96 protein-coding genes, 2 tRNA genes, 1 pseudogene and 4 CRISPR repeat arrays (2 of these 103 cut by a window edge) are annotated in these 115,343 nt (G+C 68.7%); of the genes and pseudogenes, 57 read left to right on the forward strand and 42 right to left on the reverse strand.

Going from position 1 to position 115,343, the window contains the following annotated elements:
- The 4 genes in view from cas5e (J4H86_RS22740) to cas2e are tightly spaced (at most 4 nt apart) and all read left to right on the forward strand, a layout consistent with a single transcriptional unit that may run on beyond the window.
- Positions 1 to 316 carry the 3' end of a type I-E CRISPR-associated protein Cas5/CasD gene (gene cas5e, locus J4H86_RS22740; protein ID WP_236540188.1) on the forward strand. It extends 446 nt beyond the left edge of the window, so only the last 316 of its 762 coding nucleotides appear in the window; its start codon lies off the left edge, out of view; its stop codon occupies positions 314 to 316.
- Positions 317 to 318: 2 nt separating this feature from the next.
- On the forward strand, positions 319 to 1,002 hold the full coding sequence (locus J4H86_RS22745; protein ID WP_236540190.1) for a type I-E CRISPR-associated protein Cas6/Cse3/CasE: 684 nt from the start codon (positions 319 to 321) through the stop codon (positions 1,000 to 1,002).
- Between the two features lie 4 nt (positions 1,003 to 1,006).
- Positions 1,007 to 2,020 carry a type I-E CRISPR-associated endonuclease Cas1e gene (gene cas1e, locus J4H86_RS22750; protein ID WP_236540191.1) on the forward strand — a complete coding sequence of 338 codons (1,014 nt, stop codon included), beginning with the start codon at positions 1,007 to 1,009 and terminating at the stop codon, positions 2,018 to 2,020.
- Positions 2,020 to 2,349, forward strand: a complete 330-nt coding sequence (gene cas2e, locus J4H86_RS22755; RefSeq protein ID WP_236540192.1) for a type I-E CRISPR-associated endoribonuclease Cas2e — start codon at positions 2,020 to 2,022, stop codon at positions 2,347 to 2,349. The genes cas1e and cas2e overlap by 1 nt, the downstream gene beginning before the upstream one ends.
- Before the next feature lie 30 nt (positions 2,350 to 2,379).
- On the opposite strand, the gene J4H86_RS22760 is transcribed toward cas2e, so the two are convergent.
- Positions 2,380 to 2,739 (reverse strand): hypothetical protein, encoded by a 360-nt coding sequence (locus J4H86_RS22760; RefSeq protein WP_236540194.1) that lies wholly within the window; start codon positions 2,737 to 2,739, stop codon positions 2,380 to 2,382.
- A 102-nt stretch (positions 2,740 to 2,841) separates the two neighbouring features.
- On the opposite strand from J4H86_RS22760, the gene J4H86_RS22765 reads away from it, so the two are divergent.
- Positions 2,842 to 3,303: a MarR family winged helix-turn-helix transcriptional regulator gene (locus J4H86_RS22765; RefSeq protein WP_236540196.1), complete on the forward strand. Its 462-nt coding sequence runs from the start codon at positions 2,842 to 2,844 to the stop codon at positions 3,301 to 3,303.
- Here J4H86_RS22765 and J4H86_RS22770 read toward each other — a convergent pair.
- Complete coding sequence (locus tag J4H86_RS22770; protein WP_236540198.1) at positions 3,270 to 4,313, reverse strand: CPBP family intramembrane glutamic endopeptidase; 1,044 nt, start codon at positions 4,311 to 4,313, stop codon at positions 3,270 to 3,272. The two genes, J4H86_RS22765 and J4H86_RS22770, sit on opposite strands and share 34 nt — an antisense overlap.
- Positions 4,314 to 4,457: 144 nt before the next feature.
- Here J4H86_RS22770 and J4H86_RS22775 point away from each other — a divergent pair, with 144 nt between their 5' ends.
- Together J4H86_RS22775 and J4H86_RS22780 are read left to right on the forward strand one after the other, a co-directional pair.
- Positions 4,458 to 5,762, forward strand: a complete 1,305-nt coding sequence (locus J4H86_RS22775) for a sensor histidine kinase (protein ID WP_236540200.1) — start codon at positions 4,458 to 4,460, stop codon at positions 5,760 to 5,762.
- The gene (locus tag J4H86_RS22780) at positions 5,759 to 6,442 is read left to right on the forward strand and encodes a response regulator (RefSeq protein ID WP_236540202.1); all 684 of its coding nucleotides are present in this window, start codon (positions 5,759 to 5,761) and stop codon (positions 6,440 to 6,442) included. Before J4H86_RS22775 ends, J4H86_RS22780 begins: the two co-directional genes overlap by 4 nt.
- Before the next feature lie 74 nt (positions 6,443 to 6,516).
- Here J4H86_RS22780 and J4H86_RS22785 read toward each other — a convergent pair whose 3' ends face one another.
- The 5 genes from J4H86_RS22785 to J4H86_RS22805 are packed head-to-tail and all read right to left on the reverse strand — an operon-like array spanning position 6,517 to position 10,303.
- Positions 6,517 to 6,861 (reverse strand): nuclear transport factor 2 family protein, encoded by a 345-nt coding sequence (locus J4H86_RS22785; protein ID WP_236540204.1) that lies wholly within the window; start codon positions 6,859 to 6,861, stop codon positions 6,517 to 6,519.
- A gap of 52 nt (positions 6,862 to 6,913) precedes the next feature.
- Positions 6,914 to 7,492 (reverse strand): hypothetical protein, encoded by a 579-nt coding sequence (locus J4H86_RS22790; protein ID WP_236540206.1) that lies wholly within the window; start codon positions 7,490 to 7,492, stop codon positions 6,914 to 6,916.
- Positions 7,489 to 8,058, reverse strand: a complete 570-nt coding sequence (locus J4H86_RS22795; RefSeq protein WP_236540208.1) for a TetR/AcrR family transcriptional regulator — start codon at positions 8,056 to 8,058, stop codon at positions 7,489 to 7,491. The genes J4H86_RS22790 and J4H86_RS22795 overlap by 4 nt, the downstream gene beginning before the upstream one ends.
- 31 nt (positions 8,059 to 8,089) lie before the next feature.
- The gene (locus J4H86_RS22800) at positions 8,090 to 9,658 is read right to left on the reverse strand and encodes an FAD-dependent monooxygenase (RefSeq protein ID WP_236540210.1); all 1,569 of its coding nucleotides are present in this window, start codon (positions 9,656 to 9,658) and stop codon (positions 8,090 to 8,092) included.
- A 6-nt stretch (positions 9,659 to 9,664) separates the two neighbouring features.
- Positions 9,665 to 10,303, reverse strand: coding sequence for a TetR/AcrR family transcriptional regulator (locus J4H86_RS22805; protein WP_236540212.1), 639 nt, complete (start codon positions 10,301 to 10,303; stop codon positions 9,665 to 9,667).
- 90 nt (positions 10,304 to 10,393) lie between these two features.
- On the opposite strand from J4H86_RS22805, the gene J4H86_RS22810 reads away from it, so the two are divergent.
- Positions 10,394 to 11,371: a quinone oxidoreductase family protein gene (locus J4H86_RS22810; protein ID WP_236540214.1), complete on the forward strand. Its 978-nt coding sequence runs from the start codon at positions 10,394 to 10,396 to the stop codon at positions 11,369 to 11,371.
- 60 nt (positions 11,372 to 11,431) lie between these two features.
- On the opposite strand, the gene J4H86_RS22815 is transcribed toward J4H86_RS22810, so the two are convergent.
- Together J4H86_RS22815 and J4H86_RS22820 are read right to left on the reverse strand one after the other, a co-directional pair.
- Positions 11,432 to 11,881 (reverse strand): hypothetical protein, encoded by a 450-nt coding sequence (locus tag J4H86_RS22815; protein WP_236540215.1) that lies wholly within the window; start codon positions 11,879 to 11,881, stop codon positions 11,432 to 11,434.
- Positions 11,882 to 12,118: 237 nt separating this feature from the next.
- Positions 12,119 to 12,685, reverse strand: coding sequence for a hypothetical protein (locus J4H86_RS22820; protein ID WP_236540216.1), 567 nt, complete (start codon positions 12,683 to 12,685; stop codon positions 12,119 to 12,121).
- A gap of 759 nt (positions 12,686 to 13,444) precedes the next feature.
- Between J4H86_RS22820 and J4H86_RS22825 the strand changes: the two genes are divergently transcribed.
- Positions 13,445 to 13,810, forward strand: a complete 366-nt coding sequence (locus tag J4H86_RS22825; RefSeq protein ID WP_236540217.1) for a VOC family protein — start codon at positions 13,445 to 13,447, stop codon at positions 13,808 to 13,810.
- A 22-nt stretch (positions 13,811 to 13,832) separates the two neighbouring features.
- Here J4H86_RS22825 and J4H86_RS22830 read toward each other — a convergent pair whose 3' ends face one another.
- A complete protein-coding gene (locus J4H86_RS22830) occupies positions 13,833 to 15,764 on the reverse strand; it encodes a serine hydrolase domain-containing protein (protein ID WP_236540218.1) in 1,932 nt (643 codons plus the stop codon).
- 66 nt (positions 15,765 to 15,830) lie between these two features.
- Positions 15,831 to 16,652, reverse strand: a complete 822-nt coding sequence (locus J4H86_RS22835) for a class I SAM-dependent methyltransferase (protein WP_236540220.1) — start codon at positions 16,650 to 16,652, stop codon at positions 15,831 to 15,833.
- Positions 16,653 to 16,853: 201 nt separating this feature from the next.
- Between J4H86_RS22835 and J4H86_RS22840 the strand changes: the two genes are divergently transcribed.
- Positions 16,854 to 17,807 carry an ATP-dependent DNA ligase gene (locus tag J4H86_RS22840; protein ID WP_236544136.1) on the forward strand — a complete coding sequence of 318 codons (954 nt, stop codon included), beginning with the start codon at positions 16,854 to 16,856 and terminating at the stop codon, positions 17,805 to 17,807.
- Between the two features lie 13 nt (positions 17,808 to 17,820).
- Here the strand turns inward: J4H86_RS22840 and J4H86_RS22845 are convergent, their stop codons facing one another.
- Positions 17,821 to 18,417 carry a peroxiredoxin-like family protein gene (locus tag J4H86_RS22845; RefSeq protein WP_236540221.1) on the reverse strand — a complete coding sequence of 199 codons (597 nt, stop codon included), beginning with the start codon at positions 18,415 to 18,417 and terminating at the stop codon, positions 17,821 to 17,823.
- A gap of 67 nt (positions 18,418 to 18,484) precedes the next feature.
- Here J4H86_RS22845 and J4H86_RS22850 point away from each other — a divergent pair, with 67 nt between their 5' ends.
- Positions 18,485 to 18,991, forward strand: coding sequence for a MarR family transcriptional regulator (locus J4H86_RS22850; RefSeq protein ID WP_236540223.1), 507 nt, complete (start codon positions 18,485 to 18,487; stop codon positions 18,989 to 18,991).
- A 46-nt stretch (positions 18,992 to 19,037) separates the two neighbouring features.
- Here J4H86_RS22850 and ku read toward each other — a convergent pair whose 3' ends face one another.
- On the reverse strand, positions 19,038 to 20,009 hold the full coding sequence (gene ku, locus J4H86_RS22855; RefSeq protein ID WP_236540225.1) for a non-homologous end joining protein Ku: 972 nt from the start codon (positions 20,007 to 20,009) through the stop codon (positions 19,038 to 19,040).
- Between the two features lie 130 nt (positions 20,010 to 20,139).
- Between ku and J4H86_RS22860 the strand changes: the two genes are divergently transcribed.
- Positions 20,140 to 20,439: a DUF2795 domain-containing protein gene (locus tag J4H86_RS22860; RefSeq protein WP_236540226.1), complete on the forward strand. Its 300-nt coding sequence runs from the start codon at positions 20,140 to 20,142 to the stop codon at positions 20,437 to 20,439.
- Positions 20,440 to 20,643: 204 nt separating this feature from the next.
- Here J4H86_RS22860 and J4H86_RS22865 read toward each other — a convergent pair whose 3' ends face one another.
- The 4 genes from J4H86_RS22865 to J4H86_RS22880 form a co-directional block, all read right to left on the reverse strand.
- Positions 20,644 to 21,198 carry a tetratricopeptide repeat protein gene (locus J4H86_RS22865; RefSeq protein ID WP_236540227.1) on the reverse strand — a complete coding sequence of 185 codons (555 nt, stop codon included), beginning with the start codon at positions 21,196 to 21,198 and terminating at the stop codon, positions 20,644 to 20,646.
- Positions 21,199 to 22,182: 984 nt separating this feature from the next.
- Positions 22,183 to 22,866: a deoxyribose-phosphate aldolase gene (deoC, locus tag J4H86_RS22870; protein ID WP_236540228.1), complete on the reverse strand. Its 684-nt coding sequence runs from the start codon at positions 22,864 to 22,866 to the stop codon at positions 22,183 to 22,185.
- Entirely contained in the window at positions 22,863 to 23,780 is a 918-nt protein-coding gene (locus tag J4H86_RS22875; RefSeq protein ID WP_269134493.1) for a ribokinase, read from the reverse strand. The genes deoC and J4H86_RS22875 overlap by 4 nt, the downstream gene beginning before the upstream one ends.
- A 395-nt stretch (positions 23,781 to 24,175) precedes the next feature.
- On the reverse strand, positions 24,176 to 25,168 hold the full coding sequence (locus J4H86_RS22880; protein ID WP_236540231.1) for an FkbM family methyltransferase: 993 nt from the start codon (positions 25,166 to 25,168) through the stop codon (positions 24,176 to 24,178).
- Between the two features lie 271 nt (positions 25,169 to 25,439).
- Between J4H86_RS22880 and J4H86_RS22885 the strand changes: the two genes are divergently transcribed.
- From J4H86_RS22885 to J4H86_RS22915, 7 genes are all read left to right on the forward strand, one after another.
- On the forward strand, positions 25,440 to 26,927 hold the full coding sequence (locus J4H86_RS22885) for a 3-hydroxyacyl-CoA dehydrogenase (protein ID WP_269134494.1): 1,488 nt from the start codon (positions 25,440 to 25,442) through the stop codon (positions 26,925 to 26,927).
- A 21-nt stretch (positions 26,928 to 26,948) separates the two neighbouring features.
- Positions 26,949 to 27,767, forward strand: a complete 819-nt coding sequence (locus J4H86_RS22890) for an enoyl-CoA hydratase/isomerase family protein (protein WP_236540235.1) — start codon at positions 26,949 to 26,951, stop codon at positions 27,765 to 27,767.
- Positions 27,764 to 28,558 (forward strand): enoyl-CoA hydratase-related protein, encoded by a 795-nt coding sequence (locus J4H86_RS22895; RefSeq protein WP_236540237.1) that lies wholly within the window; start codon positions 27,764 to 27,766, stop codon positions 28,556 to 28,558. Before J4H86_RS22890 ends, J4H86_RS22895 begins: the two co-directional genes overlap by 4 nt.
- Before the next feature lie 192 nt (positions 28,559 to 28,750).
- Positions 28,751 to 30,133 (forward strand): TIGR00366 family protein, encoded by a 1,383-nt coding sequence (locus J4H86_RS22900; protein ID WP_236540239.1) that lies wholly within the window; start codon positions 28,751 to 28,753, stop codon positions 30,131 to 30,133.
- An 80-nt stretch (positions 30,134 to 30,213) separates the two neighbouring features.
- Positions 30,214 to 31,626, forward strand: coding sequence for a phenylacetate--CoA ligase family protein (locus J4H86_RS22905; protein ID WP_236540241.1), 1,413 nt, complete (start codon positions 30,214 to 30,216; stop codon positions 31,624 to 31,626).
- Between the two features lie 8 nt (positions 31,627 to 31,634).
- Positions 31,635 to 32,654, forward strand: coding sequence for a zinc-binding dehydrogenase (locus J4H86_RS22910; RefSeq protein ID WP_236540243.1), 1,020 nt, complete (start codon positions 31,635 to 31,637; stop codon positions 32,652 to 32,654).
- Between the two features lie 52 nt (positions 32,655 to 32,706).
- Positions 32,707 to 33,444 (forward strand): IclR family transcriptional regulator, encoded by a 738-nt coding sequence (locus J4H86_RS22915; protein WP_236540245.1) that lies wholly within the window; start codon positions 32,707 to 32,709, stop codon positions 33,442 to 33,444.
- Positions 33,445 to 33,543: 99 nt separating this feature from the next.
- On the opposite strand, the gene cas6e is transcribed toward J4H86_RS22915, so the two are convergent.
- The 6 genes from cas6e to cas3 all read right to left on the reverse strand — a co-directional run bounded on the left by cas6e (position 33,544) and on the right by cas3 (position 40,990).
- The gene (cas6e, locus tag J4H86_RS22920) at positions 33,544 to 34,242 is read right to left on the reverse strand and encodes a type I-E CRISPR-associated protein Cas6/Cse3/CasE (protein ID WP_236540247.1); all 699 of its coding nucleotides are present in this window, start codon (positions 34,240 to 34,242) and stop codon (positions 33,544 to 33,546) included.
- Positions 34,232 to 34,966 (reverse strand): type I-E CRISPR-associated protein Cas5/CasD, encoded by a 735-nt coding sequence (gene cas5e / locus J4H86_RS22925; protein WP_236540250.1) that lies wholly within the window; start codon positions 34,964 to 34,966, stop codon positions 34,232 to 34,234. Before cas5e (J4H86_RS22925) ends, cas6e begins: the two co-directional genes overlap by 11 nt.
- Positions 34,959 to 36,179, reverse strand: a complete 1,221-nt coding sequence (gene cas7e / locus J4H86_RS22930) for a type I-E CRISPR-associated protein Cas7/Cse4/CasC (RefSeq protein ID WP_236540251.1) — start codon at positions 36,177 to 36,179, stop codon at positions 34,959 to 34,961. The genes cas5e (J4H86_RS22925) and cas7e overlap by 8 nt, the downstream gene beginning before the upstream one ends.
- Positions 36,176 to 36,778 (reverse strand): type I-E CRISPR-associated protein Cse2/CasB, encoded by a 603-nt coding sequence (gene casB / locus J4H86_RS22935; RefSeq protein WP_269134495.1) that lies wholly within the window; start codon positions 36,776 to 36,778, stop codon positions 36,176 to 36,178. Before casB ends, cas7e begins: the two co-directional genes overlap by 4 nt.
- Positions 36,775 to 38,391, reverse strand: a complete 1,617-nt coding sequence (gene casA / locus J4H86_RS22940; RefSeq protein WP_236540255.1) for a type I-E CRISPR-associated protein Cse1/CasA — start codon at positions 38,389 to 38,391, stop codon at positions 36,775 to 36,777. Before casA ends, casB begins: the two co-directional genes overlap by 4 nt.
- Positions 38,392 to 38,533: 142 nt before the next feature.
- A complete protein-coding gene (gene cas3 / locus J4H86_RS22945; protein WP_236540258.1) occupies positions 38,534 to 40,990 on the reverse strand; it encodes a CRISPR-associated helicase Cas3' in 2,457 nt (818 codons plus the stop codon).
- Between the two features lie 194 nt (positions 40,991 to 41,184).
- Between cas3 and J4H86_RS22950 the strand changes: the two genes are divergently transcribed.
- Positions 41,185 to 42,441, forward strand: coding sequence for a multidrug effflux MFS transporter (locus J4H86_RS22950; RefSeq protein WP_236540260.1), 1,257 nt, complete (start codon positions 41,185 to 41,187; stop codon positions 42,439 to 42,441).
- A gap of 10 nt (positions 42,442 to 42,451) precedes the next feature.
- On the opposite strand, the gene J4H86_RS22955 is transcribed toward J4H86_RS22950, so the two are convergent.
- Together J4H86_RS22955 and J4H86_RS22960 are read right to left on the reverse strand one after the other, a co-directional pair.
- Positions 42,452 to 43,030, reverse strand: coding sequence for a pyridoxamine 5'-phosphate oxidase family protein (locus J4H86_RS22955; RefSeq protein WP_236540262.1), 579 nt, complete (start codon positions 43,028 to 43,030; stop codon positions 42,452 to 42,454).
- An 80-nt stretch (positions 43,031 to 43,110) separates the two neighbouring features.
- A complete protein-coding gene (locus tag J4H86_RS22960; RefSeq protein ID WP_236540263.1) occupies positions 43,111 to 43,491 on the reverse strand; it encodes an SEL1-like repeat protein in 381 nt (126 codons plus the stop codon).
- A gap of 13 nt (positions 43,492 to 43,504) precedes the next feature.
- On the opposite strand from J4H86_RS22960, the gene J4H86_RS22965 reads away from it, so the two are divergent.
- A complete protein-coding gene (locus J4H86_RS22965) occupies positions 43,505 to 44,446 on the forward strand; it encodes a CorA family divalent cation transporter (protein WP_236540266.1) in 942 nt (313 codons plus the stop codon).
- 38 nt (positions 44,447 to 44,484) lie between these two features.
- On the opposite strand, the gene J4H86_RS22970 is transcribed toward J4H86_RS22965, so the two are convergent.
- The 7 genes from J4H86_RS22970 to J4H86_RS23000 form a co-directional block, all read right to left on the reverse strand.
- Positions 44,485 to 46,818, reverse strand: coding sequence for a serine/threonine-protein kinase (locus tag J4H86_RS22970; protein ID WP_236540268.1), 2,334 nt, complete (start codon positions 46,816 to 46,818; stop codon positions 44,485 to 44,487).
- A 663-nt stretch (positions 46,819 to 47,481) separates the two neighbouring features.
- Positions 47,482 to 49,773 (reverse strand): serine/threonine protein kinase, encoded by a 2,292-nt coding sequence (locus J4H86_RS22975; RefSeq protein ID WP_236540270.1) that lies wholly within the window; start codon positions 49,771 to 49,773, stop codon positions 47,482 to 47,484.
- Positions 49,774 to 49,911: 138 nt separating this feature from the next.
- Positions 49,912 to 50,667 carry a GNAT family N-acetyltransferase gene (locus tag J4H86_RS22980; RefSeq protein WP_236540272.1) on the reverse strand — a complete coding sequence of 252 codons (756 nt, stop codon included), beginning with the start codon at positions 50,665 to 50,667 and terminating at the stop codon, positions 49,912 to 49,914.
- A gap of 847 nt (positions 50,668 to 51,514) precedes the next feature.
- Positions 51,515 to 53,878, reverse strand: a complete 2,364-nt coding sequence (locus J4H86_RS22985) for an FdhF/YdeP family oxidoreductase (protein ID WP_236540273.1) — start codon at positions 53,876 to 53,878, stop codon at positions 51,515 to 51,517.
- Between the two features lie 81 nt (positions 53,879 to 53,959).
- Complete coding sequence (locus tag J4H86_RS22990; RefSeq protein ID WP_236540275.1) at positions 53,960 to 54,754, reverse strand: SDR family oxidoreductase; 795 nt, start codon at positions 54,752 to 54,754, stop codon at positions 53,960 to 53,962.
- Between the two features lie 169 nt (positions 54,755 to 54,923).
- Positions 54,924 to 56,924 carry a serine/threonine protein kinase gene (locus J4H86_RS22995; RefSeq protein ID WP_236540277.1) on the reverse strand — a complete coding sequence of 667 codons (2,001 nt, stop codon included), beginning with the start codon at positions 56,922 to 56,924 and terminating at the stop codon, positions 54,924 to 54,926.
- A gap of 239 nt (positions 56,925 to 57,163) precedes the next feature.
- A CRISPR array of direct repeats spans positions 57,164 to 58,358; the repeat unit is 30 nt; unit sequence CGGTCCATCCCCGCGTGTGCGGGGCTCACC.
- Between the two features lie 90 nt (positions 58,359 to 58,448).
- A CRISPR array of direct repeats spans positions 58,449 to 58,783; the repeat unit is 30 nt; unit sequence CGGTCCATCCCCGCGTGTGCGGGGCTCACC.
- Between the two features lie 332 nt (positions 58,784 to 59,115).
- A complete protein-coding gene (locus tag J4H86_RS23000) occupies positions 59,116 to 60,135 on the reverse strand; it encodes a tetratricopeptide repeat protein (protein WP_236540278.1) in 1,020 nt (339 codons plus the stop codon).
- A 189-nt stretch (positions 60,136 to 60,324) separates the two neighbouring features.
- On the opposite strand from J4H86_RS23000, the gene J4H86_RS23005 reads away from it, so the two are divergent.
- Positions 60,325 to 60,690, forward strand: coding sequence for a hypothetical protein (locus tag J4H86_RS23005; protein WP_236540279.1), 366 nt, complete (start codon positions 60,325 to 60,327; stop codon positions 60,688 to 60,690).
- 7 nt (positions 60,691 to 60,697) lie between these two features.
- Here J4H86_RS23005 and J4H86_RS23010 read toward each other — a convergent pair whose 3' ends face one another.
- Both J4H86_RS23010 and J4H86_RS23015 read right to left on the reverse strand, forming a co-directional pair.
- Positions 60,698 to 61,012: a GNAT family N-acetyltransferase gene (locus J4H86_RS23010; protein ID WP_236540280.1), complete on the reverse strand. Its 315-nt coding sequence runs from the start codon at positions 61,010 to 61,012 to the stop codon at positions 60,698 to 60,700.
- 5 nt (positions 61,013 to 61,017) lie between these two features.
- Positions 61,018 to 61,971: a DUF5996 family protein gene (locus J4H86_RS23015; RefSeq protein WP_236540282.1), complete on the reverse strand. Its 954-nt coding sequence runs from the start codon at positions 61,969 to 61,971 to the stop codon at positions 61,018 to 61,020.
- Positions 61,972 to 62,154: 183 nt separating this feature from the next.
- On the opposite strand from J4H86_RS23015, the gene J4H86_RS23020 reads away from it, so the two are divergent.
- Together J4H86_RS23020 and J4H86_RS23025 are read left to right on the forward strand one after the other, a co-directional pair.
- Entirely contained in the window at positions 62,155 to 62,787 is a 633-nt protein-coding gene (locus J4H86_RS23020; protein ID WP_236540283.1) for a class I SAM-dependent methyltransferase, read from the forward strand.
- A 46-nt stretch (positions 62,788 to 62,833) separates the two neighbouring features.
- A complete protein-coding gene (locus tag J4H86_RS23025; RefSeq protein WP_236540285.1) occupies positions 62,834 to 64,825 on the forward strand; it encodes a tetratricopeptide repeat protein in 1,992 nt (663 codons plus the stop codon).
- A gap of 170 nt (positions 64,826 to 64,995) precedes the next feature.
- Here the strand turns inward: J4H86_RS23025 and J4H86_RS23030 are convergent, their stop codons facing one another.
- From J4H86_RS23030 to sppA, 3 genes are read right to left on the reverse strand one after another with little or no spacing between them, the layout of a single operon-like run.
- The gene (locus J4H86_RS23030) at positions 64,996 to 65,214 is read right to left on the reverse strand and encodes a DUF397 domain-containing protein (RefSeq protein WP_330932542.1); all 219 of its coding nucleotides are present in this window, start codon (positions 65,212 to 65,214) and stop codon (positions 64,996 to 64,998) included.
- 6 nt (positions 65,215 to 65,220) lie between these two features.
- Positions 65,221 to 65,703, reverse strand: coding sequence for a flavin reductase family protein (locus tag J4H86_RS23035; RefSeq protein WP_236544137.1), 483 nt, complete (start codon positions 65,701 to 65,703; stop codon positions 65,221 to 65,223).
- Between the two features lie 38 nt (positions 65,704 to 65,741).
- The gene (sppA, locus tag J4H86_RS23040; RefSeq protein ID WP_236540288.1) at positions 65,742 to 67,469 is read right to left on the reverse strand and encodes a signal peptide peptidase SppA; all 1,728 of its coding nucleotides are present in this window, start codon (positions 67,467 to 67,469) and stop codon (positions 65,742 to 65,744) included.
- Positions 67,470 to 67,605: 136 nt separating this feature from the next.
- Between sppA and J4H86_RS23045 the strand changes: the two genes are divergently transcribed.
- The 8 genes and pseudogenes from J4H86_RS23045 to J4H86_RS23080 all read left to right on the forward strand — a co-directional run bounded on the left by J4H86_RS23045 (position 67,606) and on the right by J4H86_RS23080 (position 76,183).
- On the forward strand, positions 67,606 to 68,244 hold the full coding sequence (locus J4H86_RS23045) for a hypothetical protein (RefSeq protein WP_236540289.1): 639 nt from the start codon (positions 67,606 to 67,608) through the stop codon (positions 68,242 to 68,244).
- Positions 68,245 to 68,248: 4 nt separating this feature from the next.
- Entirely contained in the window at positions 68,249 to 68,851 is a 603-nt protein-coding gene (locus J4H86_RS23050) for a YbaK/EbsC family protein (RefSeq protein ID WP_236540291.1), read from the forward strand.
- A gap of 325 nt (positions 68,852 to 69,176) precedes the next feature.
- Positions 69,177 to 69,824: pseudogene (locus J4H86_RS23055) on the forward strand (serine/threonine-protein kinase); the annotation flags it as partial.
- 148 nt (positions 69,825 to 69,972) lie between these two features.
- Positions 69,973 to 71,055, forward strand: coding sequence for a hypothetical protein (locus J4H86_RS23060; RefSeq protein WP_236544207.1), 1,083 nt, complete (start codon positions 69,973 to 69,975; stop codon positions 71,053 to 71,055).
- Between the two features lie 210 nt (positions 71,056 to 71,265).
- Positions 71,266 to 72,051, forward strand: a complete 786-nt coding sequence (locus J4H86_RS23065) for an electron transfer flavoprotein subunit beta/FixA family protein (protein ID WP_236540292.1) — start codon at positions 71,266 to 71,268, stop codon at positions 72,049 to 72,051.
- Positions 72,052 to 72,080: 29 nt separating this feature from the next.
- Positions 72,081 to 73,028 (forward strand): electron transfer flavoprotein subunit alpha/FixB family protein, encoded by a 948-nt coding sequence (locus tag J4H86_RS23070; protein ID WP_236540294.1) that lies wholly within the window; start codon positions 72,081 to 72,083, stop codon positions 73,026 to 73,028.
- A gap of 182 nt (positions 73,029 to 73,210) precedes the next feature.
- The gene (locus J4H86_RS23075; RefSeq protein WP_236540295.1) at positions 73,211 to 74,374 is read left to right on the forward strand and encodes a cysteine desulfurase family protein; all 1,164 of its coding nucleotides are present in this window, start codon (positions 73,211 to 73,213) and stop codon (positions 74,372 to 74,374) included.
- A 269-nt stretch (positions 74,375 to 74,643) separates the two neighbouring features.
- A CRISPR array of direct repeats spans positions 74,644 to 74,916; the repeat unit is 29 nt; unit sequence GTCCGGTCCCCGCGCGCGGGGATGGTCCC.
- 331 nt (positions 74,917 to 75,247) lie between these two features.
- The gene (locus J4H86_RS23080) at positions 75,248 to 76,183 is read left to right on the forward strand and encodes a beta-ketoacyl-ACP synthase III (RefSeq protein WP_236540297.1); all 936 of its coding nucleotides are present in this window, start codon (positions 75,248 to 75,250) and stop codon (positions 76,181 to 76,183) included.
- A 55-nt stretch (positions 76,184 to 76,238) separates the two neighbouring features.
- Here the strand turns inward: J4H86_RS23080 and J4H86_RS23085 are convergent, their stop codons facing one another.
- The gene (locus J4H86_RS23085) at positions 76,239 to 77,441 is read right to left on the reverse strand and encodes a DUF695 domain-containing protein (RefSeq protein ID WP_236540298.1); all 1,203 of its coding nucleotides are present in this window, start codon (positions 77,439 to 77,441) and stop codon (positions 76,239 to 76,241) included.
- Positions 77,442 to 77,529: 88 nt separating this feature from the next.
- Between J4H86_RS23085 and mnmA the strand changes: the two genes are divergently transcribed.
- The 8 genes from mnmA to gatA all read left to right on the forward strand — a co-directional run bounded on the left by mnmA (position 77,530) and on the right by gatA (position 87,841).
- Complete coding sequence (gene mnmA, locus J4H86_RS23090; RefSeq protein ID WP_236540300.1) at positions 77,530 to 78,615, forward strand: tRNA 2-thiouridine(34) synthase MnmA; 1,086 nt, start codon at positions 77,530 to 77,532, stop codon at positions 78,613 to 78,615.
- A 399-nt stretch (positions 78,616 to 79,014) separates the two neighbouring features.
- Complete coding sequence (locus tag J4H86_RS23095; RefSeq protein WP_236540301.1) at positions 79,015 to 79,191, forward strand: hypothetical protein; 177 nt, start codon at positions 79,015 to 79,017, stop codon at positions 79,189 to 79,191.
- Positions 79,158 to 79,526 carry a DedA family protein gene (locus tag J4H86_RS23100; RefSeq protein ID WP_236540303.1) on the forward strand — a complete coding sequence of 123 codons (369 nt, stop codon included), beginning with the start codon at positions 79,158 to 79,160 and terminating at the stop codon, positions 79,524 to 79,526. Before J4H86_RS23095 ends, J4H86_RS23100 begins: the two co-directional genes overlap by 34 nt.
- Positions 79,527 to 79,751: 225 nt before the next feature.
- Complete coding sequence (locus J4H86_RS23105) at positions 79,752 to 80,822, forward strand: methionine synthase (protein WP_236540304.1); 1,071 nt, start codon at positions 79,752 to 79,754, stop codon at positions 80,820 to 80,822.
- Between the two features lie 123 nt (positions 80,823 to 80,945).
- Complete coding sequence (gene ligA, locus J4H86_RS23110; RefSeq protein WP_394356530.1) at positions 80,946 to 83,054, forward strand: NAD-dependent DNA ligase LigA; 2,109 nt, start codon at positions 80,946 to 80,948, stop codon at positions 83,052 to 83,054.
- A gap of 145 nt (positions 83,055 to 83,199) precedes the next feature.
- Complete coding sequence (locus J4H86_RS23115; protein WP_236540308.1) at positions 83,200 to 85,269, forward strand: putative bifunctional diguanylate cyclase/phosphodiesterase; 2,070 nt, start codon at positions 83,200 to 83,202, stop codon at positions 85,267 to 85,269.
- 752 nt (positions 85,270 to 86,021) lie between these two features.
- Positions 86,022 to 86,321, forward strand: a complete 300-nt coding sequence (gene gatC, locus J4H86_RS23120) for an Asp-tRNA(Asn)/Glu-tRNA(Gln) amidotransferase subunit GatC (protein ID WP_236540310.1) — start codon at positions 86,022 to 86,024, stop codon at positions 86,319 to 86,321.
- Between the two features lie 38 nt (positions 86,322 to 86,359).
- Positions 86,360 to 87,841, forward strand: coding sequence for an Asp-tRNA(Asn)/Glu-tRNA(Gln) amidotransferase subunit GatA (gatA, locus tag J4H86_RS23125; RefSeq protein WP_236544138.1), 1,482 nt, complete (start codon positions 86,360 to 86,362; stop codon positions 87,839 to 87,841).
- A 244-nt stretch (positions 87,842 to 88,085) separates the two neighbouring features.
- Here the strand turns inward: gatA and J4H86_RS23130 are convergent, their stop codons facing one another.
- Positions 88,086 to 89,279 carry a thioester domain-containing protein gene (locus J4H86_RS23130; RefSeq protein ID WP_236540312.1) on the reverse strand — a complete coding sequence of 398 codons (1,194 nt, stop codon included), beginning with the start codon at positions 89,277 to 89,279 and terminating at the stop codon, positions 88,086 to 88,088.
- Positions 89,280 to 89,684: 405 nt separating this feature from the next.
- Between J4H86_RS23130 and gatB the strand changes: the two genes are divergently transcribed.
- From gatB to cimA, 10 genes are all read left to right on the forward strand, one after another.
- The gene (gene gatB / locus J4H86_RS23135; protein WP_236540313.1) at positions 89,685 to 91,205 is read left to right on the forward strand and encodes an Asp-tRNA(Asn)/Glu-tRNA(Gln) amidotransferase subunit GatB; all 1,521 of its coding nucleotides are present in this window, start codon (positions 89,685 to 89,687) and stop codon (positions 91,203 to 91,205) included.
- A gap of 1,608 nt (positions 91,206 to 92,813) precedes the next feature.
- Positions 92,814 to 95,534 (forward strand): putative bifunctional diguanylate cyclase/phosphodiesterase, encoded by a 2,721-nt coding sequence (locus J4H86_RS23140; protein WP_236540315.1) that lies wholly within the window; start codon positions 92,814 to 92,816, stop codon positions 95,532 to 95,534.
- A gap of 239 nt (positions 95,535 to 95,773) precedes the next feature.
- On the forward strand, positions 95,774 to 97,540 hold the full coding sequence (locus J4H86_RS23145) for an acetolactate synthase large subunit (RefSeq protein ID WP_236540316.1): 1,767 nt from the start codon (positions 95,774 to 95,776) through the stop codon (positions 97,538 to 97,540).
- Between the two features lie 12 nt (positions 97,541 to 97,552).
- Positions 97,553 to 98,077: an acetolactate synthase small subunit gene (gene ilvN / locus J4H86_RS23150; protein ID WP_236540317.1), complete on the forward strand. Its 525-nt coding sequence runs from the start codon at positions 97,553 to 97,555 to the stop codon at positions 98,075 to 98,077.
- A gap of 58 nt (positions 98,078 to 98,135) precedes the next feature.
- Positions 98,136 to 99,131 carry a ketol-acid reductoisomerase gene (ilvC, locus tag J4H86_RS23155; protein ID WP_236540318.1) on the forward strand — a complete coding sequence of 332 codons (996 nt, stop codon included), beginning with the start codon at positions 98,136 to 98,138 and terminating at the stop codon, positions 99,129 to 99,131.
- Between the two features lie 252 nt (positions 99,132 to 99,383).
- Positions 99,384 to 100,970, forward strand: a complete 1,587-nt coding sequence (gene serA / locus J4H86_RS23160; RefSeq protein WP_236540320.1) for a phosphoglycerate dehydrogenase — start codon at positions 99,384 to 99,386, stop codon at positions 100,968 to 100,970.
- A gap of 799 nt (positions 100,971 to 101,769) precedes the next feature.
- Positions 101,770 to 102,834 (forward strand): 3-isopropylmalate dehydrogenase, encoded by a 1,065-nt coding sequence (locus tag J4H86_RS23165; protein ID WP_236540321.1) that lies wholly within the window; start codon positions 101,770 to 101,772, stop codon positions 102,832 to 102,834.
- Between the two features lie 194 nt (positions 102,835 to 103,028).
- Complete coding sequence (locus J4H86_RS23170; RefSeq protein WP_236540322.1) at positions 103,029 to 104,147, forward strand: branched-chain amino acid aminotransferase; 1,119 nt, start codon at positions 103,029 to 103,031, stop codon at positions 104,145 to 104,147.
- A gap of 119 nt (positions 104,148 to 104,266) precedes the next feature.
- Complete coding sequence (locus tag J4H86_RS23175; RefSeq protein WP_236540323.1) at positions 104,267 to 105,112, forward strand: tyrosine-protein phosphatase; 846 nt, start codon at positions 104,267 to 104,269, stop codon at positions 105,110 to 105,112.
- A 284-nt stretch (positions 105,113 to 105,396) separates the two neighbouring features.
- Positions 105,397 to 105,667: a CRISPR direct-repeat array (repeat unit 28 nt; unit sequence GTCGCTTCCCCGCGCGCGGGGATGGTCC).
- Between the two features lie 282 nt (positions 105,668 to 105,949).
- Complete coding sequence (gene cimA / locus J4H86_RS23180; protein WP_236540325.1) at positions 105,950 to 107,533, forward strand: citramalate synthase; 1,584 nt, start codon at positions 105,950 to 105,952, stop codon at positions 107,531 to 107,533.
- 65 nt (positions 107,534 to 107,598) lie between these two features.
- Here cimA and J4H86_RS23185 read toward each other — a convergent pair whose 3' ends face one another.
- Together J4H86_RS23185 and J4H86_RS23190 are read right to left on the reverse strand one after the other, a co-directional pair.
- Positions 107,599 to 108,411, reverse strand: coding sequence for a DUF3152 domain-containing protein (locus tag J4H86_RS23185; RefSeq protein WP_394356407.1), 813 nt, complete (start codon positions 108,409 to 108,411; stop codon positions 107,599 to 107,601).
- A gap of 41 nt (positions 108,412 to 108,452) precedes the next feature.
- Positions 108,453 to 108,782, reverse strand: a complete 330-nt coding sequence (locus J4H86_RS23190) for an antibiotic biosynthesis monooxygenase family protein (protein ID WP_236540327.1) — start codon at positions 108,780 to 108,782, stop codon at positions 108,453 to 108,455.
- 104 nt (positions 108,783 to 108,886) lie between these two features.
- Between J4H86_RS23190 and J4H86_RS23195 the strand changes: the two genes are divergently transcribed.
- The 5 genes from J4H86_RS23195 to J4H86_RS23215 all read left to right on the forward strand — a co-directional run bounded on the left by J4H86_RS23195 (position 108,887) and on the right by J4H86_RS23215 (position 112,946).
- Positions 108,887 to 109,684: a fumarylacetoacetate hydrolase family protein gene (locus J4H86_RS23195; protein WP_236540329.1), complete on the forward strand. Its 798-nt coding sequence runs from the start codon at positions 108,887 to 108,889 to the stop codon at positions 109,682 to 109,684.
- A 220-nt stretch (positions 109,685 to 109,904) separates the two neighbouring features.
- Positions 109,905 to 111,341 (forward strand): glutamate--tRNA ligase, encoded by a 1,437-nt coding sequence (gltX, locus tag J4H86_RS23200; protein WP_269134496.1) that lies wholly within the window; start codon positions 109,905 to 109,907, stop codon positions 111,339 to 111,341.
- A 118-nt stretch (positions 111,342 to 111,459) separates the two neighbouring features.
- Positions 111,460 to 111,531, forward strand: a tRNA-Gln gene (locus J4H86_RS23205).
- A 38-nt stretch (positions 111,532 to 111,569) separates the two neighbouring features.
- Positions 111,570 to 111,642 (forward strand) — tRNA-Glu (locus tag J4H86_RS23210).
- 203 nt (positions 111,643 to 111,845) lie between these two features.
- Entirely contained in the window at positions 111,846 to 112,946 is a 1,101-nt protein-coding gene (locus J4H86_RS23215; protein ID WP_236540330.1) for a PQQ-dependent sugar dehydrogenase, read from the forward strand.
- A gap of 110 nt (positions 112,947 to 113,056) precedes the next feature.
- On the opposite strand, the gene J4H86_RS23220 is transcribed toward J4H86_RS23215, so the two are convergent.
- Positions 113,057 to 113,731: an IclR family transcriptional regulator gene (locus J4H86_RS23220; protein ID WP_394356531.1), complete on the reverse strand. Its 675-nt coding sequence runs from the start codon at positions 113,729 to 113,731 to the stop codon at positions 113,057 to 113,059.
- A gap of 130 nt (positions 113,732 to 113,861) precedes the next feature.
- Here J4H86_RS23220 and leuC point away from each other — a divergent pair, with 130 nt between their 5' ends.
- Both leuC and leuD read left to right on the forward strand, forming a co-directional pair.
- A complete protein-coding gene (leuC, locus tag J4H86_RS23225) occupies positions 113,862 to 115,259 on the forward strand; it encodes a 3-isopropylmalate dehydratase large subunit (protein WP_236540334.1) in 1,398 nt (465 codons plus the stop codon).
- 25 nt (positions 115,260 to 115,284) lie between these two features.
- Positions 115,285 to 115,343 carry the 5' end (the start) of a 3-isopropylmalate dehydratase small subunit gene (gene leuD / locus J4H86_RS23230; protein WP_236540336.1) on the forward strand. It continues 532 nt past the right edge of the window, so only the first 59 of its 591 coding nucleotides appear in the window; its start codon is at positions 115,285 to 115,287; its stop codon lies off the right edge, out of view.

Here is a 115,343-nt window from a genome sequence, read left to right on the forward strand (position 1 = left end):
GCCCATGCTGCTGCGCTCCGGTGTCGCCGACCCGGCTGACGCCCTGCGCACCCGCCTCCCTCTTCCGCCTCAGCGCGACCGCACGACAGGCGTCGAATTCATCCACGAACACCCCCTCGAGGACGCGTCCCGTCACCACACCCGCACGTCCGTGAAGGATGTTCCGCTCCCCGACCGCATCGGCGACGGAGTGGAACGATCCTTCGCGACGCGGGACGTCGTGGTCACCACCGAAGCGCTCCCCGAGGAACTCCACCACGACGAGCACGAGGCGTACCGAAAGGCCTTGCGCGCCTTCATCCTGGAGGGACGTTAGACATGCGCCTATTGCTCAGCAAGATCTCCATGAGCCCCCACCGCCTAGGAGTCCAGTTCGCCCAGGCCGGCGACCACCACCGCATGTTGCTGAAAGCCCTGGACACCGCGCTCGGGCCCACCCAGTCGACCACCCCACGCGCGGACGCCGGACTGCTCTTTCGGGAAGAAATCACTCGGCGTGGGTGGTCGCTGCTGGTCCAGAGCCAGCTGCCCCTCGATGGCGATCAGCTCGGTCCCGGCTACGCGCTGGATGGCACCCGCGACATCTCTCCCATCCTGAATCACCTGCACGAGGGACGTCGAGTGCGGTACCGGGTCGTCGCCGCGCCCATCCGGCGTCTCGGCAAGACCGACAAGCCCCGTGACCTGATCGGTGCGAACGGCGAACGGCTCCCGTCCGGGGAGATCACGATCCCGCTGCGGGGCCGTGCCGCTGAACAGTGGTGGGTCGGCAAGGCCGAGGCCGCAGGACTGATCCCGGAGAGCGTGTTGTCGCGTCCGGTTGGCAACGCGGTCGACAACCGCCGCAGGAACGGCAGGAAGCCGGTACGCCTGCCCGCCGTGTGTTTCGAGGGCACCGCTCGGATCCGCGACGGGGCCGCAGTGGGGACGGCCCTCGCCCACGGCATTGGCCGGGGAAAGAACTTCGGACTGGGGCTGCTCAGCCTTACCTCAGGAGAGTGAGCACATGTCAGGTTTCGACCCCCGAAGGGACCTCAACCGTCCTACGCTCGCGATGCTGCCCCGCGTCTCGGACAACTTGTCCTTCCTGTTCGCCGACCGGGTACGCATCACCCAGAACGACACCGGTGTCCATGCGGAGACCACGACCGAGGACGACCGAATCCAACGTGTCGCTCTCCCCACCGCGTCGATCGCCTGCCTGATGTTGGGGCCTGGCGTTTCGATCACGACCCCCGCGATGGCGACGTTCTTTCGCCACGGAACCACCATCGTCACCACAGGAGCAGGCGGCATCCTGTACTACGGCGCTCTGCAGTCCCGTGAGAAGTCCACTACGTGGCTACAGAAGCAGGTCAGCGCCAGCAGCGATGAGAAGCGGCGAGAGCGGGTCGCGCGGGCTATGTACGAGATGCGATTCGGCGACGAGCCCTTTGACGGAGTGTCCATCGCGGAGCTACGCCGGATGGAGGGCCGGCGAATGCAGGCCCTGTACAAGTCCTACGCCACCAAGTACAAGCTGAAACCGTTCCGCCGCACGTTCAATCCCGAGGAATGGGACACCAGCGATCCGGTGAACCGCGCGTTCTCGTCCGCGAACTCCGCCCTGTACGGCGTAGTGCATTCCGTCCTCGCCCACCTCGGCCTCTCGCCGGCAGTGAGCTTTGTTCACCAGGGGAAACAACACTCGTTCGTCTACGACATCGCGGACCTCTACAAACATGAGACCACGATCCCCCTCGCATTCTCCCTGCACTCCTCGTCCGAGCCCGATCGTGACGCCCGCCGGAGTCTGCGTTCCCAGTACCGCCTCTACCGGATGATCCCGCGCATCATCCAAGACACGCAGCTTCTGCTCTCCCTCGATGATCCCGATTTCGAGGACCGGTTCGAGGAGGAGGTCCCGAAGAACTGGCGCGTCACCGACCTGTGGGATCCCGAGACAGGATCGGTGGCCGGCGGGGTGAACTACGGTCGCGAACCGTTCCCCGACGATCCTGACTCACTCGAGAGGGACTGATGGGCGCAATGGTGGTGATCACAACGACCGCGGTCCCTGACAGCCTGCGGGGTGCCCTGTCCCGATGGATGGTAGAACCCGCCCCCGGCGTGTTCGTCGGCACCATGAGCACGCGGGTCCGGGAAGAACTATGGGCCCGGGTCGAGGAGTCCATCGAAGACGGGGCGGCGACGTGCATGCATCCGGCAGACAACGAACAAGGATTCGACCTGCTCACCGCAGGTCAACGCCGTCGTGAGGTTGCCGATTGGGACGGCATCCAACTGATCCGTTTCAATCCGCTCGATTCACCAGGACCCGAGGACCCGAAGGATCTCCAGGGCGGTTGACCGCCTCCGCCCCAGCCCTCGGCCGTTCGCCTAGCTAGGTGGCGGCTGGGGCGGAGGCTGCGCCGGCCCCGGCGGCTGTTGTGTGGGGGGTTGGGCGTAGGTCGGGTGAGTTGGTCCGTTGGGGGGTGGGGTGTGGCCGTGTGGGGGGTGCCACGGGGTGGGGTGTGGCTTCGGGGGTGCGGCGAGGCCGCGGATGAGGAGTACGACGCCGACGCCGCTCAGCAGGAGTCCGATGAGGCCGGTGGGGAGTGCGACGATCAGCCCGAAGCCGATGAACGTGGGCATCAGGACCGCCAGGATCAGTGCCACCAGCCCGACGAGCCCGAGCATGATGCCCGAGATCAGGAGTACGGTGTTGACCTGTCGCCGCGGTCCGGTGGGGTGGGCCATCCGCGTCCTCCGCTCGCTGTGCGTACCCCGTCAGGATGCCAGCGGCAACGGCGACGGACAAATGGGTCCGGCGACGGAGAGCCATTAGTGAGAGGGGGCGGCGTGGCTGACGCCGACGGCATCGGTGTCGACGAGGGAACGCGGACGATGCTCCTGTTGATGCCCCGACTGGTGGGACGGGCGAAGCGAACGCCACCGCCGGAACCGCTGCGTTCGTTCGACCTCGCCCCCCGCCACCTGTCCGTGCTCGCCTACCTGCTCTTCGACGGTCCCCTCACCGTCAACACCTTGGCCGCGCGCCTGGAGGTGGCACCCACGACGGTGAGTCTGATGGTGGGGGACCTCAGCCGGAAGGGCGTGCTGGAACGCCGGGAGGACGACGCCGACCGACGCCGCACCATCGTGCACATCGCCGACGCGCATCGCCCCGCGGTCGAGGAGTGGCTTTCGGCGAGTGCCCGCGCCTGGCGTGAGGTGCTCGCCCCTCTCACCCCAGGGCAGCGTCGGCTGGTCGTCGACACCCTGCGTGCTTACGAGGAAGCGCTCACCGACGCCGACGACTGAGTCTCGCGCAGCCCGTTTGCGCCCCCGCGCCGCAGCCAGAACCACGCTCCCGCGATCAGCACGAGCATCGCCCCTGTGGCCGGCAACCCCTCGAACAGGCCGGCGAAACCAGCGCCTCCCGCGTAGTGCGAGGGCTCCGCGATCACGAGCACGACAAGCCCCATGGCCTCGCTCTGTCCCAGCCACTGGCCTACTCCGTCGGGCACGGTGATCGTGAACAGGAACCAGGGAAGGATCAGCACCGCCGCGTGGAACGCGGTCGCCGCCCACAGGTTTCCGCTGCTCAGCGTGATGAGCGCCGCGAACACCGACCACAGGAAGATGTTCAGCATCAACACCCAGTGCGGTTCGTGCAGCGTGGATCCCGGGAGCAGGATGGCCAGGTTGAAGAAGTGGAACGCGGAGAAGCAGACCGACGAGACCAGGACCCCCGCCAGCACTCCCCAGCGGGCGCCGACCGCCTGCAGCATCCACCCTCGGAAGAGCTGCTCTTCGATCCCGATCATCACGACGCGCATGAGAAGCATCAGCGTGCCTCCGATGAACATGCCGGCCGCGCCGTCCGGACCGAAGTCGCCGACCCGGTCCACCGAGGCGATGCCCGACGCCAACGCGATCCCGTACCAGCCGACGATGAAGGCGACACCCCACACCGTGCCCCAGCCGAGCCCTCTGAGCGTCATCCAGCCGAAGCCGAGCCCGGTCGACCGGAAGAACGTGCGCCGTTCGTACCACCGCAGCCACACGAACAGCACGACGTAGGGGAATACGTAGCCCAGCGGAATGGCGACGAGCTCCAGCAGGAACAGGGAGTCCGGATCCTCGACCCCCGCCGACAGGCGGTCCATGAGTGGGCCGACCATCAGCATCGACGGCAGGAGGCCCAGCATGTAGAAGATCTGGGTCAGTGGGATCGTGGCCAGTGGATGGGTGGCGCGCACGCCGGATGAGCCGGCACGGATGAACTCGTCGCCGATCGTGCGGCGTGCGGGCGGAGGGTGGGAAACCATGCCGGAACGGTAGGCGCGCCATGACTCCGGGCACATCGCGCCAGAGAACGACTCGGGTCACGCCGTGGGTCATGTCGGAGTACGTGACTAGGACATGACCCCCGTGGGGATGTGTCCCCGTGACGCCGGTGCTAGCTTCGGCGCATGAGCGCGGGAGACGACGGGGGAGCGCGGGGCCTGGACCAGTGGGTCACGCTGAGCGGCGATGGAGGCCGCCCACCGGTGCTGGTGCCGATGTTCTGGGGCACCTTCGTCGCCCACGCGGTGTTCGGTCTCTACACCGTGGTCGCCGAGCCGGAATCCCGGTTAGCGGGGGTGGACGCTTCCGGACCGCTCGAGCTCATGGAGGCCGGACATCTGCTCGCCTTCATCCTGACCGGGGTGTTGTGGCCGTTCCTCAACTGGTCGGTGCGTCCGGTGGGACGACGCCCGGTCGTTCTCAGCCTGGCCTTCTTCGCCAGCGCGTTCCTGATGGTGCTGACGTCAGGTGGGACCACGGTGTTCATCCTGGCCTGCCTGGGCTTGGCCAACGTCACCCTCGTGCTGGGCCCACGGGTAGCGGTCGCCTGCGCGGTGCTGTTCTGCCCCGCCCCCATCGTGTTGTTCGTCGCGCGGGGAGACTGGATGAAGGGGGTCCTGGAGGCGTCCCTCTTCCTCTGTCTGAACGTGGCGGTGATCCTGGTGTTTCGGGGACTCATCGCCGCACGGGAACGTGCCCGGCACACGCGTCACCTGCTCGTCGACCTCGAGGAGGCACACGCGGAGCTTCGTCGTTACGCCGAACGCACCCGGGAACTCAGCGTCGCCGAGGAACGGGCCCGGATGGCGCGGGAGATGCACGACTCCGTCGGGCACTACCTGACGGTCATCAACATGGGTCTCGCGAACGCGGAACGATTCCGCCGTGCCCGTCCCGACCAGGCGTGGGAGGAGGTGGCCGATGCCAAGCGCCTCACCCAGGAGGCCCTCGCCGACACCCGACGGTGGGTGCGCGCCCTACGCCCCTTGAGTCTGGAGGGGCGCGCCGGCCCGGAGGCGATGCAGGCCCTGGCCTCCGCCTTCTCCGGCAGTGGGATGGACGTCGCGTTCTCCACCTCGGGGGAGTGGCCGGGCCTGGGAGAGGAAGCCGAGCTGGTGTGCTACCGAGTCGTGCAGGAAGGACTGACCAACGCCGCGCGCCACTCCGCGGCATCGCGGGTTTCCGTCAGCGTGGAGTGCGTGCCGGACCGGGTCACCGTCACCATCGCCGACGACGGCCGCGGGGCGCCGGAGGAGGCCACGGAGGAGGGGTGGGGAATCAGCGCGTTGGGCGAGCGTCTCGCCGCGGTGGGCGGCGCCCTGACCACTGGGAACCGGGACGAAGGTGGTTTCTTCCTCCGGGCGGAGCTTCCCACCCCGCACGACACCGCACACCCCGCCCCGCTGATCACCAGTCCGGCGCGAGCATGACATCCGAGCCAGCGGTACGGGTCCGGGTGCTCATCGTCGACGACCAGGTGCTGATGCGCCAGGGGCTGCGCAAACTCCTCGAGCTCGAGGACAGCGTGGAGGTCACCGCCGACGCCGCCGGCGGAGCCGCCGCACTCGCACATCTCGCCACCGCCGAGCCGCCGCCCGACGTCGCCCTGGTCGACGCACACATGCCCGGCATGGACGGCATCGCGCTCATAGCCCGCCTGACCGTCGAGCACCCCTCCGTCGCGGCCGTCATCCTGACCACATTCGACGAGGACGACTACATCTTCGGCGGCCTGCGGGCCGGGGCCAAGGGCTACCTCCTCAAGGACACCGATCCCGACGAGCTGGTCTCCTCCCTGCACCGCGCGGCCCGGGGAGAAATGGTGCTGGGCAGCGCCGCCGCGTCGCGCCTGGTGGAAGCGCTCCAAGGAGCGGCGACACCACGAGCGGCCGAGCCCGAAGCCACCTCGCCGCTCTCCGAACGTGAGACGGAGGTCGCCCACCTCGTGGGGGAGGGCGCGACGAACCGGCAGATCGCGCGTCGCCTCTTCATCACCGAGGGGACGACGAAGAACCACATATCCAGCATCCTCCGCAAACTGGAACTGCACGACCGAACACAGCTGGCGGTGTGGGTGCGACGGTCGGGCCCGACCGACCCCACCGGTTGAGGGGAGAGGGAGCGGTGGGAAGAAGGCCGCGCCCTTCGGGAGCTCACGCCGTCGAGGCCGCGGCGTGACCCCGGCTACCGGTACTCGTTCTCCTTCAGTTCCACCACGAAGGCACGCCGTTCCTTGATCTTGGCGTCCTCCATGACGAACACCTCACCCATGGCCATACGCATCACCGTGCCGTCGGCCCGGCGAACCTCACCGGTGAGCTCCGCCATGACCACGTCGTCCTCCTCGACCAGTCGCACGATGGTGAGTGTGGGGCTGCCGGTGAAGTCGGGGTTCTCTATCTCCCGGTCGTAGGCCTCCTTGCCGCTGATCCGGAACATCCCGAAGACGGTCCACTGGATGTCGTCGGTCAGACAGTCAAGGATCTGCTGGTGGTCGGACCTGGTGAAACCGTCGATGTATCGCCGCACGGTCTCCTTGTTCGCGGATATGCTCCCCCCCGTTCGCCGAGCCGTCCCAAGGTCATACCCGTCCCTGGGTCGACGCGAGCGACGCGGCGGTCCCCTGGGTGGGCTCGGCGGCCTCCTCCGGGAGCAGGTGTGCCAGCAGGAGCTTGACGAGCAGAACGGGGCCGAACCACGCGACCACCGGGGGCACGCTCGCCACGGTGGCCAGGAGGGTGAGCCCCAAGACCACCAGGGTGAAGGCGAGGGGTCGACGCAGGCTCGGCGGAGCCGCGGTGACGAGTACCGCGGCCACCAGTGTCGCCGCGTAGATCGTCGTGGCTGTGATCCAGGAGAAGCCGGGAATCACCAGGGCCAGCAGGAACGGCTGAATATGGCAGGCCACGAACAGGAGGTGGTGTCGAGCGGTGCGTCCCTCCCGGTGGTACCAGCGCTTGGCGGATCGGGTCGCGTTGACGACCGCTCCGCCAAAGAGGTCGAAGGCAACGACCCCGACCACCACGATGGCGACGACCGGAAGCTCGGACCGAAGAGCCAGGGCAAGGGTCAGTGCCGTTCCCGCGAATGCCGCACCGAATCCGACGACGATCTCTCCGGTGGTCGCCCGCGGCGCGATGAGTATGTCGATGATCCTCATGCCCGAATCCCCTCGACGCACAGATCGATGATCGGTTCCGCCAGGTCAGCGAGCTCCACGGCGGGGTCCGCCAACCGCTGCAGCAAGCATCCCTCCACAGCCCCGATGATGACGGCCGCGTGGCCTTCGCCAACCCCTGGCCGTAGGGCTCCTTCGCTCAGCGCGTCCCGCAGCAGTTCGGCGATCCGATCCCGATACGCGCGGTAGATCGCGGCCATGTTCAGCGACAGGCCCGTCCCCTGGAGGTCCAACACCACCTGGGCGTGGTCGGGGGCGGAGGCCAGCATCGCGACCACCGAACGTAGAAGACGTTCGAGCCGCACCAACGGCGGCCCGTCACCGACCGACTCCAGGACTTCACGTGCGCGGCTGGCATAGGAGGAGAAGACGGCCTCCAGCAGCGCGTCCTGGTTCGTGAAGGACAGGTACACCGTGCCCTTGGCGACCCCCACCTCCCGCGCGATGTCCTCCATCCGTGTGGCGGCGAAGCCCTGCCGGGCGAACACCCGCACCGCCGCGTCCAGGATGAGCTCTCGTCGTTCGTCCGCGTCGACTCGTTTGGCCATGAACCAACTATGACTGACTGTTCAGTCATTTTCAAGTCTCAAGGTTTTCCCGATTGTTCGCCAACACCTGGGACAGTCCCACGTGGTCGTCGGGCATTCCACGCCAGGCGATGTACCCGTCGGGGCGAATCAACAGGGACGCGTGATCGTCGATGTCGTATCGGTGGCGTAGGGGGTCCGGGGCGCGTATCACGATGTCGGCATGGCTGGTCGATGAGCCGTCGGCGTCCAGGACATGAACGACCCGCGTTGGATAGCCGGACGCATCGACGAGTGCGCGCAGCGCCGATCCGGTGGCGCCGCTGATGTTCCCAACGACCAGCAGCGTGTGGAACGTGGAGTCGAGGACGTCGAACAGTGACGTGTCCGAGGTGAGGCCTACGTCCGGAGCACGATCCCCGGCCCGGACCGAATCGTCGTGCGCGGCGCCGGTCGAATCCCGGTAGGAGACGTCGACCTGAGTGAGTGCCCGCGCCAGGGTCCGCTGCACGGTCGGTCGACCGAGCACTCGCGAGGCGATGGTCCTGCGCGCCGCGGTGCTCACCGGGTTGCGCAGCAGGGTCATCCGGGTGATCCGGCGGGTGCCTCGCACCAGGCGCCGGGCTACGGGGGCGCGTTCGGTGGCGTAAGTGTCAAGCAGGGTGCGGGCAGCGTTTCCACGGATGACGGCCGCTAGCTTCCAGCCGAGATTGAACGCGTCATGGATCCCCGTGTTCATTCCCTGGGCGCCCACCACCGAGTGAATGTGGGCGGCGTCGCCGGCGAGGAACACGCGGCCCTGCGCGTGGCGCGCCACGGAACGTTGGTTGATCTGGAACCGTCCCGCTTCTCGGATCTCGGCGATCCGGGAGCCAGACGGAGCGCCCCGCTCCACAGCCGCCTCCAGCTCCGCCCGCGTCACCTCTCCCGAAGTCGTGTCACCGATGCCCTGCGCCGTCGCCACGCGGTGCAGGCCATCAGCCATCGGGAAGAACGCGATGAAGTCGCCCCGATGCAGGAAGGCGAAGAGTTCGTCGTTGGGCAGAGCCCAGTCCATGCGCAGGTCCGCGACGGCGAAGTTCTCTTCGAAGGTGCTTCCGACGAAGGGGATCTTTAGAAGACGCCGGACGCTGCTGCGCGCACCGTCACAACCGACGACCCACGCCGCGCTGGTCTCCTCGACAGTGCCGTCCCGATGACGCAGTGTCGCGTGCGCGGCATCGACGGTCTGATGGAGATCCACGAGTTCGACGTCGCGCTCCACCACGACGCCCGCGTCGGCGAGCCGGGTCGACAACAGTTCTTCCGTCTGGTTCTGCGGCAGCATAAGGAGGAATGGATAAGGACTGTCCACGTCCCGCAGGGTCAGATGCAGGATCTGGTGCCGCTCGCTGAAGACGCGGAAGTCCGTCACCGTCAGACCGAGGTCGATGGCCGGCTCGGCGAGGTCCACCCTTCGCAGTAGCTCCAATGTTCGGGCTTGGACGCCGAGTGCGCGCGTCTGCGTGGTCACCCCGGAGGAGGCATCAACAACGCGGACGCCGACTCCCCGTCGTGCCAGTTCGATGCCCAGCGTGAGCCCCGTGGGGCCGGCTCCAACGATCACTACGTCTGTGGTCATTCCGTCTCACTCCTCAGACCTCGTCGTCGTTATCCCGGTGGGAAGCGCGGCGAGGAACAGCGCCACGTGCGAGCGCACGTCGATCTCGCAGTGGGCGGTGTCCTCCCCCGCGGGAGCCACCAACAGGCCGTTCATCAACACCTGCACCACGAGCGGGCCCACCAGCATGCGCGCCCCGGCCATGACGTCGATCTCGCCGATGACGCCGGCTTCGTGCGCTGTTCGCAGTAGAGCCGCCGCTCGATTCAGCGCTTTCTTCGGGACGGCCTCTCGGAAGACCTCGCCGATGTGCGGGAGACGCGGAGTCTCGGCGATGACGATCCGTGCCAATTCCAGGTAGTCGCGTTGCATCAGGCGCGCGGACAGGTGTGTCGCGAACTCGGTCAACGCGGTTTCGAGGTCGTGCCGGGTGCGCGGCGACGGCATCGTGGAGGCGGACTCCTGGTTGCCCAGGATGAGATGCTCCAGGACGTCGGCCAGGATCGCGTCCTTGTTCGGATATCGGGCGTAGAGCGTCTCCTTTGAGACCCCGGCCTTCCGGGCCAGTGTCGACGTGCTCACACGGTCGAATCCATGTGCGAGGAACAGCTCTCGTGCGGCGGCACGGATCTGCTGGACCTTGACGTCGTGCTGCGGCAGTGCCATCAACATCCTTCACATCAATCGAACTGAACGGTACGGTACGATCCTAGCACGAACCGAACAGTTCGGTTCGGATGACGGAAGGGAAGATTCATGATGAAAGCAGTACGTATGCACGGCACCGGCGAACCTGATGTGCTGTGGGTCGACGACGTCCCGAACCCCGTGCCTGGTCCTGGTGAGGTCGTCATCGCCGTCGGAGCGGCGGGAGTCACGTTCGGGGACGTCATGGCTCGGCGGGGTGCCTTCGGGTCCGTGAATGTTCCCACCGGACTCGGGATGCAGGTCGCCGGCGTTGTCTCGGCCGTCGGCACATCCGATGCGGCGGTTGCGATCGGCGATCGCGTCGCGGCACGCGTCGCCGCCGGGTACGCCGAGTACGCGGTCGCCAGGATCGACGACCTGATCTCGGTACCAGAGACAGTGGATCTCGCGTCCGTCAGTTGCCTGCCGGTCCAGGGAGTGACCGCTTACCAGCTCCTCGTCGACGCCGCCCGGCTGAGCGCGGGCGAATCGGTGCTGGTCCACGCAGCGGCGGGGGGAGTCGGGGGGCTGGCGGGCCGTCTCGCGAAGTTGCTCGGTGCCTCGACCGTGATAGGAGCGGCCGGGGGGCGGGCCAAGCTGGACCGTGTTCGCGCACCTGGCGCACAGGCGGTGGTGGACTATCACAATCCGCGGTGGCCGGACATGGTGCTGGAGGCGACTGAGGGAGCCGGTGTTGACGTCATCCTCGACTCCGTCGGGGGTGAGGTTTCACAGCGTGGCGCGTCCGTCCTCGCGCCGTTCGGGCGAACCGTCGTGTACGGCGCCGCGGGCGGAGTCCCCGCGTTCGACGCCATCGGGCTTATGTCCGCCAACCAGTCGGTGATCGGATACTCGCTGTTCGGCTGGGATCGGCGGCCGACTCGCACCGCCGCGGCGCTGTCGGCGCTGTCGGAGTACGTTGCCTCCGCGGAACTGCGCACGGATCCGGGACAGACCTTCCCCCTTGAGGAGGCCGCCACGGCACACCAGCTCATGGAGGCTCGAGAGACGGTCGGAACCACCGTGCTCCTCACCGATGTTCGGTAACAGGGCTGGAGACGATGAACTCCGACCCCGATTTCTCACCCAATGACCGGGGGAGTGCGTCTAGTCGACGTAGCCGGAGAAGTAGACGGGCTCGCGTTCTCCCACGTCCCGGATGTCGACCTCGACCTCGAGGTAGTCCTCGTGGTCCATCATCACGCAGGCGAAGTCGCCGGTCGCGCTCTCGCCGAGGGCCATCCCGGTGTTGTTCTCCAGTCGGAGGGTCCAGGCGATGAACGGTTCGTTGGAGGGGATCGCGGTGTTGCTGCTGGTTCCTCGGTAGAAGTCCGACACCTCGACCAGGAGGCCGTCGTCGTACTCGAAGGTGCCGACGAGGTCCATGGTGTCACCCGGCCCACCAGCGGGTCCGTCAACATCCACGTCGACGTCGTCCACCTCGATGTCGGGAACCTCGGGGGGCTCGGGGGCGGGGCTGGGCGCGAAGACACAGCCTGAGAGGCCGAGCGTGGTCGCCGCCAGGAGGGCGGAGGCGTGCAGGACAGGCTTACGCATGGGGATCTCCAAGCAGGGGTCGCGGCGATTCCGCCGACTGGGCGTGAACTGTTCGCGGGAGAGGCGGACCGTCGTCGGACCCGACCGGCCCTTCGGTCGGTCTCCGAACGGGCGCCTTCAGGGGAGCCGAACCGGCAGCACGCGTGTGCCTCTCCGCGCCAGAGGAGAGGTTCGGAGTGACACATCCCTACGTGCGGGGACGCGCGGGCTCCGCTCCCTTGGGCTGAGGGGGGCCGGCTAGTCGACGTAGCCCGAGAAGAACACCGGCTCCCGGGTGCCCACGTCGTTCACGTCCACCTCGATCTCGAGGTAGTCCTCGTGGTCCATCATCACGCAGGCGTATCCCCCGGAGATGCGGTCTCCGTCCTGCAGTGTGCCGGATATTTCGTTTTCGATGTCCTGTTGGAAGTCGACGACGGTGTCGGTGTCCTGTCCGAATTCGCCGATGGTGCAGCTGATTCCCGTCAGCGTGGTGTCGATGTCCGCGCCGGTGTTGTTCTCAACGTGGAGCCGCAACGCGATGTACGGCTCTGTGGAAGGAATCGCCGAGGTGCTGCTCGTTCCTCGACGGAAGTCGGACAGCTCGACGACAAGCCCGTCGTCGTATTCGAAGCTGCCCGTGATGTCGACGGTCTCACCATCCCCTACCTCCGGCGGGTCGTCGAGGTCGAGTTCGAGGTCGTCCGGGTCGATCTCGGGTGGTGCGGGCGGCGAGGGCTCAGGGGTAGACGCGAAGACACAGCCTGAGAGGCCGAGCGTGGTCGCGGCCAGGAGGGCGGAGGCGTGCAGGACAGGCTTACGCATGGGGATCTCCAAGAATGTGGGTTCGTGGCGGGTTACCGGTGACAGTGAGGAGCGGAACGTTGGTGCGGACCTGGCGGGCGTGGACTCACGCCCGACGCGCTGGTCCGGCACCGTCGGATTCGGCCTCGCGTTCCGCTCGAGGAACCTGTCGCCGTGGTTGGGTCCGGCTCGGATGCCAGCTCCCCAATCGCAATCGTGCTCTGATCGCTACCTCCGCCCAGCCTTCTGTCTCTCTCGTTCGTGCCGCGTCACTTGGTTGATCCTCGCGAGGTCGCCGCGTTCCCGCCGGCCGCACTCGCCCGAGTGCGGCATCGCTCCGCCCTTGGCCGAGGGAGAGCTCATGCTCGGTGTTACCGCCGTGAACGTTGACAGCCCCTACGACGCGGACCCCCACGGCCGGGTTCTATGCGTCGCGAGGCGGAGACGGCGCGCGATCCCCGCCCCACTCGCGGTCTGAGGGCTGCGCCGCGGCGGAACGAAATCCCCTTCTACCTGGGGAAAACACGGCCCTCTGTCCCTGTTGAACGGTGGCGCGCCCTGCGTTGGGCGTTGTCGGAGGCTTGTGTCAATCACATGGGACAAGCTGGGAAAACAGTATTAGTCAGGAGTTCGTGTCATGTGTTTGGTTACATCGGGGTCACGTTTGGCGGCCCGCGGGTCCGCCGGGCGGCTCCCCTGTGTCGAGGGGGTGGCCCGCCAATGGCGTGACGGGTATCGTATGTACGTACTAATTCCGTGTGGCGTGCTGGGGTTGTGATTATGGGTTCGAATCGGCATCACGCGATTGACTACGTCGAGATCACCGTGCGCGATGTGGAGGAAGCCAAGCGGTTCTATGGCGAGGCGTTCGGCTGGACGTTCAACGACTACGGGCCCAGTTACGCGGGCATCCGCGATCCCGGTGGCGAGGACGGGGCCGAGGTCGGCGGCCTGAGTTCCTTCGGCGAGACCCGCACGGGAGGCCCCTTCGTGCTCCTGTTCTCCACCGACCTGGACCAGTCGGTGCGGGCCGTCCGTGCTGCCGGCGGGGAGATCGTTCAGGGACCCTATGAGTTCCCGGGCGGTCGTCGTTTCCACTTCACCGATCCGAGTGGCAACGAGCTTGGAGTCTTCGCCGAGTCCTGATCCCGGTGGACGCGACCAGGGGTCACCAGGGAGTCCACACCAGGTTGAAATGGTGGGCCACCAACAACACGACCACGAGGGCCGCGGCGATCAGCGAGTAGTGCAGCCGGGCCGTGACTCCCCACCAACGGCGGGTCCACGAGAACACCGCGGCCACGACGACCCCCGCGACCAGGGGCGAGACCACCGCTAACGGTGTCCCGGCGATCCGCGCCTCACCGGTGAAGGCCATCAAGCCCATGTCGGGGCTGAGCAGCAGCACCACCAACGTCACCAGCGCCGCGCCGGTCGCCACGCCGGTCGCCACGGCGAGACGGCGCGCGTCGCGTGCCCCCCGCGACACCCGTGGTCTCGTCCGCCCCCGCAGCCGCCGCGTCAGAGACGCGATCGGCCAGGCGAGCATGCTGAGCAGCAGTGCCACCGACAGGGCGGCCGCGGTCAGATACGGGAACGGTGTCTGCCACCAGTCGGCGCGCACGTAGGGGTGCATGGGCACCTGGTCGCAGACGAAGCCCACGACATCGCCGTCGTCCTCGATGAACCCGGCCCACTCCTGGCCGTCCGCCGAGTGGAACAGACCGTCGCCCACCGGATACCAGAGTTGTTCCTCCATGGCTGAGGAGCAGGACATGCGTAGCGCCCCCTCCTCCACCCGGGCCGGACGGTAGGACCCGAGGATCGCCATGAGCGTGCTGGTCTCGGAGAAGCTGACCCGACCCGCGTGGTAGCCGCCGTCGTAGCGGGCGAGCTCCTCCTGCGACATCGGGACCCGTTCCGTCGCGTCCGGGCCGCGCTCGACGTCGGCGAACTCCACGAGAAACTCGTCCACGAACCTGGTCCACGCCGCGTCGCCCAGCCCCTCGGTGGAGTCGCTGTTCACCGCGACGAAGACGCCGAGGTTCCGTTCGGGGACCAGCGCGTACTCGGCATTGGCCCCCATCAGGTTGCCGAACGCGCCCACCACACGTGGATCGCTGGTGTACCGGTCGTAGGTTCCGTACCCCATCGCGGCGACGTCGGGATGCGTCTCCGCCTGCCGGTCGAGCATCGTGACGGTCTCGGGGGCGAGCGCCTGCTCTCCGTCGACTCGTCCTTCGTCCAAGAGCGCTCGCATGAAACGCGCCATGTCCGGCCCCGTTGAGTAGGCGAAGCCTCCTGGTGACTCGTTCGCGGTCATCGGTGGTCCCTCGAACAGGTCTCCCGCGGGAGTGATCATGTAGTTGGTGGTGACGGCCTGGCCGCTGGGGAGATCCTCCTGTCGGACCTGGAACGACGTGCTGTCCATCCCCAACGGTGTGAAGACGGCGTCGTCCACGTACTCCGGGAACGGTTGGCCGCTGACCTCCTCGATCAGGTATCCCACCAGGGTGTAGCCGAAGTTGGAGTAGGCGTCGTAGCGCCCTGGGGGATACACACGTTCCGGCATCGCCCGGGGCACGTACTCACGCAACGGGAGCGCGTCGTCGGGGTCCTCGGCGACGGATCCCTCTCGGTGCTCCTCGAAGCCGGCGGTGTGGGTGAGCAGGTGGTGCAGCGTCACAGGTTGGCCGGGGTAGGTGTCCGGGACGTGCGCGGGCTCGGGAAGGTAGGTGTTGACGTCGGTGTGCGGGTCGATCGCGCCGTCGGCGACGAGCTGTAGCGCCGCGGCCGCGGTGAACGACTTTCCGACCGAGCCCGTGTGAAACGCGGTCTCCTCCGCGTCCACCGGGGTGTCGCTGTCGAGCGCGGGGTCACCGTATCCGGTGGCGAGGACCGGCTCCCCGTGCTGGACCACCGAAACGGTCGCCCCTGGAATGCCCTGCTCTGCCATCAGTTCCGGCAACCGAGCGTCGATGAAGGCGCGTACCTCCTCTGGGTCCACTCGCTCCGCCTGTGGCTCAGCGTGCGCGGGCGTCGTGAACGTCGCGCAGACGAGTACCACGACGGCACCCGTGGTCACCCATCGTCTCGCCATGGGACGCTCCACACGTCGGAATCCCGCGGTTGGTCCAACGGTAGGACGCGCGCGACGACGACACAGTCAGGCTGACCCGACTCCGCGATGTGGTGTGGGCACTACGGGCCGCGCCCCGTAGGTGGTCACGGGTTTGCGCACCCGAACGCAGCGGAACTCGTGGAACCAGGAGCTGAAGCCGGGATCCAGCATCAGGTCGTGGAATCGACGCAGCTCACACTGGCGATGACCCAGCCTCAGCAGTCGGTCGTGGATCCGAATCACGTGGTCGCGCAGCAGGACGCATGCGGACTCACCACCCCGCACGACCTGATCGTAGGACGCCGCGTGCACCTCCTGCATCCCGGCGGCGTCCAAGTGCCGCTCGACAGTCCCGATCCACTGGCGGTCGCCGGCTCCGGTCTCGTTCACCCGTCCGTGCACGTCGTTCAGGACGGCGGCGAAGAGGTCCGTGTCGGAGGCACCGTGGCTCGACGCCGCCGGGCTGGCCCTGGAGGCGATCGGGCCGTGAAAGTCACCGACCACGAGCCATCCACCCGGTCTGAGCGCGTCGAGGATCTGGTGGAGGACGTCACGGCGGCGGGCGAGGTGGGGGACGACGAGACGGGCGTGGATGACGTCGAACGGTCCTCTGGGTGGGGGCTCTGTCGCGATGTCGTGTGACACCACCTCGATCCCGTGAGGGGGTGTCCTCCGGCCGGGCCCGGCGAGCGCGGCGACGACTCGTCCGCCTGGGGTGACGCGCCCGGCAAGCCACTGGGCGACGGCGCCTCCTTCCGGTCCGAGCTGCAGACAGTGGTGCCCCGGTCCCACCCCGGTCGCCGCCAACATCGCCGTGGAGTACCCGTCGAGTAGCTCCGGCACGTAGGCGCCCGGCGCCTCTCCCATAGTGCCGCCGTCACCCATCGTCCCCCCGGTTCGCGTGGCGTCGCTCTCTCAGCGCTTCCCCACGAGTAACACGTGACGGGTGCGGTGTTCGGTCAATCGCGGACCGTGTTTTCGAAAAGACCGTGGCAACCGAGCCGCGAGGGGGCGGCGACGGTCGGCGTGCCCGGGCGCGTCGCCGGGCACAGTGGGGGTGTGAGGCCAATGTTGGCGCGACAGGTGGACGAGTTCATGGTGGGGGAGTCACTCGTCTACGAACCCAAGTGGGACGGATACCGGGCCATCGCCCACACCGGCCCGGTGCGGATCGAGTCGCGTGCCGAGCGCCGTCTCGACGCGAAGTGGCCGGAGATCGCGGGTGCCCTGTCCCGCCAGATCCCTCCGGACACCATTCTGGACGGTGAGATCGTGCGCTGGTCCGAGGAGGGCCGCCTGGACTTCGAGGCACTCCAGCGCCGCAACCGCGCGGGTACCAGCGCCGCCCGGCGCATGGCCGACGCCGAACCCTGCCACTACGTCGTGTTCGACCTGCTGGAGATCGAGGGAGCCGACATCGCGCGGCGTTCGCTGCGCTACCGCCGCCAGGAACTCGAGGACCTCATACGGTTCGTCGAACAGCCCTCACCGTTGTCCCTGGGCTGGCAGACCGACGACCCGGAGACCGCCCGTCGTTGGTACGAGGAGATGCCCGCGGTCGGCGTGGAAGGACTCGTCGTGAAGGACCTGCGCCGTGCCTACCGTCCCGGCGCCCGCGGCTGGTGGAAGTACAAGTACCGTGCCACGACCGAGGCGATCGTCGGTGGCGTCATCGGGCACGCCGGCAGTCCCCAGGCCCTGATCCTTGGCCGCCGCCACCCCAAACTCGGCGACCTGCGCATCGTCGGCCGTACCCAGGACCTCACCCCCGATCAGGAGGTGGAACTTGGTGACCTCCTGCACAAGGCCGGAAACGACCACCCCTGGCCCGCCGCCCTCCCCACGACCTGGGGCACTGAGTCCCGCCACGGCTTCTCCCGCGTCGAGCCCGAGGTCGTCGTGGAGGTCGAGCCCGACGCGGCCACCTCCAACGGCAAGTGGCGCCACCTCGTCCCCCTCATCCGCGTTCGCGGTGACCTGAGTCCCGACGAGGTGCCACACGGGCTTGAGATCGAGGAGTGACCGCCCGTCGGCCTCACCCGTTGGCGAGGGTGCCGCGATGGCGGGCCGCGAGCGCGAGTACGTCGTCCACGGACCACTGGTCGTTGGCGTAGGTCCCGTACTTGGCTGCGAGGACCCGCCCCTCGGGGGCGACCAGGAAGTCGGCGGGGAACCCGAAGAGGTCCGGCCTGTCGTTGTGGGCGCCGCGCGTGTGTCGTTCACGGTTCGCGGCGGCCCAGGCCGCGGGCTTGAGCGGCGCGGTCCAGCTCCGTGGGTCGAGTACGGAGCGGGCACCGCGCGTCACCCCGAACTCGTCGTAGAGCGAGCGCTCCGGGTCAGCGACCGCGACGAACGGAAGCGCGCCCTGGTGCGGGAGCATGGCCTCGACGGAGGAGTGGAAGACGACGATCTCGGTGACGTCCGCGGCGGCGATCTCCCGTTCCCGGCGGACGAACGTGCCAAGATGCACGTTACAGATGGGGCAGGACGCGAACCGCCGGAGCTGGAGGTGCGTCAGGGCGTGCGGGTCAGGCAGGGTGACGGTCTCGCCCCGGATCGAGGTCAGCTCCCGGTCCGGGAGATGGTCACCAGGGCGGATTCGGGGGGCGCGGTGTTCGCGTTTCTCGGTCATGGCGGCCTCCCGCTCAGGATCACGCTCAACTGAACCTCGAAACGAGATTATATGAAAACCATATGTTATGAACAGTGAATCTTCTGGGGGAGCCAAGCGGCGGCGACGGGTGACCGCAGAGCTGAAGCGGTCGCTGCGGGAGATGGGCAACCAGCTGTCCCTGCTCAACCGGCACGTGGGAGCTAGGGTCCGGCTCAAGGACGTCGACCTGGACTGTCTGGAACTCATCAATCGCCACGACGGCATCACACCGAGCGTCCTGGCCCGCCACACCGGACTCCACCCCGCGACGGTCACCGGAGTTCTCGACCGACTGGAATCCGGCGGGTGGGTCACTCGGGAACGCGCCGTCACACCCACGGACCGACGCGCGGTGACCGTGCGTGCCCTACGGGAACGCAACTCCGAGCTGGCTCGGCTCTACTCCGGGATGAGCGCCGCGATGGATGACCTCTGCGCCGACTACACCGAGGCCGAACTCGAACTGATCGCCGGGTTCATCCACCAGGTCACCCACGCGGGCGAACACGCGGCCGACGACATCGCCAGCGACGAACGCCGCGACGCGCAGTGACGAGCGGCGCGCCCCTGCCGCGCGGCGTCACCCCCGGCTGGTCGACCTACGACGCCCGTCGCGCCTGGGCTACGGCGTCGGCCAGCTCCTCTCGGGTCATCTTGGTGCGGCCGGAGATTCCGAGGTCCGCGGCCGTCGAGAGAAGTTCCTTCTTCGTCGGTGGTGAACCGCCGGACTCCTTTGAGGCACGGGGTTCGGGGGCGCGGCTGGAGGACGTGGAGCGCTTACGTCCGGTGTCCTTGCGTTCGCGCAGGCTCTCGCGCAGGGCCTCGGTCAGCTCCACGACCTTGCCCTTGCGGGCCGGCCGCTCCGGTTCGTAGGAGACGGTCTGGCCCTTGGCCTTGGCGGCGATCAACTCCTCCAGGCGTGCCTCATAGGTGTCGTGGTACTCCGCGGGTTGCCAATCCGTCGCCATCGCCTCGATGAGCTGCTCGGCGAGGTTGAGCTCGGCGCTGGCCGGGGCTTCCTGGCGGGACGGCGGAGCCATCACGTCGTCGGGCGCCCGCACCTCGTCAGGCCACCACAGCGTGGACGCCGACAACACACCCTGCTGCGGGCCCACCAGCACCAGGTGTTCGCGGTCGCGCATGATGAACGTCGCCAGGCCGAGCCGTCCCGTCGACTCCAACGCGTCGTACAGCAGGCGGTACGGCTTCGCCGTCGCCTTGTCCGGCTCCATGTAGTAGGTGGAGGAGTACCACAGCGGGTCCACGGACCCACTCGGCACGAACCCGTTGATCTCCATCGTCTTGGAGCGCCCGGGCTTGATGTCGTCCAACTCCTCCGGCTGCAGGATCACGTACTCCTCGTCCGGCCCCACCGAGGCCCCGCGCACGATGTCCTCACTGGCGACCGCCTTACCGGTACGTTCGTTCACCCGGCGATAGCGGATCCTGTCCGAGGTGCCACGCTCGAACTGGTGCATCGTCGGCCCGTGTCGCTCCCGCGCCGAGTACAGCTTCACGCTCAGGGCCACCATGCCGAACGTCAGGGTTCCGGTCCACACTGGATTGGCCACGCCACACACCCCCTCATCCCATGGTGAGCCTGAGCTGGCAAAACCCGGGCTTGCTCGGGTAAAGGACGGATATCCGTCCCATGGCTGGGTAGCGCCAACGGTGCACACGCCAACCGATGCGGAGGCGCCGATGAGTGTGAAACGCGGACGCGAGGGCCTACGGCAGATCCTCGACACCGTGGAGTTCCCGGTGGACCAGCCCACCATGGTCGTCCTCGCCCAGGAAGCCGGCGCCGACGAGGAGCTCCTGAGCGCCCTGCAGGCCATCCCGCGCGCGGTCTACAACGAGCCCAACGAGATCCTGCGCTCGGTGCCTGTCCAGGACCGTCCCCACTCCCACACCGAGTCCGCCCGCACCAGGGAGCGCCACGAGCAGGCGCGGGAGCCCAGCGCGATCGAGGAGGAACTCGGTCAGAACCCCGAGGCGTAGATGACCGCTCGAGGTCGTGGGTGTGCGGGGCCCGCTAAGCCAGGTGAATGTGCCCACCCACCTGATGGGGGTGGAGAAATCCTGACGGGGGACAGGGCGGGGAGCCTGGGCGCAGCCGTCACCGGTGTGGCGAGGGCCCCGGGGTGTGCCGTGTGCTCGTGCTGTGTGGGGCGGTGCGAACGCAGCCCCACACAGCACGAACCACTACTGCGGCGGCGCCCCCGCCTGCGCTTTGTTCAGCCAGTACGCGCTTTCCTGCGTCTCACCGCGAGCCTCCAGCAGGCGCCCCAGGTTCTGCATGCCGCGCCGGTGGCCCTTCTCCGCGGCCGAGCGGTACCAGTACTCCGCCTCCTGGGCGTTGCCCCGCTTGGACAACAGGTGGCCGAGGTTGTTCATCGCTCCCGGATGTCCGGCCTCACCCGCGCGGCGGTACCACGGCTCGGCCTCCTCCAACCGGCCCTCGCCGTGCAGCAGCACACCCAGGTTGTGGCGGGCGTCAGTGTGGCCCTGCTCGGCGGCGGAACGCCACCAGTCGCTGGCCTCGCTCGTGTTGCCCCGCTCGTGCATGATCGCGCCGAGGTTGTACATCGCGTCCACATGGCCCTGCTCCGCGGCCGTGCGGTACTGCGGCTCCGCCTCGGAAACCCGACCCTGCTGGTGTAGCTGGAATGCCGCGGTGAACATCGCGTCGACACCACTGGGGACCTGCGGCTGGGGGCCGGTGCCCGCGACGGCCGGAGTCGGGGGCTGGCCCGGCACGCCGGTGGCGGGAACCGCGGTCTGCGGTCCCGTCCCCCCGACGGGCGGCTGCGAACCGGTGCCCGGCGCGGTCGGCTGCGGACCCGTCCCACCGACCATCGGCTGGGGGCCCGTCCCGCCACTCGCGGCGTATGGTCCGACACCACCCGGCTCGCCGAGGATCGGCTGCGGCGCGGTGCCACTGACAGGTGGTTGCGGCCCAGTGCCTCCGAACGGCGGCTGTGTCCCCGTCCCACCCATCGGTGGCTGCGGAGCACCGCCCCCCGGCGGCGGCATCCCCGGGCCGGCCGGCGGCGGCTGCTGCCCGGGCGGAGGATAGGCGGGCCCAGGCGCCCCGTACGGAGCCGGGCCGCCCTGTTCCGGTCCCCCGGGGACGGGTGGGACGCCGAACTCACCCGAGGCGGGAGGCCCGGTCGGGGGAGGCGGCGGGAAGCCGTCGGCCGACACTCCGTTCGGCGGGTAGGCGGCCTGCGGTCCCGTCCCCTGCGGGGCCATTGGAGCCTGTGGGCCGGTTCCCGGAGCGTTGGGAGGGGGAGTTCCCATGGGTGCGTAGGCGGGGTTGGGCCCGCTGGGCTGGCCTGGGTAGGGCTGCTGCGGCCCAGTGCCTGGCACGGGGTATCCCGGAGGCGCCCCCGGCGCACTCGCCTGGGGGCCCGTCCAACCCTGCGGAGGGTGGGAGTATTGTCCGGTATCACCGGAGGACGCCCCCTCCGGCACGTCGTCATCGCCGTTGCCGAACCGGGACGTCAGCCACACCACTCCCCACAGAGCGAGGACCGCGACACCCCCGATCCCCACGGCCCACTCCCAGCCGAACAGGCTCCCGAAGAAAACCGCGAGCGCACCGACTATGAGCGTGCCCCCGCTCGCCAACAAGATCCGGTACACGTTCATGGACCCATTCTCCCGTGTTGATCCCTGGCGCGTCGAGTGGGAGTCCATGTTGCGCGCGATCGCCTACGGCTGAGGCGATCCAGGCGCGCCTCAGTAGCTCGCGGCGGAATCGTCGCTGGTGACGATGGTGACGCCGGCGCTCGTTCCCAACAGCGACGCCCCCGCTGTGAGCAGTGCGTGAGCCTGTTCACGGGTAGTGATCGCCCCCGAAGCCTTGACCTGCACATTCCCAGGCGCACGTTCGGCCAGGTAGCCGATACTGGCCGCGTTGGCGGTCTCCACCCCGCCACCGCTGGCGTTCTTCAGGTACGCCGCGCCGGCCTCCACCGCGAGGTCAACCGCCGTGTCGCGCTGTTCCGGGGTGAGCAGCGGGAGCTCCAGCATCACCTTGATCGGGACCATAGTGGCCTTCACCACTCCGGCGATGTCGTCCCGGAACTCCTCGTACATCCCGCTGCGCAGCCAACCAACCTGCACTCCGATGTCGATCTGCCGTGCGCCGCGCCGCACCAGTTCGGCGGCCTCGGCCGCCTTGCCGGCGGACGTCATCACGCCCACGGTCGGGAAGTCCAACGCCGATGCCACGACGACCCCCGTGCCCGCGAGCTCGGCGGCCGCCGTCTCCACCCACGAGCCGGGGACCATGGCGGCGTTGAACCCGTACTCCACACACTGTGCGCAGTGGTCGAGGATTTCCTGGCGGGTGGTGCCCGCGGCGATCAGCGTGTGTTGGATACGGCCGGCCAGCTCGTGGTCGATGGGGTCGTGCGTCACGCCACGTCTCCGTTCAACAGGGCCTCGATCTCGTGCTTTCGGGGCAGTGAGGGGATCACCTCGTGGACCCCGACGGACCAGGCTCCGGCCGCGCACCCGTTGCGCGCGGCGGCGTGCATGGGCTCCCCCGACGCCAGGGACGTCGCGAGGGCCGCGGTGAAGGCGTCGCCAGCGCCGGTGGTGTCCACGACACGACGGGGTGGCACCGGCGGTGAGGGGTACAGCGAGTCCCCGTCGTCCACGATCGCCCCAGCGCTGCCGAGCGTGAGCGCGATGGCGCACCCCGCCTGGGACCGCAGCCGGGTGAGGATCCGCTCCGGTGGCAGGGTGTCGGAGCAGCCACCGATCAGTGTGCGCGCCTCGCCGTGGTTGGGCGTCACCACGTCCACCCAGCGCCATGCCTCGCTGGGAACGGACCGGGCCGGCGCGGGGTTGAGCACGGTGGTCGTGCCGGCGTCGCAGGCGATCCGCAGCGCGGCGATCGCCGTCGGCAGTGGGATCTCCAGGGAGACCACGACGACGTCCGCGTCGGCGAGTACGTCGGCGAAGTCCCGAACGTGCTCGGGGGTGAGCTGTTCCAGGGCACCCGGCGCGAGCGCGATGCGGTTCTCGCCGGCGCCGTCCACCATGATGAAGCCGATCATCGTGGGTTCGCTGAGAGTGACGACGTGGTCGTGCCCGACGCCCTCCTCCTCCCACAGCGCCCGCGCCTGCTCACCGTGCGCGTCGGGGCCCACCGCGGTCAGGAGCTGCACTTCCGCGCCCAACCGGGCGGCCCCGATGGCGTGGTTCGACCCCTTGCCACCGGGGCCCTGGCTGAACGAACCCCCGCTGACGGTCTCTCCGACCCTCGGAAGACGAGGGACGTTCATCGTCATCCCGACTCCGTAACTGCCGACAACCGCGACTCTCACCGCGCAGCCCTCCAAGAAGTCAGCATGGACATACCGGGCAACCTAACACCTCCCAGGAGTAGTGTTCGGCGAAGCCGGAGATTTAGCTCCCGTAAATGCCCAATGGCACCAAATAGGCCAGGCCGGATTTCGCTGTCCGCGAATAAGTTGTCACGGTCGTCCGATTGGTCGATGCCTAAAGGCGTTTATGCGCAAAGCGCACACCTGTGGATGGCGGCATGATGTCGGAATACCGCAGATCGGTTTATCGGCTTTGGAGCCCCGCACACGGGCGGATTCGGCATAATCCCGGACGTATCGGCTGCGTCGGGTGAGGCGATGCGAGACCGCGCACCCGTGTCCCGTGGGATCGCGGAACCGGCACGCCCACTCCGACCGCGCCGACGGCTCCCTGGTTACGCGGAGTGGTCGGGAACGGCGGAGGCGCGGAAGAGGACACAGTCGAACTCGAGGATCCGGCCGGTCTCGATTTCCCTGGTCACGGGGAACATGCCGGTGATCTCGAAACCCGCGGCCTCGAAGGTCGACACCGCCTCGTGCATACGCGGCATGTCGGCGTAGATCTGCAGGAGGGCGACCTCGGACTGCATCCCGACGAATTCCTTGATCCTTTCGCCCGCTCCCTCGAACACGTGCAGGTCATAGCCTTGCGTGTCCATCTTGAGGTAGGGCCGTGGATTCTCGATCCCCTCGGTGACCTCGTCCAGCATTCCGTCCAGGCGCCGGACCGGGACGTCCTCCATCGAGATCTCCCGGAACCGCTTGTACCGGTTAGAGCCGTACTCGCTCGGACCGAGCAAGGAGCTCATGGAGCCGTGGACCACGTGCATGGGTGTGGTCTCCTCGGTGTCGCCCAGCGCGCACTGGTAGACCCACCAGTTCGGGTCCTTCTTGGCCCGCTTGCGCAGCTTCTCCACGTTGTGCGGGACGGGTTCGAACGACACGATGCGACCCGTGTAGCCGGTCGCGCGCAGCCGGCGGGCGAACTGTCCGACGTGCGCCCCCACGTCGACGACGCAGTTGACCTCGTAGAAGTCCAACATGGCGCCGATGTGCTCGCTGCCGAAGTAGTCGGCGGCCGTCTTCTGCACGCGGTGTGTCCGTTCGCGGGCGGCGACGGGGTCGACGAGGAGGTGCGCGCCGGGGGAGAGCTCGACCGCCTTGCATCGGCCGCCCTTGACACCTTCCGCCGCGATGGCGGCGGCGTGCGCGGGCGAGCGCGCGGACACGCGTGAGGTTCCGCGCCGGATCACCCACAGCCCGTCGGCGACCGACGAGGCGCGGTCCTTGTCATGCCGACTGATCATGGCGGACCCGCTGCCGAGCGGGGTCACGTTCAGGCCGAGGGCGGGAAGCAGACGCAACAGATTCTTACGGAAAGTAGTCATGCGATCACGATGCCACAGACGCCGAGGAATCGCCGCCGCTTACCAGAAAGGACGGCCCCGACGGGCGACAAAGTCAAGAACACCGACAGCATCGGCCCTTTGTCGCGGTCTTCCCGCCCCGACCCCTGGTCGCCCACCATCAAGACCTGGAACATTCCACTGTGCGGAACGAGCTTCCGCGCCCAGCGATTGAACGGCGAAACATTCCGGCAATACGCTGCGAGGACGATCACACAGGAACGTGAACTGCGGCGCGATTTTGGAGGAATTGGTGACGGTCGGAGTCGTTGGTGCAGGGGCCATGGGTTCGGGAATCGCTCGCCTGGCCGCTGGTTCCGGACGGGACGTCGTCCTCTACGACGCGCGGGACGGAGCCGCCCAGCAGGCGGTGGCGAAGATCGGCGCGAGCCTGGCCCGTCAGGTCGAGAAGAACAAGACGACCCAGGACGCGGCCGACGCGCTTCTCGCCCGGATCACCGTCGCGCCCTCACTTGAGTCCTTCGCCCCGTGCGACCTGGTGATCGAGGCCGTCATCGAGGACCCCGCCGTCAAGCAGACGGTGTTCGGTGAGCTCGAGGGAATCGTCGGCGCGGACTGCGTGCTGGCCACCAACACCTCCTCACTGTCCATCGGCTCCGTGTTCCGCACCCTCGCGACGGCCGAACGCTCCATCGGACTGCACTTCTTCAACCCCGCGCACGTCATGAAGCTGGTGGAGATCATCCCCGGCCCGCGCACCAACGACGCCACCCGCGAACGCGCCCGCGCCTTCGTGGAGGGCCTCAACCGCACCGGCATCGAGGTCACCGACACCCCCGGCTTCCTCGTCAACCTCGCCGGCCGGGCCTACACCACCGAGGCCCTGCTGATCGCCCAGGAAGGCACGGCCACGGTCGACCAGATCGACCGCGTCATGACCCAGCTCGGCTTCCCGCTGGGCCCGTTCCAGCTCATGGACCTCACCGGCGTCGACGTCAACTACCCGGTGACCCAGAACATCTTCGAGCACAACTTCGGCGACCCCATGCTGCGCTCCAGTTGGGTGCACCGCTACATGTACGAGACCGGGCAGCTCGGCCAGAAGACCGGCCGCGGTTTCCACACCTACGACAACGGCAAGGCCGTCCCCCCAGAGCACGCCCCCGAACCGGTCGGCACCGCGCCCGCGCGGGTCATCCTCGCCCCGGGTGAGAGCGACGGGGTCGCGGAGTTCTGCGCGGCGTTCGACATCGCCCACACCACGACCGACGACGGAACCTCCCCCATCCTCGTCGCCCCGTTCGGCGAGGACTGCACCGAGGTCGCCACGCGACTCGGTGCCGACCCCACGCGCGTCCTCGCCGTCGACCTCGCCTTCGACTGGCGCGCCCGCGTCACGCTCATGGCACCTCCCGGAGCCGACGCCGACACGGTGTACGGCCTCGCGACCCAGATCCGCGCCACCACGCCCGTGGAGGTGATCCGCGACGGTGCCGGTTTCGTCGCCCAGCGGATCATCGCCGCGGTCGTGAACCTGGGCTGTGAGATCGCTCAGCGCGGCATCGCCACCCCCACCGACATCGATCTGGGAGTGGAGCTGGGGTTGCGCTACCCCGCGGGGCCGCTCGCCCTCGCCGAGAAGTACGGGCCCACCACCATCGACCGAATTCTGGACGCCCTGCACCGCGTCCTCCGTGACGACCGGTACCGCACCAGTCAGTGGCTGCGCCGCCGAGCACGGAGCGGACAGAGCATCCACCAGCCCGACTTCCAGCGCTGAGCCACGCAAAGGAGCCGCCACATGAGCCGATACGACAAGTACGAACACCTCCTCATCGAGTTCGTCGAGGACCGCATCCTCCAGGTGACGATGCACAGCCCCGGCCGACTGAACGCCGCGCACGCCGGAATGCACCGGGAACTCGCCAACATCTGGATGGACGTCGACGAGGACCCCGACGTGGACGTCGCGATCCTCACCGGATCCAACGGAGTCTTCTCCGCCGGCGGTGACCTCGACCTGGTGAAGGAGATGTCCGAGGACTTCCACGTGCTCACCCGCGTGTGGAAGGAAGCTCGGGACCTCGTCTACAACGTCATCAACTGCTCCAAACCGGTCGTCTCGGCGATGGAGGGTCCCGCCGTGGGCGCGGGCCTCGCTGCCGGCCTCCTGGCCGACGTGTCCATCGCCGCCAAGGACGCCAAGATCATCGACGGGCACACCCGACTGGGCGTCGCCGCGGGAGACCACGCCGCCATCGTGTGGCCGCTGCTGTGCGGTATGGCGAAGGCCAAGTACCACCTGCTGCTGTGCGAGAAGGTCACCGGTGAGGAGGCGGAACGCATGGGGCTGGTGAGCCTCACCGTCGACGCCGACGAGGTCCAGGACAAGGCACGCTCCGTCGCCCGCAAACTGCGTGACGGCTCGCCCACCGCGATCCGTTGGACCAAGTACGCCCTGAACAACTGGCTGCGCATGGCCGGGCCGACCTTCGACACCTCGTTGGCGTTGGAGTTCCTCGGCTTCACCGGCCCCGACATCCACGAAGGACGTCAGGCCGTCGTCGAGAAGCGCCGCCCCCAGTTCCGTCAGGACGACCAGAAGCCGGAGCAGGCATGACCGCGACCGACACCGACACCGAGGCGCAGGTTCTCGTCGAGCACACGGGAGACGGGACGGCGATCGTCCGGATCAACCGTCCCGAAGCTCGCAATGCCCTGAGCATGTCCCTGCGTCACGAACTCGCCGACGCCTTCCACGCGCTGGCCGGCGACGACACGGTGAAGGCAGTGGTTCTCACCGGATCCGACCGCGACTTCGCGGCCGGGGCCGACATCCGCAGCATGATGGGTGTCGGAGCCGTCGAGATGTACCAGCGGCACACCGAACGTCTGTGGGCCGCGATCGGAGACTTCCCCCGCCCAGTGATCGCCGCGATCCGTGGCAACGCCCTGGGTGGAGGACTGGAACTCGCGATGAACGCCGACATCATCATCGCGGGGGAATCGGCGAACCTCGGACAACCCGAGGTTCGGTTGGGCATCATGCCCGGCGCCGGCGGAACACAGCGCCTTATCCGCGCCGTCGGCAAGTTTCAGGCAATGCGCCTCTGTCTCACCGGTGAGACCATCACCGCGGCCGAGGCACTCACCTGGGGACTGGTCTCATCCGTGGTCCCCGACGACGAAGTACTGACCGAGGCCACGCGGATGGCGAAGAAGATCGCCCACCTGCCCACGGTCGCGGTCGAACACATCAAGGAAGCCCTGCTGCTCGGTGAGGACGCTCCCCTCAGCACGGCGCTCGCCCTGGAACGGAAGTCCCTCCAGGTGTTGTTCTCCTCGGAGGACAAGGAAGAGGGAATGGCGGCATTTGTGGAACGCCGTCGCCCCGAATTCCACGGTCGATAGCGGCGGGCTCGCGCCATCGGCGCGGGCACCAAGGCAATCTCCGTTCCTTCACCATTCGGAGCCACGTCAACCAGCGACGACAGTTCAGCCGGTCGGCTCCTGACTATTTCGTCCTCTCGCGGTAATTCCCGCGAGACGGAGAGCCCGTCGTGCCTTCTTGGCCGAGCTGGGCGTGGTTACACAGGAGATGTCATGCCTAAAGTGAATTCGAAGAAGAGAGCTTCGGTCTCCGAGTCGGTGGCGAACTGGTATAGCCGCTATTTCCCCGACTCCCTGATTTTCGCGCTGGTGCTCACCATCGCGTCCATGGTCCTCGCCCTGATCTTCACCGACTCCGGGCCCGGCCAGGTGATGGACTCGTGGTTCAACGGCTTCCCGACCATGTTCGAGTTCGCCTTCCAGCTCACGTTCACCTACGCGGCGGCGTTGGTGCTGGTCGACACCTCATTCGTGCAGCGGGGAGTGCGTCGAGTGGCGCTCCTGGTCAGAACCCCGATGGCCGCCTACCTGATCACAGGCGTCGTCGGAGCACTGACCTCCTTCGTGGGCTGGTATCTCGGCCCGATCGTGACCGCGATCTTCGCGCGCGCCGTCGCCAAGGAGATGAAGGGCGTCGACTACCGCCTCATCTCGGCGATCGCCTACTCGTCCTTCGTGGTGTCACTGACCGGGATCTCCGGCACCATCCCGCTGTTCGTGGCCACCGAGGGCGAACTCACCGACATGATCGGCGGGATCATCTCGCTGGACCAGACCACCTTCTCGGTGATGAACCTGGTCTCATGCGGCCTCATCATCCTCGTCACCGCGCTCGTGTTCTTCTTCGTGGCCCGCAACAAGCGCGAGGTCGTGTCCTACGCGGACCTCGCCCTGCCCGACGCCTCCGACGCCGAGAAGACCGCGACGGCGGAGGAGGAGAACACCGGCCCGCGTACCTTCGCGGAGAAGGTCAACGGGTTCCGTCCGATCATCCTGGCCGTGGGACTGCTGGGCCTTGGCTACCTGATCTACCTGTTCGTCACCCAGGGTCTGGCCGCGCTCAACCTGAACACCGTCGCCTTCATCGCGCTCATCTTGGGGTTGCTGGTGCAGAAGGACGCGGTGTCCTTCGCTCGCTCCTTCGCCAAGAACCTGACGGTGACCGGCTCCATCGTGCTGCAGTTCCCGCTCTACGGAGGGATCGCGGTGCTGTTCGTGGAGACCGGGCTCGCCGCGGTGTTCACCGACGCGCTGGTGTCCATCGCCAACGAGTACACCTTCCTGCCCATCACGTTCATCGCGACCGGGCTGCTCAACCTGTTCATGCCCTCGGCCGGATCCCAGTTCGTCGTCACCGCGCCCTTCATCCTGCCCGCGGGCGCGGAGCTCAACGTCGACACGGTGAAGACCATCATGGCGATCACCTACGGCGACATCTGGACCAACCTGATCCAGCCGTTTTGGGCGCTGCTCTACTATCCGATCCTCGCCGCCGGCACCCGACTCCGGGTCCGTGACTTCATGGGCTACTGCCTGCCCATCCTGATCGTGGTCGGGATCATCTGGATGGCGGCGCTCATGTTCCTGCCCATCTGACGGCCCACGGTCGGCCTCCTCCTTGGAGGCCGACCGTGAGCTGCCATAACCTGCATTGACCCGCGCGCTGAGGAGCCGAGATGAGGGACCACGTCAAACCGCCGTACTACTACCAGAGCATGGACTGGGAGAAGCTCGTCACCGAGTACGAGCCCCCGTACGAGTTCATGACCGGTACCCGGTTGTGGGACCGTGACCGCATCGTCGCCACCCAGAACCAGCGCCTCGTCGACGCGCTCCAGCGCGCGGCCACGGTGCCCTTCTACCAGAAGCTGTGGGCACAGCATGGTTTCTCGCCCGCGGACGTGCGCACCATCGACGATCTGCACCTCGTGCCGCAGTACACCATCGACGACATCCGCGACAGCATCGAACGCCAGCCTCCGTTCGGTGACTACCAGAGCCACCACTTCGCCGACGCCGCCACCACGCCGCTGCGCTTCTACACCAGCGGCGGCACCACCGGCATGCCCCGCCCCACCATCTACACCCAGTGGGACCGCGAGGTCGGCGCCATCCTGAGCGCCCGCACCTTCTACATGCAGGGCATCCGCCCCGGCGACGCGGTGATCAACGCCTGGGCCTACTCCACCCACAACGCGGCCTGGATCATGGATCACGCGCTGTGGCACTGGCTCGGCGCCATCCCGATCACCACCGGCACCGGAAACGTCACCCCCACCGAGAAGCAGGTGGAGATGGCGAAGCTGTACGGCGCCGCCGCGATCACCGCCACCTCCGACTACCTCCTGCACATCGCCGACACCGCGAAGCGGATGGGGATCGACCCCCGCACCGACCTCGACCTCAAGACCCTGCTGTCCTTCGGCGACACCAAGGCCGTCGAGGACGTCTACGGAGTTCCCGCCTACGACTCCTACGCCTTCCACGAGGTCCAGTACGTCTCCGCGGAGTGCGAGGCCAAACAGGGCCTGCACATCTTCGAAGACGCCTTCGTGGTGGAGGTCGTGGACTTCGAGACCGGAAAGCCGCTACCGCCCGGCCACCGCGGCAACGTGGTCATCACCTGCCTGTACAAGACCGGGACGCACCAGCTCCGGTACAACATCCAGGACATCTCCGCCACCTACGAGATCGAGCAGTGCGCCTGCGGCAGTTGGCACCGCCGGATGGACTACTTCCGGGGCCGCAGCGACACGATGGTCAAACTGCGTGGCGTCAACGTGTGGCCAGAGGCCTGCGGAAAGATCATCCAGGACCACGACGGCATCAGCGGCGAGTACTTCTGCTACGTGGAGTCCGTGCTGGGGCGGGGTGGCCGGACCCGCGAGGAGATGACCATGATGGTCGAGGCCCAGACCACGGCCGCCGACAGCCCCGGACTCAAGGAGAGTCTGGAGAAGCTGCTCAAGCAGAAGATCGGCGTACAGATCAACGTCGATCTCGTGGACCGCGACGCACTTCGCCCCCTCACCGGCCACGGTGACCGCGCCAAGCTCAAGCGCTTCGAGGACAGGCGGGAGGCTCGCTGATGTGGGCCATGGTGCAGCGGGAACACGGCGCGGACGGACTGCGGTGGACCGAGGTCGCCGCCCCCGTCCCCGCCGCAGGTGAGGTCGTCGTCGACGTCTCTCACTGCGGACTCAACCACCTCGACCTGTGGCTCAAGCAGGGAGGCACGGGGGACACCCTCTCCCTCCCACGGATTCCGGGCGCCGACGTGACAGGACGGGTCGCGCGCGTCGGGGCGGACGTCACCACCGTCCGCGTCGGCGACCCGGTGGTCCTCTACCCCGGTTCGAGTTGTGGCGCGTGCGCCGAGTGCGCTGAGGGCGTGGAGTCCGCGTGCCCCCGTTTCCAGGTGATGGGCTACCAGTTCGACGGCGGCTACGCCCAACAGGTGCTCACCGACCATCGCAACGCCGTCGTACTCCCCGACGGCGCCGACCGGCGCTGGGCCGGTGTCCCCGTCTCCTACGTCACGGCGTGGAACGCGCTGGTGACCAAGTCCGGACTGACCGAGCGGGACACCGTCGTCATCTGGGGGGCGACCGGTGGGCTCGGCAACGCGGCACTGCGGATCGCCGAAGGCGTCGGCGCGCACGCCATCGCCATCGTCGGCTCCGAGAACAAGGCCGCGTGGCTGCGTGACCACGGGTTCGACGGCACCACCATCGTGCGCTCGGACCGGGTGGCCAAGGACGTCCGGGCCGCGTGCCCGGGCCGCGGTGCGTCCGTCGTGCTCGACCACGTGGGCGCGTCCACGTGGATGTCCAGCATGAAGATGCTCGCGCCACGGGGCCGGCTCGCGTTCTGCGGCGTGACCTCCGGATACGAGGCCGTCACCGACCTGCGGCACGTCTTCGGCAAGCAACTGTCGATCCACGGGTCATGGATGGGGAACCGGCACGACCTCGCCGAGGTCGTCGCCTTCCTCCGCGACCGGCCGCAGGCGCTCCCGGTCATCGATCGCGAGTTCCCACTCGTGGAGGCCGCGGCGGCCCAGGCGCACATGGAGAGCGGAGACCACCTCGCCAAGAACCTCCTCACGATCGTCTAACGGGAACACCCGCAGGTCAGAGCGGGTGCGTACGGTTGGTAACATCCGCCACATGAGCCAACCGAACCGCCCGGTGACCGCCCTCGCTCGAGGCCTGCGGATCCTGGAGACCCTGTCGCGCGCCGAAGGCCCGATGGGGAACGGTCAACTGGCCCGGTCCACCGGCTTGGCACCCTCCACCGTGTCCCGACTGACCGACAGCCTGGTGCAGCTCGGCTACCTGCGGATCAACCCGACCTCCGGCGCCTACTTCCTCACTCCGAAGAACCTCCGCTTGGGCTACCCGGTGCTCGCCAACATGTCTATCGTGGGCAAGGGTCAGCGGGTCCTCGACGACCTCAGCGCGGAGACCGGCGTGACGGCCGCGTTGGCGGTGCGCGACGAGGTACACGTCGCCTTCGTCGCCACCGCCCGCGGCCGTGGCGTCCGCGCCGTCCGCCTCGCCGTCGGCGGCCGACTCCCCGTCGCGGTCTCCGCCGCTGGGCTCGCCCTCATGGCCCAGTGCGCCGAACCGCACCGCAGCCGGGTCCTCCGCCAGATCCGCTCCGACCTCATCGACCGAGGAGCCGACGTCACCCAGTTCGACGACCGCCTCGCCCGCGCCGAGCAGGAACACGTCGTCACCACCCAAGGAGCCTGGCAGGACGACATCGAGGGCCTCGCCGTCTCCCTCCAGAACAACGGAGACCTCTACGCCCTCACCCTCGTCATGAAGAAAGGCCACCTCGACCCCAACCGAGAAACCCTCACCCAAGCCCTGACCACCGCCGCGGACACCCTCAGCGACTGAGGTGGACGAACCTCCGCCTCGGGTTTCGCGTCTGTTCCAGCGTGTCGCGGGACCGAAGGGGAGGAGACGGCCACACCACCGTAGAAGGGAAGGCGGGAGCTAGTCCTGAGTGGGAGGCAGTGGATACAGACTGAGCAGCCCGCACCCGTAGGCCTTGGCGGAGCTGATGCCGTCCCGGACCGCTTCGGTGAGGGCCTCGGCGTCGGTGACGACGAGTTGGCCGTCGAAGCGGACCGCGCTGACGGTGATCTTGTTGACCTTGCCGGAGTCCTCGGATTTGCGTCCCCGCGCCGGTGGGCAGGGGGACGGCGCGACGTTGGGTTCGCCGTGGGCTCCCGCCGGGATGACGAAGCCGTGCCGCTCGCCACGGCGGATGATCCAGGCGATCTGGTCGTCCGGATTCCGCAGCGAGATCTTTCGTCCTCGCTTCAGACTCCCGTTCGCGTCGCGTTCCCCCGGGAGACTGTGCAGCGGAACCGCGACCAGGCGGAACGCGAACCGTCGTCCCGGTGCGATGGCGTCCAGCACCGCGTCCATCCCACGAACCTCGGCGGGAGCGGAGAGATACCCCTGAGGCAACTCGTCCCACGCGGGTTTGCTCAGGCTCTGAACCAACACGGTGTAGCCCGACCCCGCGGGCTCCATCCGCCACAACACCCCGTGTTCCTTCCGGGCCGGTGACCCCGACGGCAGCTCGGGAAACGCCGACTGCACCGTCCGATGCATGTGCTGAACATCGACGAAGTCCCGCCGAAACTCCGCCGACGCCACGTTCAGCGACAACCGACTAAGGAACACGGGTCCACCCCTCCAACGCTGCCAGGTCAACGTGCTCGGTCCGCACGGCCCGAGACGTGAACTCGCGAGCACCATGCGCGAATGATGTGGGGACGTCGTTACGGAGTTCGGCATAGGCGTCACCCAGGTCGGTCTCGACAACGGCGCGGAGCGGGGCCGCAGTCTTCTCCCGTTGGGCGCGCATGTGCTCATCCCGCTCCAACCACGGGTGCCGGTGCAGGACGCTCTCCAACGTGTCATCGAAGAGGCCAGTGAACTGTCGTTCTCCGCCCACCGCGTGGTTTCGTTCGATCAGGGGCCGCCCCGGGACGAATGCCTTGCGGCCGAAGTACAACGGCCAGTGCGGACGTTCGATCGCCGCCATGAGCTCACGGAGCTTCGCCCGCTCACCGTGCAGCAGCACCAAGAAGAGCGCGTCGGCCAGGTAGAAGCGGTGACTCACCACCGTCCGGTGCGCCTTGCCGAAAGTGTTCGGCACATCCTGGGTGGTGTGAAAATCGAACTCGAGTAGACCTTCCCGGTCGACGCGCACCGCCATCCGGAGACCCGTCAGCTCCGGGAGCCTGGTCGGGTCGTCGCGGGGGATTCCCATCGCGGCAGCCAGCAGGCCCACGATCCCGGACTTGGTGGGCTCGCTCTCGGTGTCCCGACGGATAAATCGGGACCGCACCCCCCACGACTGCATGGGCGCGTCGATCCGCAGCGCCAGTGTTGCCTCAGCCATAGTGGGAAAACGCCGCTGTGCTCACACGGGACACGAACTCCGACACCGACCGCACCCGCTCGTCGTCCGGCAGGTCAAGCGACGCGGCGCTCCCCACGGCGGCCCCGGTCACGGAGACGATCTCACCGTCGTCGTAGAAGCCGCGCAGCTCCCGGAACTGCTCCAGCATTCGCGTACCGGATTCGTTCATGAAGTCGGTTCCTGCGACAGGCTTGAGGAAGGCGTTCGCCAGGTTCCACGAGCCCTGTTCCCGCACCACACCCAGCAGTACCTCGGGCTGAGTTCGGGCCGCCATGGAGTTCTGCTTCCCACTGGGGACAGCGCGGATGAACGCACGCAGCCACGCGTCGACGGCTTGGCGTTCCAGCTCGGGGTCGGACTCGCCCGCACCGGCGAGGTTCTTCGCCAACTGCGTGGTGTCCAGATTGGCGTAGCGGTAGTAGCACGCCGCGTTGAAGTCGACCGTGCCGATCATGTCCGCACCGGGGGAGTCGTCGGGCTTCAGGTCGTCCACCGCGGTGAAGTAGTCGAACTCCGTCACCACCGCGTGCGTGGAGATCGCGTGGGCAACCTGGGAGGCGGCGTCCACATTGAAGTCGGTGTTGTTGGCGACCATTCGGCCGAACAACGCGATGTCGACGGCACGGTCCGCACTGAGGATCTCGGCGGCGCGGGCCTGGATCTCCTTCTTCGGCGCGACCTGGCGCTTGTCGAGGTTCTCGACCGCCTTGTCGTGCTTCTTCTTCTCCTCGCCCTTCTTCGGTTTCTCGGCCTCGAGCTTCGCTCGTTCCGTCGCTATGGCAGTCAGTTCCTTCTGGTGTTCGCGGCAGAAGTCGGCGAGCAACGCGGCGGCGGTGGGCCGGATGAAGAAGAGGTACTGGGTGAAGTTCCGGTGGTCCACCTTGAAACCGAGTTGGAGTAGAGCCTCGCGCGCCAGGGCCACCGAGTCGTCGCTCGGCTCGTCCTCACCAGCGGGATCCAGTCCGTCGATCGCGCGGGCCGCGTGCTCCACGAGCCGCTTGGTGCGGACGGCGGAGTTCTCCCGCTCGATCCCCAGTGAGGGGAGCTCCAGGCGGGCGGAGCGCTTCAGGCACTGGCTCGACACCCGCCCGCGTTGCGCGCCACCGAAGGTGACACTCTTCGGCTGACCTACCTCGTCCCGGTTGAGGTTGCTCGCTGGGAACGATTGCAGTAGGTGAAGTTCGACAATCATTGGTCCGTGCCCTCTTCCGGTGACTGCGGCTTGGTCTTTCCGTATTGGTGACTGCGGCGCTTGTAGTCTCGCGCCCAGGTGAGGTGGACGCGATGCTCCTCAGTGCTGCCTGATTTCGCGGTATGCAGCGCGACGAGATCCTCGGCCAGTGAGCGAACACTGATCGATATGCCCTTGGAGGAGAGCTGTTTCATCACCGAGGGCAGACGAGAAGCCACCTGGTCGTAATTGGAGGCGGTTAGCTGGCGGACCCGCGCTTCGGCCGCAGGATGGTCCCCTAACCGAGCAAGGGCACTCCCCAGGGTGAGGCGCCACTCGCCGCCCTGGGGTTCCGCCGGGTTGAGCGCGAAGAGTCCACACGTCAGCAGCCACGGACGGTCCCGCTCCGCGTCTGACTCAAACTTGACGCCAGCGTCGATGAGAACGTCGTACACGTCGGGTATGTAGTGATGATCTGTGAGGCTGCGGCGCATCCGCGCGAGCCATCCCCGCGCGGGCCCTGCGACGGCCTGAACGTTGGAGTCGAGATCTCGGCCGACCCGGTAAAGAATGGAGGCGAGACGTCTGGCGGGACTATCGTCTGCGGGCTGGGAACTCACGAGTAGTCCTCGATTTCCTTCTCGTACTTTTCCAGGAGACTGCTCATCCGACTGCGAAAAGTGTTCTCGGTATCGGCCAGCGCCATGATCTGTCGGCCCGATCCGCTCGGGTTGTTCCACACCCAGCGTTCGCCCGCGGTCAGCGCTGAGGAGCGAACCGTCTCTCCCCACTTCAAGAACAGGGGCCTAACCTCAGGCGGAAGCTCTTCTGAGTGGGTGTCCTCGGCCGGTACCAGACGGCCGAGCTCATGCAACAGTCGGCGAAACGGGGCGGGAAGAGCGGGCCAGTACCAAATCCCAAGCAGTGGACTGGGAGCATCAGCGCTCAGCCCGCGTGTGTACCTCGTTTCCAAATCCCGCAGTTCTTTCCCCGCGTTGTTGGCGAGCTTGACCGCCGCACCGAGGAGAACCTCGAGGCTCCTCGCCGGCCCCCTGACCCGGAGCAGAGACACGGGCGCGGGGAGTGTCTCTTCGAACCAGGCCTCGACCGCCCCGCCGTTGGAGTCGAGCTGCTGACCGAAGACCCGCAGCGTGAAGGTGCGTTCATGGTCGTCAGTGAGGCGCTCCGCGGCTTCGTCGATCGTGGCGGGTCGCTGTCGGGTCGCCGTTCCGCTGAGGAGGAACTCCACCGCGTGAGGCCAGATACCGCGCAGCTCCTCAACCTGCACCGGTTGCCATCGGTCGGGGCGTTGGTCGTCGTTGCGGCTTGTCTTCGTGGGCGTGCTGCGGAAGGCGCCCATCTTCTCGTCGGCGCGGAGGTCACCCCTGTGCCGGGTGCCCGGCAGGATGGCGGCCTTCCGCACCATCGGTTTTCCGTCACGTTCCGTCACCAGGAGTCGGATCCTGCGTGCTGGCCAGGTGAGGAGCTCGGTCCATCCGAGAGGTGCGCGGCCAGGATTCTCCGGCTCCGGAGTGGGAGGTGACTGTTCCCAGATCGGGCGGTCATCCTCGCGCGTCCCACCGGGAAGTCTCGCCCCCGGGGCGTAGTCGACCAAGTTCAGCAGCAGGGTCTCCTTGAGGTCCTTGCCCTGCAGTACCGCCACACCGAACTGGTTACAGGGCCCACGCCGGGATGTCTTGTCCTTCGTGTAGGGAGTCTTCAGTCCTCCGGTGTCGAAGGCTTGGACCGTGACCAGCCAGCGTGCTGCTTGATCAGCCGGAATCTCCACGGATGCCGAAGAGATGGTGTGGTCGAAGAGAGTTGCGTTTCCTCCGGTTGCCTTGCCCAGGATGAGTTGGGCTGGTGAGCCGAGTTTCTCGTCGGGTATGGCGGGACACTGCATGAAGGGGTGATCCGTCCCCGACAGCCAGAACCTCTGGGCCCACCGGGTGGCGTATGTTTCGATCCTGGTGAAGGTATCGCCGGCCGCGGGGAAGGAGGGTGCATCCCAGAGTTCCCGCCATTGCGCCTCCGACTTTGGTCCGTCCAGGGCGCGATGCGCGAACGCGATCAGCAGTCGGTGCAGCGCCGCGGTGACGACGGGTGCCTCGGCCTGGATCCAACGCAGATCATCCGCGCGTCGAATCACATCGACGAGCCCAAGGTGGATTGTCGTTCCACCTTTTGTTACGCAGGGGATCCACGAGTCGTAGAGCAGGGAAAAGTGACGCACGCAGTCTCCAGTCCAACCGCGACGAGATGAACCGTCACGATAGCGACGAGCACCGCAAGATCACCACCAAAACAGAAAAGTCGCTTTGCGGAGTGATGCCTTTACGCTCTGTGTTTTGCGTGTCTTGGATTGATCCAGCGCGTCATTCAGTTCCCTCCTGGCGGGAATTCCTCCCGTCAGGTTTCCGGGTGCGATTCACCGGGCCTGCGTGTTCGGTGAGCCGGCTGAGGTGTTGGTCCTGGGCCAGCAATGGGATCGTCGCGATGGTGCTGAGATAGTCCTCATGATCGGTGCGGTGCATGTAGGTGAGCAGGTCTCTTTCCCACTGCTTCCTGTTGCTGGCGGCGAGGGTCCACAACTCACTGTCGCCGTAGACCATCCGCAGCAGGGCCGGAGCTTCCTCGGGGAGGTTCAGGCGGGACCGGTCGCGGAGCGCCACACGGGTGAGGCGGAGCAACAAGGCTGGATAGACGTTCGCGATCCCATCCGGGAATCCTCGCTCGTCGTCGTGAGGGTCGGTGCCGCGCTTGCTGACGCGGTCCTTGTCCAGGAGTAGGAGCGTCTGCTGCCTCGTGGCCCCGGGCCGATACGGACGTGCGTGGCGGTGCAGCCGACCGATGCGCTGGATCAAGAGATCGATCATTGTCGGATCGGAGGCGAGGATGTCCGCATCCAGGTCAACCCCGCTTTCGAGCAGGCTGGTTCCTATGGCGACCGCGTGGCGGGTGGTCGGTGAGTTCTTTCCGAGAAGTTCGCTGATCCGGGCTTCGCTCTCCGCTCGGTCCTCCCGGTCGGAGTGCACGGACACAATCTCCGGGGGCGACGCGAAGACTTCGTCCGCGACACGTCGGAAGACCTCATGGGCGCGATCCACGCGCCTCTTCGTGTTGAGAAGCACGAGGGCGCACCCGTCGTTGGAGATGTGCGCGAAGATCTCCCGCGCGAGCTTCTCGAAATCGTCTGAGTGGTGCACGAGTTCGACATCGTGTTGCGGAGCCTCGAGGGACTCCAAGGGCCACGCCGTCGCGTCCTCGTCCGCGCTCGCCCACGTGATCTGCCACCCTGACTCGACGTTGGTGGTGGTTTCGACGGGGCCTTCCTCCAATCGAGCCCCCGCCTGCCAATGCGTGATCAGCGCGTCGCGTCGTGCTTTGCTCAAGGACGCGGACATGACCACCACCGGGGTGCCGATGCTTCCGCACCACCACATCAGCTTGTCCATGTGGCTCGCCACGTAGGTATCGCACGCGTGCGCCTCGTCGATGACCAGAACCTTGTTGCTCATGGCCGCGATGCGCAGGTGCACCCACTTGGCGTTGATCACGGTCATCTGCGCTCGGTCGTGAGTGCCGACCACGAGGGGGGAGAGGATCGCGTCGTCCGGCTTGGACCGGCGCTGAGCATTCCGCTCTTGGTTGGGGTCTCGCGCCACGTCCTCCGCGGTGTCCTGGGGGTTCAGTTCGATGCCGGAGTCCTTGGCCAGACGGGGCATATCCTCCATCGCCCCGCTGAACGCCGGGAGACCTCGCAGGTCGAACTCTGCGTCAGCGAGAACCGCGTTGAGGTCGTGAAGCTGTGTCCGGCTCAGGGCCCGTGTGGGGAGAGCCAGCATGAATCCCGTAAGTCCGAGGGAGTCCACGAGCATCGCCGACGCCAGGAGGCCGGCGCGGCTCTTGCCCTCGCCAGTGGGGGCCTCGATCACCATGATTCCTGGCTGGGTGTTGTCGTCGAGGACTTCCTCGACCAGTGTGTGCAGCCGACGGGGCGGCTCGCCGTTGAACAGGCCTCGATACCGGGGAGGGGTCCTGTGTTCCCAGGGGTGCCAGTTCAGCCGGCGTAGCGTGTCCCGAGCCTTGTGACGGACTTCGTCCCGATAGGCCGCCGTTCCTTTCTCCATGTGGGCGTGGCGCGGAATCCTGTTGGTGTAGTGGTCGGAGGCCAACCGGTCGCACATCACCGTCAGACCGGCGATGCCGATGGCGCCTCGCAGCCCGATGTGCACATGCGACCAGTCCTGGTCGAAGTCGAGCTCCCAGAGCGCCGCGAGCTCTCGAACGAAGCGTTGCCTGGCCGAGCACCACTCCTTCTTCCCGAGCCGCTTGGGTGCCATCTGGCTGATGCCATCCCAGTTCGGGAAGTATCCGTGGTGACCGGCGAGGGCGCCGGTGAGGAATCGTCGTGTCGGCCGTGGCGCGTTCTTCCGCTTCAGTTCCCAGTCCAGGTGCGAAGCCGTCAGGAGCGAGTGGGGTGCGAACGCGGCGACCGCGCGTCCCTCGAACGCACTGATGGCCTTCTGCGCGTTCTCGTCGAAGTACTCCGCGGTTACGTCGGTTCGGACGGACTGGAAGTAGGGCGAGAACTTGCCCAGGTCGTGTAGCCCGCACCAGAACGCGACCCACCGCTGCCACTTCCCCCCGAGAGGGGTGAAAGCTTCTTCCAGCTCCTCTCGCAGGCGGGGGCCGAGCATCAGATCGACCAGTTCCTCCGCGAACGCCGCTGCGTCGATCGCATGGCAGATCAGTAGGTGGACTTTCGGGGTCTTCGCTTTACCCGCCTTCCCCCACGGGGCGCAGATGTCGATGGGGGTGGTGTCGGCCATGGTCCCTCCAGGGGTGGAGACGGCAGCGGCACAGGCAACGGTGGCAAGTCGAAACACCCGCATCGCCTGTGTTGTGGGGAATGTAACTCATGTCACGGACGAATCACCGGAAAGATGGGATGTCTTCGAAGATCGCGGATGTTGGGCCAAGGGAATCAAGCCCCCTTGCGTTGTCTCTCAGAGCGGAGTCCTTCGTGCAGCCCGCCAGCGCGCCCACTGTTGATGCTTCTGGACGGTACCCCCGCAAATTCGTCGCACTGCTGGTCTTCGTCCTCGGTGTTCTCGCCGCGACGGGGCCGTTGGCCACTGACCTCTACCTGCCAGCCCTCCCCGAGATCGCCGCGGATCTGGGTACGACCGAGGCGCGGATCCAGCTCACCCTGACGTCGATGATGGTGGGGTTGGCACTGGGGCAGTTGGTGATCGGCCCGATGAGTGACACCTGGGGGCGCCGCACGCCGCTGGTGATCGGGATCATCGGGTTCGCGGTGACTTCGTTCGCGGTGGTGTTCGCGCCGTCGGTGGACGCGTTCATCGTCCTGCGCTTCCTGCAGGGCGTGGCCGGTGCGGCGGGTGCGGTGATCTCGCGTGCCGTGGTGCGCGACCTGTTCGAAGGGGAGGAAGTCGCCCGGTTCATGTCCCGGCTGATGCTGATCGTCGGGCTCGCGCCGATGATCGGGCCGGTGCTCGGTGGGCAGATCCTGCTGTTCGGCTCCTGGCGTTTGATGTTCACGGTGCTGGGAGTGGCGGCCGTGATCAGCCTGGTCCTCGTCTACTTCTGGCTGCCCGAAAGCCTCCCCGCGGAGAAGCGGGCTCCGCAGCGGCCGGCGGTGCTGGCGCGCACGTTCCTGGGGCTCCTCACCGACCGCCGGTTCATCGTGCCGACCCTCGCGATCGGCTTCATCTTCGGCACGATGTTCACCTACATCTCGTCGTTCTCCTTCGTGGCGCAGTCGGAGTTCAACGCCTCGCCGCAGACCTACAGCCTCATCTTCGGCTTCAACACCCTGGGCATGATCGCCGGAACGCAGATCAACGCCGCGCTGATCGGCCGCGTCAGCATGGGGATCCGCCTCATGGTCGGCCTGTTCATCATGGTCGTGAGCGTGTTGGGCATGGGGCTGCTGGCCGCGACGGGCACGGCGACCCTGACAGCGCTCACCGTCCTACTGCTGTTGACCCTGTTCGGTGCGGGGTTCTCGATCCCCAACGCCATGACCATCGCGGTCGCGAGCCAGCCGGTTCAGGTGGCGGGGACGGCGTCCGCGCTCATCGGTTCGATCCAGTTCGCCTTCGGAGGTGCCATCGGGGCTCTCGGCGGTGTCGTGTCCGGTGGAGGGGACGCCACCCTCGGGAGCATGACCGCGGTCATGGGTGTCAGCGCCCTGGTCGCGTTGGGTCTGGGGTTCCTCCGGCCGAACGAGACGCAGTTGCGGTTCGCCAAGCCGTGAGGGTGGCGGGCTAGCTGTCCGCCACGTAGGGGTCGTCGACCGGAACCGCGGGGAGGCCGTCCAGGCTCACCGCGTTCTGGTCGCGCCACTTCTTGGGGAAGTACTCGGGGTCGCGCCGCCCCTGGTGCCGGTCCAGTACGTCGCGGTCCTCCTTGAACTCCATCAACGGGACCGAGTACCCGCAGGAGTCGGAGATACGGTGCAGGTCGGCGACGACGATCGATCGCTGTCCCAGCGTCCGCTCCTTCGGGAACACGGCGCGCAATCGGGCGAACTCCGGATCGTCGGTGAAGACGGCCCGCCCGGTGCCGTGGAGCCGCACGATGTTGGGCGGACCGTCGAACGCGCAGAACATGAAGACGATGCGTCCGTTCTCCCGCAGGTGCGCGATGGTCTCCGCGCCCGAACCGGAGTAGTCGAGGTAGGCCACCTGCCTCGGCCCAGTGATGGCAAACGTGCCGGCCATGCCCTTGGGGGAGACGTTGATGTGTCCGGCCTCGTCGAGCGGCGCCGTGCCCACGAAGAAGACGGGCTGCGCCTCGATGAATTCGCGGAGTCTGCCGGTGAGTGCTTCGAATAGCTTTGCCACAACCGCCGTCTCCCCGCGCCATTGAGCCCCCAAACCGGGGCAAGCTGGGGCGTGCGTCACTGGAGTCGGAACGTGGGGGGTTAGTCGTCGATCGCGCTGCGCGCACGTCGCCACCACTCGGCGGCCTCCTCGGTGTGGCCACGGGCGCTCATCAGGATGGACAGCCCCTCCATGGACTCGCGGCTGCCCGCCTCGGCGCCGCGTCGGTACCACCACTCGGCCTGGTCGGGGTCGCTGTCGGCGTAGAGGGCGCCCAGCCACGTCAGCGCCGTGATGTCGCCGGACCGAGCGGCGGCGATGAGACGCGCCTCGGTGTCGTCCGTGGCGCGGCCCAGGAGATCGGTGATGATTCGGACGAGGCCCACCATGTCGCAAGCATAGGCCGCCAGGGTCGCGGGCAATAGCCCCTGTACCAGCGTGTCCGCCCACCCGGTGCGAGTCAGGGGTGCCAGGCTGCGCATCAGCCGTTCGTTCGTGGGAGGGACTCTGAAGTACTGGCAGTGTTCGCGGCAGGGTGTCGTCGAGGTCGCCGACGCGGACGCCCCGCGCCCCGACGGGACCTGGCTGTGGGTGCAGGCCGACCACCCCACCGCGGAGGAGCTCCACGCGATCGCTGACCGGCTCGGGCTCCACCCCGGTGCGGTCAACGAAGGAGTACAGCCCCACGCCCGCACCATCCAGCAGATCCACGGCGACCAGGTCCTCCTCGCGATGAAGACCGTCCGCTACACGTCCGGACCGTCCGTGAGCACGTCCCGCGTCGTCCTCATCGTCGGAGGGTCCGTCCTCCTGAGCGCGTGCTTCGACGACCAGGACCCCGTCACGCCCGCCATAAATCGGCTCGTGGGAGACGACGAGCCGCGGGAACACGGCGTCTGGGACGGCGTGTACTCCGTGGTGCACGAGGTGGTGGACGGGTACACGAGCACGTCCGACGCCGTGGCCGCGGACATCGTCAGAATCGAGCAGGAGGTGTTCTCTGGCCGACGGGTCATGGTGCTGGAACCCATCTACGGATTGATGCGGGAGGTGCTGGAGTTCCGTGACGCCGTCGACCCGATGGTGTCCATCGTGACCGACATGGCGACCCGTCAGGCGACCAGCCGCCGATTCCGCGACGCTCAGCACAAGGTCAAGCAGACTCGGCAGTCGGTGGCCTCAAGCGAACAGCTTCTGACCCTGATCCTCGACGTCCATTCCGGACAGATCAACCTGTGGCAGAACCAGGACATGCGCCAGATCTCGGCGTGGGCCGCCCTGATCGCCATCCCCACCGTCATCACCGGCGTCTACGGCATGAACTTCCACTGGATGCCGGAGCTGCGGTGGTCGTGGGGTTACCCCGGGGTGATGGTGCTGATGGTCGTCGTCTGTGTCGTGCTGTTCCTGAACTTCCGCCGGCGCGGTTGGTTGTGAGGGGTTCGGTCGGGGCTAGTACACCAGGCGTCTCAGGACTATCCGCGCAGGATCAGGAACGTAACGAGGCAGGTGATAAACGCCCCGAGGATGAGAGCCCAGTCTCCGTAGTCCTTGTCCCGCGTCACGAGACCGCCCACCACGCCGATTCCCATCCCCACCACATTGACCAGGAAGTAGCCCGTTGAGAGGACCTGACGGAATCCCTCTCCGGTGAACAGACCCGGGAAGTCGGGGGAAGGGAGCGAGGAAACGTGCCCACTCGCCCATCCCCAGAGTCCTAGCGCCGCCCACCCGATCGGGATCTGCAGGACTGGCACGAGGCCAAGCAGCATGACGAAGACCATCGCAAAGAAGAACAACCCCACCTTTCCTTCGTCGTCATCATCAGCGGGTTCCTTGCTGTCCCTTCGTGATGTTTCCGAGGAGGCTGCGCTGAATGCCGAGGGGGGAGGCGGCGGAGGGCCTGGGGGCGGCGGATCCCGTCGTGCGTCGGTCAGCTCCCGCAACCGATCCGCCGCGTCCGGGTCACCGCCGTCACGCGCCCGGGTCAGCCAGTGACGGGCATCGGCGTCACGCCCCTGGTCGGCCAGCAGGATGCCCAGGTTGTACATACCGACGGTGTCGCCGTTGTCGGCCGCTTTCCGGTAGTGCTCCTCGGCTTCTCTGAGCCGTCCCTGATTGTGCAGTGCGTTCCCGAGGGTGTTGTGCGCGTTCGGCTCGACCTCCACCGCCTTGCGCAGCCAGTGCTCCGCCTCGCTGTCGCGTCCCGCCTTGACGAGGAACATGCCGTACCCAAAGCCCGCCCCGACGTTGCCCGCGTCGATCGCCTGCCGATAGGTGCGTTCGGCTTCCGGCAGTCGGCCCAGTTCGACGAGCGTGTTGGCGAGGTTGTTGCGGCCGGCCAAATGCCCGTGGTCAGCCGCGTGGCGGAACCAGTGTTCGGCCTCGCTGTAGCGTTCGGCGTCGAACAGGAGATTGCCATAGCTGATGGCGTCCGCGGAGCTCCCGCCCTCGATCGCCCTGCGGTACCACTCCTCGGCCGTCCCCGGGTCGCCCTGGTGATCGACCAACAGGTCGGCGTAGTGGCCCATCGCGGCCGGGTCCCCGGCTTCGGCGAGTTCACGATAGAGGTCCATCGCCTGGCTGACACCGCCGTTTCGAAGCGTCAGATTGGCCAGGTTCCGTTTGCCGTCCACATCGCCCGCGTTGGCAGACCGGCGATACCAGACCTCCGCCTCCGCCTCGTTCCCCCGCGCGCTCAACAGAACGCCGAGGTTCACCATCGCGTCGACGTCGCCCCCCGCCGTGGCCTTCCGGTACCACTCCTCGGCTGTGCCCACGTTGTCGTTGTGCTCGGCCAGGACGCCGAGTTGGAATCCGGCGTTGGATTCCCCGAGGTCGAACGCTGTGCGCAGCCACGTCTCCGCCGCGCCTACTTGGTCGAGGTCCGCGTGGAGGGACCCGAGCCGCAACGCCGCCTGCGGGTGGCCCGTGCGTGCGGCCTTCTCGTACTCGAGCATCGCGGCGGCCGAGTTGTCCGCTCGTTCAAGGTCCTGCCCGCGCGCGAACGCCAGCTCAGCGTCCGAGTCGTCGGCCGCGTCGTGGTTGTCTGGGGGGCCACTTCCGGCGGAGCGAGGCCGTTCTCCCCGTGGGGGAGTGGGGGGAGGAGTGTTGGTGGCGGCGAACCCGGGGTACTGTCGCGTCGGCGGGTCGGGGGGCGTGACCTCGGTGGCATCGTCGCTCACGAGCTTCGTCTGTGCCGTGACCATGGCGGTGAGCGGTTCCGGCAGCCACGCCTTCTGGGACGGGATCTGGCTGGCCATCCGCAGGAGCTCCGGAAGTCCCGGCCGCCGCACCGGATCCTTCGCCAAGCAGCGGTCGAGAAGCTCGCGTAACCCGTCGGGGACGTCAGCGAGGTCTGGGTCCCCGTCACACACCCGGCGCATCTGTGTCAGGGGGTGACCGGTCCCGAACACCGGCCGGCCTTGGGCGGCGAACCCGAGGAGGGCGCCGAGCGCGAACACGTCGCTCGCCGGAGTGAGTTCCCGGTGTTCCACTTGCTCCGGCGACCAGAAGCCCGGCGTCCCGATCGCCATTCCGGTTTTGGTGAGCTTGGTTCCGTCGGCGAGGTGGGCGATCCCGAAGTCAAGGACGCGCGGTCCGTCCTTGGCGAGAAGCACGTTTCCCGGTTTCAGGTCCCGATGGACCAATCCGCTGCGGTGGATGTCGCGCAGCGCTTCACTCAGCCCCGCCCCCAGTGTTCGTACAGTGCCCTCGGGGAGCGGCCCGTGCTCCGAAACCGCCTGGTCCAACGTGGGTCCGGGAATGTAGACCGTGGCCAACCACGGGGTCGCGGCCCGGATCCGCATCCACCACCGGAGCCGTGAACGCCCCACTGACCTGCCGCACCGCGTCGATCTCCCGTGAGAACCGATCCCGGAACTCCGAGTCGGCGGCCAGCTCCCGGTGAATCACCTTCACCGCCACCAGCCGGTTGCTCAGCGACTGGCCCAGGTACACCAACCCCATCCCACCAGCCCCGAGCCGCCCCAACAGCCGGTAGTCGCCGATCTCCGGTGGGTCACTGTCATCCAACGGCTGCATGCGCACGAACTCCGAGGGCGAGGGGTGATCGATGCCCACTATTCAACATGAGCCGCCACGACCCCGTCGAATCCCCACCCTTCCCGGATGAGTCTTCCCCGTCTCGCCCATCCCCGCGTGCGCGGGGCTTTCACAACGACGGACGTGACAGTGCGCGAATCAGACGGTCCATCCCCGTGTGCGCGGGGTTTTCCGAACCCAAAGACCGGTCGCCAGATCACCAACCGGTCCATCCCCGTGTGCGCGGGGTTTTCAGGGCGTGACCTGGGGTTTTTCGGTGTCGTTATCGTTTCGCGATGGTTGGGGTGCGATCCAGCGTCTCATGATGCCCCCACAGAAGGGAAAGTGGACGATTGTCGTCCACTTTTTGTGTCGATGTGCGTGCTCGACCGTGGAATCGCGGACAAGGTACGTCCTCGAATCACCACTCACTCCGTTCGGGTGGAGTGTCTGGGGTCGGCGATGGGGCCGGCGACCTGGGGGTCTTCGGGGATGAAGACGATGGACCACGTGGACATGTCAATGTCGTAGCGGTCGTAGGGGTCGGCGGCGGCTTCGTTGACTGTGGTGGGGTTGCAGTATTGGGGCACCGTGGCGTCGCGCCCGCCGGCTTCCAGCATGGGGGCGACCTGTTCGCAGGACATGTCGTCGAAGAAGGCGCGCTGGATGCCGGTTCCCGACCATCCCTCCACGAACTCGCCACCGCCAGAGACGAACTCCTCGGCGACCGTCATCGCGCGGTCGCAGTCGACGTCCCAGGCGTCGGCGTGGACGGTGAACGCGGATCCGTCCGGAGTGTTCACGGTGCCGCAGCCTGGTGTGTAGACGAGCAGGGTGTGCATGGCCGACTGGACGTTGTATTCCACCTCCGGCTCCGCCACCTCCACTGGTGCGTCGAGTTCGGTGAAGGTGACCGTGGCCTCCCAACCGCTCGTGGTGTAGGCCATCTGGACCGGGTTTCCCGCGTCGTCGATCCAGACCTCTCCGGTGGCGTCGAGCTCTCCCACGGTCTCACCGAGGCCGCGCGGTGCGAGGAAGCTGCCGGAGTAGCGGGTGGTCGTCGTGTCGCCGAGGGTCTCGTCGCCCTCGTCGGTGAGATCGTCGGCCGTCGCCAGTCGGCGCAGTGGTTCGACGATGGAGTCAACGGAGTAGGAGTCCTCCGTGAAGCGGTCCGTGGTGGCGAACCAACTGGCCGGGTCCCGCATGGATGTGCCGTAGGCGTGGATCTCCCCGTCGACGTTGGCCACGATTTCGTTGCGCTGGTCTGGGACGTCCACGGCTTCGCCGTCGATCTCGCTGAGTTCCGCCATGAAGATCGGGACGGGATCCGTGGCGTACCGAACGTCGAAGCCTGTGGCGGTCGCCTGGAGCACCTCCTCCACCGCTGTTCCGCTGGCCACGGAGTACTCGTCGGCGCGTTCGGCGGTGAACTGGCGGGTGAACTCGGCGGCGAAGCCCTCCCCGTCGGCGAGAACCTGGGCCGCCTGCTCGACGATCTCCTGGCGTTGGCTCGCGGCCTGGGCGTCGACGGCGTAGTATCCGCCGGTCCCCACCGCGGCCACGGCCAAGGTCCCCCCGGCCGCGATCGCGACGGTCTTGGTCGTGAACAGGCCCGCGGCCGTTCCGGTGGTGGCTGTGGTCATGCTGGCCGCCGATACAGTGCCGCCGGCCCCGGCCGAGGCCGTCCCCGCGACGGCGCTCCCGCCGGCCGCGGTGGACGCGGACGTCGCCACCGCCGCGGCCCCCACGAGTCCCACGCCACCCGCCAAGGCGACCCACGCGCGCGGGTCGTGGCCGGCGGCGTCGAACCCCCGCCAGACGTTGCCGAGGAGCGCGGCCAGACGGATCCGCGCCTCGGATGGATGGGCCGCCGCCGTCTCGGGGGTGCCCGAGGCGAGTGCGAGGCTCTCGCGGAAGCACTCCAGCGCCAGCGGGCGGTCCGCGGCCACGGGGGAGAGCGCCCGTTCCAGCAGTTCAGCGAGGTCGGGCGGGACGCCGAGGAGGTCCGGGGTGCCGTTGCGGGTGCGGTCAAGCACCGCGCCGGTGTCCCCCACCCCGAAGGGAGGTCGCCCCGTCGCCGCGAAGGCCACGAGCCCGCCCCACGCGAACACGTCCGCCGCGGTGGTGTCGTCCCCGCCGGCGATCCGCTCCGGGGACATGTAGCCGGGCGTGCCGTACACGCCCTCCTCCGGGCTCCGGTCCTGTGCTCGGCGGGCGATTCCGAAGTCCAGGACCCGGGGGCCGTCGGGGGAGAGGACCACGTTTCCGGGTTTGATGTCCCGGTGCAGCACGCTGGCGATGTGCAGCGTGTGCAGCGCCTCGGCGGTACCGGCCGCGAAGGCGAGCAACGCGTTGCCGGTGAGTGGGCCGTGCCGGCGAACGTGCCCGGTGAGGGTGAGCCCGGGCACGAACTCCGTCGCCAGCCACGGCTGTTCGGCCTCGGCGTCCGCTCCCAGGAACCGGGGGGCACACACGACGCTCAGGTCCCGCATCACCGCGACCTCGCGGGCGAAGGTGTCCCTGTAGGCCGGGAGCCCGGCGAGTTCCGGCTTGATGACCTTCACCGCCACACAGGTGTCGTCGACATCCAGCGCCGCGTAGACCGTCCCCATCCCGCCGGCACCGAGCCGGCCGATCACCCGGTAGGGGCCGAGCTGGCGCGGGTCATCGGCGTGGGGCGCTGTCAGTTCCGGGGGTGCGGAGGGATGGGGAGAGGACATGCACAGGAGTGTCGCATCCCACGGGGTGTTCTCGTAGCTCAGGGTCGACCGGCGATCACATATCCGGCAAAAGGTGCGGGATTCCCCTCGTCGAGCACCGACGATGGTCGGAGAGTCAACGGCCCGTGCACCAACGACTCACGTGAGAGTGAGGTAGTGGTACCGGCCCACCTCGGTGAAGCCCAACCGCTCGTAGACGCGTTGCGCGACCTCGTTGTCGGGGACCACCTGGAGCCACAGGTGGCGCACCCCCCGCCGCTGAGCGGCCCGTGCCAGGGCGCCGATCACCGCCCCGGCGTCCCCGTTCCCACGCGCCTCGGGACGGACTCCGAGGCAGGCGAGGCCACCCCAGTCCTCCACCAAGGCCAGCCGCCCCACCGCGCGCACCGATCCACCTCCGGCCGTTCCGGGAATCTGGCCGAACAGGGCCGGGCCACGGGTGAGAACCTGGCGAGCGGTGTCCCAGTACCGCTCACGGGGTTCCGGCCGGTCGACGTCCCACCAGGCGTCCAACCACGCCTCACTCGGGCTGTCCCGCACCTCCACCGGGGAACGGGCGGGGCGCAGCCGCTCCAGTACGGTCGACAACTCGGCCGCGAGATTGAGCGTTGGGGTCCGCGCCTCGTAGCCACGCTTCTCCAGCCGCGCCTCCAGGTCCGAGGGGCGGACCGCGTCGGAGATGTGGAACGTCGGTGCGAGCCCTCGGGCCGCGTACAGCTCCTGCACCTGATCGATCGCCGCGTCGACGTCGGCCGGCTCGTGCAGAGCGAGAACGGAGTTCGCGCGCTTGGTGAACCCGTCGGCCGTGCGCACCAACCACCCGTCAACGTCAATATTGGTCAACCCGGGCCACGCCCGGTCGCTCAGGAGGTCCAACCGTTCCGCATCGATCATGCCCCGACGGTACGGGAACCCAGCTCCCCTCGGCCCGGAGGGGCGTGGCCGATGGGTCGACGACCGCGGATAGGAGCCCCGGCGAGGACCGCGACCTCCCGCCGGTCTATCCCCGGCGTCTCCCCCGGACGCTGCCTCGCCGTTCCGCCGGCGCGTTGAGGGTCGAAGGACGCGCCCTCGCCGCGCGATCTCTCGCATCCCCACTGGGACAGGACCGACCGGCGGGCGTGCCTTGTCCACGGGCCCAAGGGGGTGCCGACGCCCCGCACCCCTTCCAAGCCCCGTCCCGCTGGCGGTCCCTCCGTGCTGGGACGGGACGGTGTTCGTGCTGAGTGGGTATGGCGTCGCCGCCTGGCACGAGGTGCGGGCCACACCCTGTCGGGCCGGGCGTCGCCAAGCGTTGAGCGCGAACCCCTACCGCTGACACGGGGACCAGCGCGGCCTGGACTCCACGACTGCATCGACCACTCCCAGTCCGTTCCTTGCGGTCTGGATGGACGCTGTCCTGGGGCAACGCCGACAACCCCGACCTCTGGGCGTGGTTGGGGCATGGGCGCTCGGCGCCTGTGGTTGTTCGGTCGGCCGATCGAACACTCGTGGCCCCACGAAGCCCGGAGTGAGGGCGCGGGCCTGTCGCCCCGTCCCGTCCCTCACCCCCGCTCGTCGCGGTCGCGTGGTTGTCGTGCCGAAACCGGAGCTTCCAGCGGGTCGCGCCAACCCCCGGGCAAGAGTCGGCTCCGGGGGCGCGGCCCACCCGTGCGAACGAGCGGCTATCCCACTCCACGAAAACGGACGAGGCCGCGTCCGCCCCCTCCGCGGGCGCCGAGGTCATCCTCGGGCCCGCACCTCACCCCTGTTCGTCGCGGGGACGGGTGGCCGTCGCGCTCGGGGTGATCTCGACGATCAGGTGTTTGGTCAGGGGCTGCTCGCTCTGTGGGCTGTAGTCGCCGAGGGCGCACAGCGCGTTGAGTTCCGGCATGTACCCCGTCGCGCAGCCCTGCGGGATGTCGTAGGCGATCGCCCGGTATCCGTACACGGTGCGGCGGCTGCCGTCCTTGGCGATGCTGGTGACGTCGATGAGGTCGAAGGAGACGAGGCCACGGTCGGCCATGTCCTTCTGGTGCATGTAGATCGCGGTGCGCAGGTTGCTGAGCCCGCGGTAGCGGTCGGTGTCGGAGTAGATGGTGGTGTTCCATTGGTCGTGGGACCGCACGGTGCTGAGGGTGAGGCGCCCTTCGCCTGGGTCGGTGTCGGGTAGTGGTGCGAGGGAGAACTCGGCCCGTCCGGACGGAGTCTCGAACACGCGCTCCCTGGCCGGCTGGGCGATTCGGAAGCCCAAGGGGTGCCGCACACGTCGGTTGAAGTCCTCGAACCCGCGCAGCACCGAGCCCATGGTGTCGCGGACGGCGTCGTAGTTCTCGCCGTAGTCCGTCCAGGGTTGTGAACTGTTGGGCAGGGTGGCCATCGCCAACCCGCTGATGATGGCCTCCTCCGACCGGAGGTGTTTGGAGATCGGGTCCCGCATGCCGTAGGACAGGTGCACCATGCTCATCGAGTCCTCCACGGTGGTGCCCTGGGTGCCCGCCGCGGTGATGTCGCGTTCGCTGCGGGCTATGCAGGGGAGGATGAGGGCCTTCTTGCCGTGGACGAGGTGGCTGCGGTTGAGTTTGGTGCTCACCTGCACTGTCAGGTCGCAGTTGCGCAGTGCCTCGAAGGTGCGTGGCGTGTCCGGTCCGGCCAACACGAAGTTGCCGCCCATCCCCACGAAGACCTTCACGTCGCCGCGCAGCATGGCCTCGATCGACTGCACCGTGCCGAGTCCCCGCTCCCGTGGCGGCTCGAAACCACACACGTCGCGGAGCCGGTCCAGGAACTCCTCACCCGGGTGGTGGGTGACGCCGCAGGTACGGTTCCCCTGCACGTTGCTGTGCCCCCGGATCGGGCAGGGCCCCGCCCCCTCCCGGCCGATGTTGCCCCGCAGCAGCAGGAGGTTCACGATCTCCCGCACCGTGTCCACACCGTGCTCCTGTTGGGTGATTCCCAGGCACCACGCGACGATGGTGCGTCGCGACCGCATGTAGATGTCCGCCAGGTGCCGCATCTCCCCCTGGGACACTCCCGACACGCGCTCCAGGTCCCGCCACTCCGTCTCGGCGCACAGCCGACGGTAGGCCTCGAAGTCGTGGGTGTGGTGGGCGATGAACTCGTGGTCGACGGCCCGCGGATTGGCCTCCGTCGCCTCCAGGACGGCCTTGGCGACACCTCGCAACACTGCCAGGTCCCCGCCCACCAGTGGCTGCACGTTCAGGTCACCGGTGGAGGTGGCGTGGAACGTCCCCATGGACACGAACTCGTGCGGCACGATCGTCTTCTCCGAGGCGAGCTCCACCAGCGGGTTGATATGCACGATGGAGGCGCCGCGGCGGTGGGCGTTGGCGAGACTCGTCAGCATGCGCGGCGCGTTGGACGCCGCGTTCACACCGACGATGAACAGGGCCTCGGCCTCGTCCCAGTCCTCGAGCATCACCGTGCCCTTGTTGGTGCCCAACGAGTCGGTCAGCGCTCGACCGCTGGCCTCGTGGCACATGTTGGAGCAGTCCGGCATGTTGTTGGTACCGAACTCCCGCACCCACAGGTTGTACAGGAACGAGCCCTCGTTGCTGAGCCGGCCCGAGGTGTAGAACGTGGCCTGGTCCGGCGAGTCCAGCGCCCGCAGCTCCGCGCCGACCATCTCGAAGGCGCTCTCCCACGAGATCGGCACGTAGTGGTCGGTCTCGGGGTCGTAGGAGAGGGGCCCCGCGATCCGGCCGGCCGCCTCCAGCGCGTGGTCACTCCACTCCGACAGTTCCCGCACGCTGTGCCGGGCGAAGAACTCCTTGCCGACCGTCTTACGGGTCATCTCCCAGGTGACATGCTTGATCCCGTTCTCACAGATGTCCAGGTGCAGGCCATGACGGTCGTCGGGCCACGCGCAGCCGGGGCAGTCGAAGCCGCCGTTCTCCTGATTCATCGTTACGGTGGCCCGCACCCCGTTCACGGGTTCGCCGCTCTTGGCGATCACCCGCGCCACGGACTTCGCCGCCCCCCACCCCGCGCTGGGGTGGTTGTAGGGCCGCCAGTCGGGTGTCCCGCCGCCAGGCCCCCGCCCCGGCGCGGGGGAGTGCGGTGTCCCCACACTGAAGTTGTCCTGAGGTGCGTCGCCGTCAGTCATTCGGTGCTCCCGGTCGTGGGTTGCGGACATTGCCGCCGCCAAGAGGTCACTGCTTCGGCGGCGCGGCAGCGTGGATGTCGCTCAGGGTTGGGGACCTTCGGCCAGCATCGCCACCTCACCGGCGCTCCAGCCGCCGTCCACGGCCAGCTCGGCTCCGGTGACGTAGGAGGCGCCGTCCGACAGCAGGAAGACGTTGGCGGCCGCGACCTCCTCCGGCTTGCCGACCCGTCCCTCCGGCGCCAGCGGGTACTCGTGGTCCGCGGCGATCGCGCCCGCCTCGTGTGTCATCGGTGTGGCGATCATGCCGGGATGTACCGAGTTCACGCGGATCCGGTACAGGGCGAACTCCTCGGCCGCGATCTTGGTGAGGCCGCGTACGCCCCACTTGGACGCCCCGTAGCCCGACGTCAGGGGAACCCCGATCAGGCCGGCCGCCGAGGACAGGTTGACGATCGACCCACCCCCGACGGTGCCCATCGGGCCGAGCATCGCCTTGAGCCCGAGAAACACGCCCACGAGGTTGATCCGGACCACGCGTTCGAAGTCCTCCAGGGGTGTGTCCTGGATGAGGGTCCCCGAGCTCACTCCGGCGTTGTTCACCAACCCGTCGATGCGCCCCAATGTGGTCTCGGCATGATGGACCACCGCCTGCCAGTCGTCCTCCCGCGTCACGTCGTGGACGTGGAACTCCACGGCGCCGCCCAGACGCTCGGCGGTGGCCTGCCCCTCGTCCACCAGCACGTCAGTGATGAGGACCCGCGCCCCGGCCTCGACACACTGCCGCGCCGTGGCCTCCCCGATCCCGCGCGCGCCACCGGTGACGACGATGACCTTCCCGCCGAGATCCCGCATGCTGCCCCCTGGAGGTCGACTCATCTCCGGAACCTCGCCGGGGTCGACAGGGCGTAGTACCAAGCCGCGGTTCGGACTCGGGAAAATCTCCGCACAGGGCACAACCGAGGCCGAGTGCCGGGGTTCACGCACACCCCGGCCACCCGCCGACCACGAACCCGTCAATGGGCGGTCAGCGGGAGCGAAACGCTGGTTACCAGGGGCGAATCCGGCTGAAGAGCCGCTCCCATCGGGCCGCGTAGCTGTAGCGGAGCTGGATCGCGTTCGCCAGGCTCGTGGCGCGGTCCACGACCGGCTTGGCCATGTGCTTTCGCCCGGCCTTCCGGTAGACGCGGCCCATGCTGTAGAGGGTCTCGACCAGTACCCGCGGATCCTGCGCGCGTTCGGCGATGCTGACGGCGTGCTCGACTCCCCGCACCGCCTCCTCGTTTCGGTGCAGGGACACCGCCACCACAGCCCACGTGGACAGGGCCAGGGCCTGCAGGCCGACGTGTTGGAGTTCCTGGGCGAGCTCGGTCGCCTGGCGGGCGAGCTGCTCACCGTTACTCGTCTGCCCGCTCTGGGCTGCGGCGATCGCGCGCACGAACAGGCTCTCGGCGATCACACGGCGGGAGCCGAGCTGGTTCGCGATGATCAGGGCCTCTTCGGCGAGGTTCGACGCCGTCGCGGAGCGCATGATGATCAGCAGGGCGATGGCGCGTTCCCGCAGTGCCTCACACCGCAACAGTGGCGCGGCGCTACGGGAAGCCCACTCCAGGCCGTCCTTGAGGTAGCGGTCGGCCGTGATCGGGTCCGCTCCGTGCAGGATGGACAGCCGCCCCCGTCCCACACTGCATCGTGCGATGACCAGGCTCACGTCGCCCTGTCGCGCGATGGACTCCGCGTGCTGGAAAGCGACATCGGAGTCGGAGTATCGACCGCGTCCGAGCAGCGTGGTGGCCCGGCAAAGCTGGAGCCGGGCGGCGTAGGCGGTGGGCGGCGGCCCCTGTTCCGCCATGGCCCTGTCCGCGGCCATGAGCTTGGCGTCGACCTCCGCGAAGCGCTCCAGCTCCGAGAGGGCCTCGGCCTGCCCGAGCAGGGCCTCCGCCCGAACCGCGTGGTCGGTCGGACCTGCCGCCTTCTCGGCCGCGATCCACCGGTCCAGCGCGGCGACCGGATCGTACAACGCGGCCAACAGGTCGGTCGCCGGCAACACCGGGCCTCGCGCCACGGGTGGGGGAGTATCGCCGGGAACAGCGGACGCGAAGCCGCCCGGCGGCACGGAGTGCCTCGCTCCTGGCTGCGGTGCGTGCGACGCGGCCGGGGGAGGAGAGGGCATGTCCGCCTGCGGAGGCGGGGAGGCCGCGGGCGCGGTGGGCTGGGCAGCGGCCTTCGCGGCCACGGCGGCGGTGCCCGTCGCGGGGGGCGGCGCGCCTCCCAGCAGGAAGTCCAGGACGTCCCGCGAACTCGGCCGGTCGTCGGGCCGTTTCTCCAGGCACGACCGGACGATCGGCAGGAGCAGCTCGGGAACCCCGTCCAGCACCGGTTCCCCGGTGGCGACGCGGGCGATCCGCGCCATGTTGCTCTCGCCCGGAAACGCCTGGCTCCCGGTCGCGGCGAACACCATGACGACGCCCCACGCGAACACGTCGGCGGCGGAGGTCAGCCGGTCCCCCTCCAGTTGCTCCGGCGCCATGTACCCGGCGGTCCCGACCATCGTCGCCGAGGTGACGGCGGTTCCCTCGACCGCTCGCGCGACCCCGAAGTCAATGACGCGCGGCCCCTCCGGCGCGAGCATGATGTTGTCCGGCTTCAGGTCACGGTGCACCACCCCAGCCGCGTGGATCGCGCACAGCGCGGTGGCGGTCTGCACGGCGAGCCGCTGCAGGTCACTCCCCGACCGGGGCCCGTTCTCCGCGACCGCCTGCTGCAAGGTGGGCCCACTCACGAACTCCGTGGCGATCCACGGCCGCTCCGCCCCCGGGTCGGCATCCAGGATCTCCGCCACACAGAACCCCTGCACCTGCCGCGCCGCGGTCAACTCCCGCGCGAACAGGTCCCGCACCTTGTCGTCGTCGGCCAGATGCGGATGCAACAGCTTGACGGCCGCCTGCCGCCCATTCTCGTCGCGCCCCAGGTAGACGCTACCGAACCCGCCGCTGCCGAGCTTGTCCAACAACTCGAACCCGCCGACGCTGTCCGGCTTGTCCGCCATAACCGTCCTCCCCGAAGGCATGCCGCGAATGACACCCCAACCCTAGATCCTCCAGCGACGACCACCGGCCCCCAAGCCGCCGAGAGAACGTCCTCCTAGCCGCCGGGAGCGGGATGCCCCTAGTAACGGCGTGTCTACGGTCTTCGGCATCCGCCAAGTACGCCTCAGCGGCGGCAACAGCCGGCCGAATCCCCACGCAGCAGAGTGCCCCAAGCCGGACACACAGCGAGGCCTCGAGGCGGCCCATCCCCGCGTCTGCGGGGCTCACCGAACTCCGCTACGTGGTGGCGGAAGTGTGATCCGGTCCATCCCCGCGGGTGCGGGGCTCACACGTTCGCGGGGATCGACCGCGCCACATCCCGCAGGTCCATCCCCGCGTGTGCGGGGCTCACGGCGGGCGGCGTCCAAGGCGACCACCCACCTGCAGGTCCATCCCCGCGTGTGCGGGGCTCACGGCACCAACACACACAAGCCCCGGCAGAACCTGGTCCATGCCCGCGTGTGCGGGGCTCACGAGTTGACGCTGCTCGACACCAACCAGGTCCCCCGGTCCATCCCCGCGTGTGCGGGGCTCACGGTGAACACGATCCCGGATGGGTCGTGCGAACCCGGTCCATCCCCGCGTGTGCGGGGCTCACCATCACGTGACACGGTGTCGGTGCCCGTCGCCCGGTCCATCCCCGCGTGTGCGGGGCTCACTGAATATCAACCGCCTCGTCGACCGTGCGTGACGGTCCATCCCCGCGTGTGCGGGGCTCACAATTCGATCTCGTCGTATACAGGCATGGGGTCCGGTCCATCCCCGCGTGTGCGGGGCTCACCCCGACACGACCCGCATCCAGGAGAGCATCGTCGGTCCATCCCCGCGTGTGCGGGGCTCACCCGGCGCGAGGGGGAAGGAGTCAGGCGCGCGTCCGGTCCATCCCCGCGTGTGCGGGGCTCACCCGCCTGAACCTCGAACGAGACGACGTGGCGACGGTCCATCCCCGCGTGTGCGGGGCTCACCGCGATCATCTCCTCGATGTAGTCGATCGTCAGCGGTCCATCCCCGCGTGTGCGGGGCTCACCAGCGTCGGCGCCCCCGTGGTGTTAGTGGTGACGGTCCATCCCCGCGTGTGCGGGGCTCACCCGCCCCCACACAGCAGGGCCCCACGCCGGTCCGGTCCATCCCCGCGTGTGCGGGGCTCACCTGTCTGTCCCGGCCCCGGGAGACGTCCATTCGGTCCATCCCCGCGTGTGCGGGGCTCACCGTTCCCGGAGGACACACCACTGGCCCGGACCGGTCCATCCCCGCGTGTGCGGGGCTCACGGCGGAGAACCCCAGGATCTCCGCCACCCACGGCGGTCCATCCCCGCGTGTGCGGGGCTCACACATCAACCGCACACAGCACTGTCAACTCCACCGGTCCATCCCCGCGTGTGCGGGGCTCACACGATCTCCGGGGAGATGCCCCGGGCCGAGACCGGTCCATCCCGCGTGTGCGGGGCTCACTGTACACCCGCGATTCGATGTGGGGAGGCTTCCGGTCCATCCCCGCGTGTGCGGGGCTCACCTTAGAGCCCCCGTGTCCGATTTCTCCTGGTTCGGTCCATCCCCGCGTGTGCGGGGCTCACCGGCAGAGACTGCGGGAGTTGGGGACCCGGTTCGGTCCATCCCCGCGTGTGCGGGGCTCACACCACGTTCATGGGACTCCTCCCGGAGTCACTGGTCCATCCCCGCGTGTGCGGGGCTCACACCGCCACCACACGCCCAACCAGGACACGAACCGGTCCATCCCCGCGTGTGCGGGGCTCACTGCGCGGGGTAGGGCATGGGATAGCGCGTGGGCCGGTCCATCCCCGCGTGTGCGGGGCTCACCAGCGCGCGACCTGGGGTTCCTCGGTGTCGTTATCGTTCCGCGACGTTCGAGGTGGGATTCAGCGTCTCATGACACCCAAAATGAGGGGGAAGTGGACCATTGTTGTCCGCTTTGCTTGCCGGTTTGCTTGCTCGATTGGGGAATCGCGGACAGGGCGTGTCCGCGATGGCCGTGGAGTGTGGGGCGCCACGGGCGGACATCCACCGCTCGTCTCCACATGCGCGGGGCTTATCGGACGCGACCGGGGCTTCTTTGGCGCCGGTGCAGCTTCGCGATGTCGGGGTCAGGGTTCTTGTTTGATCGTGGCCTCGAAGACAGGGGAGAGAGCCGCCTCACCGTCCTTGGTCCCGCAGGTGGGCCTGCAGCTCCTCGTGGACTTCGGGGTCGTCGGGGGTGTCCGCGAGGCGTTCCCAGAGGGTGGCTTCGGATTCCTCTCCGGTGGAGGCGAGGCCCTTGGCGAGTAGGCGCATGGCGCCGGTGTGGCCCTGGGTGGCGGCGCCGCGGAGGAGGTATTCGGGGAGGCCGGCGCCCTGTTGGGCTCGGAGGACGGCCAGGTCGTACATGGCGTCGGCGTGGCCGCGCTCGGCGGCGGTTTGGAGGAGCTTCTCGGCGTCGGACTCCTCGCCCTGGCGGCGGAACAGTAGGCCGGCCTCGTAGAGCGGGGTGGGGTCGTCAGGGGCGTCCGCGGCGCGTTCCCACAGGGCGGCTTCGGCCTGGTCCTGTTCGCCGCCGTGGTCGCGGAGCACGGTCGCCAACAGACGGACCGAAGGCGGATTCCCGGTGTACGCGGCGGCGCGGAGCCAGCGTTGCGCCTCGGACATGTCCCCTCGGCGGCCGCTCAGCATGCTGAGGTTGTGCATGGCCTTGGCGTCTCCCGCGCGGGCGCCCCTTCCGAGCCAGCGGGCGGCGTCGTCAAGGTCGTCCTGGCGCAGACGCAGCGTGCCGAGCAGGCTCATCGCCCGGGTGTTGCCGCCGGTGGCGGCCGGGGTGTAGGCCTCCACCGCGTCGTCGAGGCGGTCGTTGTCCTCGAGCAGGATGCCCAGGTTGCAGGCCGCGTCCAGGTCGCCGTCGTCGACGGCGGCTCGATACCACTCCTCGGCGCCGGCGACGTCCCCCTGTTGCGCCAGCAGGTACCCCAAGTTGAACCGCGCCCCGGCGTTGCCGGTCCGCGCCGCCGCGTGCAGCCATTCGGCGGCCTCGTCGGTGCGTCCCTGTTCGGCCAGGTAGGCGCCCAGGTTGTTCATCGCGCGCGCGTCGCCGTCACTCGCCGCGGCGCGGAGCTCGGCCTCGAGGTCGACGCTCGCCCCCGGCTCGGCATCGTCAGGCTGAGACCGATCGGCGGAGGTGGGCATGGGCAGCGGCCTTTCACTGGGAGGGGGTGGCAACGAGGGGATGTTCCCTATGATGGACGCCGCTTGGGAGTGAGCGGTTCCGCGCGAACCGTACACCCCGTGGGGAACGCGGCGTGACACGCGGTCACCCGTGCGGCCCGGCCGCGGCTCTCAGAGCAGGGAAGAACCGTCCCGATCAGGAGGACAACGGTGGCCCGCAGCGATTGGCTCAACCTGTTCAGCATCGAGCACGCCCACCCCCTCGACCCGCCGGAGGCGGTGGGAACGCTGCGCATCCTCGTCGAGGAGTCACAGGGCAGCGGCTGGTTCCCGGTCCTCATGCCGCAGGCGTACACCGACTGGGTCGAGGCCTCCTCGGCGATGCTGGAGCTCGCCCGCACCTACCTCCCGTCGAACCTGTCGTCCCCCACGGAGCGCCTGGTGTTACGCCAGGACGAGAACACGTGTGTCGTCATCCTGCGTGGGTTCGGGCGTGACCACCACGCCAGGATCACCATCTGCGAGCGGTTGGAGGCCCCACCTCCCGTGCCGCCCGCCGACGACAACCCCTACTGAGCACCCATCACTCCGCGCTGGTGCTGGGCTCCTTCCGGTAGAGCAGGTCGACGTAGTCCGGGTGGAGTTGGATCCAGCCCTTGTAGAACGGACAGACAGGCAGCACCGCCAGCCCGCGCCGGCGCACATCGTCGAGCGAGTCCCGGACGAGCTGGCTGGCGACCCCCAGCCCCTCGTACTCGGGTTCCACCTCGGTGTGGGTGAACGTGATCAGGCCGCTGGTCAGGATGTAGTCGGCGAACGCGACCACCCGTCCGTTGGCCTCCTCGTCGCGGGCTTCGTAGCGATTGTTCCCTGGAACGTCGGCCACGTTCAGCTCCACGCGGCTCACCTCCTGCTCGGGACTGCGAATGGGTCGGTCACTCCGTACGGGCACGCCAACGCCGCCTGGTTCCACCCCAGAAGGTTGGCGCCCGCCGTATAGGCGGCTTGGTAGAAGTCCAGGACCGCGGCCCGCGGATTGGCCGCCTCGCGGGCCGTGTTGTAGGGGAGAACCGCCAGGTGTCCGTGGCCGCTGGCCATCCACCGGGCGCCGGGCGGCAGCGGAGCGTTCGTGAGACCTTCCGGTTCCGGCGCCGTGTAGGAGTAGAAGGTGGGCTCGGGGATGGTGTCGTCGCCGAACCAGAATCCGAAGCTCACCACGTCGCGGGAGTAGGCCTCCCGGATCACCGATCCGGCGTCGCGTGGCTGGCTGATGTGCATGTCGTGGAATCTCGTCATCGCGATATCGAACGTGTGCCAGAAGTGGTGCACCGGACTGACCTTGCCGGAGTAGTCCGCCGCGAACCGTTCCAGCACCATCGCGACCTGGCTCAGGACCCGCCAGTACCGGTTGGCGTGTTGCGGGACGTAGGTGTGGTGCTCGTTGTCCTGCTCGAAGGGGCGGTCGGCGTCGGGTAGATCGAAGGGGTAGGGGTGGTTGATGGACGGTTTCACCCCGAGCCCGCCGAGGAGGTCCATCACCTCGCTGTAGAACGTGCCGACGGTGTGTCCGGTGAGCGGGAACGAGCCCTCCGCTCCCTCCAGGGTGTTGGCGACGACTCTGTGCCGCACGAAGTCGAAGTCGACGGTGAAGATCGGATTGCCGTCCTCCAGCCCCATGGGACGGGTCGTGATGCCCTGCCCGGTGAGGTGGTAGGGGACGTGCCACCAGTGGTTGCGGCGCACGCTGTGCTCCAACCGGACCTTGCCGATGATCTGGAGAAATCGGTGCAGCGTCTGCTTGGTTCCCTCCCATTCCTCCAGCGGGATCGGGGGAAACAGTTCGGTCCGTGGCTCCATGCCGGGAAGTGTTCCCGGGGACTTTGGCTTCCACCTCAGCGTTTGTCCCCTCCATGCGGCGTCTTTCCCGATCCTTTGCCCGCACCCGCCCAGCGGTGAACACTGGACGGGCCGCGCCGCCACCTCGGTCGGCGGCGGGGACGAAACGGGTACACCGACGTCATTGGTACGGAGGGGCACGTCGTGGACATCCACCATCCGATCTTCGCCCGGGTCTACCGCCGGGTTCGACGCGGCATGGACCAGAGCGGTGTCGCCGAGCAGCGCCACCGGCTCCTGGCGGGGCTGACGGGCGACGTCGTGGAGGTCGGGGCCGGGGACGGCGGGAACTTCGCGCACTATCCGCCATCCGTGAGGCACGTCCTCGCGACTGAGCCCGAACCTCACCTCCGCCACAGCGCGCACGCCGCGGCCACGACGGCGCCGGTCCCGGTCACCGTGGTGGCGGGTCGAGGGGAGGAGATCCCCGCCGACACTGGTCACTACGACGCTGTCGTCTTCACTCTGGTCCTGTGCAGCGTCGCCGACCAGGCCGCGGTGCTGCGTGAGACGGCGCGGGTCCTCAAACCCGGCGGCCAGATCAGGTTCCTCGAGCACGTCGTCGGCGGGGGCCCAGCGATGCGACGAACGCAGCGCGTGCTGGACGCCACCGTCTGGCCTCGCCTGGCCGGAGGCTGTCATCTGGGCCGTGACACCCTGACCGCGATCCAGGAGGCCGGATTCACCATCGACGACCTCGACCGCTTTCTGCTGCCCGAGCGTGCGACGCCCGCCTCCTATCACATCCGGGGGATCGGACACCGGGCCTCCGACTGACCCCCCATGCGCGTCCCCCGGGCGACCCCGCGACTATCGTCGGGGCATGCCCGATCCCGCGTCCGCACAGCGACACAACTCCGTCCCGGGTTCGGTGCACGGCACACTCCTGCAGGTCGGCGACGTGCACGGCAGCATCCACCTCCATGACGCCGGCACGCCCCCCAAGGAGGAACCGGACGTGTGCCTGGACGCCCCGCGACTGACGACCCCCATCCACGGCCGACACGCACTCCTGGAGGCCCTGGACCAGGCGTTGACCCACCCTGACGGGCGTCCGCGGATCCTTACGGGGCCCGGCGGCATCGGGAAGTCCACCGTCGCGGCCGCCTTGGCCGAGAAGGCGCGGAACCGTGGGGTTCTCGTGTTCTGGATCCGCCCCGGCTCGGTCGCCGAGTCGATGCTCGAGATGGCCGTGGAGCTGGGAGGAGACCCCGCGCAGGCCGCGCGCCTGGCCGGAACGCCCCGCCGTGCGGCGAGGTGGGTCTGGCGGACGCTGGCGAGTTCCCCCGAGCCGTGGCTCCTCGTCTTCGACAACGTCGACCAACCCGCCGAACTCGATCCCGAGAACGCCCCCGCCGCCGGACTCGGCTGGCTACGCGGCGCCGACCGTGGGCTCGTCGTGGTCACCACGCGCGTCGCCGACCCCGTTGTGTGGACCCACGCGGCGACCCACTCCGTGGCCGAACTCGACCCAGCCGATGCCGCCGCCGCTCTCGCCGACCACGCCGGTCTGCCGGACTCGCCAGGAGCCGCCGAGCTCGCGCAGCGCCTCGGGGGGTTCCCGCTCGCACTGTCCCTGGCCGGACGGGCTGTCGCCACCCATCACTCCCTGTTCGCCGACTTCGACGCGTTCCACGCCTACCTCGGCGACGTCGCCGCGCGCCTCGACACGCTGGCACAGAACGCCGACCCCCGCCAACGCAGCATGGCCAGCACGTGGACCGTGTCCACCGATCTCCTCGCGAGTACCCCCCACGCCGCGCCCCTGTTCGACCTCCTGGCCCTACTCGGAGCGAACGGGACCGAGGTTCCCGTGCGGCGCCTCGTGGTCGACGAACTGCGGGGAGGCCCGGTCGACCTCGCCGACACCCTGGACGAGACCACGGTCGCGCGGGCGATCAACGCCCTGACCGTGCAAGGCCTCATCACGATCGAACGACCGCGATCGGCCCCGGTCATCCAGATGCATCCGTTGATCGCCGAGATCGCGCGGTCCCGACTGGGGGAGCGCGCCGAGGAGACGGCGTCGCTGGCGGACCGACTGCTACGGACACAACGGGACCGGGACCTCGTCTTCGAACACGCGGGTCACACGACCGTCGCCCAGGTCCGTGCCGCGACACTCGGGGAGGACCACTCCGACACCCTGGCATCGGAACTGGCTCGATCCCGGGCCATGATGCTACGCCGACGGCCTGGCATGGTGGACGACGCCGCGGCGCTCGCTCGCCGGGCCGCCACCACCCTGGGTCCCGAGCATCCGGTCGCGCTTCAGGCGCTGCACCACCACGGCGACGCACTGGCCGCGGCGGACGAGCTCGCCCACGCCGCGGACATCTACACCCAGGAGTGGGAGCTGCGACGCCGTCTCCACGGCCCGGACAGCGACGGTGCCCTGGGCGCGCGGCACCAACTCGCCATGGTCGCCCTGAAACGCGGCGACCTGGACACCGCGAAGACCGGCTTCTCGTCACTCGTGGCGGCCAAAGAGGCCACTGACGGCCCCCTCGACACCACAGTGCTGTTCGCTCGAGTCAACCTCGGCTGCATCGCGATGGGGCGGGGAGACCACGACGACGCTGAGGCGTGCTTCCAGGAGGTCCTCGCGCGCTGGTGCGAACGCGAGGGCCCCGACCACCCGGACGCGACGGACGCGCGCTATCACCTGGGCTGGCTGGCCTGGGAACGGGGAGACACCAAGGCGGCGGAACGCTGGCTCATCCAGGTCACCCAGGAATGGGAGAGCTCGGTCGGCCCTGACGACCCACGTACCGAACTCGCCCGGGGGTTCCTCGCCACGATCCGAGGTGAGTAGGAGCAGACCTCATCGGGGGGTTGGTGATTTCGGTCGGGGGTGACGACAGCCACGCCACGACGCACGGCAGGGAGCCCCGCCCCTCCCCGCAGGCGCGGCGCGGGCACGTCGGGCGATCCGCGGCCACGCGTGGCGCGGCACCGTCGACCGGACGCGTCGCGTGGCTCGCTTCAGGCCCGTGACTCGCCCACCGGGCGCGCACTCCACGCGGCCGTTCTCAGGCCGTGCAGGAATCCCACCCACGAGGCGGCGTCGAAGGTGAGACACGCGCCGGCGCGGTTCTGGGAATCCCGGACGAGGACGCGTCCCGCGTGGCTCGCGCACTCCACGCAGTTGCCGTCCGACATACGGCTGTAGGTGGACGTCGTGAAACTCAGGGACGTGTCAATCGGTGATCACCGTGTTCCGGTCGCGAGCGTACGGTAGCGGCCCTGGTAGCGGACGAGCGGAGCGGAACGTTCGCCGCGAGGTCCGGAGACCTCCACCAGCTCGGTGACGTCCGCCAGGTAGACGACATGGTCGCCGGCCAACGTCCGTTCCCGAACGCGACAGTCCAGGGCGGCGAGCGCGGTGTCCAGGACCAGCGCCCCCGAGACGGGTGCGCGGTGGTGGGGCTCGTTGGCGAGCAGCAGCCGGGCGCTGGGGCGTCCCTCCGCGGAGAACCGGCCCGCGACGGCCCGGTGTTCCCAGCCCAGCAGGCTGACGGCGAACACACCCTGTCGATCCACGGTCTCGGTCAGGTAGCTGTCCTCGGTGAGGCTGACCATGACGATGGCCGGGTCGACCGAGATCGACGCGAACGCACTCACGGTGCTGCCCACGTCGTCCCGGCCGTCGGCCACCGTCACGACGGTCACCCCGGCGGCGAACACGCTCATCGTCTCGGTGAACTCGCTCGCCGAGAACTCAGACGGCACTAGCGGATCTCCCACGTCCCCGGCATCGTCAACGGTCCGGCCGCCGGCAGGCCCAGCCGCGCCGACACCGACGCCAACGCCCCCCAGGAGTCGAGCCGGAGCCGGGACGCCGACACGGCCGCGTGCCGGTCCTCACTGGACTCCGCGGGCAGGAACCTCTCCAGCGCCCCAAGCCGGGGGAAGTGCTGCAGCGGCGCCCGGTCGGACAGGCCCGCGCGGGACCGGGCCAGTTTGGCCGCGGTCTCCACGCCGCCGAGCTCGTCGACGAGGCCGCGCTCCCGCGCGTCCCGCCCGGTCCACACCCGCCCCCGGGCGACCTCGTGCACGTCCTCCACCGTCATCCCACGTGCGTCGGAGACCTTGGCGGTGAAGTCGGCGTAGATGTGGTCAAGCAGGGCGTTCACACGCTCCCACTCCGACTCGCTGAACGGCTGGTTGGTGGCGAACATCCGCGCGTGCTCCCCGGCCTGCACCGAGTCGACGTTGACGCCCACCTTGCCCAGCAGTTCGGTGATGACGGGCTTCGCCATGTACACACCGATCGACCCGGTCAGGGTCCCCGGCTGGGACACGATGGCCTCGGCACCGAGAGCGACGAAGTAGCCGCCGGACGCCGCGACGTCCCCCATGGACACCACGACCGGGATCCCGGACTCCCGAGTGAGCGCCACCTCCCGCCAGATGGTATCGGAGGCGGAGTAGGAGCCACCGGGACTGTCCACCCGGAACACGACCGCCCGCAGGTGGGGGTCCTGGCGTGCGGCGCGGAACGCGGCCGCGACCGTCTCGGCACCCATGGTGCTGCCTCCGGGGCCACGACGGCTGCGACCCGCCATGATCGGACCGTTGCCGCTGATCACGGCCACGTAGTCGGAGCGGCGCACCGTTGGCACGCGGCCGGCGAGCGTCGCCACCCGGTTGTAGCGGCTGACGTACTGCAGGTGCGGGTCGCCGGTGCCGTCGGAGCTCGGAACGCGAAACCGGCTCAGGAAGTCGGAGTAGACCTCGTCGCGGTAGGCCTGCCGGTCGATGAGGGAGTGCTGCTCGGCTTCGCCCGCCATGTAGGGGCCGCCGTCGACCAGGGTGCGCACCGTCTCCGGGGTGAGATCCCGCCCCTCGGCGATTCCGTCGACCAGTTGCTCGCTGACCGAGTCGACGATCCGACCGGCCGCCTCCTTCTCCGGCTCGGTGTAGCCGCTCTTGGTGAAGGTGTTGATGGCGGACTTGTACTCGTGCCGGGCCCCGGCCTCGTACTCGACCCCGGCCTTTTCCAGCGCGTCCTTCAGGAACGTGTTGGTGACGGTGACGCCGGTGAGCCCGACGGTGCCCGAGGGCTGCAGCGCGATCTCGTCGAACGCGCACGCCAGGTAGTAGGGCACGCTGCCCGGGCCGAAGTCACCGAAGCTCTCGGACCAGGCCAGGGTGGGCTTGCCCGCCGCGCGGAAGACGGCCACCGCCGCGCGGAGTTCCTGCACGCGGGCGAGCGAGATCGGCCGGCCGCCGACCTTCGCGATCAGCGCCTTGACCCGTGGGTCGGCGGCGCCGCGCCGGATCCCGTCCACGATCTCGGGTAGGCGGGGACGGCGCATGGCGAGGATCTGGCCGAGCGGGTCGGACGGAGGTTCGTCGACGAGCCCCTCGGTGAGGTCGAGCTCCAACACCAACGGCGCGGTGCGTCGTTGTCGGAGTTTGGACACGGACTCCAGTAGCTGCGCGAGATCGACCATGGGGTAAGGCTAGTCGGTGCCGGCGGAGCGGGCGAGCGGGCGAGGGAACGTGGGCGCGCCCGGTCACGGTACATTGTCCGCGCCGAGCGTCGTCCCCCTGACGGCGGTCCTTAGGGTCAACGAACTGGGAGGTGGGATGCGGTTCAGCGCCGGTCTGAGCGCCGCGGTGTTGGTCGCTGTCACTGGGTGTGGGGCGGGCGAGTCCGCCGACACCTCGCAGCCCGCGCCCGAGCCGGACACGACCTACAGCGGGATCGTCCCTCCGGTCGACACCAATCCGCTGGAGGAGTCGGACGGGGCCGCCATCGACGGAGTCCAGGTGCGAGTGCCGGACGACTGGGAGGTGGGTGAGTCCGACGGCTCCCTGTGCGCCCAGCCCCCCGAACACACCGAGTGTGCCTACGGCGCGTTGTTGGTGATCCCCGAGGCGTCGGACCGGATGCCCGGCGGGTGGCCCGCGGACGACTTCACCGACGCCGACGGATGGGCCCCGGGAGGGGAGGACGGATGCCGCAGTGAGGACGCGGCGGGAGGAAGCGTCGACAGCGGTGACGCCGATTTGACGGTGCAGGGCTTCACCGACCACGCTGACGGCCGAACTTCCCACCACTCGGTGTGGAGCGTGGACTGTGACAATGGTGAGAGTTTTGAGGTCCGGCTGTGGTTCCTGCCACAGAGTGACGTCGCCGCCTACGTGTGGTCCGTCGACCCCGGACACGACCAGGCCTATGACGCCATCGCGCAGTCGATGGACGTGAGCGAGTACGCGGGGTGAGGACGTGAGTGGGGACCAGACGGCCGGTTCCGGCGACGGGACCCGCAAGGAGTGGGGACTGCTGACCTTCCCCGCCCTGGAACGTCCCGACCTGCTCGCACGGCCGGTCCTGGCCGCCCTGCGCGAGTGGAAGGCTCCAACGCCGCTGTCGGAGGTACGGGTCGCCGAGATCGATCCCCAGCTGGCCGACACCGCGGAGTGCTGCGCCGCCTACGACATCCCGATGGGCGTCTCGGCCAACTGTGTCGTCATCGCTGGACGCCGAGCGGGCGTCACGTCGTTTGTGGCGTGTAATGTTTTGGCCACCACCCGTGCGGACGTCAACGGATTGGTCCGTCGGTGGATGGGGACTCGTAAGGCGTCGTTCGCGCGCCAGGACGATGTTGTCGCGGCGACGGGGATGGAGTACGGCGGGATCACGTCGATCGGTCGGCCACCGGAATGGCCGACACTGGTCGATGCCGAGATTCCGCACCTGTCGCGGGTCGTCATCGGCAGTGGAATGCGCGGCTCGAAGCTCGTGTTGCCGGGGTGGACCCTGGGTGAGCTTCCGGGAGCGACGACGCTTGAGGGATTGGGTAAACCGGTCCCCACCAGCGAGTCTTAAGCAGCAGCAGGACCTCGACGGAACCGGCACAGAGCAAACTCCGTCATACTCGTGTGAGAGACATCCCCGAGCTACCGTGCCGATCCGGGTGCCGAACACGTTGGGCACTTCCGGAGGTAGTGGGGACGGACTAATCTGACGAAAAAAACGGCATGGTGTATCGACGGTTCTGGGCGATCGTCGACACGCGCTATGCCGATACGCGCTCAGGCGTGCGTGAGGGGAAGAGTAGAGCGTGGCTATGACAGCCGGACCTCCCGAAGACCACGGCTTGCCCGAGACCGTCGGTCCCTACCGGATCCGTCGGCGGATCGGCCAGGGAGGGATGGGCGTTGTCTACCAGGGGCTGGACGAGAACGACGAACTCGTCGCCATCAAGGTGTTGCGCCCCGAGGTAGCCGGGGACGACATCGCGCGGGCACGGCTCGCGCGCGAGGTCGAGACCATGCGGCGGGTGCACAGCCGCAACGTCGCCGAGGTGCTCGCGGCCGACACCAACGCCCGCCGCCCCTGGGTCGTCACCGAGTACATCCCCGGGCCGACACTCGACGACACGGTCACCAACCACGGTCCGCTGCGGGGACGCGCGTTGACCCGCCTGGTGTCCGGCCTCGCCCAGGCCCTCAGCGACATCCACGACGCCGAGATCATCCACCGGGACCTCAAGCCCGGCAACGTGATCATCTCCAACGGTGAACCGATCGTCATCGACTTCGGTATCGCCCACGCGGTGGACAGCGCCAAGCTCACCCAGACCGGGACCTTCGTCGGCACGCCCAGCTACCTGTCGCCTGAGGTCATCGAGGGGTCGGACCTGAGCTCGGCGACCGACATCCACGCCTGGGGCGCCACCGTGGCATTCGCCGCCACAGGGAACGCCCCCTACGGCGCGGGCGCCTTCGAGGTCATCTTCTTCCGCATCCTGAACAGCGAGATCGACCTGTCGGGCATGCCCGACGAGTTGCAGCCGCTCGTACAGCGGGCGGTGTCGCGTGACCTCAGCCAGCGGCCCTCCGCGCGTCAACTCCTGGACTACACCGCCCGTCTCAACCTCGACCTACCGCTGCCCCCCGAGGCGCGGGGCGTGGCCGGCTTCACCGGCTCGCACACGGTGCACGGGGGTGCCCCCGGGGCCCCGCAGACCCCTGACGGCGCAGGAGCCGCGGGAGGCCTCGGCGCGGCCGGCGCCGCCGGAGCTGCCGGAGCTGCCGGGGCTGCCGGGGCGGCCGCCGCTGGAGCCGCCGGAGCGGCTGGGGCCGCCGCGGCGGGCGCCACGAGCGCGTGGGGCGGAGCCCCGGACGCGGCCGGCCGCCTCCGCCGGAGGACTCGCGCCCACCGGTGGAGCGGGCGAGACCCGCCAGGGCGAGGTCGCCCCACAGACCCGCATGGAACCCCAGGTTCCCGACGCCGACTCCGCGCCCGCGACCCAGGAACCCCCGCGCGACCCGGCGGCCGGGCCCCAGACGGCCTACTTCAACTCCACACTGCGCCCCGAGGCCTTCGAGGACCTGTTGCCCCCGGTGGAGGCACGTCAGCGCCCACAGCCGGCGCGGCGGGACGACGCCACCTCGCTCCAGGGCGAGTCCTACGACGACTCCGGCCAACCACAGCCCTACTTCGACCCCGACTTCGACAAGCGGGGACCGCGGCGGCTCCCGTCGCTCATCTTCATCCCGGTGCTGTTCATCCTGGTCGGGCTCGCGCAGATGCTCCCCTCGGTGGGGCTCATCCTCGGCCTGCTCGCCGTCTCCGTGCTTGGCTCGATGGACGTGGTGCGCAGTGACCACGCGCGGCGGCTGATGGAGCGGGGACCGCGCAGCAGCGACAACCTGGTCGTCGCGCTGAGTTTCCCGATGGCGTTCCTGCGCGTGGGCGGCAAGGCGTTGCTCTACGGCGCGGCCTATCTCCTCGGCGGGATTCTCGTCGGGATGATCATCGGGCTGTTGACCGACACGTTCAACCCCACATACGTGGGCGCCTACGCGGTGAGCATCGTCGTGCTGCTCAGCTTCGTCGGCCCCAACGCGGCCGGAGCGCGGCGGCAGGCGAACTCGTTGCTGGAGAACATCGGCATCAGCAACTTCTACGTCTACATCGGCCTCATCGTCGGTGTGTGCCTGCTCGCCTTCGGCGCCGTGGGCATCGGGATCACGGTGGCGCCGGACTGGCGGCCCATCCCCGACCCCGGTGGCTGGTTCGGCTGACCCACTCCTCGCTCCCTCCTGGGGAAGCACCGCCGTGCTCGAGGGCGGCGGCCTCCCGTTGGCGGGGCGGGGCACCCACCCTTGCTACTGGCGAGTAGCATCTGCGTAGTGTGGCGTGGACCTCCTTTAGGGAGCCCCCGCGCCTCTCGCGGGAGGCCTGTCTGTAAGCCTTAGGTCGAGACGAACCATCTCAGGGAGGATGGCCTGGCCATGAATATCGTCGTATTGGTCAAGCAGGTGCCGGATACGGAGAACGAGCGCACGCTCCGCGGCGACGACTTCACGTTGGATCGGGCCGGTTCCCAGGGCGTCCTGAACGAACTCTGTGAGTACGCCATCGAAGAGGCCATGCTCCAGAAGGAGAAGCACGGGGGAGAGGTCACCGTGCTGACCATGGGCCCCGAGCAGGCCACGGAGACCATCCGCAAGGCCCTGTCCATGGGCGCGGACAAGGCGATCCACCTCAGTGACGAGGGGCTGCACGGCTCGGACGCGCTGCAGAGCGCCTACGCCCTCGCCAAGGTGCTCGAGGGCCTGGAGTACGACGTCGTCATCATGGGCTCGGAGTCGACCGACGCCCGCACCGGCGTCCTCGGCGCCGCGCTCGCCGAGTACCTCGGGGTCGCTCAGCTCACCCAGGCGTCCAAGGTCGAGATCGACTCCGACGCGCGCAAGGCCACGGTGCGCCGTGTCACCGACGACGGTTACGCCGTGGTCGAGGCACAGTTGCCGGCCGTGGTTTCCGTGGTGGAGAAGATCAACGAGCCCCGGTATCCGTCCTTCAAGCTCATCATGCAGGCCAAGAAGAAGCCGGTGGAGACACTCGACCTCGCGGCCGCCAAGATCGACCCCGCGGAGGTCGGCCTCGCCGCCGCCGCGACCGCGGTGGCCGACGCCCAGCCGGCTCCCGCCCGTGGCGTGGGGACGGTCGTCGACGACGAGGGCAGCGGCGGCGCGAAGATCGCCGAGTTCCTCGCCTCCAAGAAGTTCCTCTGAGCGTCGCCGACAGGAAGGATCGCGAAACAATGGCTGAAGTCCTCGTCCTCGTCGACCACGCCGACGGAGAGGTCAAGAAGGTAACCCTGGAGCTGCTCACCGCGGCGCGGCGCGTCGGGACGCCCGCCGCCGTCTGGGTGGGGCCCGGGGTCGACGGCGCGTTGGAAACCCTCGCGGCCAACGGCGCCGAGCGGGTGTACGTGGCCGACGCCCCGGAGTTCGTCGACCACGTGGTGGTCCCCAGCGTCGAACTGTTGACGCAGCTCGTCACCGAGAAGGAACCGGCCGCGGTTCTCGTCTCGGCGACGGCGGAGAACAAGGAGATCGCGGCCCGCGCCGCGATCCGCACCGGCTCCGGGATCCTCACCGACGTCGTGGACCTGAACGCCGACCTCGTCGCGGAACACTCCATCTTCGGCGGGTCCACCGTCTCCCACGCCCGCGTCACCAAGGGCACGCCGTTCGTCGCCCTGCGCCCCAACGCCATTTCTGCCGAGCCCACCGCTGCCGCGGGGGAACGCGAGGACGTGACCGTGGAGCTCTCGGACGCCGCCACCGCGGTGCGTGTGGTTGAGCGGGTCGTGCAACAGCAAGGTGAGCGCCCCGATCTCTCCGAGGCGGGCATCGTGGTCAGTGGTGGCCGTGGCGTCGGCTCCGAGGACTTCTCCGTCGTCGAGGAACTCGCCGACGCCCTCGGTGCCGCGGTGGGAGCGTCCCGCGCCGCCACCGACGCCGGCTGGTACCCCCACCAGTTCCAGGTCGGGCAGACGGGCAAGACCGTGAGCCCCAACCTGTACATAGCCCTGGGCATCTCCGGCGCGATCCAACACCGCGCCGGGATGCAGACGTCGAAGAACATCGTCGCCGTCAACAAGGACCCCCAGGCGCCGATCTTCGAGCTCGCCGACTACGGCGTCGTGGGTGACCTCCACAAGGTCGCCCCCCAGCTCACCGAGGAGATCAAGAAGCGCAAGTGACGTCCGCGTCAAGCGGGGCCCACGGCGTGTGCCGTGGGCCCCGCTCGTCACTCCCGGAGGACCGGAGGTGTCCGGGAGCCAGCGGCCGTCGTCCAGGGTTACCGCGGCACTGTTCCGGTGGGGCCTCCTCGGTGGGGTTGCCTCGGAGGGAGAGCGATTCCGGCGGATAGACTGAGGCCGCCATGGCGTACCTGGATCACGCCGCCACGACCCCCATGCGGAGCGAAGTCGTCGCGGCCATGACGGAGCAGTTCGAGCGACTCGGCAACCCTTCCGCCCTCCATGGCGCGGGCCGTCAGGCGCGTCGGACCGTCGAAGAGGCTCGGGAGGCCCTCGCGGAGGCGCTGGGGGCCGATCCGAACGAGGTCATCTTCACCGCGGGTGGCACGGAGGCCGACAATCTCGCCGTCAAGGGGATCTACTGGGCGCGAAACGCCGCCGATCCCGCCCTGCGCCGTGTCCTCATCAGCTCCGTCGAGCACCACGCGGTGCTCGACACGGCGCGGTGGCTCGCCTCCCACCAGGGGGCGGTGTGCGAGGAACTGCCCGTCGACGCCCAGGGGCGGGTCACCCCCGACGTCCTACGGGCCGCCATCGAGCGCGCGCCGGAGGACGTCGCACTCGTGTCCGTCATGTGGGCGAACAACGAGGTCGGCACGGTCCAGCCCATCACGGAGCTGGCCGCCGTCGCCGAGGCCCACGGCATCCCCTTCCACAGTGACGCCGTGCAGGCGATAGGCCAACTACCGGTCCGGTTCGACGAGACGTCCGCCACGGCGCTCAGCATCTCGGGACACAAAACCGGCGGACCGATGGGCATCGGCGCCCTGCTGCTCCGACGGGGCGTGGACACCGTCCCCGTCCTCCACGGCGGCGGCCAGGAACGCGACATCCGCTCCGGAACGCTGCCCACTCCGCTGATCAGCGGGTTCGCGCACGCCGTCCAGCTCGCCACCCGGGAGCGGGAGGAACACGCCGCGCGGCTCACCGCGCTGCGCGAGAAGCTCGTCCAATCGGTCCTGGAGGCCGTCCCCGACGCGGTTCTCAACGGCGATCCGGTGGATCGCCTGCCGGGCAACGCGCACTTCTCGTTCCCCGAGTGCGAGGGGGATGCCCTGTTGATGCTGCTGGACGCCAACGGAGTCCAGTGCTCCACCGGCTCCGCCTGCGCGGCGGGAGTCGCCCAAGCCAGCCACGTGCTTCTCGCCATGGGCGCCCCCACCGAAATCGCCCGCTGCTCGCTGCGCTTCTCCCTGGGCCGCGACTCCACCCCCACCGACGTCGATGCCCTCGCCGCAGTGCTTCCCTCCGCCGTCAGCCGCGCCCGCCGCGCGCGGAGACGATAGCGATCGGAGGGGCCGCACTGAGGCTGACGCATCGAGGACACACCCTGTCCTCGAACCCTCCCAAGAGAGGCAGCAGACCAGCCCCCACGAGAACCCAGCCGCGCCCCACCCAAAAGCACAAGGGGGAGGCCCCCATGGCTCCGGCCAGGGCTTTTGTGGCACCGTGTTCCACGCGCGACGTCCGCCTAAGCGAAATGCCGGTTATGTCCAAGTTTCGAGAAGTGATGAATTCCGGTGCTTGTCGCTGGTAAATTCGCTGGCCATGTAGTGTCCGGTCCCCGCACGCGGGGATGGTCCCGCGCGGCGCATCGACTCATACCGCCCCGCGTAGTCCGGTCCCCGCACGCGGGGATGGTCCCGACACCGACAAGCCACGCACGCTCGACACGCAGTCCGGTCCCCGCGCGCGGGGATGGTCCCCCAGCATGTCGCGGTAGTAGCGGCCGATCCTCGTCCGGTCCCCGCGCGCGGGGATGGTCCCATCGCCGGCATGCTCGACAGCGCCCCCTAATGGTCCGGTCCCCGCGCGCGGGGATGGTCCCGCCTCGGTGTGGGCCGAGGGCGATGTGCTCGCGTGCGTTCCCCGCGCGGGGGCATCCACCTGGAAAGCCTCGGCCTCCGCCTGGGCGGTCCGGCTTTTCTGGCGCGCGTGGGGGTGCGCGCGGGCCGCTCCTCGGGGCGTCGTGTCGATTGTCATCTGGGATCTCGACCGTGTTGGGGGGTGGATCCTGCTAGGAAAGACAGGCAGGATCTCTCATTCGATGTGACATGGCCAGCCGCCGGTGTGGGGCATCGGGCTTCTGCGGTCGGGTGCGTTTTCGCCATCGGCTGGCTGTGGAGTGACGCCGTCTACGGAACGAGGTTCAGGGACACATGGGTTCTCGCGTAGTTGCGCTGGGGCACTATCAGCCGGCCCGGGTGCTCACCAATGATGATCTGGCGCGGATGGTCGAGACCAGCGACGAGTGGATTCGTAGCCGCGTCGGCGTGCGGACCCGGCACATCGCGGACGAGAACGAGTCGGTCGCCGACATGGCCGCGACGGCGGCGGGGAAGGCGTTGACCGGGGCTGGGCTGAGCGGGACCGACATCGACATGGTGGTGGTCGCGACGTGTACCGCGTGGGACCGGTCGCCCAACACGGCGGCTCGGGTGGCGCAGCGTCTCGGGGTCCCCGCGCCGGCCGCGATGGACGTCAACACGGCGTGCTCCGGGTTCCCGCACGCGTTGGCCGTCGCCGACCAGTCGATCTCGGCCGGGAACGCCACCCGGGCGTTGGTGATCGGGGTGGAGAAGCTGACGGACTTCGCCGACTGGACGGACCGCAGCACGTGTGTCCTCGTCGGCGACGGCGCCGGGGCGGCTGTCGTGGAGGCTTCAGACGAGCCGGGGGTCAGCCCCGTCGTGTGGGGGTCGGTGCCAGAGATGGGGCGCGCCGTGGTCATCGAACCTCCGTCCAACGTGCTCACGCAGGAGGGGCAGGCGGTGTTCCGCTGGGCCACCACCACACTGCCCGAGATCGCCCTCAAGGCCTGTGAGAAGGCCGGTGTCACCCCCGAGGAGCTGGGCGGCGTCGTGCTCCACCAGGCGAACCTGCGGATCATCGAGCCGATCGCGCGGAAGATCGGGGCGGTCAACGCGGTGGTCGCTCGGGACGTCCAGGAGTCCGGCAACACCTCGGCCGCGAGCATCCCGCTCGCGTTCTCCAAACTCGTGGAACGGGGCGAGATAGAGAAGGGCGCGCCGGTGTTGTTGTTCGGCTTCGGCGGCGGACTGTCCTATGCCGGTCAGGTGGTTCGCTGCCCCTGACCCAGCGCGGCAGGCCCGGCACCCACGCCCGTTCCTCCCTCCGTGTCCTCGAGCGCTAGCGGCCGAGGTTGCGCAGGAAGGGGCGGGCGAACTGGTTGATGGCTTCCCAATTGGGGTCGGTGAAGCTGCTGAGGGTCGCCCGCCCCTCCGGCCACTCGCTGAGGAGGTTCTCCAACGCGGGGAGGAGCTCGGCGTCAGGGTCGAGGTACAGGTGGTACTGCCGCTGGCCGCCCATCGTGCGCTGGGCCAGTACGGCGCCGTTGTCCGACAGGGTGGCCTGCATCGTGCGCTCGAAGTCCTTCAGGTGTTCTTCGGACTTCTCGGCGGGCAGCTTCTCGTTGGTCGGGTGGACGTAGGGCAGCGTCATCAGCACGTACAGCGTGAACTGCGGGAAGTCCCGGCGATGCAGGGGATAGCGCAGCCCGAGCTGGAACACGCCGGCCAGCGGTACCCGTCCCTGCGCCTTGAGCCACTTCACCCCACCCAGCGGGCCCATGAGCTGGTCGATCACCGAGCGCATGGCCGTCGGCTGCAGCGGGTCCAGCGGCTTCTCGGTGAGGGCACTCACCGAACCCACCCAGCGCACGGCGTCGTCCTCGCCCACGGCGAGGATCACGATGGTCCGCGCCAAGGTGTTGCGGGTGTCCTCGGGAAGGAACATGTTGTCGGGGTGGTACACGCCGACGTCGACCTTCATCGTGGCCTGGTCGGCGCGCAGGGACACGGTCGCGTGGCTGAGGTCCACGTCGTGGTTGTCGATGGCGAGCTGGGTCGCCAGCCGGTCGGGGTCCGGCTGGCGCGCGGGGTAGAAACGCCAGTCGCCGTCCGGGGGAGCGCTGCGCACCCACCGCTCGGCCAACACGCGTGCCGTGTCGTCCTCGCCGCCGGTCAGCGTCAACGCGTACTCGGCCGCGTCCTTCTCGGCGGCCTCGGGCTCCAACTCGATGTCCGCCGTGTCCAGGTCACCCAGCCGTGCCAGGTCCTCCAGCGCGGTGTCGCTCAGGTCCCCGATGTCCAGACCGGCCAACTCGGACCGGTCCAACTGGCCCGTACGGGAGAAGACCGGGGTGAGGCCCGCGTGGATGCGCTGCGCGAGTTCCCGCACACGCTGGGAAACGTCCTCGTTCACGGGGCGACCGGCGGCCAGGTCGACCGCCGCGGCGTCCCGAACCTCGGGCCACGCCGCCCAGAAGTCGGTGATCGCCCCCACGGGGTCCGATCCGGTGGAGGACGAGCGCCGACGACGGAACAGTGCCATGGAATCAATCTTGGCAGAAGACCGGGAGTGGACATTCACTGCGTCCACGCACCAAACCATTCGCCACGGCGCATAACCTGGTATGACTATGTCCCTGCGCATCCTCGCCGCCATGTCAGGCGGAGTCGACTCCGCGGTGGCGGCGGCCCGCGTCGCCGAAGCGGGCCATGACGTCACCGGTGTACATCTCGCCCTGTCCAAGAACCCGCAGTCCTACCGCACCGGTGCCCGCGGGTGTTGCACCGTGGAGGACTCCCGAGACGCCCGCCGCGCCGCCGACGTCATCGGTATCCCGTTCTACGTCTGGGACATGGCCGAGGAGTTCGAACGCGACGTCGTGCAGGACTTCGTGCAGTCCTATGCCGCCGGCGAGACACCAAACCCGTGCCTGCGGTGCAACGAGAAGATCAAGTTCGCCGCGGTGCTGGATCGCGCCATCGCCCTCGGCTTCGACGCCGTGTGCACCGGACACCACGTGCGCAAGATCGACGACCGGCTCGTGCGCAGTGTCGACGAGGGCAAGGACCAGTCCTACGTGTTGGGGGTCCTCACCCGCGAGCAGATCGCGCACGCCATGTTCCCCCTCGGTGACGTCACCAAGGCGGAGGTCCGCCAGGAAGCCGAGCGGCGCGGTCTCATGGTCGCCGACAAGCCGGACAGCCACGACATCTGCTTCATCGCCGACGGCGACACCGCCGGCTTCCTGAGCGACCGGCTCGGATCCCGCCCGGGCGCGGTCGTGGACTCCAGTGGGGAACAGGTCGGGTCGCACGACGGCGCGCACCAGTTCACCGTGGGCCAGCGCAAGGGCCTCAACCTCGGCGGGGCGGCCCAGCGCCGCTACGTGCTGTCGATCGAGCCGGTGAACAACACGGTCACGGTGGGGGAGCGGGACGAGCTCGCGGTCGACACCATCGTGGGGACGCGCCCGGTGTGGAGCGGAAGCGAGGCGTTCGCCAGCCCGCAGCCGTGCCGGGTGCAACTGCGTGCGCACGGCGAGACCCACGCCTGCCGGGCATGGGAGAGCGACGGCGAGCTCGTGGTCGAACTCGACGCCCCGGCCCACGGCGTCGCCCCGGGCCAGGCAGCCGTGCTGTACGACGCGGCCGACGAGTTCGTCCTCGGCTCGGCCACCATCATCCGGACCCAACGCCGCGAGCACACCCCGGCGTAGCCGACGGCCCGGGGGACAACACGTCGTCGCTCCTCGGCGCGGCGACGGACCGCCCGCGTCCATCGCGACAGCCCCCCAGGTCCCGTCGCCCGACCGGTCCTCGCCCGGGGCGCCGGTCCGTCCGTGGGCGCCCTCACCAGGACACACGCGTTCCGAAACGGTAGGACCCAATTCGGGAACCCAACGGGCGGCCCCACGCTCGCGCGCGGTGCGGCTCGGTACGGAGCGGTGCGGCCTGGACGAGTACCGGGAGCCAGGGAAGCGTCGGGAAGGGGCGGTCGCTTCGGCGCGCGCTGTGTGTCCCATCTGTCCCTCGGGTCGCTTGCGCGGGTGTTCGCGGGAAATTAGGTTAGCCTTATCAATGGTGCGATGGAGTGAGACGGCTCGGATCGGAGTGCCATGGAGTACGAGTTCATGGAGGGGTGGCCCCTGTGGACCGTCTACGTCTCACTCTTCGTCATCGTCTTCGCGCGGACCCAGGCCACCTACTGGATCGGACGTGGGGTGGGCGCCGGCGTCCGCCACACACGTCGCGGGAGGTCGTGGGCAACCGGCTGGATCGGGCCGAGAGCCTGATCAATCGGTTCGGGCCTCCCGTGGTGACCGTCGCCTACGTGACCGTGGGAATCCAGACCGCGATCCACCTCGCCGCAGGCGCGATGCGCATGCACTTCGTGCGCTACCTCCTGGCGATGATCCCGGGCTGTGCGATCTGGGCCGCGATCTACAGCCTCGGCGGGATGTACGTCGTCGCCGTCTGGTGGCGTACGTTCCTGGAGTCCCCGGGACTCGCCGTGGCGGTCGCCGTGGCCGCGCTGGCTGGAGCGGGCGCGTGGCTGTACTGGCGCCGACGCCGCGACACACACGCCGCTGACGAGCCCACCACCGAGCGCGAGCCCGCCGCCTCCTGACGTGAACACCGCGCGTCGCCGTGGGAGCCGAGTTCTCCGCGCACCGTCCGGCGCGGCGGCACGTCGACCACCACTCGCCCAGTAGCGCGCCCAGGAGTTTCGTCGCGGGGGCGGAACCTTCCCGTCACCCGAGACCGCGCGGCACCCGCCGAGCGGGTGCGAGCACGTGGTGGCGCCGAGGCGGAGCGTGCCGGGGAGACTAATGGCATCGCTAAGCTTCACGGCATGGGTGTGCAGAGTTTCCCGTGGCCTTCGATGTCCGTGACGGGTGTGGGTTCCTACCCCGGGGTGGATCCGGGCGAGGCCGCCCGCGTCGTGGCCGGTGAGTTGCCGGACCTGGTGCATCTCCCCGAGCTCCCCAACCGCGGGCCGGGCGCGGATTTGGTCGGTCGGGCCAGCGCCTTGCTGGTGGAGTTCCCGCTGGAGCTGTGGCCCAGTGGGTGGCGCGTCGCCGAACGGCCGGGGCGTGACACCCTCCGGGCGACGACCTACCTCTCCGCGGACCTGGACGCGTTCGAGGAACACACCCAGGGCTACACGGGCCTCGCCAAGATCCAGGTCGCGGGCCCGTGGACCCTCGCGGCCAGCGTCGAACTCCGCAACGGCGAACGCATGCTCTCCGACCCCGGAGCCGTGCGGGACCTGAACGAGTCGCTGGCGGAGGGACTGCGGGCGCATATCGAGAACGTGCGCCGGCGCCTGCCCCACGCGACACTCGTGGTGCAGGTCGACGAACCGGCCCTCACCGCCGTGCTGGACGGACGACTCCCCACCGCCAGCGGGTACTCCCGGCTTCGCCCCGTCGAGGAGCCGGTGGTCGAGGAACGCCTCCGCGAACTGTTCCGCCTCATCGACACCACGGGCGCTGTCCCGGTCGCGCACAGTTGCGCCGCCGGCGTCCCGATCGACCTCCTTCGGCGGGCCGAGGCCACCGCGCTGAGCCTCGACGCGACCCTCCTCACTCCCGACCACGACGAGGCGATCGGCACCGCTGTGGAGGGCGGGATGGGGCTGTGGCTCGGGGTGGTGGGCATCGGTGAAAATGAGGTCAATTCGTCGGCCGCCACGCCCTCACCTGCGACGGTACTGTCTCACCCTGCCGCTAGTGTCGATACTGTGCGGCGGATGTGGCACCGAATCGGCTTCGCACCGGAGACCCTCACCGAGGCCGTCGTCCTCACGCCGCGCTGTGGCCTCGCGGGGGCGTCAGCGCGCAACGCGCGGGCCGCGTTGGAGGCCGCGAGTGCCGCCGCACGAGTGTTGCGGGAGGACCCGGAAGGGTCCCTCGCGGGATAACCAGAAAGGGTGGGCACCGCAGTGAGCGCGGACAACGGGAGTGAGTTCGACACCGCGGAACGGACGAGCCACACGAACACGGCACCCGCACCGCCCTCGGGAGTCCGGGAGCGTCACGCCGAGCTGAGCCAGGATCTCGACGACTACAGCTACCGCTACTACCTCGGCAGCCCCATCGTCAGCGACGCCGAGTACGACGCCATGATGCGCGAACTCCAGGACCTGGAGAGCCGCTACCCCGACCTCCAGACTCCGGACTCGCCGACCCAGAAGGTCGGCGCCCCGATCAGCACCGACTTCGCGCCGGTACAGCACCTGGAGCGGATGGAGAGCCTGGACAACGCCTTCGACCGGGCGGAGTTCAGCGCCTGGATCCAACGCGCGTCCAACGAGGTCGCCATCGACGCGTTCCTGTGCGAACTCAAGATCGACGGCCTCGCCGTGGACCTGGTGTACGAGAACGGGCGCCTGGTGCGTGCCGCCACCCGCGGAGACGGGCGGGTCGGCGAGGACATTACCCCGAACCTCCGCACCATCGAGGCGGTGCCGACCCGGCTGGCCGGAGACAGGGTGCCGGAACTCCTTGAGGTCAGGGGCGAGGTCTTCCTGCCCGTCGCCGAATTCGAGGCGCTGAACGTCCGGCTCGGCGACGAGGGCAAGGCTCTCTTCGCCAACCCCCGCAACGCCGCCGCCGGCTCGTTGCGGCAGAAGGACCCACGGGTCGCCGCGCAGCGCCCCCTGAGCATGATCGCGCACGGGGTTGGCGCGCACACCGGCGTCACCTTCGACCGTCAGTCCCACGCCTACGAGATGCTCCGCGAATGGGGCCTGCCCATCAGCGACCGTTACCGCGTCGTCTCCACGGCGGACGAGGTGCACGCGTTCATCGACTACTACGCGGACAACCGCCATGAGCCGGCCTACCAGATCGACGGCGTCGTGGTGAAGGTGGACGACACCGCGACCCAACGCCGTCTGGGCTCCACGAGCCGCGCGCCCCGGTGGGCGATCGCCTACAAGTACGCCCCCGAGGAGGTCACCACGGAGCTCCTGGACGTCCGGGTGAACGTGGGGCGCACCGGGCGGGTCACTCCCTACGGGGTCATGCGTCCCGTGCACGTCGCCGGCTCGGAGGTCGAGTTCGCCACCCTGCACAACGCACAAGAAGTCGAGCGCAAGGGTGTCCTGATCGGCGACACCGTCGTGTTGCGCAAGGCGGGCGACGTGATCCCGGAGATCCTCGGGCCGGTTCCGGACAAGCGGGACGGAACAGAGCGTCCGTTCGTTATGCCAACCGAGTGCCCGGAGTGTGGCACGACGCTGCGTCGGATGAAGGAGGAGGACGTGGACATCCGTTGTCCCAACGCCCGCTCCTGCCCCGCCCAGCTCCGCGAGCGGCTTTTCTACCTCGCCGGACGTGCCGCGTTCGACATCGACGCCCTCGGTTATGAGGCCGCGACCGCGCTCACCAAACCGGACGAGCCGGCACGGCCTCCCCTCACCGACGAGGGCGACCTGTTCTCCCTCACCCCTGAGCAGCTCGCCAACGTCCGCATGTGGTGGGACGTCAAGCGCAAGGGCGAACTCACCGGCGAACGTGAACTGGTGTCGTTCTTCTACACCAAACCCACCGCCGCCCATCCGGACTCGGTTCCGACCAAGAACACCGAGAAACTGTTCGAGCAGCTTCGTGCGGTGCGAGATGTGCCACTGTGGCGCGTCCTGGTCGCCCTGTCCATTCGTCATGTCGGCCCCACGGCCGCCCAGGAGCTCGCGCGCCACTTCCGCGCCATGGACGCCATCTTCTCCGCGTCGGAGGAACAACTCGCGGCCGTGGACGGGGTGGGTCCCACGATCGCCCGCTCGCTTATCGAGTGGTACTCCGTGGACTGGCACCGCGACATCGTGGCGAAGTGGCGGGCAGCCGGGGTACGGATGCGGGACGAGGGCGCTGAGGGTCCCCGTCCCCTCGAGGGCACCACAGTGGTCATCACGGGGTCGCTGGAGGGGTACACCCGGGATTCCGCGAAGGAGGCCGTCCAGAATCTGGGGGGAAAGGTCTCCGGATCGGTGTCCAAGAAGACCGACTTCGTGGTGGCGGGCGACGCGCCGGGATCCAAGTACGACAAGGCTGTTGCGCTGGGGGTTCCCGTCCTCGACGAGGAAGGGTTCGTGACCCTGTTGGAGGAAGGAGCTGACGCCGCGCGCGGTGCCGCCCACGTCGGGGAATAACTTGACGTTGATGTCTGAAGACAGAAGGTAAGCACGCGCCGTAAGCTGGACGGTGGGGCGAGTCGACTGGCCTCCCAACGACGTGGGCCGGTCGACCTCCTCCTTCCCCCTTGACAGCTTGAGTCCCGGAGGCGGCCGTACGACGATGACGAACTCAACCGAGGCCCGGGACCTCGTCCCTCCCCGGGTCGGAACCCCGTTATGGCTGTACCTGACGGGTACGACCATCGCCGGGGCCGTCATGCTGGCCTTGGCCGTGTACTACTGGCTGGGCTCGACGGGCCTGGTCTACCTCGCCACGAACCCGCTCACCTGGGTTCTGCTCGGCCTGGTCATCATCGGGGAGTTGCGGCCGATCTCCACCACGCACCAGTTGGTGTCATCGACGGCCCCCACCTCGCTCCCCTTCTCGTTCGCCCTCGTCATCGCGGTGGGACTGCCCGCGGCGGCGTTGGTGCAGACGATCGCGACCGCGGCGGTCGGGGCGGCCCGTGGAGTGGGACCGCACCGCATCGGATTCACCGTCGCCCAGTACACGTTGGGCTTCGGCGTCGCCGACGCGGTCCTGCGCCTGCTGGAGCCCTCGGCGGCCAGCTTCATGTGGGTCCCCGAGACGTGGGCCGACCTGCTCGCGGTGGCGGCGGCCGCGGCCACCTACTTCGTGGTCACCCTCCTCATCGGGGACTGCGGCGAGGCCATGCACCTGCGCCAACCCCTGACCCACGTGCTGCGCGCCGGCCTCGGCCAGCGCGTCTTCACCGCGAGCGTGCTACTGAGCCTTGCCCCGCTGGTGGCGGTGACCATGGCCTGGTCGGTGTGGCTGGTGCCGCTGTTCCTCTTCCCCCTCGCCGCGCTGCACAGCAGCGCGATTCTCTCGGTGAAGCGGGAGCACCAGGCCAACCACGACGAACTGACCGGACTCGCCAACCGCAAGCTCCTCAACGCACGTGCCGAAGCGGCCCTGCAGGAGGCACGCCGTCTGGACCACCTGGTCGGTCTCCTGCTGCTGGACCTGGACCGGTTCAAGGAGGTCAACGACACCCTCGGGCACCCCACGGGTGACCGTCTGCTGCGGGCGGTGGCCCACCGGCTCACCCAGTCGGTCCGTCCCGGTGATCTCGTCGCCCGTCTCGGCGGCGACGAGTTCGCGGTACTACTGCCCCACGTGCGGGACTCCCTCTCCGCGCGTGAGGTGGCGGCCCGGCTGCGGGTCGCGCTCGCCGAACCCATCCGCCTGGAGGGCATGGACTTCGACCTCGAGGCCAGCGTCGGCATCGCGCTGTACCCCGAACACGCGGCCGACTTCGAGCTGCTGCTGCAGCGGGCCGACGTCGCGATGTACGTCGCGAAGACCCGGCGCACCGGGGTCGAGTCCTACTCCGCGCAGAAGGACCACAACTCGGCGGCCCGCCTGAGCCTGTTCAGTGAACTCCGCCGTGCGCTGGTCGAGGACGAGCTGGAGATGTTGTACCAGCCCACACTCGGTCTCGCGGAGAACCGGCCGGTCGGCCTGGAAGCCCTGGTCCGCTGGCGTCACCCCCGCCGCGGACTGCTGCGTCCGGAGGAGTTCATCACCCTGGTCGAGCAGTCCTACGTGGTGCGCAGCTTCACCCAGGAGATTCTCAACCAGACCCTGCCGCAGGTCGCCCGATGGTGGCGGGAGGGTCTCCGCGTCCCCGTCGCCATCAACTTCTGCGCCCGGGAGCTCCTCGACCCGACCCTCCCCGACGTGATCGCCGCCGGGCTACGCCGCCACAGCGTGCCACCCGAGGCGATCCGCCTGGAGATCAGTGAACGCATCCTCGTCACCGAGCACGCCGCCGTGCTTCCCAACCTCCTCGCCCTGTCCCACATGGGACTCCACCTCACCCTCGACGACTTCGGGACCGGGCACTTCACCCTGTCCCAACTCCCCGGCCTCCCCATCAACGAAGTGAAGATCGACGGTTCGCTCGTGGGCCGCATCGCCGACGCGACCGGTGGACACGCCATCGTCGTCTCGGTCGTGGACCTCCTGGGAACCCTCGGCATGCGCGTCGTCGCCGAAGGGGTCGAGGACGTGCGCGTGGCCGACGCCCTCCGCGACATCGGTTGCTACGCCGCCCAAGGCGACTTCTTCAGCCACCCCCTGGCCGCCTCCGAGGTCCGCCACTGGATGGACCACCACGCCTCCAACTCCGGCCACCGCGAACTCCCCGGCTCCTCGATCGCGTGACCACGGCTCCTCGCCTCCCCGGTCGGGGAGGCGAGGAGCCGCTCGTTCAGGTGGGGAGAGTGTGGGGTGCGCCCCGAACTCGGGACGAATGGCCGCGGGTCCACGCGAGCGGGTTCCACCTTCGATCCATCCGTGGCTCAACCCGGGTGCGCGCGCGAGCGTGCGGTCACTCCCCAATGACGGGGGAGTCCACCATCCGTCCAGAGTCGCGGTGGGCGCCCGCGTCGCCAAGGTTCACCCTGGGCACGCTTCCTGGTTCTTCGATGAGGTGATCGTGCGGCTCCGTCCTCCCTGCCCGGGGCGGGGAGAGGACGTTCGCTGGAGTGGTGGTCTCGGGGTGGATGCCGGGTGGTGGGACCGGACCGTCACGCCCCACCGTCCGTGGACAGCCGAGCCCTCGGCGTGGAGCGGGTGGCCCGCGCCGGCTACGGACGAACGCGGGAGGCGGTGCGCGGCGGGTTGTCCCGACGAGCGGGGGCGCCCCCCGGCTGACGCTCGCGCGTTGGACCGAACACGTCGGCGCATGGTCGGTCCGATCGATGCGGAGGAAGGCGACCGGGTGAACGGTCGGGACGCGTGGACTCGTTGGACGCACACCACGTCTGCCCCGCACGTGAGGGGGAGGGTGCGCGGAACGCACCGTGTCCTCGGGCGGGCACGGTCGTGGGTGAACACGCTCTAGGATTGAGGGGCGCTCCAGACCGAGACAGCAGTATCCCTGAAGCAGTGTCCCTGAAAAGATGTGGTTTCTGATGCCCGCCATCACCCGCGATGAGGTCGCTCACCTCGCCCGGCTATCGCGGCTCGCGCTGCCGCCGGAGGAACTCGATACCCTCGCGTCCCAACTGGACGTGATCATTTCTTCGGTGGCCAAGGTGCAAGAGGTCGCGACGAGCGACATCCCGCCCAGCTCCCACGCGTTGCCGCTGGAGAACGTCGAACGGGTCGATGAGGTCCAGCCGGGCCTGAACCAGGAGCAGGCGCTCTCCGGGGCGCCCGCGGTCGAGGACGGCCGGTTCCGAGTGCCGCGGATCCTGGAGGAGGAAGCGTGAGTGACGTACTGGGGCACGCTGACCCCGCGGTGATCCGGATGAGCGCCGCCCAACTGGGCCGCGCCATCGCGGCGGGCGAAATCTCGGCCGTGGACGCCACCCGCGCCTATCTCGCGCGCATCGGCCAGGTCGAGTCCGACATCAACGCCTACCTCCACGTCGACGCCGAGGGCGCGCTGGAGCAGGCACGCCAAGTCGACGAGCAGCGTGCCGCTGGTGCCCAAATGGGCCCGCTCGCCGGCGTTCCCGTCGCCCACAAGGACATCTTCGCGACGAAGGGGGTTCCCACCACCGCCGGGTCGAAGATCCTGCACGGCTGGGTTCCGCCCTACGACGCCACCGTCACCGCGCGGCTGCGTGCCGCCGGCATGGTCATCCTGGGCAAGACGAACCTCGACGAGTTCGCCATGGGGTCCTCCACGGAGAACTCCGCCTTCGGCCCCACCCGCAACCCCTGGGACACCACGCGAATCCCCGGCGGCTCCTCGGGCGGTTCCTCCGCCGCCGTCGCGGCATTCGCCGCCCCGCTGGCCACCGGCACCGACACCGGCGGCTCCATCCGGCAGCCAGCCGCCGTCTGCGGCCTTGTCGGCGGGAAGCCGACCTACGGCAGCTCCTCCCGCTACGGGTTGATCGCCTTCGCGTCCTCGCTCGACACCCCCGGCCCGTTCGCCCGGGACGTGCTGGACGCGGCGCTGCTGCACGAGGCGTTCTCGGGCTACGACCCGCGGGACTCCACGTCGATCGACCGTCCGGTTCCGCCGGTGGTGCAGGCGGCCCAACGCACCGACGTGTCCGACCTGCGGATCGGTGTAGTGCGTGAACTCGGGGGCGAGGGCTACCAGGCGGGTGTGCTGCAGCGGTTCAACGAGACCGTCGCACTGTTGGAGTCGCTGGGAGCGAAGGTCGTCGAGGTCTCCTGCCCGAGCTTCGACACCGCGCTCGCCGCGTACTACCTGATCGCGCCGAGCGAGGCTTCCTCCAACCTGGCGCGGTTCGACGCCATGCGCTACGGGCTGCGCGTCGGCGACGACGGCACCCGCAGTGCGGAGGACGTCATGTCGCTGACCCGCGCCGAGGGCTTCGGCCCGGAGGTGAAGCGGCGCATCATCCTCGGCACCTACGCCCTGTCCAGCGGCTACTACGACGCCTACTACGGCTCGGCGCAGCAGGTGCGGACGCTGATCAAGCGGGACTTCGACGCCGCGTTCGAGGACGTGGACGTGCTGATCTCGCCGTCGACGCCGACCACCGCGTTCCCGATCGGGGAGCGGACCGACGACCCGATGGCCATGTATCTCGCCGACCTGTGCACCATCCCGACCAACCTGGCGGGAAACGCCGCGCTGTCGGTCCCCTGCGGTCTCGCCCCCGAGGACAACCTCCCGGTGGGAATCCAGGTCATGGCCCCGGCGATGCGCGACGACCGTGCCTACCAGGTGGGTGGCGCGATCGAGGCCGCGCTGCGCGACACCTGGGGCGGGGACCTCCTGTCCCGCAGCCCCTACGCCCCGGCGTAGCGCGACACCGTCTCCGAGGAGGGGGCCGCCGACCCGGGTCGGCGGCCCCCTCCTCCTTTGGGTCCGGGCCTTCGGTCCGCCTCACCGCGCGGAACGCCGCGTCCAGGTGGCGGCGAGCGGGCATGACGCGTCCGACGGGCCGACCGGGACCACGAACACGAACTGGGGCCCCGGACTCAGTCCGAGGCCCCAGCTCTGCGATGGAGCCGTCAGGGACGGCCACACCGATGCGTCCTACACGGTCCTAGCCCTGGACAGGCAGACCGCCACGGCGCTTGCGCGCCAGGTACAGCGCCAGACCGCCACCGCCCAGGGCGACGACCGCGGCGATGATCAGGCCGGTCAGTGTGGAACCGGTGACCGGAAGACCGCCCTCGTTGTCGTCCTCCGGCTTGCCGCCCTCGTCCTCCTCGGGCGGGGTCTCCTTGTCGTCCTCCGGGGGAGCGGTTTCGTCGTCCTCCGGCGGCGGAGGGGTCTCCTCGTCGTCGTCCGGCGGCGGGGTTTCGGTGTCGTCGGGAGCGCCGTCCCAGGAGATGGTCGCCGCGGCCTCGGCCACGTGGGCGTCGCCCTCGGCCGTGATCAGCGTCTGGGTCTCCTCGGTCTCGCCCTTGAAGAGCCGGCCGACCTCTGTGCTTTCCGAGACCGAACCCGAGATCGTCGCCTCGCCCGGCTCGGCGTCCTCCGGAACGAGCACGCCGAAGGTGTCACCGTCGTCGACGGTGGCGATCGGCTCGCCGTCCAGGTCCACCAGCTCCAGGCCCTCGGGGCCCTCGAGGTCCAGCGGAACACCGGAGCGGTTGGTGCTCACCTCGAACGCGCCGACGATCTCACCGGCCGTACCCGACGCCTCGTCCGGGTCGATGGCGAGCGTAGGCTCCTCACCGTCGGACTGGGGCAGGTCCTGCGCGTTCTCGACCAGGTAGTCGTAGACCGCGGTGACGTTCGGCTGGTCCTCCTTCGGGTCCAGGTCCTTGCCGTTGCTGTAGTGCCAGATGGCGGCCTGGGTACCGGAGAGGGCGTCCTTGTCCGTCAGCTCCTCGGCGTCGGTGCGGTTCTCCAGCTCCTCCACACCCACCTGCGGGTAGGAGTTCTGCAGGATCCAGTGGACCTTGCCGGCCTCGGCCTCGAAGTCGCCGCGACCGGGGTAGTTCGCCCAGTCGTCCTCGATGTAGGACGTACGACGGATGGGAGTGTCGTAGTCGATGCAGTAGGTGCGAAGGGTCTCGCCCGTGTCGAGCTTGAGGTCGAAGATCTGGGCGGTGATGGAGCCGCCGCCCATGGTGATGGCGTGGCCGACTTCGCCGTTGCCTTCGTACTCACCGGTGACTGGATCGGCGAACGCGGGGGAAGCACTCAGCCCGAACATGAGCGCGGATGCCGTCAGCGCGCTGAACGCGCGGCGTCCCCAACGGGAACGCGTGGCAGAAGAAGTAGTCATTGAGTGACGTCCATGCGGATGTAGGGGGTAAACGGAAACGGAGCGCACACCTGAAGAGCAGGGGTAGGTTGCGCTACGGCGCCACAGGCGAACTTCACGTCGGCCCGGCGCCAACGGTGATCACCTTGGGTGATCAATCCGCCGACATAGATTCAACTACCGCAACGCCAGATGCTAGCGCCCCAGTTACCCCGATCCAACCACTTCGCCGGAATCACTGGAAAACTCCGTGTGACGACGGTAACGGTCTCACCATCCGGGTTCGTAGCGCTCCGTAGCGTGGCGCTGTGCCCAATGGACGGGCCCGGCGGGAACCCCGACTCCGCTAAGCTGCTCACGGAGGATTCGCGGTAGGGGCGGGCTCGCCCGCCGCACGGACGTATCGAGCGGAGAACAGCGAAGACCATGGGTGTTGTGGCGGCCGACGGTGTCCTGGACTACGAGACGGCCCTGGCGGACTACGAGCCCGTCATGGGGCTGGAGACGCACGTCGAGCTGAACACCGCGACGAAGATGTTCTGCGGGTGTCCCACCGGTTTCGGCGCGGAACCCAACTCGCAGGTGTGCCCCGTGTGTCTGGCGCTCCCCGGCGCCCTGCCCGTGGTCAACGCCGAGGCGATCGCGAGCACCATCAAGATCGGCCTCGCGCTCAACTGCTCGATCGCGTCCTGGTGCCGCTTCGCGCGGAAGAACTACTTCTACCCCGACATGCCGAAGAACTACCAGATCTCCCAGTACGACGAGCCGCTGTGCTCGGACGGCTACCTGGACGTCGAGGTGGAGACCCCCGACGGGGAGACCACGGTCGTCCGGGTGGGGATCGAACGTGTCCACATGGAAGAGGACACCGGCAAGACCACCCACATCGGTGAGACCGGCCGCATCCACGGCGCCGACTACTCCACCGTCGACTACAACCGCGCCGGCGTTCCCCTGATCGAGATCGTCACCAAGCCGATCGAGAACACCGACGCCCTGGCCCCCGCCGTCGCGCGCGCCTACGTACGAGAGCTGCGCGAGGTCGTGCGTTCACTCGGGGTCTCCGACGCCCGGATGGAGGAGGGGTCGATGCGCTGCGACGTCAACCTCTCCCTGATGCCGCGCGGCGCCACGGAGTGGGGTACCCGCAGCGAGACCAAGAACGTGAACTCCATGCGTTCGGTCGAGCGGGCGGTGCGCTACGAGATCCAGCGCCACGGCGCCGTGCTGTCGGCTGGTGCCAGCGTGGTGCAGGAAACCCGTCACTTCCAGGAGGGCTCCGGAAGCACGGTGTCGGGTCGCAGCAAGGAAGAGGCCCAGGACTACCGCTACTTCCCGGACCCCGACCTGGTGCCGGTCGCCCCGCCCGCGGACTGGGTCGCGCAGCTCGGCGCCGCCCTTCCCGAGCTCCCCGCGGCCCGCCGTCGCCGTATCCAACGCGACTGGGACCTCTCCGACGAGGAACTGCGCGACCTGATGAACGCCGGCGCCATCGAGGTGGTGGCCGCGACGGTCGAGGCGGGCGCACCTTCGGACGAGGCCCGCAAATGGTGGCTCAACGAGCTCTCCCGCCGCGCGACCGAGACCAACGTCGCCCTGGACGCCCTGCCGATCACGGCGGCCCAGGTCGCCCGGATCGTGGCGCTGGTCGCCGAGGGCACACTGACCAACAAGCTCGCCCGCCAGGTCGTCGACGGAGTCCTCGCCGGTGAGGGCGACCCCGACACGGTCGTTGAGACCCGCGGCCTGCGCGTCATGAACGACGACTCCGCCCTGGGCGACGCGGTCGACGCCGCCATCGCCGCCAACCCCGACGCCGCCGACAAGGTCCGCGGCGGGAAGGTCGCCGCCGCCGGAGCTCTCGTTGGCGCGGTGATGAAGGCGACCAAGGGGCAAGCCGACGCGAACCGTGCCCGCGAACTGATCCTGGAGCGGCTCAGCGGCTGAGCGTCCACGTCTCCGGGCCGACGGCAACGCGGGAGCGCCTTGCGGGCCGTCCGCCGAAGAGCGGACGGTCAGCGTCGCGTTCTGCCCCGCGCGGCACCACGCACCCGGCCGACAGGGCAGTGAGCACGACCCCCACCGCCGCCGAGGGCCAACAGACGGCGGCGGCCTCCACGAGGTGTGACCGTCCCCGGAGGCTGGCTGGTGGGTGTCGTTCCCGCTCCACGCCGAGGAAGAGAACAGGCACGTCCGGGCATTGGACGCGCCCCCGGTGTGAGCGTGTGCCCGGAGTAGCACCAGCCAGGAGACGTGGGGAACACGATCGTCGACCGGTCTCCCCCGCCCCATGCCGGGGCCCACTTCCTCGATGGGGAAGGGGCGATGGCGGGATGGAGGGACGGGCGACCTCAGGGGGCCGGTGCGGCGTGGTGGTGGTTCAACGCCGGTGAGCCGAGGCCGCGCTCGTGGTGGGGCAGAAGCACGCGGAGGCCACGCGGGGCCGGGCGTACGTGGTCGTTCCGGTTTCGACGGGGGCTTTTCGTTCGGCCCGCCAGCGCGTGAAGATCGAGCACGTCCGGGGGATTGGAACTCTGGTGAGCCGGCCCCGTCCGAACAGCCGCGGAGGGACACGCGTCGCCGGGGTGATGGCCCGTCCTGCGAGGCGAGGGGGCGGCTGATCGACGGGTGCGGCTCTGGGTCAGAGTCCGGTGAGGTGCGGTGGTTCCGCGTCCTTTGGGGGGCGCGTTCGCGTCGTCGTGATGGCGGGTGGGCCCCGGCTGGCGTCGGTGGACAGATTCAACGCCCGGTGAGCCGCCACCGCCCCCGCGACGGGACGGAAGCACGTGGAGGTCACGCAGGGCCGAGCATCACCGCGGTCGCTCGTGCAGTGCGGGGATGGGTGAGTCACCCATCGTCCCTGCGCCCCGTGATTCACGTGGTGTGGCGTCCCGCTGTGGTGACGCCGGTGTGCGTGCGACCGCGTTGAAGCCCGTCCCTGCCCACGGGACGTCCGACTCGGCACGGGGCATGCCGCGCCGGGCTGGAATTCCGGCGAGCCGGCCACGTGCCCACACCTGTGTCGCGGCTGGAGGTGGGCAGCCGCGCGGGGTGTGGCGGTGCTCGTCACGGCACCCGTACGCGCGGAGCGTCGACTTCCCGCTGGTCCGGCGTGGCGGCGGGCGGGGGAGTGCGGGTTCCGGCAGCGTGATGAAGGCAACGTCGGGGCGTCGCGTGCCGGATGCGCCGGGCCGCGGGGTGCTCGAATGGTCTGTTTGTGCTGGTCATAAGGGTTTGAGTGGGGGAACTGTAAAGGTCCTGTACGGAACGTGAGGAGTTGAATTCGAATCGTCATGCGATCTGGCTCAACCCTCAATCAGACCGTGATCTTGGCGGATTAGTGTCCGGATTGGTGTAGACGAGCGTGGCGCTCCACCACTCCGGTTGGGGTGGCGCTCCTCAGCCGCGGCTCGGGAGTGGGTGGGCTTCGGGGCGTGCTCGGGAGGGCTGGGCCAGTGACGTCCCAGATGGTCCTCCTCGTTCGTGTGCGCGCCGGATGGTGTGCCTCTCCTGGCCGTGTCCGGTGCCGACGCGCTGAGGAAGGAATATCCACTTTTGGCTCGCAAGGGAACGGTGCTGTGGAGCGGGCCGCGCCTGGTTTACGCCGGGGCGACGCTCCTGGGTGGTGCCCTGCTCGTCGGCGGTGCCGTGGCCTCGTCGTCCGCGTTCACCGAGTGGATCGGCTCGTGGCTGGCCGTCGGCCTTTCCGCGCTCGCCGCGATCATCCTGCACGTCTCCGCGTTCCGTGCCCGGGTTCCCGGTCCGCCGGACCCCGCTGAGGACGAGGCGCGTGCCTACAGTTCCGCGTTACACCGGTTCGGTTGGGCCGCCGTCGCGTGGTGCATGTCGCTGGGCCTGCGGGCCGTCACCACACTGGACAACCTGGGCCTGTCACCTGTCTTGGGCGACGCGCTCGCGCTGACCGCCGTCGTCTGCTTCGCGCTCGGCTTCACCAGGCTGGCCCCCTTCCCCGGACACGCGCGCTCCATCGCCCGCGGCGTCGTCGACGCCTACGTGGTCGCGGTCTCGCTCTTCGCCCTGTGCTGGCTCCTGCTGTTGTCGGGCGTCTATCCCTCCCCGGCGACGAGCGTCATCCTCGGCGGTATGGCGCTGATCCGGGTCATCGTCGGTCTGTTCGTGCTGGGACTCATCGTTCCGCTGGTACTGACGTCCCCGTTCCGCTATCGCCGGTTGGCCGCCGTCGCCGCCATCGTCTTCTCCGGCATGACCGTGGCCGACGTTCTCAGCGCGACGAGCCGTCTCGCCGGGGAGCCCATCGTCGGCGGGGCGGACTCCGCGCTGCGGGTCGCGGTGCTCTTCCTGGCGGTGGGCCTGCCCTTCATGCTGTGGACCACGCGCGCGCCGGCCCCGCGTCGGATCACCGGGTGGGGCCTGTACCGATTCGCGCCCGACCTGTTCGCGATCCTGACGACGGCGGTCACCCTGCTCGCGTGGATGGTCGCCGCCATTCACCTCCACGGGCTGGTGATCGGCCCGGTGCTGACGTGGATCGCCGGCTCGGGCGTGCTCGCGGTCCTGCTGCGCCTCCTCGGCGGGCTGGACGAGAACACCCGGCTCTCCCGCCTGGCCCACGACCGAGAACGCCACCTGCACACGCTCGCGCGGCACAACGGTGACGCCGTGCTCGTGGTGGACGACTCGGGGTGCATCGAAGAGGTCACGCCGGGTACGGCCCAGGCCTACGGCTACACCCAGGAGGCACTCCTCGGCACCAGTCTCATGGCACTGATCCACCCGGAGGATCGGCCGCGCCTACGGGAGGCGGCGGTGACGCTGCGCAAGTCTCCCGAGGTCGACGTCCGGGTCCAGATGCGGGTCCGCGCCGAGGACGGCACCTGGCGTCACACCGAGTCCACGGCATCCCCCTACAACACCTACGGTGCCCACGTGCGTTTCCTGGTCACCGCGCGGGATGTCAGTGCGCAGGTCGCGTTGCAGGCACAGGTCAACCACCTGACCTTCCACGACTCCACCACCGGGCTGCCCAACCGCGCGTACCTGGAGGAGCGGACACGGGAGCTCATCGCTCAGCGGGACGACTCCACCGACGGCGTCGCCGCGGTGATCTTCCTGGACTTGGACGCGTTCACCGCCGTCAACGATTCCGCGGGCCACCGATTCGGCGACTACCTCCTCGCGCAGGCGGCACGACGGATGCGCTCCGCTGTTGGTCAGGGCGACACGGTCGTGCGTTGGGGCGGCGACGAGTTCGCCGTCCTGGTCGAGCACGACGACGGCGCGCGACACGTCGTCGACCTCGCCAACCGCATCCTGCGCGCGATCAGCGGTCAGCCGTTCGCGGTGGGGGAGCGGGAGGTCCAGCTCACCGCCAGCCTCGGTGTCGCCTTCGCCGAGCCCGACATGGGCGGAAGTGAGCTGCTGCGCAACGCCGACATGGCGATGGCGCGGGCCAAGGAGCTCGGCGCCGGTGGTCACGTCGAGGTCTACGCGGCCGACATGCACACCGCGGCCGTGCGCCGGGTCGAACTGCAGGCCGAACTGCGCCAGGCTCTCGCCGACGAGGAGTTCACCCTCGTCTACCAGCCTGTCGTCAACCTGGAGACATCCCGCGTCGTCGCGGTCGAGGCCCTGGTGCGTTGGCGTCGGGGCGAGACGTTGGTCGGTCCGGAGGAGTTCCTGAGCGCGGCCGAGGAGTCCGGACTGGTGGTGGGGCTCGGGAACTGGATCCTGCGCACCGCCTCCACCGCGGTCGCCCAGTGGCGCCGTGACGACGCCGACCTTGGACTGGCGGTGAACCTGTCCCCGGCGCAGGCCAAGGATCCCGACTTCGTGGGGGACGTGAGTGACGCCCTGGCCGCCAGCGGCCTGCCCCCCGACGCCCTCACCCTGGAGGTGGGTGAGGAGATCCTGCTGGAGGAGGGCTCCGGCGTCGCGCTCGGCCATCTGGCGGAGCTGCGGGAGCTGGGGGTGCGGGTCGCGATCGACGACTTCGGTACCGGCTACGCCTCGCTGAGCCAGTTGCGGCCGCTCGCCGTGGACGCGCTCAAGATCGACCCCTCGTTCGTGACCGGTCTGGGTGAGGACAGCACCTTGACCTTGCTCACGTCCACGATCGTGTCGCTGGGCCGGGACCTCGGGGTGCAGGTCATCGCGGAGGGCATCGAGCGCCCCGCCCAGCGGGACCAGTTGCGCTCCATGGGGTGTGGTTTCGGGCAGGGCTTCTGCGTGGGCCACCCGGTTCCCGAGGAGGAACTCGCGATGATGTTGGGCGGATGGGAGCCCGCGGCGCGGTGACCAGCGGGACTTGCGGGCACATGGCGGGCGTTGTCTCACGGAGTGAGACGAAATGTGCTCCGAGTTGACGCGACCGCATCCGTCGGCCATTGTTGACAGCGTGCAGAGCAACTCCCTGATTCTCGTACTTGGTCGGCGCGCAGCCAACTGACCAAGCTACGTTGCAGCGCGCCCCTCAGCCGCCAGGCGGGGGCTTTTTTTATTGCCATTTGCCAGCTCTAGCAGCACAAGGATTCGTGATGACCGAACAGATGACCGGAGCCCAGGCGCTCATCAGGTCGCTGGAGCGTGTCGGTGTCGACGTGGTGTTCGGGATCCCCGGAGGGACCATTCTCCCGGCCTACGACCCCCTTCTGGACTCCGGCAAGGTACGCCACATCCTCATGCGCCACGAGCAGGGCGCCGGACACGCGGCGGAGGGGTACGCCTACGCCACGGGCCGTCCGGGTGTGTGCATGGCCACGAGCGGCCCCGGTGCGACGAACCTCGTCACGGCGCTGGCCGACGCCCACATGGACTCCGTCCCCATGGTCGCGATCACCGGACAGGTGACGACACCTCTCATCGGCACGGACGGGTTCCAGGAAGCCGACATCTGCGGCATCTCCATGCCGATCACGAAGCACAACTTCATGGTGCGCGACGCGGCGGACATCCCGCGTACCGTCGCCGAGGCCTTCCACATCGCCTCAACCGGGCGCCCCGGGCCGGTCCTCGTCGACATCCCCAAGGACCTCCTGCAGACCACGACACCGTTCGCCTGGCCGCAGAGCATCGACCTGCCGGGCTACCGCCCGGTCACCCGCCCCCACGGCAAGCAGGTGCGCGAGGCCGCGCGGCTGATCGCCGAGGCACAGCGCCCCGTCCTGTACGTCGGCGGCGGAGTCCTGAAGGCCGGCGCCTCGAGCGAGCTCATGATGCTGGCCGAGGTCACCGGCGCGCCCGTCGTCACCACCCTGATGGCGCGGGGCGCGTTCCCCGACACCCACCCGCAACACGTGGGCATGCCGGGTATGCACGGGACCGTGTCGGCCGTTGGGGCACTCCAGCGCGCCGACCTCGTGGTCGCCCTCGGCGCCCGGTTCGACGACCGGGTGACGGGCAAGCTGACCAGCTTCGCCCCCGACGCGACCGTGGTGCACGCCGACATCGACCCGGCGGAGATCTCCAAGAACCGGCACGCCGACGTCCCCATCGTGGGCGACTGCCGCGAGGTCATCGGCGACCTGGTGGTGGCCGTGCGCGCGGACCAGGCCGAGGGCCGCGTCGGAGACTACGCCGCCTGGTGGTCCCAGTTGGACCGGCTGCGCGAGGTCTACCCGCTCGGATACCAGGAACCCGAGGACGGCACCCTCGCCCCGCAGCACGTGATCAAGCGGCTCGGGGAGATCGCCGGCCCCGAGACCACGTTCACCGCCGGTGTGGGTCAGCACCAGATGTGGGCCGCGCAGTTCATCAACTACGAGCGCCCGGGGTCGTTCATGAACTCCGGCGGCGCCGGCACCATGGGCTTCTCCGTGCCCGCCGCCCTGGGCGCCAAGATGGGCGACCCGGACCGCACCGTGTGGGCGATCGACGGCGACGGCTGCTTCCAGATGACCAACCAGGAGCTCGCGACCTGCGCCATCGAGGGCATCCCCATCAAGGTCGCCGTGATCAACAACGGCAGCCTGGGCATGGTTCGCCAGTGGCAGACCCTGTACTACGACGAGCGCTACTCCAACACCGACCTGCACACCTCCCCGCAGCCCGCGACGTCCGCCACACGGATTCCGGACTTCGTGAAGCTCGCCGAGGCGTACGGTTGTGTGGGGCTGCGTTGCGAGCGCGCCGAAGACGTCGACACGACGATCGAGAAGGCCATGAGCATCAACGACGCCCCCGTCGTCGTGGACTTCACCGTGCACCACAACTCCATGGTCTGGCCCATGGTCGGACCGGGAACCAGCAACGACGACATCCAGTACGCGCGCGACATGGCGCCGCAGTGGGACGACGAGGAGTAGGCGGGTAACGCGATGAGTCTGCACACGCTGTCTGTCCTGGTGGAGGACAAGCCGGGCGTGCTCGCCCGCGCATCGGCCCTGTTCTCCCGACGCGGCTTCAACATTCACTCCCTCGCGGTGGGACCCACCGAGTACGAGGGACTGTCCCGAATGACGATCGAGGTCAACTGCGACAGGCACCCCCTGGAGCAGGTCACCAAGCAGCTCAACAAGCTGGTGAACGTCATCAAGATTGTCGAGATGGACCCCCAGTCCTCGGTGCGCCGGGAACTGCTGCTCGTCAAGGTGAAGTGCGACGCCACCAACCGTGGCCAAGTGCTCGACCTCGCGCAGTTGTTCCGCGCCGAGGTGATCGACGTACACCCCGACGTGGTGGTCATCGAAGTCACCGGTGATCCCGAGAAGCTGGCCGCCCTCATCCACAACCTCGAGCCCTACGGGATCAAGGAGATGGTGAAGTCTGGGTTGGTTGCCCTGGGTCGAGGCCCACGGTCAATCGCGGACCGGTCGCTGCGGGCGCTTGATCGCACCGCCTAGCTCGGTGCGGCGCCGACAGTCACACACACCAAACAGTTGAGCAAGGAGCACAGCCACAGTGGCAGCAGAGATTTTCTACGACGACGCCGCTGACCTCAGCATCATTCAGCAGCGCAAGGTCGCGGTCATCGGCTACGGCAGCCAGGGGCACGCCCACGCCCTCTCCCTGCGCGACTCCGGGGTCGACGTTCGTGTCGGTCTGCAGGAGGGCTCGAAGAGCCGCGCCAAGGTCGAGGAGGACGGTCTGCGGGTGACCACGCCGGCCGAGGCCGCGCGTGAGGCCGACGTCATCATGATCCTGGCGCCGGACCACTTCCACCGCGACCTGTACGCCAACGAGATCGCCCCGAACCTCAACGACGGGGACGCCCTCTTCTTCGGGCACGGGTTCAGCATCCGTTATGGCCTGGTCAAGCCCCCGGCCAGCGTCGACGTCGCCATGGTCGCCCCGAAGGGCCCCGGCCACCTGGTGCGCCGGCAGTTCGAGGCCGGACGTGGCGTGCCGGTCCTGGTCGCGGTGGAGCAGGACGGCTCCGGCAAGGCCTGGGACCTCGCGATGTCCTACGCCAAGGGCATCGGCGGCACCCGCGCGGGCGCGCTGAAGACCACCTTCACCGAGGAGACCGAGACCGACCTGTTCGGTGAGCAGGCCGTCCTGTGCGGTGGGCTCTCCGAGCTCATCAAGGCCGGGTTCAACACCCTCGTCGAGGCCGGTTACCAGCCGGAGATCGCCTACTTCGAGTGCCTGCACGAGGTCAAGCTCATCGTGGACCTCATGTACGAGGGTGGCATCTCCAAGATGTACTGGTCCGTCTCGGACAACGCCGAGTACGGCGGCTACACGCGTGGCCCGCGCGTCGTCAACGAGGAGACCCGCGAGGAGATGCGTCGCATCCTGCGTGAGGTTCAGGACGGCACCTACGCGCAGCAGTTGGTGGAGGAGTTCGACAACGGACGTCCCACCTTCCTCAAGCGGCGCGAGGCCGAGCAGAACGAGCAGATCGAGAAGGTCGGCGCGCAGCTCCGCCCGCTCATGAGCTGGCTGCAGGCCTGACACGCGTCACGGCACCGCGATTCGCCCGTGTGGGCCCCGGCACAGTTCGCTGTCCGGGGCCCAACGCGTTCCCCGCACGGGCCGGGGTATCGGACGGCCTGCTGACCAGCGCCGAGCGGGGCAATTCCGCCCCTGTGCCGGTCAGGGGCCCGGCCAGGAACTACACTCGTGCAGGTCGTGTCCCACACAGGGGCTGGACACTCGCCACGCGGTCGTGTGGCGAGCCGTCTCACTCGTAATCGAGGACTGGTTGTGTCAAAGCCTGTAGTTCTGATCGCGGAAGAACTGTCCCCAGCCGGCATCGCACTTCTTGAGAAGGACTTCGACGTCCGGTCGACTGACGGGTCGAACCGATCCGCTCTGCTTCCCGCCCTGGCCGACGCTGACGCCGTCATCGTGCGCAGCGCCACGAAGATCGACGCCGAGGCCTTGGCGTCCGCACCCAAGCTCAAGGTCGTGGCCCGCGCGGGGGTCGGACTGGACAACGTCGACGTCGACGCCGCTACCAAGGTCGGCGTCCTCGTGGTCAACGCCCCCACCTCCAACATCATCAGCGCGGCGGAGCAGGCCATCAACCTGCTGCTGGCCAGCGCCCGCCACACCGCGCCCGCGCACAACGCGCTGGTCAACGGCGAGTGGAAGCGGTCGAAGTACACCGGGGTGGAGCTCTTCGACAAGACCATCGGCATCGTCGGCCTCGGCCGCATCGGTGTACTGGTGGCGCAGCGCCTCGCGGCGTTCGGGACCAAGATCCTGGCCTACGACCCCTTCGTCCAGCCACCCCGGGCCGCCCAGCTCGGCGTGGAGCTGGTGACCCTGGACGAGCTGCTGCGACGCAGTGACTTCATCACGGTCCACCTGCCCAAGAACAAGGACACGATCGGGCTCATCGGAGACGAGGCCCTGTCCAAGGTGAAGCCGAACGTGCGGATCGTCAACGCCGCCCGTGGCGGCATCGTGGACGAGGCCGCACTCGCCCGGGCGATCGACGACGGCCGGGTGGCCGGCGCGGGCATCGACGTGTTCGCGAAGGAGCCCTGCACCGACAGCCCCCTGTTCGGCTACGAGAACGTCGTCGTGGCGCCGCACCTGGGCGCGAGCACCCAGGAGGCGCAGGAGAAGGCCGGCACCCAGGTGGCGGAGTCGGTGCGCCTCGCCCTGCTGGGCGAGTTCGTGCCCGACGCCGTGAACGTCCAGGGTGGTGCGGTCGCCGAGGACATCAAGCCGATGATGCCGCTGGCGGAGAAGCTCGGCCGGATCTTCACGGGTCTCGCCGCCGGGCCCGTCACCCGCATCGACGTCGAGGTACGCGGCGAGATCGCCCAGCACGACGTCAAGGTCCTGGAGCTGTCGGCGCTGAAGGGCGCGTTCGAGGGCGCGGTCGAGGAGTCGGTGACGTTCGTCAACGCCCCGCTGCTCGCCAAGGAGCGCGGCGTCGAGGTCAACCTCGTCACCAGTGACGACACCTCCGACTGGCGCAGTCTGATCCAGGTGCACGGGATCCTGTCCAGCGGGCAGAAGGTCTCGGTGTCCGGCACCCTGTCCGGCCCGCGCCAGGTGGAGCGGGTGGTCGAGGTGAACGGCTACAGCGTGGAGCTGGAGGTCGCCGAGCACATGGCCTTCTACTCCTACGAGGACCGGCCCGGGATCGTCGGCATCGTCGGACGGATTCTCGGCGACAGGCAGGTCAACATCGCCGGGATGCAGGTCAGCCGGGACAAGCAAGGCGGCAAGGCGCTCATCATCCTCACCGTGGACTCCCGGATCCCCGCGGGCACGCTGGAGGAGATCTCCTCCGAGATCGGCGCCGAGGACACCCGCATGGTGGACCTCGACTGATCCCTCGCCCACGTCGAGCGAACGGGGACCGGCCGCGCACCCACGGGGCGCCGCGGCCGGTCCCCCTTTTTTCCGCGTTGGCGAGCACGCTTCGGGGCCCCGAGTTCGGCGCTCCGTGCGCCTGGTTGGCACTGCGTTCGGCGAGAACGGCGGCGAGACACGGTGTCCCGCCTCGCCCGGAGTTCGCCTGACGATCTGGAGACGTCGTGACCGACCCAACGTCGGAACTCGCTCGCCAACAACTTTGCCGTCCGATATTCTGAGGTCCTAGCAAATGGTCGACGGGACCACCGAAGACCATGGCGTTCTTCGTGCGGCCGCTCCCACTCGGTCGACGGCACGACACGATCCGGTAAGGCGATCCCACCGGCCACGCCACCTTCATCGCTTGGACTCACCGCTTCTGTGTGTCCGCCAAGGGGACTGCGGCGAGTCTGACACCGAACTCACCCGTGCGCAGTACACCCGAACGAGGATCGCCATGCACGAAGAGACAGACCCACAGCCCGTCGAGCCCGAGGACGAGGCGACGCACGCCCTGCAGAGGGCGCTGGACCGGCGCGACAACGGCGGCCCCACGGGGCTGTGACCCGTGCGCCGCGGCGCCGTTGCGCGTAGCGGACCGAGCGTCCAGGACCGATCGAACGCGTCGAGGTTCGGGGCGTCACCCCGGACCTCCGCCTGATCCGTCCCTACCCCCACCCCACCCGCCCGGTGGTGTGCAATGATTTCCGTGGTCTCTCATGTTCGTCATGCGCGGGGCCACACCACACCGGCACAAGAGAAGTCACGAGGAAGCATGGTCGCGCGATCGATAAATCTTGCCGTCATCCCCGGCGACGGCATTGGCTCAGAGGTCGTCGCGGAGGGCCTCAAGGTCCTCTCAGCGGTGGCGCCTCGCCATCAGCTCACGGTGGAGACGACCACCTATGAGCTGGGGGCGAAGCGCTGGCACGAGACCGGCGAGACGCTTCCCGACTCCGTCGAGGCCGAGCTGCGCCAGCACGACGCCCTGTTCCTGGGCGCCGTCGGCGACCCCTCCGTTCCCAGCGGTGTCCTGGAGCGGGGTCTGTTGCTGCGACTGCGCTTCAACTTCGCGCACTACGTGAACCTGCGCCCGGTGCGGCTCTACCCCGGGGTGTCCACCCCGCTGGCCGACGTCGCCCCCGAGGACCTCAACATGCTCGTCGTCCGGGAGGGCACCGAAGGCCCTTACGCCGGTATGGGCGGCGTCATCCGCAAGGGCACCCCCGACGAGATCGCGACCCAGGACAGTGTGAACACCCGCTTCGGGATCGAGCGTGTGGTCCGCTACGCCTTCGCCAAGGCCGCCGAGCGCCCGCGCAAGAAGCTCACCCTGGTGCACAAGGACAACGTGCTCACCTTCGCCGGTGAGCTGTGGCAGCGGGTCGTGCGCGAGGTGGGGGCGGAGTACCCGCAGGTGACCACCGACTACCTGCACGTCGACGCCGCCACCATGTTCTTCGTCTCCGACCCCGCCCGGTTCGACGTGATCGTCACCGACAACCTGTTCGGCGACATCATCACCGACCTCGGCGCCGCCGTGGCCGGTGGCATCGGCCTGGCCGCCAGCGGGAACATCAACCCGTCCAACGAGGCGCCCAGCATGTTCGAACCGGTGCACGGCTCGGCCCCCGACATCGCCGGCAAGGGCCTCGCCGACCCCACCGCGACGATCCTCTCCCTGTCGCTGATGCTCGACCACCTGGGACTCGGCGACGCCGCACGGCAGGTCGAGGCCGCGGTCAGCGAGGACCTCGAGGTCCGCGCGAAGGAGAGCGGGACCCGCGGCACCACCCAGGTCGGCGACGACATCGCCCAGCGAGTAGCCCAGCAGGGCTGAGCCGATCCGTCTCAGCCCTGCTGCTCACCGATGCCCACAGCATTGAGAGGCGCGGCTGGGACGGCCGACACCCCGACCGGACGGGCGCGCCCCATGGCGCGCCCGTCGTCGTGTCTGGCGAGGGTCGTGTCCGTCCGTCACACTTGTTCGCGGGCCGGCAGCGCGGTTGGCCCGCAGTAGCCGAGAGGACCGTAATGAGCAACGACACCACCACAAGCGGATTGACGTTCGACATCCAGCCCTCGTCCGCGCGGCGGACCCCGCAGGAACGAGCGGCCCTGTTGGAGAGTCCCGGCTTCGGCTCCGTGTTCACCGACCACATGGTCACCATCCGGTACTCCGAGGAGAAGGGCTGGCACGACGCCCGCCTCGAGGCCTACGCGCCCTTGAGCCTCGATCCCGCGACCTCATCCCTGCACTACGCCCAGGAGATCTTCGAGGGGCTCAAGGCCTACCACCACCCGGACGGCCGAGTGGTCTGCTTCCGGCCGGAGGCGAACGCCGCCCGGTTCAACCGCAGCGCCGTGCGGATGGCGATGCCGGAACTGCCCGAGGACCTGTTCCTGAAGTCCATCGAGCTGATCATCGAGCACGACGCCGACTGGGTCCCCACCAAGGAGGGGCACAGTCTCTACCTGCGGCCCTTCATGATCTCCACCGACATCGGGCTCGGCGTCAACAACCCGTCGCGGACCTACCTCTACATCCTGATCGCCTCCCCGGCCGCGTCCTACTTCAGCGGCGGCGTGAGCCCGGTTTCGGTGTGGCTGAGCGAGGACTACACCCGCGCCGCCCCCGGCGGGACCGGTGAGGCCAAGTTCGCCGGGAACTACGCCGCGAGCTTCCGCGCCCAGGCTCAGGCGGTGGAGAAGGGGTGCGACCAGGTGGTCTGGCTCGACGCCTCCGAGCACCGATGGGTCGAGGAGATGGGCGGGATGAACCTGTTCTTCGTGTTCGGTTCCGGCGACGACGCTCGTGTGCTGACCCCCGCGCTCACCGGCACCCTGCTGCCGGGCGTCACCCGTGACTCCGTGCTGCGACTCGCCCCCGAGATGGGTGTCCCCGCGGAGGAGGGCCGTATCTCCGTGGAGGAGTGGCGGTCCGCCGCCGCCAGCGGCGACCTCACCGAGGTGTTCGCCTGCGGGACCGCCGCCGTCATCACGCCCGTGGGCCGGGTCGCCAGTCCCCACGGCGAGTTCGTGATCGGCGACGGAAAGGCCGGCCCCGTCACGATGCGCCTGCGCGAGGAACTCGTCGGGATCCAGTACGGCGAGCGCCCCGACCCCTTCGGGTGGATTCGCCCCATGCGCTGAGCCCCACCAAGCGATCCCAACGGGCCCCGGACCCAGATTTGACCCGCTCATGACCATAGGACCGGGGCCCATCGGGCAGCCCACCATTGACGTGTGTCCTCTGACGGGTGGAGACCGCAATGGTGGGAATCACGGCGCCGCCGGCGCACCAGATCGAGCTGGACGGTGCGGAGAACGTCCGCGACATCGGCGGGTACCCGACGCTCAGCGGGATGCGGATACGCCAGGAAACCGTCTACCGGGGCGACGCGCTGAACGAGCTCTCCCACTCCGACGTCAAACGACTGTCCCGGCTGGGGCTGAAGAGCGTGATCGACCTCCGCTCCGACGAGGAGTGGGAGATCAACGGGCCCGATATCCTCCCCGCCGCCGTGGAGGTCCACCGGGTGCCGATCAGGCTCGGCGACGTGGCGGCCTTCTACGCGCTGATCGACGGTGGCGACACCGAGGCACAGCGCGAAGCCCTGGGGCCGGGCCGTGCGGAACAGGTCATGCTGGCGATGTACCGAGGCTTCGTCACCGAACGCCTCCATCGCATCCAGTTCGGCGAGGCCTTCCGCCTCCTCGCCGACGAGAACAACCTTCCCGCCCTCGTCCACTCCACCGCCGGCAGCGACCGGGTGGGATGGTTCTTCGCCGTCGTGATGAGCGTCCTCGGCGTCCAACGTGACCTGATCGTCCGCGACTACCTCATCAGCAACGACATGCACCAGCACTCCTACGAGCTCCTCTACCGTGGCCTCGCCGACAGCGGCCGCATGAAGGAGCCCTTCCTCCTCCGCCCCGTCCTCCGCCAAAGCCAGGAGTACCTCCGCGCCGGCTTCGAAGCCACCGAACGCCGCTACAACGGCGTCTCCCAGTACATCCGCAACGGCTTCGACCTCGACGACGGCCGCATCCTCAAACTCCGCCAGCTCCTGTTGGAACCCGACCCCGGCCAGATGCGGCCCCGACTGGTGAAGTGACGGGGGACGACCCGCCGGAGGTGGACCCTTCGTGGACATAAGCTGTCCGAGCTTCGGTGCCGCCTCTCCACGGGCTGGATCGTGCGGTGCGGTGGGTCACCGAGTTCCCGATTCCCGCATCAGTGGATCACCGGCAATGGTGAGCGTCTCCTGGGTCACCTACGATGGCGGCGCGGGACTCCCGTTTCCGCACCTGAACAGAACAAGAAATGTCCGATATGCCGGAATTTCGAGAAGTGAAGAAATTCGACACTTTCCAGTGGTAAACATGCTGTTCGGGGAGTGTCGCTTCCCCGCGCGCGGGGATGGTCCTGCATGACGGGATGACGGGATGAGGCTTATTTCGTCGCTTCCCCGCGCGCGGGGATGGTCCCACGCCGTCCGTGCATTCCTTTCCAGGGAAACTGTCGCTTCCCCGCGCGCGGGGATGGTCCTCGGGTGACGGTCTCGACCTCGGTCGGGTGGTGTCGCTTCCCCGCACGCGGGGATGGTCCCCCCGGAAAGCTCCTGTTATAGGGGGCGGACACGTCGCTTCCCCGCGCGCGGGGAAGGTCCCTTCCGCGACGTCGCCGGCGGCGCACCACCGGGGTTGCTTCCCCGCGTGCGGGATTGGGGTCGGACTGGGGGATGCTCTGAGTGTTCTGGTGAACGCCCGACGTGGTCAGGGGGTGTGTGGCATACTGGTTGACGTGCCGTCTTCGGTGATCATTATTCCGAGGCGCGCTGGTTAACCGGACCTCACCAGCGCGCTGACCTCTCGTGTCCACGAGGGGTCTCTTTTTTTGCGCTGGTGCGGCCGATGACACGACCGCGACATCCAACCAAAGGACACCGGGCATGCTTCGAGACAGTTTCCACGTATTCGACACCACGCTGCGTGACGGGGCGCAACGTGAGGGGATCACCCTCACGGTCGCGGACAAGCTCCAGATCGCGGCGTTGCTCGACGACTTCGGGGTGGGATTCATCGAGGGCGGCTGGCCGGGCTCGAACCCGAAGGACACGGAGTTCTTCCAGCGGGCGTCGGCGGAGTTGGACCTTCGGCACGCGCAGTTGGTGGCGTTCGGTTCGACGCGGCGGGCCGGGAGCGACGTCGCGGACGATCCGCAGGTGGCGGCACTGCGAGACTCGGGGGCGCCGGTGGTGACCCTCGTCGCCAAGAGCGATGACCGTCACGTGGAGCGCGCACTGCGCACCACGTTGGACGAGAATCTCGCCATGATCGCCGACACGGTCGCGTACCTGCGATCGGGTGGCCAGCGCGTGTTCGTCGACTGCGAGCACTTCTTCGACGGCTACCGCCACAACGCCGAGTACGCGGTGCGGGTCGTCCGCACGGCCGCGGAGGCCGGTGCCGACGTCGTGGTCCTGTGCGACACCAACGGCGGCATGCTGCCCAACGACATCGAGACGATCGTCACCGAGGTCCAGGCGGCCACCGGTGCACGCCTGGGGATCCACGCCCAGGACGACAGCGGGTGCGCCGTGGCCAACACCCTGGCCGCGGTGGACGGCGGAGCGACGCACGTGCAGTGCACGGTGAACGGCTACGGCGAGCGGGTGGGCAACGCGAACCTGTTCTCCGTGACCGCGGCGCTGGTCCTCAAGCGGGACATGCCGGTACTGCCCGAGGGGTGCCTGGCGGAGATGTCGCGCGTGTCCCAGGCCGTCGCCGAGATCGTGAACATCACCCCCGGAACGCACCAGCCCTACGTGGGAGTGTCGGCGTTCGCCCACAAGGCCGGGCTGCACGCCTCCGCGATCAAGGTCGACCCCGACCTCTACCAGCACATCGACCCCACCCTCGTGGGCAACACCATGCGGATGCTGGTCTCGGACATGGCCGGCCGGGCATCGATCGAGCTGAAGGCCAAGGAACTCGGCTACGACCTGTCCGGAAGCCGGGAACACGTCGGCGCCCTTGTCGAGCGAGTCAAGTCGATGGAGCTCGCCGGCTACAGCTTCGAGGCCGCCGACGCCTCACTGGAGCTGCTGGTGCGAGAACAGCTCGGTGAGCAGACCGAGTTCTTCGAGGTGGAGTCGTGGCGCGCCATCACCGAGATGGGCAGCTCCGAGGCCAGCTCCAGCGAGGCCACGGTCAAGCTGCGGGTGAAGGGCGAGCGGGTCGCCACGGTCGGCGAGGGCAACGGGCCCGTCAACGCGCTGGACGACGCGCTGCGACGCGCGCTCGAGGTGGTCTATCCGGAACTGGCCGCCCTGGAGCTCGTCGACTACAAGGTGCGGATCCTGGAGGGGTCCTCGGGCACCGGTGCGGTGACGCGCGTCCTGGTGGAGTCCAGTGACGGCGAGGGCGAGTGGACGACGGTGGGTGTGGGCGCCAACGTGATCGAGGCGTCGTGGGTCGCCCTCAACCAGGCGGTCAACTACTTCCTGTTCCGCCGGGGGCACGCCCAGGTGTGAGGCCCAAGCGGGTCACCGGCGCGGGTTGAACCGCCGGTGGAGGTGTCACACCCTCGGAGGGGAGATCAAGGGTTCACCCACCCGTTGGCCTCGCAGCCGTCCAGGCTGATCGTCTGCTGCTGCATCACCGGGGCCACTTCCCCCTCGCCGGGGCAGTTCACGTGACCGTGCCCCAACGCGTGGCCGACCTCGTGGTTGATCACGTAGGTGCGGTAGGTCTCGATGTCGTCGTCGAAGTGCTCGACCCCCGACACCCACCGGTTCTGGTTGATCGTGGCCCGGCCGCCCTGGTGGCAGGACAACTGCCCGTTGGTGCTCAGCGGCGCGCAGAGTCGGTCGGTGGTCTCCGGCGAGGAGAGCGCGACCCGGAAGTCGACGGGCCCCTCGTCCACCCGCTGGAAGGACATCTCGTCGTTCTCGCCACCCCAGCTACGCGGATCGCTGAGGATCTCCTCCACGGCGTCGGCGAAGTCCTCCGGCTCGCCGGGGAGCCCGTCCTCGAACTCCACCGCATAGCGGTTGAGGGGTCCGTCGCCGGACTTCTCGCCCTCGCCCGGCACCACCGTCAGATCGCCACTGGCGGAGTCCACCTCCTCCACGACGGAGCGAAGGAGCACGGGTTTGTCGCTGTCGTCGACCTCCTCGTCCTCGGGAGGCACTTCGGCGTTCTCGTCCACGTTGGGCTCGGGCGACGGGGACGGGATCGACCCCTCGCCCTCGCCGCTGGGCGGAAACACTTCACTGGTCGGGGGAGTGAACAGGGTGAGGACGCCCAGCGCGGCGGCCACGGCCGCGAGCCCGAGCGGCAGGACGGGGGAGCTGGCGTCCAGGCGTCTGCGCCGCGAACCCCGCTGCCTCGCACGGCGCGCGGAGGCCACGATGGCCCGCCGCGCGGCCGCTCGACGAGTGCCCTTGGCTTTCACTTGTGCGCGGGCCGAACGTGTTGGACGACCTCGAAGCCCCACAGCTCCGAGCTGGTCGCGGCCGGCCCCGAAGCCGAGGCGTCGCTGGAGGCCTGGGCGTGGCCCTGCGCGAACCGCTGGCCCTTCAGCCACGTCTGGAAGGACTCCTCGTCCCGCCACCGCGTGTACACCAGGTACTTGTCGGTGCCCTCGACCGGCCGCAGCAACTGGAACTCCTCGAACCCGTCGGCCTGTTCCACGAGCCCCGCGCGCTTGGCGAAACGCTCCTCCAAGCCGCTCCCAGCGCCCTCCGGCACCGAGAGGACGTTGAACTTGACGACTGACATGCCGGTACTCCTCGACACCTTTGACTGAGGGGGCGGTGAAGGCTCGATAACCTCCAGTGAAGCGAGATTACCCCTTGTGGGGGGCGGGAGAAGAGGAATCAGCATTGCGCATTGCGAGGTTTTCATCAGGAGACGACGTCGGTTTTGGCGTTGTTGACTCCGAGTCGGAGGGCGGACCACACATCCTCCGCCTGAGCGGACACCCCCTGCTGGGCGAGTCCCGACCCACCGGGGACCGGGCCGCCCTGGAGGACGTGCGGCTCCTGTCGCCGGTCCTGCCCAGCAAGGTGGTCTGCATCGGGAAGAACTACCGAGACCACGTCGCCGAGATGAGCGACATCACCGGGGAGGGGACCGCGGAGCCGGCCGTCTTCCTCAAGCCGTCCACGGCCGTGGTGGGGACGGGCGATCCGGTCTTCTATCCGGACGTCAGCTCCCACGTGGACTACGAAGGGGAACTGGCGATCGTCATCAGCCGGGTGTGTCGCGAGGTTCCTCCCGAACGCGCCCACGATGTGATCTTCGGCTACACCTGTGCCAACGACATCACCGCGCGCGACCTCCAGCGCAGCGACACACAGTGGACACGCGCCAAGGGGTTCGACTCCTTCTGTCCGATCGGACCCTGGGTGGAGACCGGGCTGACCATCGAGGAGGCGAGCGACCTTCGGATCACCACCACGGTGGGGCAGGAAGTCCGCCAGGACGGGCGTACGTCGCAGCTCATCCACGGCATCCGTGACGTCATCGCGTACGTGACGTCGTTCATGACGCTGCTCCCCGGCGACGTCATCCTGACCGGGACCCCCGCGGGCGTCGGACCCGTCACGCCGGGCCAGCGCGTCACGGTCACGATCGAGGGGGTGGGGGAGCTCACCAACGCGATCACGACCCGGGAATGACGACGGCGAGGGCCACCAGCCCACGCACGCCCAACCCGTGAACGTTGACACCGCGGAGCCGGTCGGTGCCTCCGCCGGCGGAGGCACCGACCGGCTCCCGGGCGGGCGGCCGACCCGCACTACGCGCGCTGGAGGAAGTGCCGCGCGGAACAGGTCCTTGGAGGAGGAGGGGCGGACGACGGGCGGGCGCGGCCGACGAAAGACGGCCTAGGCTGGACTCGTGGCTGAGATATCCCTACGCACCCGATTCGCACCCTCCCCGACTGGCATGTTCCACGTCGGAGGAGCCCGCTCCGCGCTCTTCAACTGGGCGCTCGCTCAACAGCGCCCCGACGGGGTCTTCGTTCTCCGGATCGAGGACACCGACGCGGCGCGGAACCGTCCGGAATGGACCGAAGGCATCGTCCGCGCCCTGGCGTGGCTGGGGATCGCCGAGAGCGACAGCCACTTCGAGGGCCCCTACTTCCAGTCGGCCTACCAGCCGAAGCACAGGGAAGCGGCGGAGAGCCTCTACTCGGCGGGCCGGGCCTACTACTGCGACTGCACCCGGGAACAGGTGCAGGAACGTCGCGACAACCCGAACCTGGGCTACGACGGTTTCTGTCGGGACCGTGGCCTGGGCCCCGGCGCCGGGCGAGCGCTCCGCTTCCGGGTCCCCGAGGGTGGCCCCACGGTGATCGACGACCAGATCCGTGGGCGGGTGGAGTTCGAGAACGAGCACATCGAGGACTTCGTCATCGCCCGGGCGGACGGATCCCCGCTGTACGTACTGGCAAACGTCGTCGACGACATCGAGATGCGTATCACCCAGGTGATCCGGGGTGAGGAGCACCTTTCGAACACTCCCAAGCAGCAGTTGCTGTGGGAGGCGCTCGGCCAGCGGCCGCCCTCCTGGGCCCACCTGCCGGTGATCGTGAACGAGAAGCGGCAGAAGCTGTCCAAGCGGCGCGACAAGGTCGCCTTGGAGTCCTACCAGGACGAGGGCTACCTGCCAGAGGCCATGGTCAACTACCTGATGCTGCTGGGCTGGTCCCCGGGCGGCGACCGCGAGATCATGCCCTTCACCGAGATGGTCCCGCTGTTCCGCGTGGAGGACGTCAACAAGTCCAGCGCGTTCTTCGACGAGAAGAAGCTCCGCGCCTTCAACGGCGAGTACATTCGGGCGCTCTCGGAGGAGGAGTTCGTCGAGCGATGCCAGCCGTGGCTCGCCGCCGGCCCGTGGTTCCCGGAGAACTTCGACGCCGACCTGTTCGCCCGCATCGCACCACTCGCCCAGAGCCGGATCGCGGTTCTCAGCGAGATCATCACCAACGTGGACTTCCTTTTCCTCGACGCTCCCGTGGAGGACCCGCAGAGCTGGACCAAGGCGATGAAGCCCGGTGTCGGATCGGAGATGTTGGGCTCCACCCTGGCGGCCTTCGGTGATCCAAGTCTCAGTTGGGACGCCGCGACACTCAAGGCCACCCTTGAGGAGATCGCCGCCAGCCACGGACTCAAGCTGGGTAAGGCCCAGGCGCCGGTTCGCGTCGCTGTGACGGGGCGCACCGTTGGACTGCCACTGTTCGAGTCGCTGGAGCTTCTCGGACGGGAACGCGTCCAGGAACGCCTGCGTACGGCCCTGGCCAAGCTCGACGCCGAAGAGGGCGCGGAGGAGTGAGTGGGGGGCCGGTGCCGGCCCCCCACCCCTCGCGGCGTCTATTGATTCGCGAGCACTCCGGAATGTCCGCTAGAGTTGTGCCTGCGCCGAACGGAGCCCACAAGCTCCCGAAACGCACTGGGGTATGGTGTAATCGGCAGCACGACTGATTCTGGTTCAGTTAGTCTAGGTTCGAGTCCTGGTACCCCAGCGAATGCGGTAGACTTACCGCGTTCACACAGGGAGCAAGCCCCCGTCGTCTAGTGGCCTAGGACGCCGCCCTCTCAAGGCGGTAACGGCGGTTCGAATCCGCTCGGGGGTACAGAGGAAAGGCCCCGCACTTCGGTGCGGGGCCTTTCTCGTTTCCGAGGGACCGGCGGGTTTTCTGTTCGGCTCAGCGCCACCTATTGCGGATTCCCGCGAAGTCCGGCACAGCACGCCAGAAGTGCGAACCGGGGTGTGCGGCGGCGGCCGGGACGGCATGCTGGTGACGTACACCGTCCGCGCGCTGCGAATGGGGACTTCATGCGCTACCGCCACCACGCCGGCCTGCTCGCGACCGGCGCGTTCCTCCTTATGGCGTGCTCCGGCGAGGACGACGCCGACGCGCCTCCCGAGGAGAGAGCGGAGAGCGAGGGCCAGCAGCCACGGGACCCCGGAACACCGGAGATCGTCGCCCGGGACCTCGAGGTGCCCTGGGGGATCGGTTTCCTTCCCGACGGGGACGCGCTGGTGACGGAACGCGACTCCGGTCGTGTGCTGCGTGTGGGGGCGGACGGCGCCACCCAGGAGATCGACACCCTCGACGACGTCCACGCCGAGGGTGAGGGCGGACTGATGGGGATCGCGGTCTCGCCACAGTTCACCTCCGACGCCAACGTCTACCTCTACTACACGACGGAGGACGACAACCGCGTCGTGCGCGCCTCCTACGACGAGGACGACGGCCTGGGCGACCTGGAGGTGGTCCTCGAGGGGATCCCCAACGCTGGGAACCACAACGGCGGGCGCATCGCCTTCGGCCCCGACGACGCGCTCTACGTCGGAACGGGCGACGCCGGAGACGAGGCCCTGGCGCAAGACGAGTCCTCGCTGGGCGGCAAGATCCTGCGGGTCGGCCTGGACGGTGCCCCGGCGGCGGGAAACCCGTTCGACAACGAGGTCTACACACTCGGTCACCGCAACGTGCAGGGTCTGGCGTGGAACGGGGACACCCTCTTCGCCACCGAGTTCGGCCCGGACGTCGACGACGAGGTCAACATGCCCGAAGCCGGCGGCAACTACGGATGGCCGGAGATGACCGGGGTCGCCGGCGACCCCGAGTTCATCGACCCGGTGATCACATGGGAGGACGTCTCCGAGGCGTCCCCCAGCGGGGCGGCGGTGGCGGGCGACGCGTTGTGGGTCGCGGCGCTACGGGGTGAGCGGCTCTGGCGTGCCCCCCTGGCCGGCGAGGTGGGTGCGCCGGGGGAGCCGGAGGACTTCTTCACTGGCGAGTACGGGCGGCTGCGCACCGTCGTCCCCACCCCTGAGGGCAACGCGCTGTGGGTGGCCACGAGTAACACCGACGGCCGGGGCGACCCCAACGACGAGGACGACGTCATCCTGCGCATCCCGTTGAACTGAAATGCCTTGGGCGCATCGATCACTGCTGTGGCACATGAAGCTGTGGCACATGAAAGTGCACCCCCACCCCCTGGATGTGAGGAATTCCTGATGGGGGTGCGGCGGAGGGGTTAGTCGAGCCGGAGACGTTCGCTGATGCGTTCGGCGGCGGAGACGACGGCTTGGGCGTGGAGGCGGCCGGGGGAACGGGTCAGGCGCTCTATGGGGCCGGAGACGGACACCGCGGCGATGGCTTTGCCTCCCGGGCCCGTGACGGGCGCGGACACCGAGGCGACACCCTGTTCGCGTTCGCCGACGCTTTGGGCCCAGCGGCGGCGACGGACCTGGGCCAGGGTCGTGGCGTCGAAGTGGGACCCACGTAGGCCGCGGCGGATGCGGTCACTGTCCTCCCACGCGAGGAGGATCTGCGCGGCGGAGCCGGCGGTCATGGGGAGCTCGCTGCCGACGGGGACCGTGTCACGGAGGCCACTGGAGCGCTCGGCGGCGGCGACGCAGACGCGGACGTCGTCCTGGCGTCGGTACAGCTGCGCGCTCTCGCCGGTCAGGTCCCGCAGTTGGACGAGGACGGGCTGGGCGATGGACAATAGCCGATCCGCGCCGCCCGCTCCCGAGAGTTCCTCCAACCGAGGTCCGAGAGTGAAGTTGCCCTGGCTGTCCCGGGCGACCATGCGATGGCGTTCCAGCGCGACGGCGAGACGGTGCGCCGTGGGACGGGACAACCCCGTGACCCGCACCAATCGTGACAGCGAGGCGGGGCCGGATTCCAGTGCCGACAGCACCGCCATCGTCTTGTCCAGCACACCAACGCCGCTGGATGGGCTAGAGTTGTCCATACATTGATACTGCCGTCTCGTTATTTGGAACGCAAGCGGTCGATGAGACCCCCACCCGGTGGACGCGAGGAGGCGTCGAAACATGGCTCGCACGATGGCCGAGAAGGTCTGGGAGGAGCACGTCGTCCGACGTGCGGACGGAGAACCCGACCTGCTCTACATTGACCTGCACCTCGTGCACGAGGTCACCAGCCCTCAGGCATTCGAAGGACTGCGGCTCTCCGGCAGGCCGGTGCGCCGCCCCGATCTCACGGTCGCGACCGAGGACCACAACGTCCCCACCGAGAACATTCTCGGCCCGATCGCCGACAAGGTGTCGCGCACCCAGATCGAGACGCTACGCAAGAACGCCTCGGAGTTCGGCGTGCGCCTCTTCCCGATGGGTGACATCGACCAGGGCATCGTCCACGTGGTGGGCCCGCAGATGGGGCTCACCCAGCCGGGGATGACCATCGTCTGCGGGGACAGCCACACCAGCACCCACGGCGCGTTCGGCGCGTTGGCGTTCGGCATCGGCACCAGCCAGGTCGAGCACGTGCTGGCGACGCAGACCCTGCCGATGGCCCCGTTCAAGACGATGGCCGTCACCGTCAACGGCAGCCTTCCCGACGGTGTCGCGGCGAAGGACATCATCCTCGCCGTCATCGCCAAGATCGGCACCGGTGGCGGACAGGGCTACGTCATCGAGTACCGGGGCCAGGCCATCCGCGAGCTCTCCATGGAGGCGCGGATGACGGTCTGCAACATGTCGATCGAGGCCGGTGCCCGTGCGGGCATGATCGCCCCCGACCAGACCACCTTCGACTACGTCCAGGGACGCCCCCACGCGCCCACCGGCACCGACTGGGACGCGGCCGTGGCGCACTGGGAGAGCCTGCGCAGCGACGACGACGCGGAGTTCGACCACGAGGTCGTCCTGGACGCCTCCGAGCTCAGCCCCTTCGTCACCTGGGGCACCAACCCCGGCCAGGGCCTTCCGCTGGACAGCCAGGTGCCCGACCCCTCCGCGATGACCGACGCCACCGAGCGCGCCGCGGCGGAGAAGGCGCTGGAGTACATGGACCTCACGCCCGGCACGCCCCTGCGTGACATCAAGGTCGACACCGTGTTCCTCGGCTCCTGCACCAACGGCCGGATCGAGGACCTGCGCACGGCGGCCGAGATCCTCCGTGGCCGCACCGTGGCCGACGACGTCCGCATGCTGGTCGTCCCCGGCTCCATGCGCGTCAAGGAGCAGGCCAACGAGGAGGGCCTGGACCAGGTGTTCATCGCGGCGGGTGCGGAGTGGCGCGAGGCGGGCTGCTCCATGTGCCTGGGCATGAACCCCGACCAGCTCAAGCCGGGGGAGCGCAGCGCGTCGACCTCCAACCGCAACTTCGAGGGCCGACAGGGCAAGGGCGGACGCACCCACCTCGTCTCACCGCTCGTCGCCGCGGCGACCGCCGTGACCGGCCGTCTTTCCTCGCCCGCCGACCTGTGATCACGACACCGAGGGATTTTTGATCATGGAGAAGTTCACAACACACACCGGTCAGGCCGTTCCGCTGCGCGCCAGCAACGTCGA

It is taken from the genome of Spiractinospora alimapuensis, assembly GCF_018437505.1.
Classification (GTDB): Bacteria; Actinomycetota; Actinomycetes; order Streptosporangiales; family Streptosporangiaceae; genus Spiractinospora; species Spiractinospora alimapuensis.

Excerpts from the sequence above, each read along its gene's own strand:
- J4H86_RS22820 (WP_236540216.1), bottom strand. The coding sequence starts at position 12,685 with ATGCGTAAGCCTGTCCTGCACGCCTCCGCCCTCCTGGCCGCGACCACG.
- J4H86_RS23215 (WP_236540330.1), top strand. The coding sequence starts at position 111,846 with ATGCGCTACCGCCACCACGCCGGCCTGCTCGCGACCGGCGCGTTCCTC.
- mnmA (WP_236540300.1), top strand. The coding sequence starts at position 77,530 with ATGTCCCTGCGCATCCTCGCCGCCATGTCAGGCGGAGTCGACTCCGCG.
- J4H86_RS22815 (WP_236540215.1), bottom strand. The coding sequence starts at position 11,881 with ATGCGTAAGCCTGTCCTGCACGCCTCCGCCCTCCTGGCGGCGACCACG.
- J4H86_RS22795 (WP_236540208.1), bottom strand. The coding sequence starts at position 8,058 with ATGGCCAAACGAGTCGACGCGGACGAACGACGAGAGCTCATCCTGGAC.
- cas2e (WP_236540192.1), top strand. The coding sequence starts at position 2,020 with ATGGGCGCAATGGTGGTGATCACAACGACCGCGGTCCCTGACAGCCTG.
- J4H86_RS23070 (WP_236540294.1), top strand. The coding sequence starts at position 72,081 with ATGGCTGAAGTCCTCGTCCTCGTCGACCACGCCGACGGAGAGGTCAAG.
- J4H86_RS22975 (WP_236540270.1), bottom strand. The coding sequence starts at position 49,773 with ATGTCCTCTCCCCATCCCTCCGCACCCCCGGAACTGACAGCGCCCCAC.
- gatB (WP_236540313.1), top strand. The coding sequence starts at position 89,685 with ATGGGTGTTGTGGCGGCCGACGGTGTCCTGGACTACGAGACGGCCCTG.
- J4H86_RS23085 (WP_236540298.1), bottom strand. The coding sequence starts at position 77,441 with ATGGCACTGTTCCGTCGTCGGCGCTCGTCCTCCACCGGATCGGACCCC.
- J4H86_RS23075 (WP_236540295.1), top strand. The coding sequence starts at position 73,211 with ATGGCGTACCTGGATCACGCCGCCACGACCCCCATGCGGAGCGAAGTC.
- J4H86_RS22835 (WP_236540220.1), bottom strand. The coding sequence starts at position 16,652 with ATGGGAGAGGCGCCGGGCGCCTACGTGCCGGAGCTACTCGACGGGTAC.
- J4H86_RS22790 (WP_236540206.1), bottom strand. The coding sequence starts at position 7,492 with ATGAGGATCATCGACATACTCATCGCGCCGCGGGCGACCACCGGAGAG.
- J4H86_RS22880 (WP_236540231.1), bottom strand. The coding sequence starts at position 25,168 with ATGACTACTTTCCGTAAGAATCTGTTGCGTCTGCTTCCCGCCCTCGGC.
- J4H86_RS23190 (WP_236540327.1), bottom strand. The coding sequence starts at position 108,782 with ATGTCAGTCGTCAAGTTCAACGTCCTCTCGGTGCCGGAGGGCGCTGGG.
- J4H86_RS22745 (WP_236540190.1), top strand. The coding sequence starts at position 319 with ATGCGCCTATTGCTCAGCAAGATCTCCATGAGCCCCCACCGCCTAGGA.
- J4H86_RS23025 (WP_236540285.1), top strand. The coding sequence starts at position 62,834 with ATGCCCGATCCCGCGTCCGCACAGCGACACAACTCCGTCCCGGGTTCG.
- J4H86_RS22895 (WP_236540237.1), top strand. The coding sequence starts at position 27,764 with ATGACCGCGACCGACACCGACACCGAGGCGCAGGTTCTCGTCGAGCAC.
- J4H86_RS22990 (WP_236540275.1), bottom strand. The coding sequence starts at position 54,754 with ATGAGTCGACCTCCAGGGGGCAGCATGCGGGATCTCGGCGGGAAGGTC.
- J4H86_RS22890 (WP_236540235.1), top strand. The coding sequence starts at position 26,949 with ATGAGCCGATACGACAAGTACGAACACCTCCTCATCGAGTTCGTCGAG.
- J4H86_RS23015 (WP_236540282.1), bottom strand. The coding sequence starts at position 61,971 with ATGGAGCCACGGACCGAACTGTTTCCCCCGATCCCGCTGGAGGAATGG.
- J4H86_RS23175 (WP_236540323.1), top strand. The coding sequence starts at position 104,267 with ATGGTGGGAATCACGGCGCCGCCGGCGCACCAGATCGAGCTGGACGGT.
- J4H86_RS22840 (WP_236544136.1), top strand. The coding sequence starts at position 16,854 with ATGTTGGCGCGACAGGTGGACGAGTTCATGGTGGGGGAGTCACTCGTC.
- J4H86_RS22825 (WP_236540217.1), top strand. The coding sequence starts at position 13,445 with ATGGGTTCGAATCGGCATCACGCGATTGACTACGTCGAGATCACCGTG.
- J4H86_RS22910 (WP_236540243.1), top strand. The coding sequence starts at position 31,635 with ATGGTGCAGCGGGAACACGGCGCGGACGGACTGCGGTGGACCGAGGTC.
- J4H86_RS22900 (WP_236540239.1), top strand. The coding sequence starts at position 28,751 with ATGCCTAAAGTGAATTCGAAGAAGAGAGCTTCGGTCTCCGAGTCGGTG.
- J4H86_RS22845 (WP_236540221.1), bottom strand. The coding sequence starts at position 18,417 with ATGACCGAGAAACGCGAACACCGCGCCCCCCGAATCCGCCCTGGTGAC.
- J4H86_RS22980 (WP_236540272.1), bottom strand. The coding sequence starts at position 50,667 with ATGATCGATGCGGAACGGTTGGACCTCCTGAGCGACCGGGCGTGGCCC.
- J4H86_RS23145 (WP_236540316.1), top strand. The coding sequence starts at position 95,774 with ATGACCGAACAGATGACCGGAGCCCAGGCGCTCATCAGGTCGCTGGAG.
- J4H86_RS22780 (WP_236540202.1), top strand. The coding sequence starts at position 5,759 with ATGACATCCGAGCCAGCGGTACGGGTCCGGGTGCTCATCGTCGACGAC.
- cimA (WP_236540325.1), top strand. The coding sequence starts at position 105,950 with ATGCTTCGAGACAGTTTCCACGTATTCGACACCACGCTGCGTGACGGG.
- J4H86_RS22960 (WP_236540263.1), bottom strand. The coding sequence starts at position 43,491 with ATGCGCAGCCTGGCACCCCTGACTCGCACCGGGTGGGCGGACACGCTG.
- J4H86_RS22905 (WP_236540241.1), top strand. The coding sequence starts at position 30,214 with ATGAGGGACCACGTCAAACCGCCGTACTACTACCAGAGCATGGACTGG.
- J4H86_RS22770 (WP_236540198.1), bottom strand. The coding sequence starts at position 4,313 with ATGGTTTCCCACCCTCCGCCCGCACGCCGCACGATCGGCGACGAGTTC.
- cas1e (WP_236540191.1), top strand. The coding sequence starts at position 1,007 with ATGTCAGGTTTCGACCCCCGAAGGGACCTCAACCGTCCTACGCTCGCG.
- gatA (WP_236544138.1), top strand. The coding sequence starts at position 86,360 with ATGAGCGCCGCCCAACTGGGCCGCGCCATCGCGGCGGGCGAAATCTCG.
- J4H86_RS23065 (WP_236540292.1), top strand. The coding sequence starts at position 71,266 with ATGAATATCGTCGTATTGGTCAAGCAGGTGCCGGATACGGAGAACGAG.
- J4H86_RS22760 (WP_236540194.1), bottom strand. The coding sequence starts at position 2,739 with ATGGCCCACCCCACCGGACCGCGGCGACAGGTCAACACCGTACTCCTG.
- J4H86_RS23165 (WP_236540321.1), top strand. The coding sequence starts at position 101,770 with ATGGTCGCGCGATCGATAAATCTTGCCGTCATCCCCGGCGACGGCATT.
- cas3 (WP_236540258.1), bottom strand. The coding sequence starts at position 40,990 with ATGGCCGACACCACCCCCATCGACATCTGCGCCCCGTGGGGGAAGGCG.
- cas5e (WP_236540250.1), bottom strand. The coding sequence starts at position 34,966 with ATGGCTGAGGCAACACTGGCGCTGCGGATCGACGCGCCCATGCAGTCG.
- J4H86_RS23130 (WP_236540312.1), bottom strand. The coding sequence starts at position 89,279 with ATGACTACTTCTTCTGCCACGCGTTCCCGTTGGGGACGCCGCGCGTTC.
- J4H86_RS23000 (WP_236540278.1), bottom strand. The coding sequence starts at position 60,135 with ATGCCCACCTCCGCCGATCGGTCTCAGCCTGACGATGCCGAGCCGGGG.
- J4H86_RS22800 (WP_236540210.1), bottom strand. The coding sequence starts at position 9,658 with ATGACCACAGACGTAGTGATCGTTGGAGCCGGCCCCACGGGGCTCACG.
- J4H86_RS22995 (WP_236540277.1), bottom strand. The coding sequence starts at position 56,924 with ATGGCGGACAAGCCGGACAGCGTCGGCGGGTTCGAGTTGTTGGACAAG.
- J4H86_RS23170 (WP_236540322.1), top strand. The coding sequence starts at position 103,029 with ATGAGCAACGACACCACCACAAGCGGATTGACGTTCGACATCCAGCCC.
- J4H86_RS22850 (WP_236540223.1), top strand. The coding sequence starts at position 18,485 with ATGAACAGTGAATCTTCTGGGGGAGCCAAGCGGCGGCGACGGGTGACC.
- J4H86_RS22805 (WP_236540212.1), bottom strand. The coding sequence starts at position 10,303 with ATGGCACTGCCGCAGCACGACGTCAAGGTCCAGCAGATCCGTGCCGCC.
- J4H86_RS22810 (WP_236540214.1), top strand. The coding sequence starts at position 10,394 with ATGATGAAAGCAGTACGTATGCACGGCACCGGCGAACCTGATGTGCTG.
- J4H86_RS23115 (WP_236540308.1), top strand. The coding sequence starts at position 83,200 with ATGACGAACTCAACCGAGGCCCGGGACCTCGTCCCTCCCCGGGTCGGA.
- J4H86_RS23105 (WP_236540304.1), top strand. The coding sequence starts at position 79,752 with ATGGGTGTGCAGAGTTTCCCGTGGCCTTCGATGTCCGTGACGGGTGTG.
- sppA (WP_236540288.1), bottom strand. The coding sequence starts at position 67,469 with ATGGTCGATCTCGCGCAGCTACTGGAGTCCGTGTCCAAACTCCGACAA.
- J4H86_RS22915 (WP_236540245.1), top strand. The coding sequence starts at position 32,707 with ATGAGCCAACCGAACCGCCCGGTGACCGCCCTCGCTCGAGGCCTGCGG.
- J4H86_RS23080 (WP_236540297.1), top strand. The coding sequence starts at position 75,248 with ATGGGTTCTCGCGTAGTTGCGCTGGGGCACTATCAGCCGGCCCGGGTG.
- J4H86_RS22970 (WP_236540268.1), bottom strand. The coding sequence starts at position 46,818 with ATGCGGATCCGGGCCGCGACCCCGTGGTTGGCCACGGTCTACATTCCC.
- J4H86_RS22830 (WP_236540218.1), bottom strand. The coding sequence starts at position 15,764 with ATGGCGAGACGATGGGTGACCACGGGTGCCGTCGTGGTACTCGTCTGC.
- J4H86_RS23035 (WP_236544137.1), bottom strand. The coding sequence starts at position 65,703 with ATGAGCGTGTTCGCCGCCGGGGTGACCGTCGTGACGGTGGCCGACGGC.
- leuC (WP_236540334.1), top strand. The coding sequence starts at position 113,862 with ATGGCTCGCACGATGGCCGAGAAGGTCTGGGAGGAGCACGTCGTCCGA.
- J4H86_RS22985 (WP_236540273.1), bottom strand. The coding sequence starts at position 53,878 with ATGACTGACGGCGACGCACCTCAGGACAACTTCAGTGTGGGGACACCG.
- J4H86_RS22860 (WP_236540226.1), top strand. The coding sequence starts at position 20,140 with ATGAGTGTGAAACGCGGACGCGAGGGCCTACGGCAGATCCTCGACACC.
- J4H86_RS23045 (WP_236540289.1), top strand. The coding sequence starts at position 67,606 with ATGCGGTTCAGCGCCGGTCTGAGCGCCGCGGTGTTGGTCGCTGTCACT.
- J4H86_RS23220 (WP_394356531.1), bottom strand. The coding sequence starts at position 113,731 with ATGGCGGTGCTGTCGGCACTGGAATCCGGCCCCGCCTCGCTGTCACGA.
- gatC (WP_236540310.1), top strand. The coding sequence starts at position 86,022 with ATGCCCGCCATCACCCGCGATGAGGTCGCTCACCTCGCCCGGCTATCG.
- J4H86_RS22775 (WP_236540200.1), top strand. The coding sequence starts at position 4,458 with ATGAGCGCGGGAGACGACGGGGGAGCGCGGGGCCTGGACCAGTGGGTC.
- ilvN (WP_236540317.1), top strand. The coding sequence starts at position 97,553 with ATGAGTCTGCACACGCTGTCTGTCCTGGTGGAGGACAAGCCGGGCGTG.
- cas7e (WP_236540251.1), bottom strand. The coding sequence starts at position 36,179 with ATGATTGTCGAACTTCACCTACTGCAATCGTTCCCAGCGAGCAACCTC.
- J4H86_RS23095 (WP_236540301.1), top strand. The coding sequence starts at position 79,015 with ATGGAGTACGAGTTCATGGAGGGGTGGCCCCTGTGGACCGTCTACGTC.